The sequence below is a fragment of the Nocardia sp. NPDC003963 genome (assembly GCF_053605105.1).
The window spans coordinates 114,122-213,200 of the sequence record NZ_JBSGIP010000008.1; the positions used below are offsets into that span (position 1 = coordinate 114,122).

The following is a 99,079-nucleotide window of genomic DNA, read 5'->3' on the forward strand; positions in this document are numbered from 1 at the left end:
ACCGTGTCCTGCACCTTGCAGCCCATCTTGTCCAGCACGCGGCCGCGCTCGAAGCCCGGCATCCCGCCCTCCACCACCAGCAGGGTCAGCCCGGCCCGCCGATTGTCCGGATCGGTGGCCGTCCGGGCCACCACGATCACCAGATCGGCGAGCAGACCTCCGGTGATGAAGGTCTTCGCGCCGTTGAGTACGTACTCCGCGCCGTCACGTACCGCGGTGGTGCGGATCCCGGCGAGATCGGATCCGGTACCCGGCTCGGTCATGGCGACGGCGGTGAGCAGCGTGCCGTCGGCCAGCCCGGGGAACCAGCGCTCCCGCTGGCGGGCATCGGCGTATTCGAGGAAGTACGGCAGGATCACGTCCAGCTGGGTGCGGACGGTACTGAGCGTGACCAGCGCCCGCTGCGCCTCCTCCTGCAACACCACGTTGTACCGGTAATCCCGCACCCCCATCCCGCCGTACTCCTCCGGGATCGCGGTACCGAGCAGACCCAGTTCACCGAGCCGCCGGAACACCTCGCGCGGCATCTGCCCCCGCTTCTCCCACTCCGGGTACTGGGGCACGACCTCCTTGTCGATGAACTCGCGCGCCAGCTCGCGGAACGCTTCGTGGTCGGGGGTGAACAGATCGCGACGCATATTCTTCCTAGGAGACGAGTTCGACGACGGTGGCATTCGCGGTGCCGCCGCCCTCGCACATGGTTTGCAGACCGAAGCGAATCCCGTTGTCCCGCATGTGATGGATCATCCTGGTCATGAGCACCGCACCCGAACCACCCAGCGGATGTCCGAGCGCGATGGCGCCGCCGAGCGGGTTGAGCGCGGCCGGGTCGGCGCCGGTTTCGGCGAGCCAGGCCAGCGGGACCGGCGCGAACGCCTCGTTGACCTCGAACACCCCGATATCGGCCACCGTGAGCCCGGCTTTGCGCAGCACCTTCTCGGTGGCCGGGATGGGGCCGGTGAGCATGAGTACCGGGTCGGCACCGGCCACCGCACCGGCACGGTAGCGGACGAGCGGGGTCAGGCCGAGTTCGGCGGCCTTCTCGGCCGTGGTGACCAGCAATGCCGCGGCGCCGTCGGATATCTGGGAGGAGTTGCCGGCATGGATGACACCGTCGTCCTGGAACGCCGGTTTCAGATTCGCCAGTTTCTCGGCGGTGGTGCCGCGCCGGATCCCTTCGTCGGCGGTGACCTTCCCGCCCTCGGTGGTCTCCCCGGCGGGCGCGTCGACGGCGACGATCTGTTCGTCGAACGCTCCCCGGTCCTGGGCGGCGGCCGCCAGGTCGTGGGATCGGGCGGAGTACTCGTCGAGCGCGGTGCGGGTGAAACCCCATTTGCGCGCGATGAGTTCGGCCGAGATCCCCTGGTTGAACGAGAAATCGTCGTATCGCGCCAGTACCGCCGGACCGTAGGGCTGCCCGGTCGCGCGGGCGGCGCCGAGCGGAACCCGGCTCATCACCTCGACCCCACCGGCCACCACCAGATCCTGCTGACCCGACAGCACCGCCTGCGCCGCGAAATCCAGGGCCTGCTGGCTCGAACCGCAGGCCCGGTTCACCGTGGTCCCGGGCACCGATTCGGGCCATCCGGCGGCGAGTACGGCATAGCGGCCGATATTGCTCGACTGGTCGCCGACCTGGGACACACAACCCCACACCACATCGTCGATCAGTCCCGGATCGACGCCGGTACGTTCGGCCAGTTCCCGCAGCACCACCGCGGACAGATCCGCGGCGTGCACACTCGACAATCCGCCCTTCCGTTTGCCGACCGGTGTGCGCACCGCGCCGGCGATCACTACTTCCCGCATCTACCCGCTCCTCTTCTCGCCGCCGGCCGGGGGCAGCGACCAGGCACCGGTGAACCGCGGGGTGCGCTTCCCGGCGAAGGCCGCGTACGCCTCCGGTGCGTCGGCGGTGGCGAAATTGACTCCCTGTGCCCGGGCCTCACCGGCCAGGGCCTCTCGTAGTGTCGAGTCTGCACCCTCGTTCAGCAGCGCCTTGGTCTGCGCCAGCGCCACCGGGGGTCCCGCGGCGAGCCGCGCGGCGAGATCCACGGTGAACTCGTCTATCTCGGCGTCGGCGATCACCCAGGTGACCAGGCCGAGCGCCTCGGCACGCTCGGCATCGATAGTCTCGGCCAGCAGTGCCAGCCGTTTGGCCTGCTGCAATCCGACCAGTTTCGGGAGCAACCACGAACCGCCGAGATCGACCGACAGTCCGCGCCGCGCGAAGATCTGGGCGAAGGTGGCCTCCGGGGTGGCCACCACCAGATCGCAGCCCAGGGCGAGGTTCCAGCCCGCGCCGACGGCCGGTCCGGTCACTTTCGCGACGGTGGGCACCGGTAGTTCGTGCAGTTGCAGGGCGAGATCGGTGAAGATGCGCAGTTTGTCCATGGGGTGCCGGGCGTCGGGTACCGAGATATCGGCGCCGGAGCAGAAGGCACCGCCGGCGCCGGTGAGCACCAGTGCGCGCACGGACCGATCGCCGCCGGTATCCCGCAGGACGTCCGCCAGTTCCCGCCACATCGCCCAGGTCATCGCGTTCCTGCGGTGCGGACGGTTCAGGGTCACCGTCCGCACCCCGGCGTGATCGGCGACCAGCAGCTCCGGTTCGCTGTTCACCGCGCCGGTACTCACTGCCCCTCCCCCGGCACCGGGTTCCGGTACTCCGGCCCGATCGCCGAAGCGGCCCGCAGCCCGTCGATCTCCGCGGCCGACCGGCCCAGTTCCCGCAGTACCGCGTCCGTGTGCTCACCGAGCCCCGGAACCGCGCCCATCGGCGGCTCGAAACCGTCGACCACCGCCGGCGGCAGCAGCGCGGGCACCGGACCGCCGGGGCTGTCGACAGCACGCCAGCGGTCGCGGGCCACGAGCTGTGGATGGTCGATCAGCTCGGCGGTGGTGTTGTACCGCGAGTTGCCGATACCGGCCTCGTCGGCGGCCTTCTGTACCTCGGCGAGGGTGTGCCCGGCACACCAGCCACCGATGGCCTCGTCCAGTAGCGATCGATTGCGCACCCGGTCGGAATTGGTGCGGAACCGTTCGTCGGCGGCCAGGTCCGCGCGGCCCAGGATCTCCCGGGCCAGCCGCTGCCATTCCCGGTCGTTGGTGGTACCGAGGACCACGGTCTGCCCGTCGCCGGTGGCATAGGCACCGTAGGGTGCCACCGCCGGCGAACTCATCCCGAGCGGCTGCTGCTCGACCCCCGAATGCCGGGTGTAGTTCAGGTGGTAGCCCATCATCTCGGCCATGGTGTCGAAGAGGCTGATACTGATCGCCCCGCCCGCGGCGCCGGTCTCCCGGTAGCGTCCGCACAGCTGCGCCAGGATCGACAGTGCCGCGTACAGTCCCGTGGTCACATCCGCTACCGCCGGACCGGGTTTGGCCGGTTCACCCGGCCGGCCGGTCACCGAACACACCCCGGATTCCGCTTGGACGAGCAGATCGTAGGCGCGTTTGTGCGAGAGCGGCCCGCCCGCGCCGAAACCGTCGATCTCCAGCGCGATCAGCCGCGGATACCGTGCGGCCAGATCGCCGGGGGTCAGGCCGAGCCGGGTGGTGGCACCGGGCGCGAGATTCGACACCAGTACATCCGCGCGGGCCAGCAACTCGTGCAGAACCGCCAGGCCCTGTTCGGATTTCAGGTCCAGGGTCAACGATTCCTTGCCCCGGTTCACCCAGACGAAATGGGCGGCCTGCCCCGCCACCACATCGTCGTAGTGCCGGGCGAAATCACCACCGGCCGGATTCTCCACCTTGATCACCCGGGCACCGAAATCGGCGAGCGTGCGGGTGCACATGGGTGCCGACACCGCCTGCTCCAGCGCGACCACCAGCACCCCGGCCAGCGGGCCGGTCGCCGTCATCACATCACCATGCCGCCGTCGACGGGCAGCACCTGCCCGGTCACGAACGACGCGGCGTCGGAGGCCAGGAACACGAACGCCCCCGCGACCTCGTCGGGTTCGGCCCAGCGGCGCAGCGGGATCCGGTTGAGCATCTGCTCGGCGAACTTCTCGTCGGTGCGGATGGTTTCGGTCATCGGGGTCGCGGCCAGCGGGGCCAGCGCGTTCACCAGGATGTTCTTCCGGGCCAGTTCCCGGGCCAGCGATTTGGTGATGCCGATGATTCCGGCCTTCGCGGCGGAATAGTTGACCTGCCCGAGCGTACCGGTCAGACCCGCGGACGAGGTCACATTGACGATGCGCCCGGTACCGTCGGTGGCCAGGTACGGCAGGGCGGCCTGGCTGCAGTTGAACGTCCCCAGCACGTGCACATCGAAGATCGCGCGCATGGACTCCGGGGTGGTTTTCGAGAACATCGCCGGAGCGGTGATCCCGGCATTGTTCACCACGATATTGATCGTTCCGCCGCCCAATTCGGCGGCCTGCCGCGCCGCGGTCACCGCCGAATCCGGATCGGCCACATTCAACGCGCTCGCCTGCGCCGTGCCCCCGTCCGCGCTGATCTTCTCCGCGACCGCCGTAGCGGCACCGCCGTCGAGATCGGTGACCAGGACCGCTGCCCCCTGCGCGGCCAGGGCGCGAGCGACCGCCGAACCGATACCGCCGGCCGCGCCGGTGACCAGGGCGGTGCGCCCGGTCAGATCGAACAAACCGTTCTTCGCTGCCATCAGTAGCTCCTCGGCATTCCCAATACGTGCGACCCCAGATAGTTGAGGATCATTTCCTGACTGATCGGCGCGATACGCATCACGCGCGACTCCCGGAAATACCGGGAGATGTGGTACTCCTCCGAATAACCCATACCGCCGTGCGTCTGCATCGCCCGGTCGGCCGCTTCGAAACCGGCCTCCGCGCAGAGATATTTGGCGGTGTTCGCCTCCCGGCCACAGGATCTGCCCTGGTCGTACAACCAGGTCGCCTTGCGCAGCACCAATTCGGCCGCGTCCAGCCGGGCCAGGGAATCGGCCAGGGGGAACTGGATTCCCTGGTTCTTGCCGATCGGCCGCCCGAACACCTCACGCTCGTTCGCGTACCGGACCGCCCGATCCAGTGCGACCCGGCCCAGTCCGAGCGCTTCGGCCGCGATGAGCATCCGCTCGGGATTCAACCCGTCGAGCAGGTATTCGAAACCTCGGCCCTCCTCCCCGACCCGGTCCGCCACCGGGATCCGCAGATCGTCGATGAACAGTTCGTTCGAGGAGACGGCGTTACGGCCCATCTTCGGAATGGGCCGGATATCGACACGATCGCGATCCAGATCGGTGAGGAACAGCGTCATACCGCTGGTCTTCTTGTCGACCTCGTCGTATTTGCTGGTGCGGGTCAGCAGCAGGATCTTCTCCGACTCCAGCGCTTTGGAGATCCACACCTTGCGGCCGTTGACCACGTAGTGGTCGCCGTCGCGGCGGGCGAAGGTGGTGATCCGGCTGGTATCCAGGCCCGCGCCGGGCTCGGTGACACCGAAACATACGTGCAGATCACCGCGGGCGACCCGGGGCAGGGTTCGCTGTTTGAGCTCGTCGGAACCGTGCACGATCACCGGCTGCATACCGAAGATCGACATATGGATCGAGGTGGCGGCATTCATCCCACCGCCCGACCGCGAGACCTGTTCGGCCAGGATCGACGCCTCGGTGATCCCCATCCCGTGGCCGCCGTACTCCTCGGGAATACAGATGCCCAGCCAGCCACCGTCGGCGACGGCGCGATAGAACTCGGTGGGGAATTCGTGGTCCCGGTCCTTCTCCATCCAGTACTGATCGTCGAATTTGCGGGTCAGTTCGGCCACCGAATCCCGGATCAGCCGCTGATCCTCGGTCAGCTCGAAACTCATACCGTCGGACACATCAACTCCCTCTCGTCGTCGCCGCGACCGGGCCGGATCACCCGGCCACGGCACCACCGGCCGCCGCCGGTCGGCACGGTCCGGCATATCGGCGTCCCGGCACCACCGCGACATCGTGAACAGTTGCGACACAGCGTTCTCCGCCCACACCGCCCGCCGTCGTCCGGTTCGCCCGCTGCCCACCGCGGCGATACAGCTCGACCGACGCCGTGGAACACCGTGCGGCCGAGACTGCGGCACCGGGTGGCTTCATCGCTGCGGCACGCCCACCTCCCCGTACTCCTGCGCCGCGGCGGCGGGCAGGCGGTCGGCCAGCCGGTCCAGGTCGTAGGACTGCCGGGCCATCCAGTAGCGCAACACACCGGTCAGCGAATAGCGCAGGAACAGGGCCGCTCCCACGATGCTCAGCGCGACCCCGCCCAGCGCGATGGTGAGCGCGTCCCGCTGCACCAGTGCGTCGGAGGTGTTGTGCGACATCAGATAGGCCAGCGCTGTCACCACCGGACCGAGCACCAGGAGCACGACTCCCACGCGCAGCCACAGCGCGCCGCGCCCGGCGGCGGGATCGGGGATCTTCAGCTCCGCGAGTTCGGAGACGAAACGGTCCGCACGGGTTGATTCGGTCATGAGGAACTTCCTAGATAGAGAGTGGCCAATTCGTTGCGGAGCCCGGCATCGGGCGGGCCGTGATGTTCGATCCGGCCGCGCACCAGCACCGCGGCGGAATCGGCGATATCCAGTACCGCGGCCGCGAACTGCTCGACGATCAGCACCGCGACCCCCTGCCGGGCGATCTCGGCCACCTGCTCGTAGAGCCGGCCCACCACCAGCGGCGCCAGTCCCATGGACAGTTCGTCCAGCATGAGCACGGCCGGATCGGTGGCCAGCCCGCGCGCCAGCGCCAGCATCTGCTGTTCGCCGCCGGAGAGCGTGCCGGCGGTCTGGCCGGCCCGCTGGGCCAGGATCGGGAACCGGGCGAACGCGATCTCCTCGATCCGGTCCCGCGGCATGCCGGTGAAGGTCATCATCAGCAGGTTGTCGCGCACAGTGAGATTCGGGAAGATACCGCGGCCCTCCGGGATCAGGCAGACCCCCGCCCGGGCGAGGTCGCGGGGATCGACCCCGTTGACCGTCCGGTTGCCCAGTCGCAGTTCGCCTTCCGCCACCGGATGGACCCCGGCGGCGACCGACAGTGTGGTGGTCTTACCGGCACCGTTGGGTCCGAGCAACGCCACCACTTCGCCCGCCCGCACACTCAGGTCGACACCGTGCAGGACGGTGATCGCCCCGTAGGCGGCGCGGATTCCGCGGAGTTCCAGCAGGGTGCTCATGCGGCCCCCAGATACGCGGCGAGCACCTGTTGGTCGGCGCGGATCACCTCGGGCGGACCGTCGGCGATCACCTTTCCGAGGTCGAGCACGTACAGGTGATCGCAGACGCTCATCACCAGGCCCATATCGTGTTCCACCAGCACCACGGCGGTACCGTCCGCGGCGACCGAACGCAGCAGTTCGGCGAATCGATCGGTTTCGGTACTGTCCTGGCCCGCGGCGGGTTCGTCGAGCAGCAGCAGGGTGGGCCGGACGGCCAGCGCCCGGCCCACCTCCACCAGCCGGGCCAGACCGGTGGGCAATGCGTCGGCGAGATCCCCGGCCCGGTCGCCCAGCTCGAGCCGGTCGACGATCTCGTCGGCGATCCGTTTGGCGTGCCGCCGATGCGGACCGAGTTCCGCCGCGACCAGCAGGTTGTCGCGGACCGACAATCTGCCGAACAGTTCGAGCCGCTGGAAGGTCCGGGCCATCCCGCACCGGGCCCGGCGCGCCGGGGCCAGCCGGGTGATATCGCGCTCGCCCAGCCGGATCCGGCCCGCGGCGGGCCGCCGCAGCCCGCAGATCACATCGAACAGCGTGCTCTTACCGGCCCCGTTGGGCCCGATCAGCCCGGTGACCCGGCCGGCCTCGGCGGTGAGTCCGGCACCGTCGAGGGCCCGGCGGCCACCGAAGGTGACCGTGATATCGCTAACCTGCAGCAGCGATGGCATGTTCCAGCTCCTCCTTGTCCGAAGAACGCCAGGGCCGTTTCACACCCCACCACTCGACCGGGATATCCGGTTCCCCCGCGACGGCTCGCTGGGCGCGATTGTTCGCCCAGATCCGGACGGCGAAGACACCGATCACCGAACCCCAGAACAGGATCCAGCCGTCGACGGCCCCGGCCAGCCGCAGCGCCCACAGCACGGCCGGGATACCGACCATCGCCGCCAGCGCCACCCGATTGCGGATCGCCGCCTCGAAACCCTCGCGCATCCGCGCCACGGCACCGTGGCTGACCACACCGCCACCGAAGGCGATACCGGCCAGCGCCGGGATCACGTGGATGATGTTCTCGGTCGACGGGAAGAGCACCGGCACGGCCAGCAGCGGTCCGTAGAGCGCGACGCCGACGAACAGTCCGTTGCCCAGCGCGCCGAGTCCGGCGAACACCGCCACCAGGAAGATCGGCATACCGGCCACGAAATTGAACTGTTCGGGAGTCACCGAACCCATCTGCATTCCGTAGAGGGCTCCACCGAGTCCGGCCAGCCCGGCACTCAGCGCGAAGACCGCGACCTTCGCGAACAGCAGATTCCCGCCGAGGGTCGCGTAGGCGGCCTCGCTGTCGCGCAGGGCGATCAGGCGACGCCCGAACCGGCCGCGGCGCAGGGCCGCGACACCGAGCGTGGCCACCGCCAGGCAGACCGCCGCGAAAACGGTGATCTGTCCGGCCTCCTCGAGTTTCCACCCGAAGAGACTCACCCCGGCGACTTCGACCGAGCCCTGGTCGAAGAACGAGATCCGCGCACCCGCTATCTCGAAGGCGGGCAGGGTGAAGATCCACCGGTCCAGGATCACCGCGAAAGCCGCGGTACCCAGCGCGAGGTACACACCCGACAACCGCAGCGCCGGGATCGCGACCAGTGCCCCCGCGATCGCCGCGACGACCACGGCCCCGGCCAGACCCCACCATTGCCCGTCCGGAGCCAGATGCGCGTAGGCGATCGCGCCGATCCCGGCCATACTCAGCTGCGCCAGCGAGATCTGCCCCGCGTAACCGGACAGCGGTACGAATGACAGCGCGATGACACCGAAGGCGAACATCGGACCGTAGGCGATGAGATCGCTTTCGCCCAGGGTGGTCGCGACCATCAGGCCGAGGAGCACGATCACCGCGGCGAAGAACACCGCGCCCCCGCGCGAGGGCGTGGGTACCGGACTGAGTTTGCGATCGCGCCCACGTAACCGGCCGTGCGGGAACAGCAGCAGCGCGGCCAGCAGCAGCAGCGCGGGCGCGGCCAGCCGCAGCCCGGGCAGGTACTCGTTCTGCGGTAGATAGCCGGTCAGATAGCTCTCCATCAGACCGACCACGACCGCCCCGAGGAAGGTCATCGGCAGGCTCCGCAGCCGTCCGAAGATCGCCGCCGTATAGGCGCTGACGATCAGCAGCGACAGCGTCGCGGCATCCAGCGATACCGTCGGGGCGATGAGAATGCCTCCCACCGCGGCCAATTCGATACCCAGGATCCAGGCGACCCGGTTGGCCCGGACCGGGTCCGCGCCGGTGAGGCCGGCCAGCGCCCGATCGTCGACGGTGGCCCGCATCTCCGCGCCGGTGCGGGTGTTGAACAGCAGGACCCGCAGCACCACCGCGACCGCCACGGCCACCAGCATGGTGAGTGCCTGATGCCAGGTGACCGTGGCCGAACCGAGCCGGAGGGGCTCGGCGTCGGGGAAGAAGGTCGGCAACGATCGGGCCTGTATCGGATTCCAGATCCAGCGCGCCAGGGCGATGAGCCCACTCAGCAAGGCGACCGTCATCACCAGTTTCTCGGCGTCACCGAGTCCCTGCACCGCCCGTAGCGCCCGCTCCACGAGCAGACCGGACAGCGGTGCGAGCACCAGGAGCACGACCGCCAGCGCGATCGGTACCGGCACTCCCCATCCGGCGGTGAGCTGCCAGTAGGAGAAGGCGGCCATCATGCCGGCGGCGCCGTGCGCGAAGTTGAAGATCCCGGTGGTCGTATGGGTGAGCACCAGGCCGCTGCCGATCACGGCATAGACGGCCGCGGTGCTCAGCCCGACGATCCCGAAGGCGAGGAATTGATCCATGACCGTCTACTTGACGTCGCTCATGGTCTTGCCGACATCGGCGAGCGTCAGCGGCTCACCGTAGTTGCCGGTGTAGCGGTAGGGCAGGGTGTTGCACCGGAACAGGCCGTTGTCGGCACCGAAATCCGGGGCCTTCCAGCCCTCGGGCGTGGCCTGCATGACGTTGAAGCAGGTCGGCGGCGCGTCCCGGTCGGTCAGGTCGTTCGGGCTGTGCAGTCCGCCGCCGCTCCACGCGTCCTCCTGCTGCGCCGCCTGGATCAGGCAGGTCCGGGTCAGTTCGGCACCGCAGCTGCCGGCGGCCTTCGCGAACAGGAGCCAGGCCGAGAACGCGCGCACCGCCGGGAGGGTGATCACGGCATCCGGCGCGTACTTCTCGTACAGGTCCTGCAGTTGCTGCATCGCCGGGGACTGGTCGGCCAGCTGTGGCGGCACCACACCGCCGAGGTCGACCAGGTTGTTCTGGAAGCCCGCCGAACGGCCGAGCAGATCGACGTAGTCGGGTTTGAACGCGTTGTTGTTCGGATCGATCCAGTCGAGTTTGTAGTCCATCGAGGTGAGCTTCTCCTCGAGTTTGGTCAGCGGCCCGTCCTCGCCGTACCAGACCAGCCCGCGCACTCCGGCGTTCTTGATGGCCTGCGCGTAGGGCGTCCAGTCGGTCACCCCGCCCACCGGGTACAGCTGGTTGTAGATCACCTCGGCGCCCATCGCGTTCAGCGATTCGACGGCCTTGTCACCGAGGACCTTGGTGACGGGTGAGTCGCCGTTGATGATGCCGACCGCACCGGCCGACTGCGGGTAGGCCTCTTTGGTCAGCCACTGCCGGAAAGCGTTGTAGGGGTCGTAGTGGGCGAAGGTGCTGGGTGAGGGGATCACCTGCAGATCGGTGCCCAGGTTGGGTTGCTGCGAGACCTGCGCCGGAATATCGGGCAGGGTGCATTCGAGCCGTTCCTTCGTGCCGAGGCCGTCCAGCCCGGCGCCACCACCGACCAGCGCGAAATCGGTCCGGCAGGCCTCCACCATCTTCTGGCGGACCGCCATCACCTTGGAATCGTGGGTCTGGGTGGTGATGGTGCGGCCGTTGATCCCGCCCGCCGCGTTGCACCACGAGGTGAACACCTTCGCGGCGTCGACGAATTCGGGGTTCTTCGAATAGCCGACATCGGAGAAGACACCGACGGTGATCTCCGTATCGGTGACGCCCTGGGTCGGTGCACCCGCGGCGTCTCCGTCCTGGCAGACGCCGGTCAGGTCGCCGAAATCGGCGACCACGGAATCACCGGAGGAGGAGTTCTCCGTTTCGGTTCCGGTACGGCCGCCACAGCCGGCGGTGGCGAGCAATGCCACGGCGATCACGCCTGCGGCTATTCGCTTCGGTCTCACGATGGTCCTTTCTGCGCCGGCCCCCATCGGCCGGCCGATCGTGATCGGGCGGAACAGATCCGCCCGCGCACCGAGATCCGCGGCGAGACTTCCCGGTGCGTCCGGGCCGTATCCATAGCTCTCGGTCAATGAAAACTAGCTTCTCACTTATCGAGAATCAATATCCTGTTTTTCGGGTACCCCAGAGACCCCGAAGTCTTCCGGGGCAACGGCCGAGCAGCGGCTACAGCAGAACTACGCAGCACCCGCGACCTGTGGATAGACCTTCGCGTTGACTAACGGGCCGCCACATGGAAACCTGTTATCCGAAAGCGAGAATACCATTCTCATCGAGAGGAGGCGCGATGCGTGTACCGCCGCTACCCGCCGAGGAGTGGGACGACGAAGTCGACGCCGCGCTCCGGGTGATGCTGCCGCGCCGGATGCGTAATCCGGAATCGGCGAGCAACGCCCTGTCGACGCTGGTCCGGCATCCGGCGCTCACCAAGGCGTTCCTGACCCTGAACGTCCATCTGCTGTTCCGGTCGACACTTCCGGCACGCCTGCGCGAAGTGGCGATCCTCCGGGTCGCACACCGGCGCGATTGCGTCTACGAGTGGAACCACCACCGGGAAGCCGCCCTCGCCGAGGGGATCACCGAGACCGAGATCGAGGCGATCCGCCACGGCGCGGCCACCGGCACTCTCGATCAGCTGATCCTGCGGGCGGTCGACGAACTCGACGAGAAATCGAATCTGTCCGATGCCACCTGGGACGCGCTGTGCGAGCAGCTCGACGAATACCAGCGGATGGACCTGATCTTCACCATCGGCACCTACAACACGCTCGCCGCAGCCTTCAACACCTTCGGCGTCCGATCCGAGTACGAGAGGTAATCCCTTGGCACACTTCAACAAACCGGCAGCGGGTAGCTGGACCGAGCATTACCCGGACCTGGGCACCGAGCCGGTCGACTACAGCGATTCCATCGACCCGCAGTTCTACGAGGACGAGCGCAACGCGATCTTCAAGCGCACCTGGCTCAATGTCGGCCGCGTGGAGCGACTGCCGCGCAAGGGCAGCTACTTCACCAAGGAACTCTCCTCGGCGGGTACCTCGCTGATCATCGTGCGCGGCAACGACAACGAGATCCACGCGTACCACAACGTCTGCCGCCACCGCGGTAACAAACTCGTCTGGGACGATTTCCCGAACGAGGAGACCTCGGGCTTCTGCAAACAATTCACCTGCAAATACCACGCCTGGCGCTACAGCCTCGAGGGCGAACTCACCTTCGTCCAGCAGGAGAAGGAGTTCTTCGACCTCGATCGCGCCGACTACGGGCTCAAGGATGTGCGCTGCGAGGTGTGGGAGGGGTTCATCTTCGTCAATCTCGACGCCGACGCCGAACCGCTGACCACCTTCCTCGGCCCGATGATGAAGGGTCTCGAGGGTTATCCGTTCCACGAGATGACCGAGGTCTTCAGCTACAAGGCCGAGGTCGGAAGCAACTGGAAGCTGTTCATCGACGCTTTCGCCGAGTTCTACCACGCGCCGATCCTGCATATGAAGCAGGCGGTGAAGGACGAAGCGGACAAACTGGCCGGCTACGGCTACGAGGCCCTGCACTACGAATTGCAGGCCCCGCATTCGATGATCTCCTCGTGGGGCGGGATGGCCCCGCCCAAGGATCTGAACATGGTCAAACCGATCGAACGGATCCTTCGCAGCGGTCTGTTCGGTCCGTGGGACCGGCCCGATATCGAGGGCCTGGACCCGCTGCCCTCGGGCATCAATCCGGCCGGCCACAAGGCCTGGGGTGTGGACGAATTCGAGATCTGGCCCAACTTCTCGCTGCTGTTCTGGGCGCCGGGCTGGTATCTCACCTACCACTACTGGCCGACCGCGGTGAACAAGCACATCTTCGAGGCCAACCTCTACTTCGTGCCCGCGAAGAACGCGCGGGAACGCCTGGCCCAGGAGCTGGCCGGGGTGACCTTCAAGGAATACGCGTTGCAGGACGCCAACACCCTGGAAGCCACCCAGACGATGATCGCGACCCGCACCGTCACCGATTTCCCGCTCAACGACCAGGAGATCCTGCTGCGCCACCTGCACAAGACCGCCCAGAAGAAAGTCGAGGAGTACCGCAATGGCAACTGAGTCGAAACTGCCGGCCGAATTCGCCGATCTGGCCCGGTTCGAGGACTGGATCCTGCCCACCGAACCCGAGCGCTACGCCAAACGGCTGGCCTCCACCATGCCGGAGATGCAGGATTTCTACGACGCGGGGATGGCCCGGCTCGAGGACGCCATCGCCTATTGCGACCGGTTCGATATCGATGACCTCCCCGACGATGCCCGCAACCTGTTCCATCTGATGCAGTCGCTGGTGATGGCCTCGTTCCCGGTGGAGGTCTGGAAGCAGCCGCGGGTGCCCGACAGCGGCGCGGCCTACCTCGATATCGTGCGGGAGCCGGTGGTGTGACCGTGCTGACTCTGCGAGCCGCCGGACTGCTCGATGTGGATTCCGGCGAGATCGTCCGGCCCGGCATTCTGCGTATCGAGGGTGATCGGATCGTCGGAGTCGGCGACGACGGCGGGGTGGGTGAATCCGACGGCGAGGTAGTGGACCTGGGCGATCTCGTCCTGCTCCCGGGGTTGATGGATATGGAGGTCAACCTGCTGATGGGCGGCCGGGGCGAAACCGGCCTCACCTCCTCGGTGCAGGACGATCCACCCCTGCGGATGTTGCGCGCGGTGGGCAATGCCCGGCGCACTCTGCGGGCCGGGTTCACCACGGTGCGCAACCTCGGGCTGTTCGTCAAGACCGGCGGATACCTGCTGGACGTGGCCCTCGGCAAGGCGATCGACGCGGGCTGGATCGACGGACCGCGTATCGTCCCGGCCGGCCACGCCATCACCCCGACCGGTGGGCATCTGGACCCGACGATGTTCTCCGCGTTCGCGCCCGATGTGCTGAAGCTGACGCTGGAGGAGGGCATCGCCAACGGCGTCGACGAGGTACGCAAAGCGGTCCGCTACCAGATCAAGCACGGCGCCCAGCTGATCAAGATCTGTGTCTCCGGTGGCGTGATGTCGTTGACGGGCGCACCCGGCGCGCAACACTATTCGACCGAGGAACTGCGCGCGATCGTGGACGAGGCGCACCGGCGTGGTCTGCGCGTCGCCGCCCACACCCACGGCGCGGAGGCGGTCAAGGAAGCGGTCCGGTCCGGTATCGACTGTATCGAGCACGGGTTCCTGGTCGACGACGAAGCCATCGAACTCATGGTGCGGGCCGGTACCTATCTGGTGCCCACCACCCGGCTCGCCGACGCCATGGACGTATCCAAGGCGGCCCCGGAACTCCAGGCCAAGGCCGCCGAGATGTTCCCGAAGGCACGCACTTCGGTGAAGGCGGCCTTCGACGCCGGCGTGAAGATCGCGGTCGGCACCGACGCACCGGCGATCCCACACGGTCGCAATGCCGACGAACTGGTGGCGCTGGTGGAACGCGGCATGGATCCGCTGTCGGTGTTGCGCGCGGCCACCGTCACCGCGGCCGAGCTCATCCAGGTGACCGATCGTGGCCGGCTGGCCGAGGGACAGCTCGCGGATGTGATCGGGGTACCCGGCGATCCGCTGGCCGATATCACCGTTACCCAGCAGGTGCGGTTCGTGATGAAAGGCGGGAAGGTCTATGGCGGCAATCGATGACCTGGTCGAGATCCAGCAGCTGCTCGCCCGGTACGCGGTGACCATCACCAAGGGCGATATCGACGGCCTGATCGGCGTGTTCACCCCCGACGGCACCTACAGCGCGTTCGGTGACACCTACACCCTCGATGTGTTCCCCGAACTCGTCGAGGCGGCGCCCAAGGGACTTTTCCTCACCGGCACCCCGCTGATCGAACTGGACGGCGATACCGGCACCGGCACCCAGCCGCTGTGCTTCGTCGACCATTCCAGTCACGATATGCGGATCGGCTACTACAGCGATACCTATCTGCGCACCGACCAGGGCTGGCGGCTGCGCACCCGCGCCATGACCTTCATCCGGCGCAGCGGTATCCATGATTCCGGTATCCCGCACGCCTTCGAGCGGCCGGCGGTATGAGGTGAGGGTCGAGGAATTCCGGTCGGATCTGCGCGCCTGGCTGGACGAGCACGATCTCTCCCCCGGACCCGAGCCCGGTTTCGACGCGCAGGTCGCCCAGCTGGCCCGGGTCCGGCGGGAACTCTTCGCCGGTGGCTGGATGCGGTACGGCTGGCCGGAATCCATCGGCGGGCTCGGAGGCGAGCCGCTGCTGCGGGCGGTACTCGGTGAGGAGGTGGCCACCCGCGGCCTGGCCGAACCGGGTATCTATTCCATGGTCGAGGTCCTCGCCCCCACCATGATCTCCTACGCCCGGCCGGAACTGGCGGCGCGGATGGTGCCCCGGCTGCTCGACGGCAGCGAACAGTGGTGCCAGGGGTTCTCCGAACCGGGCTCCGGTTCGGATCTGGCCTCGTTGCGCACCCGCGCCGAACAGCGCGGGACGGACTGGGTGGTGAACGGTCAGAAAGTGTGGACGAGTCTGGCGCAGTTCGCCGCCCGCTGTGTCCTGCTCACCCGCACCGGCCCCGGCCACGACGGGATCACCGCGTTCTTCGTCGATATGGATACGCCCGGTATCACCGTACGGCCGCTGCGCACCATGCACGGTGTCGACGAATTCGCCGAGGTGTACTTCGACGATGTGGTGATCGGCGCCGATCGGATGCTCGGCCGCCCCGGCGACGGGTGGCGGGTCGCCATGGATCTACTGCCCTATGAGCGGTCCACCTGTTTCTGGCACCGGATCGCCCATCTGTTCACCCGCCTGGACCGGGTCCTGGACCAGACCGCGGCCGGTGACGATGCCGATCTGGGCGCCGCCTATCTGGCGCTGCACACCGTGCGCTGCCGATCCCGCGCCACCCAGCGCCGTCTCGCCGCCGGGGCCGTCCTCGGCCCCGACACCTCCATCGACAAGGTCCTGCTGGCGGGTGCCGAACAGCAACTGTTCGATACCGCCCGCGATCTGCTGCCCGGTGTCGTCGAACTCGACGACACCGAATGGCGTTCGGAATTCCTGTATTCGCGCGCGGCGACCATCTACGGCGGCACCGCCGAGATCCAGCGCAATATCATCGCGCGTCGACTGCTCGACCTGGGCAAGGAGTGAGCCGTGGACACCGATGAACGAATTCTGCTCACCGATACGCTCCGCAAGACGATGGCCACGGCCACCGGCGATGCCCTGTATCCGGCACTGCGCGAACTGGGCTGGTACGACCTGCTCACCGGCCCGGCCGAAACCGCCGGGATCGCCGTACCCCTGGTGTTCCGGCTGCTCGGTGAAACCGGCGCGCACGCTCCGCTGCTCAACGATGTGATCGCCCACGCGGCCGGCCGGCCGCTCGGCGAGGCCGTACCGCTACCCTTCACCGGCGGTACCTGGGTGCGCTGGGACAGCGAAACCCGTTCCGGAGCAGCGGACCTGATCGACCCCGGGCTACCGCTACAGCGTCTGGGCAGTCTCGCCGAACTACCCTCGGCCACCGCTCGGCTGCCGATCGACGGGGCCCGCCGAGCACTGGGCTGGTGGTTGGTGGGGTCGGCGCGGGCCATGCTCGGCCTGGCCCGGACCCATGCGCTCGAACGGCATCAGTTCGGCAAACCGGTGGCCGGTTTCCAGGCGATCCGGCACCGGCTGGCCGAATCCCTGGTGGCCGTCGAAGGCGCGGAAGCGACTCTCGCGGTATCGCCCGGTGACGCGGACCATCCGGCTCATCCGGATCTGCGCAGCCCCCGGCCCGATGAGTCCGAGGCACTGGCGGCATTGCTGGCCAAAGCGGCCGCGGGTCGCGCGGCGCTGCTGACGGCCCGGCACTGCCAGCAGGTGCTGGGCGGTATCGGATTCACCGCCGAGCACGAATTCCACCACCACTACAAGCGGGTACTGGTGCTCGACGGGTTGCTCGGCAGTGCCCGGGAACTCACCCGGGAGGCGGGTGCCGCCCTCCGCGATCTGGGATACGCGCCGCGACTCGCGCATCTGTGACGCGCCGGCCGTCTCGCCCTGGTCGGCGCTCCAGGGCGGTGGCTCGGTACCCCGGTTCGACAACGCCCGGAAGGCGTTCCGGCAACCGGGATGTCGATGGTTCAGGCGCAGGCCTGCGATACTCCCCCGGATATCGCGACCAGCCCGCACATGGTGGAAGCGGCGATCTTCCAGCCGTCCGCTTCCCGGACCGCGTGACCGACCTGACCGCTCACCACCGGATTTCCGGAAATATTGAGCGTGAAACGTAATTCGGCCTGCCCGGACCGAGCAAGAACCACATCGGTGACATCGACCGTGGTGAGCGCTGTCCGGATATGATTCGCCATTCCGGATATCTCGGTTTCGAATTCCGAACCGCGTTCCACCAGGGCGATCCGATCCGCGGTCGAGGTGGCGGGGGCGAAGAATGCCTCGTAGACACCCATGATCGCCGCAGTCGCGGCCACCGGCGAATCCGCGACGGCGGGTATGGAACCCGCTGCCGTGGCGGATTTCTCGGCGGCATCACCGGGATTTCCGGACGCGGGTAGGACATAACAGTTGTCGGGGCCGAAGAAATTACCGCAGCCGGTGACCGCGCTCAGCGCGAGCGCGACCCCGCCCGCGGCAGCAAGGCGCGCTACCCGGTGTCTTCGTGACATCGATTCGTCTTTCTGCAGAGTGATGAAGCGCACCTGGGGAAACGACGTTTCCGCAGATGCCGCGGCGAGTTTAGCCCGGCATCCCTTGGGGTAAGGGCGAATTCGGAGCATTTGAACGGAAAGAAGTCCGGTAAACAGGCCGAGGATCCGGCGCCTCCGGTGATCGCCGCGTCATCCGACCCGCACGGGCACCGGCGGGCGCCTGCACAACTTCCCGTGCTCCTCACCCCACGCCCCGCGACCGATGCCCCGCGACCGATGCCCCGCGCCGAAACCGAACGAGCCCGGGCGGCGTACCGATCCTGCGCAATCGGTACGCGGCACCCGGGCCCGGAGCAGCACCCGCCGCCCGGTATCAACCGGCGGCGGCTATCTCGACGACGGAAGCAGGAACTTCCGGTCAGCGACGCTCAGCTACATGCCGGATTCGGCTCACCACTGCCCTGAACCGCCAGCAGCGAACAGAACGTCATTGCCGCGACCTTCCAGGTATCACCCTCTTTGATCGCCTGCCCGGACTGATCCGGAAGCACCGGATTCCCGCCGAGCAGCAGGGTATACGTGACATCCGCGGTCTTGTCGTCCACGAGCTGCACCGCGGAAACGGTCACACTGGTCCCGGAAGCCCGCGGATCCGCGGCCATCCCCGCGAGCATCGGTTCGAAAGCGTCCCCCTTCTCCACGAGGCCGGCCCGCGTCGCGGCCGGCGAGGTGCCGTCGAAGAAGGTGACGAACGCGTCGGTGATCTCCTTCTCGGTCGCCGGGGAGGCGGCGGCGGGTGCGGCCGAACTGGTGGCGGCCGGGGCCGAGGTGGCGGCGGTGGTCTCGTCGCCGGAGTCACCGCAACCGATAGCGGCCGTGGCCGTCAGTGCGAGAAGGCCGATGAGCGCGGCGGTACGCCGGGTTCTACTGGAACGCATGGCGGAAACCTTTCCGATGGACATTCGGGAATCGTCGTCCATCAGGGAAATTCGGAAACAGGGTTCCGGGTGGTCGTAATTCGGTTACGCTACCCGTGTCGAAGAATCCCTGATCGCCGGTTTCCATTTCGGTGATCGCTTTTCCGATACCGGGGGATCGATACCGCGGCGAACGGATCGATCCCCCGGCCGGCAGATCTACTTGATATTCGTTTTCATCTGATCGAGATCCACCAGGATCGGATATCCGCTCACGCTCAGCGCATTTCCGTGCCCGGTGGAATGAATATCGAAAACCGATTGCACCGCCGCGTAGAAGCCCTGTACGTCCAGCGTCTGGTTCACGGCCCGCTTCGCCTGCCGCAATCCGAACGGGGGCATCTTCGCGATCTGGCCCGCGACCTCCGCCGTCTTGGCCGGCAGTTCGTCCAGCGGGACCACCATATTCACCATGCCGGTCTGCTCGGCTTCCCGCGCGGTGACCGCGCGGCCGGTGAACAGGATCTCCTTGGCCTTACGCGGGCCGAGCTCCCAGGTGTGCCCGTGGTACTCGACACCGCCGATCCCCATCATCGCGACCGGATCGGAGAACAGCGCATTGTCCGCGGCGATGATGAGATCGCAGGGCCAGCACAACATCAGGCCGCCCGCGATACAGCGTCCCTGGACCGCGGCGATGGACGGTTTGGGGACATTACGCCACCGCAGTGTGTATTCCAGGTACCGCCGGCTCTCGGTCTGGTAGATCCAGTCGAGCGTGATCTTGTCCGGTTTCGGCCAGCTGTCGTCCTTGAGATCGTGACCCGCCGAGAAATGCTTACCGGCGGCGTTCAGAACGATGACGACGACATCGTCGTCGGTGGCCGCCCGGGTCCAGGCGGCATCGAGTTCGTCCAGCAGTGCCGAATTCTGCGCGTTGGCGGCCTCGGGCCGGTTCAGGGTTATCGTCGCGATCTTATCGGCGACCTCGTAATCGATATACGACAAAACAGTGCTCCTCGGTTCCGGGTACGCCGGGTAGGAACCCGGCGCTCATTTCCGTACGCTGCGCCGACCGCGGCCGGGCTCATCCCCCGTCCACGGGACGCGCTCCCATGGTGTCGCCGATCACCTTGCGGTGGCGAGGTATTCCGCGGCGACCACCGCGCGATGCCGCGCTGCGCCGCCGAACAGCAGTTCACCGGCCTTGGCTCGTTTGATCGCGAATTGCAGATCGTTCTCCCAGGTGAACCCCATGGCCCCGAACAACTGCACCCCGTGCCGGAAAACAGTCGACTGGCATTCGCCGGCCGCGGCTTTCGCCATGGCGGCCGCCAGCGTGCGCCGTGGATCGTCCTCGGCCAGGCACAGCGCCGCGAAATACCCCAGCGCCCGGGCTCGCTCGACCGCCACGTGCATATCGGTCGCCTTGTGCTGCACCGCCTGGAACGCGCCGATCGGGGAATCGAACTGGCGCCGCGTCCGCACATGGTCGAGCACCAGGTCCAGGACCCGCTGGCAGGCGCCCACCGTGGTCAGCGCCAGACCGGTCAAGGCCAGCTGCCGGGCGCGTTCGGGATCCGCGGAAGTACGGTCGGCATCGGTGACCCGCACCGCGTCGAAGGTGACCTCGGCCAGATGCAGCACCGGATCGAAGGCGGCGGTCCGCCGGGCGATGACCGCATGCGCGGGGACCACGAACACACCGGCCTCGGTAACCACGGCCAGGCGGTCGCAGCGGTCGCCGTCGAGCACCGGCGCGGCACTGCCGTTCAGCAACCAGCCGTCGCCGTCGCGGGTCGCGGTGACCCCCTCGAACACCGCGGCGCCGGTTCCGTCGGCGGTGGCCGAATCCCCGGCCAGCGGCGCGAACTGGGTCATGGTGGCAAGATAGGGCGTCGGGTCGGTCGCCCGCCCCAATCCTTCGAGCACGATGCCGAGCTCCACGGCCGCTTCCGGTTCGACGAGTTCGGTCCAGCCGAGCTCCACGTACATTTTCCAGAGCCGGCCCGGATCCGCGCCGGCGTCGACGATCTCGCGGATCACGGCGGGCGGGCACTCTTTGGCGGTGACTTCCCGGACGGTGTCGCGCAGCAGCCGTTGATCGGCATCGAACTCGAAGAGCATCCGGGCTGCCTCCTGTGGCGGGGTTGCGTTACGTTCAGGAGAATAGCATTCTCTTGAGATGAAATTAATAGTCTCCTCAATGGTGCGAACATGGGACGTGCCTGCCCAGACATGGGACGTTCTCCGGTACAGTGCACTCATGTTCTCCACAGATGGGATCAATGGGATCGGACGGGCGATCCGGTGACCAGCCCGAGCGAAGAACCGGCCTGGAAGCAGCGCGCCGTCGAGCGCTCGATCCGCACGGCGAAACTACGCGCCGAACAGCGGGTCCAGCGCTTCCTCGATGCCGCCCAGGCGATCATCACCGAGAAGGGCACCACCGATTTCACGGTCCAGGAGGTCGTGGACCGGTCCAAACAGTCGCTGCGCAGCTTCTACCTGCAGTTCGACGGTAAGCACGAGCTGCTGCTGGCCCTGTTCGAGGATGCCCTGAGCCGGACCGCCGAACAGATCCGCGCCGCCGCGGCGGGTAAGGACAACGCCCTGGAGCGGCTGCAGCTGGCCGTGGAACTCCTCTACGAACTGTGCCGTCCGGATCCCACCGCGCAGCGCCCGCTGTTCACCGATTTCGCCCCGCAGCTGCTGGTCAGCCACCCGGCGCAGGTGAAAGTCGCGCATACTCCGCTGCTGGCCCTGTTCACCGAGCTGATGATCGACGCCGACAAGGCCGGACTGCTGCGCACCGAGGTCAATCCGCGGCGGATGGCAGCCATGGTGATGCAGACGGTCATGTTCACCGCACAGTCCAACGGTGGTATCGACGACGAGACCGCGTATCCCATCTCGGCCGAGGAGATCTGGGAATTCTGCGCTCGGGGCTTCGCGCACGCCGACTAGGCGAGAATTACGTTCTCCAAATCAGAGAAACAGGCTTACACTCGGTGTATGCCCGATCTCTGGACCGATCTCCTCGCCTGTATGGACCTCCGTCTGCGGCCGACCACGCCGCAGACCGGTGACGGCACCCTGCCGCCGGACGGCGACAGGACTGCGCCCGAACCCGATCCGCAGGCCACCCTGTCGGTGTTCGAAGGCCCCAATCAGCAACTGGAGTATCACCGGCTGTTCGGCGGCCAGTTGCTGGCGCAGTTCCTGCGGGCCGCCGTTTTCGCCTGCCCGGACAAGACCGTGAAATCCGTACACGTGATCTTCGCGCGCGAAGGTAAGAGCGACGCCCCGGTGTACTACGTGGTGCAACCGCAACATCGCGGCCGCTCCTTCGCGACCCTCACCATCGTCGCGCGGCAGAAGGGCGATGTGATCGCCACGGCGCTGGTCTCCATGACCGCGATGGAAGAGGGCCGGGAGAGTCAGGCGGTGGCGGCACCGTCCCCGCTGCCCGGACCCGAACACCGGATCGAGATCGGCCTCATCCCCTGGGAGACCCGGTCGCTCACCGATCTGAGCGATAAATCGGTGGGACCGGCCGAATACGATCTGTGGATGCGGACGCCGGAGGTCGGCGCCGAACTCGCGCCCGGCCTGGTCGCCTACGCGACCGATCTGAACGTGATCGGTACCGTACTGCGCCAGATCGACGGATTCGAGCACAGCGGCAACGGCACCGAATTCACCTCGGCCACCACTTCGCACACGCTCTGGTTCCACCGGCCGTTCCGCAGCGACGACTGGCTGCTGCTGCGCCACCACGGGACGGTGCTGGCCCACGGTCGCGCCTACGGGCGCGGTGATGTCCTCACCTCCGACGGCACGCTGGTGGCCTCGTTCGCGCAGGAAGCCCTGCTGCGCTTCCGTCCCTGACCGGCCCCGGCCGCTACCACACACCACGGACGGAGAATCCGATGGAACCCAGTACCCTGACCTCCCCCGCCCGCCCCGGCTCCGGCGGCCCGTACCGGGTGGCCCAATGGGCCACGGGCACCATCGGCCGGCGGGCGCTGCGCGCGATCCTCACACATACGGAACTCGAACTGGCAGCGCTGTATTCGCATTCGCCGGACAAACACGGGCAGGACGCCGCGCAACTCTGTGGTCTGGACGGTCCCACCGGGATCGAGGCGACCGGCGATATCGAGCAGATCCTGGCGCGGCGGCCGGACTGCGTGCTCTACATGCCGCAGACCTGCGATATCGACGAGGTCTGTGCGATCCTGGCCGCGGGCACGAATATCGTCACCACCTGCGGCCTCTTCCACCACCCGCCCAGTATGGATCCCGATATCCGGATCCGGGTGGAGGCGGCGTGCGCGGTGGGCGCCACCTCGATCCACAGCACCGGCAGCAGTCCGGGGTTCATCACCGAGGCGGTACCGCTCGTACTCACTTCGATCCAGCGGCGGCTCGATTCGCTGGATATCGAGGAGTACGCCGACCTCTCCCAGCGGAACTCCCCGGGGATCCTGTTCGATGTGATGGGATTCGGCAGCCCCCCGGCCGATTTCGCCGGAGCGCGCCTGGACCATCTGCGCAACAGTTTCGGGCCGTCGCTGCGGCTGCTCGCCGACGGGATCGGCCTGCCTCTCGACGAGGTGACCGCGGCGGGTGAGGTCGCGACGGCGGGGCATACGTTCGACATCGCCGCGGGCACCATCGAAAAGGGCACGGTAGCCGCCCAGCGCATCACGATCTCCGGACGGCGCGGCGGGCGTACCGTCGTCTCCTTCCGCGCGATCTGGCACTGCGGCGCCGACGCCGGGACCGACTGGGCGATCCGCCCGACCGGCTGGCATCTGTCGGTACGGGGAGACGCTCCGCTCGAAATCGATATGGTGTTCCCGTTCCCGCTCGCGGAGATGGCCGAACACTCCCCGTCCTATACAGCCAACCGCGCCGTCAACGCCGTCGCCCACGTCTGTGCGGCGCCGCCGGGGATCCGCACGGTGCTGGACCTGCCGGCGATCAACGCGAACCTGGGACGACCGTGAACGACTACGAAGCGCTACGGGCGCTCAAAGCCCGCTACTTCCGCCTGATGGACACCAAGGACTGGGCCGGATTCCGCGAGCTCTTCTGCGACGATGTCGTCATCGACCTCTCCGAATCGGGCGGCGAGGTGATCACGGGGGCCGACCGTTTCCTCACGTTCCTCACCGGCCGGATCGGCGACGCGCTGACGATCCACCACGGGCACTCCCCCGAGATCGATCTGCTCAGCGAAACCGAAGCACAGGGCATCTGGGCCTTGGAGGACAGACTGACCTGGCCGAACGGTACCCGAGTACACGGGTTCGGGCACTATCACGAAACCTATTCCAAGATCGACGGTGCCTGGCATATCCGGACCCAGCGGCTGACCCGCCTGCACACGGACTACCGGCCCGGAGCCACCTAGACCCGCGGACAGCAGGACGAATCCCGGGTCTCGGCGCGAGTTCTGGCTTTGCGGGCCCTACCACCGATGGTCGAGTTTCCGCTGCACGGGTCGCCGGGGCGCAGTCCGGCCACGGCACGCCCCAACCAGATCTCGGCTTCCGCGGCTCGCCCCCGCTTGTGCAGGAGGCGTGCCACCGCGTACATCGCATGATGGTCGCCCTCGCGGACGGAACGCCGGAACCAGGCCTCGGCCTCCGCTGTCTCGCCCCGTGCTTCCAGTACATCCGCGAGGTGGTACATCGCCGGGTGGTGACCGGCGGCTACGGCCCGCCGATACCATGTCTCGGCCGCCGCGGCTTCTCCTCTTCGCTGGAGCAGGACCGCGAGGTGGTTCATCGCCTCGGCGACGCCGGCCTCGGCCGCGCGGCGGAACCACGTTTCGTCTTCGACCGTCCCGTGCCGATCCCCCGCGCGCACTGTGAATTCCCCTGTAGACATACGTCCATAGTGCCGGAACACTACGACAGGTTTCGCCGGTCGAGCAGACTCGGCACGACTCCGAATTCGCCGTGGGAGTAACGGAGCCCGGCCACCGGCGAGACCGGCAGGCCGCTGCGGCCCGCACTCGTTTCCGCCGCAACCGGGCGCCTCGGCTTCGTCACCGGCCGTCGACTTCGTGGCGGAGATATACCCGGCTCAACGTCGTGCGATATCTCCGCCGACAGGTCACTCGGCGGTGCTGCCGCCGGTAGACCGCTCCCCGGCACCGACCGGCCGCAGCAGCCGGTCGACAGCGGAATAGGGATCGCATTCGCCCGCTCCCACGGCGTCGGCGAGCGCGCCGAGTCCGGGGTGGACGCGCAATCGGCTGTAGGCGAGTGAAAGGATCTGCGCCCGGGCCCGGGCCGCTCGGCGCTGCGCGGTATCGGCGCGGTGGTGGGCATCGACCGCGTCGACCAGTTCGTGGATGCCGGTACCGGTCGACGCGACAGCCGTGAGAATCGGGACATCGGATTCGGCACGCAGTTCCCGGACGGTCTGCTCGGCACCGTCCCGGTCGGCCTTGTTCACGACCAGGATGTCGGCCACCTCGAGCAATCCCGCCTTCGCCGCCTGTACGGCGTCCCCGGCCCCAGGGGTCAGGACCACGACGGTCGGATCCGCCACCGCCGCGATCTCTATCTCGGACTGCCCCACCCCGACCGATTCGATGACGACCAGATCGTAGGACAGGGCGGCCAGCAGCCGGATCGCCGCCGGCACCGCCGCGGACAGACCGCCCAGGTGCCCGCGGGTCGCCATGGACCGGATCAGCACCTGCGGATCGTCGATATGGGCCGCCATGCGGATACGGTCACCGAGCAGGGCACCGCCACTGTAGGGCGAGGACGGGTCCACCGCCAGTACCGCGACCCGAAGGCCCTGCGCGCGATAGGTACTCACCACCGCCGCGATGGTGGTGGATTTCCCCGCGCCCGGCGGGCCGGTGAACCCGACGACCCGGATACCGGCCGGTTCCAGCAGCCGCAGTACCTCGTCGCGCCCCGGTCCTTCGATCAGGGTGAGCAACCGGCCCGCCGCGCGCACCGAACCGGTACGCGCGGCGGCGATCAGTTCCGCCGGAGACATCCCCCCGGCGGTACCGCTGTCACTCACGGCGCGGCGACCTCGAGTACCGTCGCCGAACCCATACCCCCGCCGGCGCACATGGCCACGATCGCCAGACCGCCACCGCGACGGCGCAATTCGTGGATCGTGGTGACGATCATGCGGGCTCCGGTGGCGGCCACCGGGTGCCCGAGCGAGCAGCCGCTGCCGTTCACATTCACCAGATCCGGATCCAGATCCAGGGCCCGCACCGCCGCGATCGGCACCGAGGCGAACGCTTCGTTGATCTCGAACAGTTTCACCTCACCGAGCGAGATCCCCGCCTTGCGGGCGGCTTTGGTGATCGCCTCGATCGGCGCGAGACCGGTATCGGCGGGATCGACACCCACCGAGGCCCAGGACCGGATCGTGGCCAGGGCCGGTAGCCCCAGTTCGTCGCTGGCGACGGTGAGCAGGGCGGCACCGTCGTTGGCCCCGGCCGCATTGCCCGCCGTGATCGAGAACCCGTCGATCTCGGGGTGCAGCACTTTGAGCGAAGCCAGCTTCTCCAGGGTGGTGGTGCGCCGCGGATGTTCGTCCACCGCGAACTGCCCGAAAGGTGTATCGATCGGGACCACTTCGTCCGCGAAGCGACCCTCGTCGATGGCGGAGATCGCGTTGCGATGCGAGCGCAGCGCCCAGGCGTCCAGGTCCGCGCGGGTGATCCCGGATTTCACCGCGGCGTTCCAGCCCACGGTGATCGACATGTCCAGATTCGGCGCGTCCGGCCGGTCGGGATGCGAGGGCGAGGTCCAGGGGTCGGCCCATTCCTCGGGCCCCACGCGGAACCGGGCCTTGGGCGCGGTGGAATCGGCATTGACCCCACCGGCGAGGACCAGCCGGTCCATCCCGGCCCGGATACCGGCCGCCGCGGTCTGCACGGCCGCCATACCGGCCGCGCAGTGTCGATTGTGCGCCAGGCCGGGCACACCGGTCAGGCCCGCGGTGACAGCCGCGTGCCGGGCGATCACACCGCCGCCGTAGCGGCCCTCGCCGAGGACCAGATCGTCGATGGGCGCGTCGGTCTCGAGCTGTTTGGTCGTCGCCTCGACCACGTGATGGGCCAGGTCGAAGGCGGTGGTTTCGCGCAGCGTGCCCTTGACGGCGGTCCCGATCGGGGTGCGCAGCGCGGATACGATCACGGCTTCAGGCATCAGTTCTCTCCAGTTTCCCCCACGTCGACGATCTTGCCGATATACATGAGAATAGTATTCTCTCAATCTGAGAGCGATAATCGCAAGAGAGGGTAGTGCCATGCAGATCGAGGGAAGTTCGGCGATTGTCGTCGGCGGTACGGGCGGACTGGGCGAGGCGACGGTCCGGCGGCTGCACGCCGCCGGGGCCAAAGTGGTGGTGGCCGATGTCGCCGACGACAAGGGCAGGGAACTGTCCGACGAACTCGGTATCCGCTACGTCCACACCGACGCCACCAGCGAGGAATCGGTACAGGCCGCCATCGAGGAAGCGAAATCCCTCGGACCGCTGCGTATCTCGGTCGACACCCACGGCGGTCCGGCGACCGGCGGCCGCTTGGTCGGCAAGGACGGCAGCCCGCTGCCGCTGGACGGATTCCGCACCACCATCGAGTTCTATCTGATCGCCGTGTTCAACGTGATGCGGCTGTCCGCGGCGGCCATCGCCGAATCGGAGCCGACCACGGAGGGATCGCGCGGTGTGATCGTCAATACCGCGTCGGTCGCCGGATACGAGGGCCAGATCGGCCAGCTGCCGTATTCGGCGGCCAAAGGTGGCGTGATCGGGATGACCCTGGTGGCCGCCCGCGACCTCTCGCCACTCGGTATCCGCGTGGTCACCATCGCACCGGGCACGTTCAACACCCCCGCCTACGGCAAAGCCGCCGACCAGCTCGAGCAGTACTGGTCCCCGCAGATCCCGTTCCCGAAGCGGATGGGCCGCTCCCCCGAGTACGGGCAACTGGTCCAGTCGATCGTGGAGAACGACTACCTCAACGGCGAGGTCATCCGCCTCGACGGCGCCCTGCGATTCCCGCCGAAGTGAACGAGCCCGTGGACGCGACCCCCGCGGCCGGCACCTCCACCGGACCGAACGCTCGCACCGACACCGCCGCCCGCACCGCGACGGAGGAATCGCTGGCGGGAAAGGTCGCCTTCGTCGCGGGCGCCAGCCGGGGCATCGGCGCCGCCATCGCGGCGGGCCTGGCCGCGCGGGGCGCGGCCGTCGCGGTGGCGGCACGCTCCGAGGACACGGGCCGGGTGCCGGGAACCATCCACGAAGTGGCCGCCCGGATAGCTGCCGCCGGCGGCCGGGCACTGGCGGTGCCCTGCGATGTCACCGACGAGGAATCGGTACGTGCCGCGGTGACTGCCACCGTTACCGAGTTCGGCGGAATCGACATTCTGGTCGCGAACGCGGGGGTGCTGTGGCTGGGGCCGATCGAGACCACCCCGCTACGACGCTGGCAATTGTGCCTGGACGTGAACCTCACCGGGGTGTTCCTGGTGACCCGCGCGGTCATCCCGCATATCCGGGCCCGCGGTGGCGGTTCGCTGGTCGCGATCACGACCACCGGGGTGGCGATGACCGACCGCGGGTCGAACGCCTACTGGGTGGCCAAGTCCGCGGTGGAACGGCTCTACACCGGACTCGCCGTCGATCTCCGGCCGGACAATATCGCGGTGAACTGCCTGAGCCCGTCGCGAGTCGTGCTCACCGAGGGCTGGCGGGCGGCGGGCGGCGGCGATATCCCGGCCGAGATGGTGGAACCGCCGGAGACCATGGGCCGGGCCGCCGCCCTGCTCGCGGCACAGGACGCCCACGGCATCACGGGTACCGTCCAACGCTCGGAGACCTTGCTCGTCACACCGTGATGCCGGTTCCGGCCCGCCGGAACCGGCGAGTCCGGACCATCCGGCGGATACGGCCGTACGCCCGGATGTCCAGTCGGTCAGCTGCTGCCCATCAGGCCGCCCCAGCCGCCACCGTTGCCGCCCCCGCCCCAGCCACCGCCGCCACCCCAACCGTCACCGTAGCCCCAACTGTCACCGCCACCGTTGCCCCAGCCGCCACCCCAGCCGCCGCCGCGGCCATTGTTGTGGCCCCAGTTCTCGCCGAAACCTTGACCGCCCGGTTGCGCGGTCTGCACCACGCCGGGCCCGGGGGTCGGTGCCGCCAGGGCGGGACTCGCCGCTGCCAGCGGACCAGCTATCGCGGCGCCCACCAGTGCGACCCCGGCGATCGACCGGCGCGTGGCGATACGGGGCGTCTTCTCGGTCATTACCATCACCTTCTTACGGCGAGGTTCGCCGTGCGGTTGTGACTCGCCGAATCGTTGTATTGGTCGGCCCCCGACACGTCCGATAATAGGCCCGTGCCCAGGTCATCGCTTCAACCGGGCGCGCCGGTCCACTGTGCGGACCGGGCCGCGCCGGTATCGAGGACGACGCGGAGTTCGGCTGTGGTGTGGCCGCCGGTGAACGACGACGGCGTCTACCTCGTCAGCGGCCTGTCGACCCGTAGATCCCGCAACCTCACGCACAACCCGTACTGCACGATCGCGACACCTCGTACCGGTATCGATCTCGTCATCGAGCCCTTCAGCCTTTTCCGGAATTGAACCGGGCGACCGTCGCGCGGAAGTCATCGGTCTGGAAGGACTGGTACTCCGCTGTGAGGGCGTAGTCCAGGGTGGACGCCACCGATTTCTCCAGCTGGATGTTCAGCACCCGCTTGGTCGCTTCCACGGCCTGGCGGGGCATTCCGGCGATCCGCTTCGCACAGGCCAGGGCCTCGGCCAGTGGATCGGCGACCACATGATTGGCCAGGCCCATCTCCCGGGCCCGTTCGGCGGGGATGCGGGCGCCGGTGAGCGCGTATTCCTTGGCCAGCAGCAGACTCGTATGCAGCGGCCAGGTCAGCGGGCCGCCGTCGGCCGCCACCAATCCGACCTGGACGTGCGGGTCCGCGAGGTAGGCGGTTTCGGCGATGTAGACGATATCGCTGAGCGAGACCAGGCTGCAGCCGAGACCGACGGCGGGACCGTTGACCGCGGCGACCACCGGCACCCGGCAGCGGGCCATCCCGAGCACGATATCGCGGCCGTGCGCGATGGTCTTCTCGCGCAGCACCGTATCGCGGCCCAGTTCCTCCAGGTAGGTGAAATCACCGCCCGCGGAGAAGGCTTTACCGGCGCCGGTGAGCACCGCGGCGCGGGCGTCGTGATCCTCGGCGAGCCGGGGCCACAGCCGGGCCAGCCCGGTGTGCAGCGCATCGTCGACGGCATTGAGCGCGTCCGGGCGGTTGAGGGTGATGATCCGTAGCGAACCGTCGGCCCGGACGTCGATTTCCGGTGGCATATCGTACATTTCAGGCTCCCAATCCGAGGATTCGTGCGGCGATGATGTTCTTCTGGATCTGCGATGTCCCGCCCATCACGCTCTGTGCGCGGCTGTAGAGGTAGGAGCCGAACATCTCCTGATCACCGGTCCCGGCCACGGCGAGCGCGGCATGCCCGACCGATTGGTCGACCCAGGTCATGAGCAGTTTGTCGAGCGAGCCCTGCGGGCCGTGGGTCACCCCGTCCAGTTGTTCGGACAGCCGGCGCCGCACGTGCAGGCGCAGCATCTCCGCCTGGACTGCCGCCCACGCGAGTTCCTCGGGGATGGTCCCGTCGGTCCGGGCGGCCAGCTGGCGGACCAGTTTCCCGTAGCGCGCGGCGTATCCCAGCGTGGAGGGTTCACGTTCGTGGCCGACCACCGTCATGGCGAGTTTCCAGCCTTCGCCGGGCGCGCCCACCAGCTGATCCACGGGGACTCGGGCGCCGTCGAACAGCACCTGCCCGAATTCGGTGGTCACCCCGCTCATCATCTCCAGCGGCCGCTGCTCGACTCCCGGCTGTTTCATCGACAGCACGAATGCCGAGATCCCTTTGTGCCGGGGCGCGGCGGGGTCGGTACGTGCCAGCAGCAGGCACCAGTCGGCCACATCGGAATAGCTGGTCCAGATCTTGTGCCCGTGGATGACGTATTCGTCGCCCTCGCGGGTCGCCGTCGTGGTGAGTGAAGCCAGATCCGATCCCGCACCCGGTTCGCTGAAACCCTGGCACCAGCGCTGGCTTCCGTCGATCATGCCCGGCAGGAAACGCCGGCACAGTTCGGGACTCGCATGGTGGCCGAGACCTTGGATCAGATATCCGAGACTCGGCCGCGGCGGGGCACCCGCGATCGCCAGCTCCTCGTCCAGGATCACGTCGTAGACCGGGGGCAGCTCCTGACCGCCGTACTCCTTGGGCCAGGACAGCCCGAAGAATCCGGCCCGGTACAGCTCGGCATGCCATTCGCCCTGCCGGGCCCAGTACTCGTCGCCGGACGTCGGGTATTCACCGGCCACCCCGGCGAGCCAGTCCCGCAGGCGTTCCCGGAACGCCGCTTCCTCCGGGGAATCACGAAAGTCCAAGGCCGGCCTCCTCCAGGCGTACGGGGAACAGTTCGGTGGACACCAGTGCCCGCCGCAGATACACGTGGGCCAGACATTCCCAGGTGTTGCCGATCCCGCCGTGCACCTGGATCGCGGTTTCGCAGACGGTGCGGGCGGCGCGCGCGGCGTAGATCTTGGCGATCCGCGCGGCCCGCAGCGCCGCGGCGGGTTCGAGTTCGTCGACCGCCCAGGCGGCATGCCACAGCACGCTGATCGAACCCTCGATCAGCGCTTCGCTCTCGGCCAGCAGATGTCCGATCGACTGATAGGCACCGATCGTCTGCCCGTACTGCGCACGGACTTTCGCGTACTCCACCGCGAGCCGCTGGGCACCCCGTGCGGCACCGACGAGATCGGCACAGGTGGCGGTGAATGCCAGGGCCTGCCAGCGATCCCGGTGTGCCGCGGAGATATCACCCCGCGGCTCCCAGGGCCCCGCGGCCGCTCGTGCCGCCCGGGTGAGATCCGCACCGGCGACCTCGGCACCGACCGCCCCGGCGAAGACACCGCTCCCCTCCAGCTTCAGCACCCGATCGCAGCCGGACGCGTCGATCGCCACGCCCGTATGCGCGACCGTCCACCGCGCGGTGTCTCCGTCGAGCCGGCCCTGCAGATCGTCGGCGAGAACCGGTCCCAGGAAAGGGACATCCACCAGTCCGCGCGCGAACTCCTCGGCCACCAGCGCCACTTCCACCCCGGAGGCGCCATCGGAACGAAGGTCACGGAAACCGGTGCTCGACACCGCTTCCTCCAGCCGGGCGCGGCGCCGGGAATCGGCCAGATCCAGTACCGAACCCGGGCCGAGTTCGTCGGCCAGTTTCGCGGCAGCATCCCGCAGTTGTCGCTGTTCACTGGTCAGCCGGACGTCCATACTGCTCCTTCAGCACTCGTCGCAGCACCTTGCCGGACGGCAGGCGGGGAATCTCGTCCACGAACAGCACGCGGTGCAGCCGCTTGTAGCCGGCCAGCCGCTCCTGCACGGTCGTCATCAGTTCCGCGGCGGTGACCGGTGCCGAGATCGCGACGGCCGCCACGATCGCTTCGCCGTTCGCGCCGTCGGGCACGCCGAAGACCGCGCAGTCGGTCACCGCGTCGTGGCCGTGCAGGACCGTTTCGATCTCCGCCGGTGCCACCTGGAATCCGCGCACCTTGATCATTTCCTTGGACCGGTCGGTGAGCCGCAGCCAGCCGTCGGCATCGAGGTTCCCGACATCGCCGGTGCGGTACCAGCCGTCGTCGAACGCGCCCGCTGTCGCCGAATCGGGCAGGTAACCGGCCATTACCGACTCCGCCCGCAACTGGATCTCCCCGTCCACCCCCGGCGCCACCGGTTCCCGGTCGTCCAGCGACACCACCCGCACCTCGACACCGGGGACGGCCCTGCCCACCGAGTCCAGTCGCGGGGAGTCGATCGGATTGCAGGCGATCACCGGAAGTTCGCTGGCCCCGTAGGCGGGCAGCCAGGTCACCCCCGTCCGCCGGGTCACGGTTTCGGCGACGCTGGCCGTCACCGGGGTCGCGCCCCACATGATGTAGCGCAACGAGGACAGATCGTAGGATTCGAGGCCGGGGTGCTGCGCCATCGCCAAGGCGATCGGCGCGACCGCCATCTCGATGGTGATCTTGTCGGATTCGATGGTCCGCAGCACTCGTTCGAGTTCGAACCGGCGGTGCAGCCGCACCCACGCACCACAGTCCAGCGCGGTGACGATATTGAGGATGCCGAGGATATGCGACGGCGGGGTCGCCACCTGGATCCGATCGCCCGGCCCCAGCCGTAACGCGTCGCGCCAGTGCCGCACCGCGGCGGCGAACGAAGCATGCGTATGGCGTACTGCTTTCGGCATACCGGTGGTGCCGGAGCTGAAGACGAGTACCGCGTCGGCTCCGGGATCCGGCTCGGCGAAGGTCCGGGAGCCCGCCGGTACCGGATCGTCCAGCGAGATCATGTCCATGAGTTCGGCCAGTACCGGATGATCACCGAGCGCGTGCCGCGCACCGGTGATCTCCAGCGCGTGCGCGACCTCCGCGCGTTTCCACGCCGGACTCAGCAGCACGACGGCGGCGCCGAGCCGCCAGACGGCCAGTACCGCGGTCACGAATTCCGGACGGTTGGACGACATCAGCGCCACCCGCTGCCCGGATCCGACCCCGCGGCGCGCGAGCGCGGCGGCCAGGTCGTCGGCCGCGGTATCCAGCTCGGCGCGGGTGTACTCACGTTCCTCGAAGGCGAGCACTGTGGGGCCCGTCATCTGCGTCCCCCCATCCGGTAGCACTTCATGGGCTGTTCCTATCCGAATTTGAGAATACTATTCTCGCTTGGATAGAATCTTAATACCAGAAGGAGGCGACCATGGCGAGACCACCGTTGTTCCGGCGCGCGAAGGTGACGCGCATCGTGAAGGAGACACCGGACACCCGCACCTTCGTGCTGGAACCGCACGACGGCCCCTTCTCGTACCAGGCCGGCCAGTTCTGCACGTTCAAGTTCGTGGTGGACGGTAAGCCGTACTTCCGCTCGTACTCGATGTCGAGCTGCCCGGTATCCGATACCGAGTTCATGACCACGGTCAAACGCGTCCCCGGCGGCACGGTCTCGAACTGGATGCACGACAACCTCAGTGAAGGCGACGAGGTCGAGCTGACGGTGCCGACCGGCCGCTTCTGCCTGCGCGAAGGCGCCACCCCGGTACTCGGGTTCGCCGGTGGCAGCGGTATCACTCCGATCATCTCGCTGGCCAAGAGCACTCTGGCGACCACCGGCCGCGAGGTCCGGCTGCTGTGCGCCGACCGCGACCGCACCTCCGCCATCTTCGAAGCCGCGCTGGACGAATTGGCCGCCCGCTATCCCGGCCGACTGACGGTGGTACGGCACCGCGACGACGAACACGGATACGTGGACGCCGCGAAGGTCCTCGAATTCGTCGGCCCCCATACCTCCGGCGACGCCTACATCTGCGGCCCGGAACCCTTCATGGAACTCGTCGAGAACGCGCTACCGGGCCCGGGACGGATCTTCTCCGAACGGTTCGGCGGTGCCGCGGCCAAGCCCGCTCCGCCCGCGGCCGGCGCCTCGAATCCGACTGTCTCCGAAACGAACCCGGCAGCGGCCGGCACGCCGAGCCCGCCCGCGGCATCGGCCGGCTCCACCGCAGCCGCGGCCCCCGCCGCGACTCTGTCGGGCGTTCCCGTGTCCCCGGCGGCCGGAGCAGGGCCTGTAGCGCAGGCGGCGAGCACCGGCGCATCGGCGGCCGCCCCCGCCACCGAAGAGGGCACGGTGACGATCTTCCTCAATCGCAAGAAGAAATCCGTTCCGCGCCGCGACGGCGAAACACTTCTGGAGAGCGCCCGCCGAGCCGGGCTCACACCCCCGTTCTCGTGCGAATCCGGCAACTGCGCCACCTGCATGGCCAAACTCACCGAGGGCAAGGCGACCATGCGGGTCAACGACGCCCTCACCGACGACGACCTCGACGAGGGCTACATTCTCACCTGCCAGGCCGTCCCCGATACCCCGTCGGTGACCGTCCGCTACGAGTAGTCGGCGCGGCGCCGGATTCCCCGGCGGTACAACGCCCGAGTCGCACTCCTCCCGCCGGCTGCCCACCGAATGCAGGCCCTGTGACGACCCGAGAAAGACGCACACACCGACCGAACAGCAGGGCCGGTCGACGGCCGGTTGCACGCAGTATTCATCGGTGAACTCGCCCTGTCCGGACGCCATCGTGACGAAGGCCGCCCGCCCGGCACCGTGCGCGCCACACACGTGTGCGCGTTCGGCAGCCGCGGCATCGAGACAGCGCCGCGGTGACCGATTCGGATGCCGCCCGGCCGGAACGCCGGTTCAACACTCCGAGAATGAAGCGGCAGGATCTCGCCGGTTCGACACATCCGCCGACGTTTGCCACACCTGAACCCGCCCAATCGGCAGGATATTGCCGAAAATGCGCATTCCGCCTACCCTGAAGCTCAGCTTGCCGAAAATCGGCAGGATACTGCCGCACGAGGAGGTCCGATGGATCGGGTGCAGCTCATCGGGGTGGAGATTCGCGCAGCCCGCAAACGCTACCGACTCACACAAGAGCAGCTCGCCGACCTCGCCGGAACCTCAACTCGTACGGTGCGCGATATCGAGCGTGGTACCGGGGCGACCGGCATCGGCACCGTAGCGGAGGTCGCAGACGTTCTGGGCCTGATGCTGACGGTCAGCGAATGACGGAGCTCGCGAACCTGCGCACCGTACAGGCGGCGGATGTCTACAAATCCGGCCGCAGAGCTGCCCGGCTGACCAGGAACGACAGCGGCGTGATCGAGTTCCGCTATCTGCGGGACTATTTGTCCGACGGCGGGCGACCGGTAGCCACCACCCTCCCGCTGACCGACGACGCTGTCCGCACCCATGGCGGCAGTCTCCCCGCCTACTTCGCGGGACTACTGCCCGAAGGGCATCGGCTGTCGGTACTCCGACGCGCGGTCAAAACCGGGCTCGACGACGAGCTCACGCTGCTGCTGGCAGTCGGCGTGGACGCGCCCGGAGACATCCAAGTGATACCGCGCGGGGAACCACTCGCCGAAGTTGCGGCACTCGTCGACGGAGATCGCCCGGAAGACCTGGACTTCAAAACGCTTGTGGACAAGGTCGATCCCCACGCACTACCCGGGGTGCAGCAAAAGGCGAGCGCATCCATGATCAGCACGCCACTCGCGGCCGGCTTCGGGCGTTTCATCCTGAAGCTCTCACAGGCAGAATTCCCCTATTTGATCGAGAACGAGGCAATCCACCTCGAGGCCGCTCGATCGCTCAACATTCCGGTGGCGGCTGCACAGCTGATCACCGACCGCACCGGAACGGCCGGATTGCTGGTGAAACGATTCGATCGACTCGAAGCAGATGGCGTGTGGAAGCGATCGGCGTTCGAGGACGCCACACAGGTCATGGGGCTACCGCCCTCCGAAAAATACCGGGCAGATGCTGTCGAGGTGGTCGCAGCGCTTGCCTCCGTAACACATGCCCCACGCGTGGCCGTCAGGAACCTCTACCTGCAATTCCTGTTCGCCTGGCTGGCCGGAAACGGCGATCTCCATGCCAAGAACCTCGGAATACTCGAGGACCGGAACGGCCGATGGTCCATCGCGCCCGTGTACGACATACCCAGCACTCTGGTCTACGACGATGATTCGATGGCATTGCCGATTGCCGGACGCACTCGAAAGTTGAAGGCCCGAGACTGGAAGGGATTCGCATCCGAGATCGGGTTACCCGAGCGCAGCGCCGACGCTGCAACAATGCTGGCGCTGCGCGCGGCCGAATCCATCGAGTTCGGGCGACTACCGTTCACCGGATCTCCGCTCCGGCGTATGGAACGCGAACTGGCCTTCCGCAGAAATGAATTGCAACGTTCGTGAGGTACGAGGTCGCCGCCCACGGCGCGCGACGAACACCCGGCCGGATCTGCTCGGGCGCGCTCCGCTCCGCGCCCATGCGGGGACCGCCGGGTACCAGCAGTCGGTGTGCCACCGGATTCCCCAACGGGATACCGCCCGAGCTGTACTTCTCGCGCCGGTAGACCACCGAACACGGACTCTGGTCACGGACACGTGCCGGAGGCGGGAAACTCCTCGGACGGGTTCACGCCTGATCGTCCAGAACCTCTCGCAGCCTGCGTGCGAATTCCTCCGGCTGCCCGGCGTATCCGAATTCTCCGTCGAGGAAGCCGCCGTGATGACTCGGGAACACGGTCACGCGCTGACCGAGCAGTTCGGCGGTGGCCACCGCGGTGCGGCCGGTGAACGTCTCCCCGGTTTCCACTCCCACCGCGATGACGATGCGGGTCGGTGCGGCGGCCGTGGCAGCGGGTTCGAGCCGATAACCGGTGACCGCCCGCGAACGATCCGACAACAGCGGATCGTCCCGCGACCCGTCGTCTCCGGCCGGCATCCCGAACAGGGCGGGGTCGGCGGCCGGTTGCGCGAAGTATTCGTCGGTGAACTCGCCCTGCCAGGAAGTCAACGCGAGAAAGGCCGCCATCCCGGCACCGAAGCCCGCGGCCTCGTATGCGTCACGCACGGCCACGCGGGCACGTTCGGCCGCCGCGGCATCGGGCAGCACCGAGATCAGCGGCGGCTCGTGCGCCACCAGGGTGAGCACGTCGCCGGGGTGGGCCGCCACGAGCGCGAGCGCGGTCACCGCACCGCCGCTGCTCGCGAACATCTCGACCGGACCGGCACCGAGGGCCTCGACCACGGCATGCACGTCCGCCGCCTGTACCTCCGGCTCGTGCTCGACGCGGCCGTCCGTGCGGACACTGCGTCCGATACCCCGCGGGTCGTAGGTGACGACGGTGCGGTCGGGAAACTGCGCGGCGAGCGCCCGGAAACCGGCCGCCTCCATGGGTTGCCCGATCATGAACAGCGGCGGCCGTCCCCCGGCCGTGGGCAGCGGGCCGTGCACGTCGTAGACGATATCGGCACCGGCGGTTTCGAGAGTATGCGTCGACATATCGGCGTAGACGCCTGCCGGGCCGATAATTCATCGCTCCCCGACAAGAGCGGCCGAGGTCCCGGCCCGGTCCGCGATGGCCACCCGAGCTCGCGACGAACGCCGGAGCCCGACGCCGCGAGACCACCGGCCACAATCGGCAGAATCCTGCCGAAAACACCCCGACGGGAACTTCGAGACCCCACCGAAAAGGCAAATCGGCAGCATTCTGCCGATTCGAGGTAGCTGCCATACTTCGGCGCAGGGAGTTACCGAGGCAGCTACTTCTACTGCAGCCGCCGCGGGCCCTCAGGCGAAGCCGCGGAACACACCGTCCGGTTCGGCGGCATCGGCGAAATCCGCGAAGTCCATATTGGCGATGGACAGATTGTTCTCGATACCCCACATCTCCGACGGGACGATTCGGACCGTGCGGCCGCGTTCGTGACCGGTCTCCGCCGGGCCGGTGTCGACGGCGACGATCGGATGTTCGGGATCGGTGAGAGTGACGGTATCGGCGAGGAAGGCGAAATAGATCGGCCGGTCGCCGATCCTGTCGAGCAGCGCGTCGGCCGACAAGCCGTCGTTCTCGGGATTATCGATACAGGTCAGCGTCGCGACGAACTCGGCCTCTTCGCCTGTTCCGGGGGCCATCGCCAAGGCGGCCACGACCCGCCACGCATCGTCGTCACCGAAGCCGGTCCGGATCAACAGCGATACATCGTCTTCGAGGTAGTCGTCCAGATTGCGCCCCGTGCCGAGCGCTTCGGTGAGTTCCGCATCCGCCCGCGCCGCGGCGTCGGCCGGGATGTCTCCGGGGTCCGGTGCGTCCCCGTCCGGCGCGACGACGAAGGCGATGATCCGTTCGCAGTCGATCGGGGACAGTGGGGTATCGCTGCGGATCTCGAATGTCCAGGGACCGAGCAGCTCTCGGTGCGCGATCGGCGTATTCCGCACCGCGGGTTCCGGCTCGGGTTCGCCGGTATCGGTAGGCCACTGGCGCAGGGTGAACGACATCCGGCGATGGTAGAGGACCATACCGACACCCGGCTTCCACCGACGCAGAACCAGCGTTGCGCCCTCATCGGATGAAGCCGGACTGCTCGACCTACGCCGATCGGCAGGGTTCCGCCGAACCAGGTGACCGTTCGTCCCGGTACGTACCGGCCGCGCCGAACCAGCGCGGCAGCTGCGCGAGCAGATCCCGCTGCTCGTCGCCGACCCATGCCACGTGGCCGTCCGGGCGGAGCAGCACCGCGGGCACATCGAGTTCCGCGCTGTTGTCGACGATATGGTCGATCCGATCCGTCCACCCGGCGACCGAGAGCTGCCCGGTCCGGTCGAGGAGCAGACCGCGGCCGGCACGCATCGACTCATAGAGACGGCCGCGCGCCAATCGCATATCGCGCAGCCGCCGGCCGAGCAACTCGTGACCGGCACCGAAGTCGTAGCGGATACCGATCGCCACGATCTTCTCGATCAGGTAGCGGTTCACCTCTTCGAAATCCATCAACTCCGCCAGCAGGCGGCGTACGGCCTGCGCGCCCGGTTCGGTGGATATCAACTCCGCCTGCGCGCGAGTGTTGTCGAGCACGTCCGCGGCCACGGGCTGCCGTTCGCTCTCATAGCTGTCCAGCAACCCCGCCGGCGCCCAGCCGTCGATCTCCGCCGCCAGTTTCCAGCCCAGGTTGAACGCGTCCTGGATACCGAGGTTGAGCCCCTGACCACCCATCGGTGGATGGACGTGCGCCGCGTCACCGGCCAGTAGCACCCGCCCGGCCCGATACCGCTCGGCCAACCGGGTGGCGTCACCGAAACGGGACAACCACCGCGGCGAATGCACACCGAAATCGGTGCCGGCGAACTCACGTAACTGCCGCGCGAACTCGTCGAGTGTCGGAGCGGCCGAGCGGTCCTCGACCACCTCGGCCGCGGGAACGACCACGCGATAGATGCCGTCGCCGAGTGGTCCCAGACCGAATCGCAGTTGCGTCCTACGGATCTCGGCGACGGTGGCGGCGATGGCCGCCGGATCCTCGGTCACCGCCATTTCTCCCAGCAGCGTGTCATTTCGGGACGGATCGCCGGGGAAGCCGATACCGAGCAGTTTGCGCACCGTACTGCGCCCACCGTCGCAACCCACGAGGTAACGCGCACGCAGCCAGGTACCGTCGGCCAGTTCGACGTCCACGCCGTGCTCGTCCTGGCTCAGCCCGGTGACCTCGCTGCCGCGCCGGATCTCCGCGCCGAGTTCGGCGGCGTGCGCGGCCAGCAGGGGGTCGGTGACGGTCTGCGGAATACCGAGAACATAGGCATGCGCACTGTCCAGACCCGCGGGCGGGGGTTTGGTGATCCCGGCGAAGAAGCTCCCGAGCGGATGCTTGCGGCCGCGCGCGAGAAACCGCTCCAGCAGGCCGCGCTGATCCAGCACCTCGATACTGCGCACATGCAGGCCGAGTGATCGGACGAACGTGGGCGGCCGCGCCTCCTTTTCCAGGACGAGCACGCGCACACCGTGCAGGCACAGCTCCCCGGCCAGCATCGAACCGGTCGGGCCACCGCCGGCGATGATCACATCGAACACGAGCCACCCCTTCCCTCGAGATCGGAATTCCGCCAGCCGCTCACACGGTCCACACACCGCACGGACCCCACGTTTCCGCAGGTCCTGGCCTTCGGCCCGCTATTCTGCGCCACACCCCCGGCCTTGCCGCAAGTCCCCCTGTGCGATATATGTTGGAAGGGGACGGGGGACTTCCCTTCAGCCGACTCCGGGTGGACGAACCAGCTCCTCTCGGCGGAGCAGCTCACGCCTTCCTTCGGCGGCGGCGAGCGAAGAGGACGACCACGTCGCCGAGACCGGCCAGATCGCTGGATTGTCGAGTGGCTCAGGTCAACGGCCATGCTGGCGGGGTGCGAGCTTCGGTACCGGTCGGCGGTAGCGGATGCCATGCCCGGGTGCTCCGCGGCCCACAGCTCTATCTTGTTGTCCAGGCGCCCGGTCGAGACGGGCAATTCGTAACCGCAGTGAGGCCGGCCGCGGGTGCTCAACCCATACAATTCGAACATGTCCTCGCCCCGGATCGAGAAGCCCGACCTCCCCGAGTACATGACCTGGGAGGAACTGGAGCAGCTGCCCGAAGAATTGGCGGGTCAGATCGAACTCTGGGACGGGCGGGTCGTGTGGGTTCGACGTGGACCGCGCGAACACCAGAAGTTCACTCGACGACTGGTCAACGAGATCGAGCGCTGCGCGCGCGAGTACATGTCCACGCGTCCCGAGCGCTGCTGGGAGGTCGAGTCCGAAACCAACGTGTTTCTGGGGGCCACTGGAAAATCGGACTTCCTGACGCCGGACTTTCTCGTGCATCGATGCATTCCGCCGTACCAGGATGTGCGCGCTGCCGACACGGTGCTGGTAGGTGAGGTGCTGTCGCCGTCCAATACCCAATCCGATATCGAGGCCAAGAAGAGTCGCTACGCCGCGGCGGGAATCCTCTGGTATTGGGAGGTGACTTTGCGACCGGATATCAGCGCCATCGCGACGATCCGGGCCTACGGGCTGGAAACCGGGGTTGCCACGTTGCCCGAGGGCGTCCGCCCGCTGCACCGGTCCGATTATCGCCTGGTGGGCGAATGGATGCATACCGACCCGATAGGGGTGTCGTTCGGGTATCCGTTCCCGATCGATATCGGATGGTCCGGTCTCGCGTTCTGAACAAGACTGCGCCTCGACCGGTAGCGTCGACCAGCCATGGCCGTCCGACCAGACAATTGACAACCGACTATCCTCCGGCCAGGCGCCGAAGTGTGGTCGGTTGGATCTTTTGCCCTAACCTCGATTCTTCGTGAGGGGGTGGCCTCCAATGCTGCGGGATGTGGTGTTCGACTCCCCGGAAAGGGGGCAGCTCGACATCGCAGGAGCGCAGCATAGTGAGTACGGCGTCCTCGAGTTTCGGAGCGTGGATCACGGGCGGGGTGCCACGGCGGCCGTTCAGCTCGCGGCGTGGGCCTTCCCCCACAACACCAGCGCCCAGCCCAGGCAGACGAACGCCGCCGTGCTCGTCACGGTGCGCACGATATTCCAGGCCACCCATCGCGCCTCGGCGAACGCTTCCCGTACCGCGGCCGGATCGGTCAGCTCGGCGGGCGCGCCCGCGGCCTTCAACGCGTCGTTCAGCGGCAGATGGACCGCGAAGGTGATCAGCACGGCGATCAGGTAGAGCAGGGCCGCGACCGCCGTCCAGAGCAGGACCGACCGGCTCGCACCACCGAGATTGAGCAGCGCCGCCGCGATCGACAAGATCAGGGCACCCAGGAAGGTGGCCAGGAACAGCGGATTGATGATCGCGCGATCGATCGCCTGGTACGCGCCGATGAACGTGCGGTCGTCGGTCGTCCGCAGGCCGGGCATGATCGCCACCGCGTAGATACCGAAGACCCCGGCGATCAGGCCGGTGGTCACAGTGGCCGCGATCAGTACGGCGGTCCGAAGTCCATCCATCTTTTCTCACCTCGTTGGAGTAGTCACGATTCCCCGTTCGAGGCGCGCGTGGGCGGCCCGGAACACGGTAACGGTACCGGCGGTCACTCACACCCACCAATACTGGAAACGACGGCTTTCCACTTGCGCGGATCGACCCCGGCCGGGGCCGGTGACAGCCGGTCGGTAGCCCCCGAGCCCAGCATTCACTCGAGGTCCGTTCACAGTCGTTCCGACGTGCTCTCTCGCCGGAGGGGGTGACCGCGCCGATGAGTTACGCTGTGCGGCGATGACTACCGGGACGGCATTACGCCACACACGGATCGGTGACCCGGTGCTCTTCTGAGCGCCGCCCGGGCCGCTGTGGGCCCGCTGCCGGATCGGGGATCTCGCGCTGCTCCGCGGGCTCCACCCCTGTCGTGTCGATCACCAGCCGACTTCGACCACGACAGGACAATTTTCATGCCCAGCACAACAGTGCAGATTCCCACCGCCGACGGCCCGGCCGACGCTTTCGCCGCCTTCCCCGACCGCGGCGAACAGCACCCCGGGGTGCTGATGTACGCGGACGCATTCGGTATCCGGCCCGCACTCCGGGAAATGGCCCGCGAACTGGCCGGGCACGGGTACTACGTGCTCGTACCCAATTACTTCTACCGGCACGGCCCGGCACCGGTGGTCGAGCTGCCGGAGTACATCGGCGAGGAGAGCCGGGCCGCGCTCACCGCCCGGCTGATGCCCTTGATCGAGGCCCATATCGGCGGCGACCGTGTACTCCGTGACGCCGACGCCTATCTCGAGTTCCTCACGACCCGGCCCGAGGTCGGCCCCGGACCGATCGCGGTGAACGGCTACTGCATCGGCGGACTACTGGCGACACGTACCGCGGCCGCCCACCCCGGCCGGGTCGCCGCCCTCGCCGCATTCCACGCCCCCGTGGGTGCCGACGGACCCGGCAGCCTGCACCACCTCACCGCGCGGATCCACTTCGGCCACGCCGAAACCGATCTCACGCCCGAGGCCCTCGGCGAGCTCGACCACGCTCTGGATGCCGCGGGGGTCGACTACACCTCCGAGATCTACCCCGGCACCGTCCACGGCTTCACCATGTCCGATACCGCCGCCTTCGACTCCGCCGCGTTGCAACGACACTGGGACCGGCTCCTCCCGCTGCTGAGCCGCACCCTCGGTAACGGCTGAGGCTCTGGTTCGAAAACTGCCGTCGGCAGGTTCGCCTGCCGCGTTCCCGGACAGCAACCGCGATATCTCGATGCCGCGGTTGCTGTTCGCCGCTCGGCGGGCTACTCGAATCCGCCGGTACGCATCTCAGCGGTGAAGGCGTCCCACTCCCCCGGACCGAAAACCAGAGCCGGACCGGTGGAGTTCTTGGAATCCCGCACGCCCACCAGCCCGCCGCGCAGATGGGCGACCTCGACGCACTCGTTTCCACTGACGCTACGACTGCTCTTGAACCAGATCGCTCCGGACAAGTCGATGCTCATCTGCGATGCTCCCTCGCCGCCGCCTCGATGAGACGCTGTGTGTCCGACTGGTCCAATGCTACTTGCAGAATGGAAGCTCGAGCCGCCTGATACTGCTCGATCTCGGCCGGCTTGTCCAAGTACAACGATCCGGTGAAACCCTCGACATATACGACAGGCGGCTCGGTCAGAGCCGGGTTCACATGATCCGGGAATTCCAGGTAGACGAAATGCTTCGTAGTCCACCCGAGATGATCCGGGGCATCCAGCGGTACGACTCGCAGCGACACTCTCGGCAGCGCGGCCACTATCAGGAGATGATCCATCTGCTTCGCCATAGTCTCGGGGCCGCCGATCGGATGTCGAAGCGCGGCCTCGCTGATCGCGGCCTCGAAGGTGAAATCCGACGAGTCGTACAACCGCGTCTGACGCCGCCGAAGCAGAGCGATCTCCCGCTCTAGTTCGATGGGACGTCCGAGCGACTTCGCGACTTCCCACATGGCACTGCGGTAGCCGCGAGTTTGAAGCAGCCCCGGCAAGGTCGTTGTCTGCCAGGTAAATACCTCACGTGCTGCCTGTTCGAGACCGAGAAACATCTCTGCTTCGGGGACAATTGCATCGGCGAACGACGACTGCCACCACCCGTCCTTACGAGACTCCTCGACCAGCCACAGCAGTTCGCGACGGTCCTCGGCACCTGTGCCGTATGCATCACAGAGCGCATTGACCACCATCTTCTTGATCTCGCTGTTGCGCCCGGATTCCAAGCGCCACAGAGTTTGCGCACCCATCTCGCACCGGCGGGCCGCGTTCGCGCGGCTCATCCCCGCGACCTCGCGCAGTTCGCGCAGGCGGCGGCCCAGTACCCGGCGCGGCAGCGTCGGCGGATTCGTGACATTCGATTCGGTCGACACAGATCTCTCCCCTTCGTTAGCGTTACTCGCGGTTATTCCAACTCGAATGGAACAGTCGAACTGCGCGGAATTACCGATCCACCCGGAGCAATTCCGTTGCGCGCCTGAATCTTACGGATTTATTCACAATCGCGGAAGTCGATGGTTCACTGGGTACGCGCCGGCAGACATGGAGAATTCCGTGGCGGAATATTCCGGATCACCCACACCGGCTCGGCACAACCGAAGCCACCGAGATCGTCTGCCGCGCGGCTCTAATCCGATTTCCAACGTTGCGAGGTGACCATGATGTTCGGACTGCCGGTAACCGATCACCGGACCGTACCGGTGATGACCACCCATGACGCCCACCAGGTGATGCAGACCCATATCGAGTGCCCTTCGCCGGCGTGCCCGGTCAAAAGGCAGGCCATAACGTGCCTGATCGAGGCACGGAAAATGGTTCCCGGCGACCAGTAGTTCGCGGGCCACCGATCCCTCCGAACCAAGGAAATGCGTTCGTGAAAGAGAAGTTGCCCCAACGCATTCCCGGTGCGAATTCCATTCCACGAGGAATCGATCGAGAAACCACTGCCGAATTAGCCACTCTCGTCCGAGTGTCGAATGCGCTGCGCCGATGGCCGGCACAGGAATCCGGGAAGGAAAAATGAACGAGCTCCCCGAACAGGACGATCACTGCGCACCCTTCGGCATGCTCACCGCCCACGCGGAAACCCGCGGTTACCGGCTCGTCCGTGAATCGGGCACAGCGGCCGGATGGGCACTGCTGGACGCCACGGACGGCGAAACCCTCTACGCGGCAACCACTCTCATTGATATCGCGCAGTATCTCGATGAATAACGGAGGACCGGCCACTCCGTGCGCTGCCGGTCGCGCGGGTTCACCGCCGATGTCCCGAGTACCCGGGTCATCGCTGATCGTATTACCAGGTATCCGATTCGTCCTCGCGCAGCCGCCGCATCGCTCGGTCGATCCAGTCGGCGAACCCCGCCGCGAGATCGCCGGCGCCGGCCGGGCGCACCGTGACGTGTTCGCGCGTCCGTTTCTCCTGGTAGCGGCCGTCGCCGGTGATGTCGTACCACTGGGTTCGATACCAGGGTTCGGGGCGATCCAGAATCGACCCGACCCGCAGGCCCGCGATACCGCCACCGTCGGCGGGCCGCTGCGCGAGACGCCGGTACTGTTCGCCGGGGCCGCGCCGCAGGGATCGCTGCTGGTCGCGGCCGGGCGCGAGATCGTCGATATGGAATGTGCCCGCCGCTTCCCGGCCGGCAGCGCACCGTGGCACCAGGCCGGCGAGCCGTTTCGGCAACTGTTCGGCGGCGAACAGCTGGGCATGAATCGAACCGTCGACCCCGTCGATCACCGACTGGGCCAGCACCACACCGGTATGCGTATTGCGCGCGCCGACCACCCGGTATTCACGTACCCGTCCCTTGGTGGTCGCGGTCGAGGCACCCAGGATCTCGATCCGCAGATCGCCGTCGGACACGGTGTGCAACGCCCGCCGGATCAGTTCGCGCTCGTCCCGGTCGTATCGCGCGCGCACGGCCGCCGCGTGGGCCTCGAACGGATTGCGGGTCCTGTAGCGGCTCAGATAGTGCAGCGGACGCGGGAACCGGTCGATCCCGTCGCGATACCAGAGCGCGGCGAAATCGTCCGGCTCCCAGATCCAGGTGCTCATTGTCGGTGGTGTTTCCTCGATCATGTGACGGCGGCCGGGACCTCGCCGCCGGCCGGGACTCAGGGGTGGGCAGACGGTCGATCAGTCACGTTCGGCCGGCCGCGCGGCCGGTACATCACCGCCCAGCACTCCGCCGGGAATCGTGCGCGGCAACTCCCCGAGCAGTTCGTCGGTGTTCTCGGCGTTGATCAGGTAATCCGGGGTGTCGTGCTTGTCGTCGTCCGATCCCTGCTGGCCACGTCCGGCCCCCGGCGACATCATCCCCGGCATACCGCCGCGCGGCGCGCCCGTATTCGCGGTGCCGGGAGCCGCCACCGCGGGAGTTCCGGTGACGTTCGGGGTGCCGGGTACGGTGCGGCCGGGGTCGCCGGTGTTCACCGGAGAGCCACTCGGCGAACCGGGTCCCCCCGGCCCGGGAGTGGTCGGGGTGGCACTCGGGACGGTGGTGGTACTCGGGGTCGTCGACAGCGGATTCTCGGTTCCCGCCGGCGTCGTCTCCTCGGGCTGTTCGGTGCCCGGTTCCTCCTGCTGTGTGGTGCCCGGATCGTCGCCCGGCTGATCCGTGCCGGGTTCCTCGCCGGTGGGGTTCTCCCCCTGGGGTCCGCCGGTATCCGTGGCGGCGGGGTCGCCGTCCTGATCGGTGGACGTACCGCTGGGTACGGGCTGGTCGCCGGTGCCGGTGGGCAGATCGGTGTGCAGGGGCTGGGTCGGGTTCACCGGGACGGGCAGGACCGGGATCTTCGTATCGGCCGCGACGAAGCCGGTCACATAGTTGTCCCCCATCACCCGCCGCGCCACTTCCTCGGCGTCACTGCGATCGGTGTCCTCGTAGAAGGGCAGCCACGACCAGCCACTCGGATTGATCCACGACTTATCGCCCGGAACCTCGGGCAGGTTGGTCTGGGTGCGCATGATCGACGTGACGGAGTCATAGACCTGAACAGCGAGCGCATGCAGTGCAGGTACCAGATCTTCGGCTCGGGTGGCATAGTTGTCGATCGCCTGCCGGGCCTGCTCCGCGCCCACCCCATCCCAGGCCGCTGCACTCGACCGACGTATCCGCGCCGCGAAAACCGTAACGCCTTCCTCCCATTTCTGGGCGATCTGTCCGTACTGGTCGGAGGCCGCCATCGCGTGGTCTCCCGGCGCCAGTGGCTTGAAGGCATTGTTTATCTCGGCATGGGAAAACCCTTTTGGCTCTTCGGGATCCCCGATCTTAGGATTTTCGTTCTGAAAGGTCACCATACCCCCTGTTTCGAAAGGACCGAGGTGCTGCTCTTCCCACTCGGCCCCCTACTGGACTGGGAAAGCGGGAGGCATAGCCAACGGCACGGCTGGCGGCGCCGCAGCCATCAACTCGTTGTACCGGCCGGCAAAGGCCTCATCGGTCTCTATATACCGCTGCGCGATCAATCGATGCAGTTCCTGAATATCCTCCACGATCCGGTGATGTTCCTCAAGAATTGCATGTACATCATTCCCATCTCCGGAATTCATCGCCTTCGAACGGAAACGGCCAACCATAATATCGGCAGATATTAGATCTGCAACCTTCTCGCCGAGATCCCATTTATCCCGGTCGCTAATCTCCTCAGCCGTACGCTGAAGCGTTCGGATAAGGAGTTTAAAACCTTCACAGTCACGTTCGATGTATACAAACTCCTCGGCGTTTACACGAACGGCATCCGATGAGCCCGTACCGAGATCCACTGAAAGCTGACCCTCCCGGGCTTGCGCCAGCAAGCCCTCCAGCGGCCGCGGAGGCTTTTCTTCAGTCATCGCTCTCCTCTCCTCGCAACAAGCCGACCCTTCCACTCACGCATCAGGGATCAGGGGTGCAACCTTTTCTGCCAAAGCTCGCGATAGTTCGCAGCTATCCAAGTGGCCGGTCTTCTTGTTCGACGACGGATTGCTCATCGAGAGCTCGAGGCTTCCACCCGCCATCTCCACATAGAAAAGACAACGCCTCCGCGGCTCAGGATGATCGATGCTATTGACCGCAACTGCAGTCCGCCCATCAACGGTGTATTCCCCTCGAATCACATACTCATCGTTGCCTTTTACCACATCCACGGTGAGGTTCGTCGTTGTGATGCCCACCGCGTAGCTATCCGGAGCGACATAACCACATCCGCGCCACTTGATCCCCTGCCCACCATCCACGTTCGAGTCCAGGCTATCTGGACGCAGATCCTCCGATGCCAGCACATCCTGGGGAATATCGGTACACGGATCGAACGACGACGGCGCCTCCGCCGCGATCGGCAGCCCGGTCGTCGTGGTCACCGGCGACGCCGTCCCTCCGGTCTCGGAACCACATCCCGCGACCAGCAGCACAGCCCCCACTCCGCACAGAATCCCCCGGACCGATCCAATAGCAGCCATCACGAACCTCCCGACACCGGCATTCCATCGAACCGGGAACCGGCCGGCCCCCCGCGTCCCAGCCGACCCTACCGACCACACCATCCGTCACTCAACCGCGACCACCCGCAATCGGATCCGATGGCGAGTGCGGATCAGCGGTCACCGGATCTCCGACGGGCTGGGAAGATCGCATCTCGGAGTCGAGCGGTGGACCGAGCCGGGCCGAGTTTCGCTGACACCATCGGGCCGCGATGAGCTGCTGGGCCTCACCGGCGTCGCATACGAGTACGGTGGTCGATCCATCGACCCGTTTCCTCCACCAAGGTGCACCACAGAGCGAGCGCGTTGATCACGAAGAGCACGGTGAACAGCAGGAACAACCCGGCCGCGAGTTGGCGCTGGACAGTGAGCTGGAGCAGGACACCCACCGGGAGCAGCAGCCCGATGACAGAGCAGACGCCTGTCAGGATCCGGCCGACACGACTGCCCGACAGCAGCGAGATTCCAGCGGTGATCCACAGCAATGCTGCGGCTCCGATGATCACGGCGCTGATCACGTCGGTGCTGTTGATACCTTCGGCCAATTCCACGAGAGCTCCCAGGAAAAGACCCACCGGAAGCAAGGCGACGACCAGTGTGGCGATCGCCGCGGTGAAGGCCGAGAACCGCGACGGTGCCGATCCGTCCCGGTCTTCCCGCCGGCCGACACCGGGCCGCGCCCGATAGGACTCGACTGCGGGAGGCGGGAGTGGTGCGGCCGCGATACCGGCAGCCGGGAACACCGGATTCGGAGCGGAGGGCGTCGCATAGCCGTGACCCTGCGCATTGTGCACAGTAGGCGCGGTACGGGCGGCGAGCACGCCGATACGGCGGCCGTCGAGCGCGTCGCGGACCGCGGTGACGAACTCGCCGCAGGTGGCGAATCGGTCGTCGCGCCGTTTGGCCATCGCGCGCTCGAACACCGAATCGACCGCCGGATCGAGGTCCGGCCGGAAGGCGGTGACCCGGGGCACGGGTTGGGTCATATGTCCCATGACGACCTGCCCCGGGTTCGTCGAGGCATAGGGCGACTGTCCGGTCAGCAGCGCGAACAGGGTGCAGGCCAGCGAATACTGGTCGGAGCGGTGGTCCACCATCTCACCGGACAGCTGTTCCGGTGAACCGTAGGCGAGGGTCGCGGTGAACGTACCGGTGGCCGTGATCTTGGTGTCGGTACCGTCGGTGAGGCGCGCGATCCCGAAATCGGTGAGCACCGCGTGGGACTCCCGGAACGAATCCGCCTCGGCGATGAGGATATTGGCCGGTTTCACATCGCGGTGCAGCACACCCCGGCTGTGCGCGAAGTCCAGCGCGGCCGCGGTGCCACCGAGCAGGCGTACTGCCGCGTCCGCCGGGTGGGACCGGGCGTCCCAGGACGCGGCGTCGGTCCCGCGGATGTACTGCATCGCGATCCACAGGTGGCCGTCGTCGGCCCCGCGGTCCAGCACACCGACTATTCCGGGGTGCTCGAGCCGGGCGATGACGTCGGCTTCCCGTTCGAAACGGCGCACCAGCTCGAGATCGGTGGATACCTCCCGGTTCAGCAGTTTCAGTGCCACACTGCGGGGCAGGCGCGGATGCTGCGCCAGGTACACGGTGCCCATACCGCCCCGTCCCAGTACATTCTCGACCCGGTACCCGGCGAAGATCGCGCCCGCTCCCAGCACCTCTGATCCCCTCCGTAGCTCTCCGAACTGGGTGACGCTACCGCACACCGCCACCACGCGGCCGCCGGGCCCGACGGGCCGGCCCGGTTCCCGCGCGAGGATGCCGACGGCTGTTCGATAGCTGCCCGGCCGCAAGGCCCGATTCGGCCCGGGTCCGACGTGCCGCGATAGCACCTGATCTGCCGATCAGGCGTATTGCGCTGTCGCACAAGCTATTCTGCGGCAACAGGGAACTGCTCACTTTTCTGGACGGACCCCGGCCACCGATGCACACTCTATGTAACGACGACGTTCGGCGCGGATAGCCGAGCGCGGGGGGTGAGGCAGCAGTATGACCCGTCGACCAGCAGAACGGCCGCAGTTCATCGACGGAGCTCCGCCCACCACGACAGGTGCGGGCAGACTCCGGTCGGTACGACTCGAGGACCTGCCCATCCTGTCGGGTATGGAAAAAGACCAGTTCACCGATCTGGCCTATCCGTTCTTCATCCTGCGCCAGCTGTTCGAACTGCACAGATCACACTGGGTCGTCGCCGAAGAGAGAGGCGATATCCTCGGCTACGCCGTGGTCGGGGTCGACGGGCAAGGATGCGCCTGGGTGCTGAGTATGGCCGTTTCCGAACGGGCCCGCCGCCACGGTATCGGAACTCGATTGCTGGAGCAGGTTTTCGAACGGTGCCGTGACGCACGGATACATCGCGTCCGCCTCACCGTGCGCCAGGAGAACACCGCTGCGGTCGGGCTGTACGAGAAGACGGGCTTCCGGCCGATCGAACACGAACTGAACTATTTCGGCACCGGTGAACCACGCGATGTGCTCGAATTCCGGTTCGATCCCGCCCCGCGGCGCTGGGGTAATCCCGCGGCCGACGACCCCCAATGGGTCAAACGCCCACGTGGCCAACAGCTCTGATTCACCCACTCAGCCCAAGGGGACCCCATGCCGGACAATGGCAGCGACCAGATCCCGCCCGCGGTGCGGTCCATGACCGACCTCATCGGCCGTCAATCCGCACATTACGCACTGCATCTCGACGAGCTGGGAACTATCCAGGATGACGGCAAACCACTCACCGAGCGGAATCTGCTCGCCGATTTCCATCAGCGGGTCGAACAGGTCGTCGTCGAATACGAGAAGTCCAATGTACCGCCGCGTGGCGACGCCCTCGTATTCGAGCAGATCCACCGCCCGATCCAGGAGGGACCCACCGTTCTTCCGGGCCCGGCCGAGACCGTTCAGAAATTACTCGCACTCGAAGTGGAATTCCGCGGGCCGCGGCGGCTCAGTGGTACGCAGAACATGTATATCGCCGAACTGTACGAGGAGATCGGTGGGGTATTGAAAAAGAGCGGGCTACCCGCGCACGCGGCCCTCGCCTACAAACGCGCCACCTACTGTTTCGATATCGCCGAAGATGTCACGGCCCAGGACCGCTGCCGCCTGGCCCGAGCACGGGCGAAGCGGCAGGCGACCGTGCCGCGGTGGCGGCGCATCCCGGGCTGGACCTCGGATCTGTTGTGCGGGTACGGGTTCAAGCCTTTTCAGCTACTGGCCTGGATCGCAGTACAGCTGGTCCTGTTCACGGGTCTGTACTGGATTCTGGAGGGCAAGGAACTGACCGGGCATTCGCTCGCCGATGCGGCCAGAATCTGTTTCACCAACTATCTCGACCCGGTGGGCATCGACGAACTCGAGGCCCCGGTCCAGGTTCTGCTGCTGGTCGAATCCTGGACCGGAATCGTCTTCCTCTCGGTATTGTTCGCGCTGCTGGTGCGGCGCTGGTTCCGATTCTGACCCTCACCAGGTGGTCTCGTGCACGGCCTTCCATGTCGAGACCAGCAGCCGGTTGCGCATATGCCCGACCGTGCGAAGCCATTGCGCGGCGAGGTCGGGCTCCTCCGCCAGCTGAGTCCACAGATGGCGCAACGACGCCGGCGTATGGGCGCCCGGAACCCAGAGGTGCGCGAGATGTTCCAGTACCGGGGCGAGGGTATCCACGGATTCGGCGGTACCCGGGCCTGCCAGATCCGCGCGCTCGACGGCATCGGCCGCGACGGTCAACAGCCAATCGTGGGCGGCGAGATCCTCACAGAAGCGTTGCACACCCGCCAGTTCCGATTCCGCGGGCACGACGATCAGCGCGGTTCTCGTCAGATCGTCGTGTACCCGCAAGGACACCTGGGCCTGCGTGACATCGCCGACGCGGGCCGCCCAGCGCAACCGGAGAGTCCCCGCACGCAGCGGGGCCTCGTTGTCCAGCCGGCGCAGTCCGATCCGGCCGAGGAGCCGATCGGTCGGCGAGGTCAGATCGAGTGCCGCCGAGCTCGGACGGTCGCCGAGGAAACCCTCGGCCAGACGTGCCGGTGTCTCATGGGTGACCCTGGTCATCACCTCGAGGACGCCCACCCGGCTCAGATAGTGGAACCACCCCTGCCGCTTGTCCGACGTCGAGCGCGTGATCGAACACCGGGCCGAACTCTGCACGATCCGCCCGCCCACCACGGTCGCGCGCAGGGCAATGGTGCCGATCGCCCGGACCGCCGGATGTCCGGCGACGGCGAGCCCGCAATCCACCCCCTCCGCCACCGGTGGTGAAATCCCCAGCGACACCGGTCGTTCCCGCCACCGAACGCGATGGTCCGGGCTGAATTCGAGTAGTTCCCTGACCTCCCCGTGCTGTAGGGCGGTGGCCGTGGGCAGCAGGGCCGTGCTCACCTCACCGAACATCGCCAGGACGCCGGGCGGCGCGTGCGGCGGCGCCGGCGGTGACGGAACGCGCGGCTGGGCGGCCGCGGCACGGGTGAGAACCCGTACCGCCCGGCCTCTGCCCTGTGTCCGCGCGGAACGGCGGGCAGAGCCACGCAATGGCTCTGCTGCGTCGGATCCGGCCATCAGGATCCGGCCAGCAGATGATGCTCGAGCCGCTCCGCGACCCGCCGGGACACTACGACGTTCTCGTCCCTGCCCCGCGCGATCACCTGCTCGACCACCTCGTGGTCGAGCTGGATGTGATCGAGGATCACCCGGACCGCGTGTTCGATACCGACGTAGCGCATCGGCAGAATCGACAGCGAACGGTATGCGGCGAACGGTTTGGCGCGCTCGTTGAGCTGAACGACCGACGGGAGATCCTCCCAGTGGGCGGGCCACCGTTCCCGGGTCCACAGCTGCGGTTCCACCGGGGGCCGACCCTCGTAACGCAGCATACCCAGCCGCAGCAGTTGCCAGATCGCCGCCAGATACGGACACGACCATCTGGGGATGCCCGCAGCGGGGTTCGGATTCCACATCTCGACATCGAGGAATACCGAATGGCCCCGACGGCCGAATTCCTCGGGCGGCTGGTACTCCTGCTCGGGGTGCATCGCCAGCCCGGGTTCTCGATCGGTGGCCCGTTTTCCGTTGCACAACCACCCGGACTCGGCGGTCGGGGGCCGACGGCCGTTGGCGCCCTGATACGGCTCGGCGACGATACGATGCCGCACCATTTCGGCCAGGGCTATCGCCGGAGTCCGCACGACGCCTTCGCGAACGACCTCGGGAACATCGGCGCACCCCGCTTCCCGCGCCAGGTAGTCGATGGTCAGGCCACATTCGGCGGCCGTGCCCAGCACCTTGTCGAGGATTACGCCCGGTTCGGTATCGCGCCGGAAGTAGTCGTCGACGAGAAAACAGGTGCTGACCCGGGCCCGCCCCCCGAACTCGAGCTGCGCGGACCGGGTGAACGCGTCCAGCAGGGGCACGATACGCCGGAACTGCTGCTGAATCCGATCCACGCCGTTGATCAGATCCTGCATCAGGAAGTGGCCGACCTCGACCGATATATGCGACAACGGTACGGCGCTGACTCGCCCGAGGTCGCTGGCCTCGCTGTAACCTGCCACATTCTCCACGTGGTCGGATGCCTGTTCTGCGAACGATGTCGCGGTCGAATGGTGTCGGACGGCTGTCTAGTTCAGTGGAACCCAGGTACGCGGGTCGAGCAACCGATCGCCGAGATGGTCGAAGGCTTCGACGGTCGCGCGATTGGCGATACTCTTCTGCACGTCGACGTCGAGGATCAACTGTTCCCGCCACTGCAGCATCGGCTCGACCGGAATCGTACCCAGCAGCGAACTCGCACCGATCCGCAACTCACCGGCGAGTTCGTTCAGAATTCGGTCCTGCTGGTGCAGCCACGAGGCCTGCGGCGCAGGCCCCCCGCGAATTCGATCGACCTGGGGTACGGCGGTCCGCACGAAACGGATATTGCTCAACAGTTCGTCGTGATCGTGTCCGGCGCGTTCCCCGCATTCCAGCAGTCCGTGGCGGCCGTAGACGAGACCGCTCGCGGCATAGACGTGCTGGCGCGTCCAACGGTGGAATACCAGCCAGCGCACGGTCCGCGCGGCCAGCACCCCCTGCGCGGTGGCGTTCAGCACGATATCCAGCGCGATGGATCGACCGGCACTGAGATCGACGATCGACAGATCGAATTCCTTGTCCACCGTGTGCAGCAGACGCACACAGCGTTCGACCACCTCCGGGTCCCAGCGCCGGTCGAACTCGCCCCCGCCCTGATCACCGGGAAACAGCACCAACTGCCCGCCCCTGCCGCGCCTGCGACGGACGTCCTCCCGGTCGGTCCGGTCGCGGACATTGATGCGGGCGGGCGCACCGCCTGTTCCCAGCAGGTAGGCATGCAGACCGACGCCCTGGCCGGCGCCGCTGTCCCGATCGATTTCGGGCGCGATACCGCGCTCGTAGCCGCCGAGTTCGAACAGGGCACCCGCGGTGGGCGAACCGAAGTCGAAGTCGAGGTATGCGACTCTCTTTCCCCGGGACGACAGCCGATATCCGAGATTGCAGCTCGTCACCGAGCGCCCGGTTCCCCCCTTGTCGGAGGTCGCGAAGACGATCATGCGATCACATGTTCCTCGTGGCGTCCCGACGTCCCGCGGCGAGCTCGTCGAGCTCACGCAGCGCGTCGAGGGTGTGCACGAAGGCGGTCGCCGCGTCCTCGCGGACCAGCCGCCGGGCTTCGTCGATATGGCGCTCGACCCCGTAGAGCGCCTCCCGGTTGTCGGAGTAGTCGTCGATCCTGACTCCGAGCATCTCCTGGTCGAACCGGTGTTCGGCGGTATTGAGCATGATCCGTGCGATCGATTGCAGCTCGGGCCAGTTCGGCGGCGGTTCACGGTAGGTGCGGTCCGCGACGACGAGACACTCGATCATGCGCTCGGTCATGTACCAGGAGGGCCGTGTCTCGGCGCCGTCCCGATAGCCGGCGAACGCCCCGCCGGGATCGTCCCACAGGCCGACCGCGCCGTCGCGCAGGATGCGCGCGTTGAGGTGATCCATGGTCGCCTTCGACAGCTCCACGAGCTTGTCCCGCGCGGCGACATTGTTCGACAGGCGGGCTGCCTGCATCATCCGCTTGAGCAGTACCGCCGCGAAGTCGGAAACCTGCCATTGCAGCAGCGGGCCGCCGTCCACCTGCTCGGTCCCCCGCAGACCGAGCAGGACGCCGGGCTCATGCAACTGCACTGCCGGATCGTCGCGCATCGGACGCCGGATGATCCGGCCACGGCCCGCCAGCTCGTCGAAAATCGCCACGGCCCTGGTCAGGTCGTCATCGGAGGCCGTACGGGCGACGAGATCCTGGATCAGCACCGCGGAAACGATGAGACTGTAGTAGTCGGACTGCTCCCCGTCGGAGGTCTGCCACGGAATGTCCTCGAGCGGCCAGCGACCGTCACCGAACCGGGCCACGGTCGACCAGTAACGCTGGGTCAGCTCCCAGCGGGTGCGCAGCGCCTGCGCCAGCCGGTGCTGGGTTTCGTCGAGCAGCCCCAGCTCACCGGCACGCGGGGAGACCAGGTCGTTGATGCCGTCGAGTGCGACAACGGTGAAATACAGATAGGGCCGTGGCTGGGCCACCCCGGGCGCGTCCGCGATCGGCGCAGGCGCGAAATCGACGGAGGAGGCGTTCTCGGCGATCCCCCACGTCCAGCCGCATTCGAAGAGCAGGGAATCGTCTTCGAGATCCTCGACCGAATGCTCCTGGCCGAGCGAGATATCGCTGCGCAGCCTGGCCCGGACCCGCTCCAGGCCGGCCCGGATACCGGCGAGCACAGTGCGCTCGGTACTTCCGGACTGGTTCAGCATGCGCAAGATCGCCTGCCCCTGCGGCGAGCCCGGACGGAAGGTGTTGACGACGAAACTGCGGACGAGACCGGTCATCGCGGCGGTGAGCCGGTCGCTGAGACGGGCCGACAACTCTTCGATCTGGGCGGTGGACGCCCCGGGACGGAGACGGGTCCGGTAATCGCGTAGGAAACGCAGGCCGGCCATGCACAGGGTCAGCGCCATCGAATAGGAGTCGACGATATCGAGCCGCTGCTGTACCTCGGTCGGCGGCCGCTCCTCGCTGGAGCGCAGATAGCTGCCGCCGGCGAACAGCGGCTGTCCGTCCGCGGCGGAGTTGTTGTCGATATAGGACGCCAGCAGCGACACCATGAAGGCGCCGATACGCGTTGTGCCGCCGATGGGTTCGAGGACGGCCTGCACATCCTTCTCGATGCGGTCCGGATCGTGTAGTGCGAACACGTCGATTTCGGTCGCGGGGTACAGCAGGCAGAGCAACTGCTCCGAATCACTGATCGAGTTGACCGGACGAACCCCGCCCCACTGCCACTGCTCGCCGTCCCAGCAAGCGTCGATCATCGCCTTCCAGATTCCCAGAATCTGCTCTCTCGGTTGGATTCTCATCCGCCGGCGTCCTCACACCCCTCGTAGCGGTCCACCGGGCCTCCAGTCGCGTGATACCGACCCGGATGGCGATCGTGGGCAAAAGATAGCATGCCGCCTTCCATCGTATTCCCGTGCACCAGCACGAAATCGCGCCACGCCCGCGAACGGATGGATACGTTCAGCGACACCCGTGGCACGGTACCGGGCAACTGCCCGGTGGCACGTTCACGCGCAGCCATCCCCGGGATGCCGTACTACGATGCCGGACTACTCAGCGCCGTACTACTCGGCCTTGTGGGCCCCGGCCCACCTCCGCGGCACCCTGATGCCCGACCGACGCCGACGAGCGCCCCGCGCGAAGCCGATCACCGGGCTCACCCGACGATATTCCCGTATTCGCCCAGCCGCGGCGGCGGGCGGTAGTCCGGGGTCCAACCGGCCACCCGGATGGACGAGGCGACCAGCCGGTGTCCGCCCGCGCGAACCACCATGTCCGGGGTGTCGTCGAGCGCCTGCGGGAGAGTGCGTACCGCGGCGGCGGGAACGCCCCGCGGACGCAGGCGGGCCTCCCAGGAGAGCGCGGTATCGGTGAGCAGGGCCGCGGCCACCAGTTCCAGTACGTCGGCCCGGTTCGCCGCCCGCTCGGCCATGGTCTCGTATCCGATGATCCCCGCCTCCTCCGAGAACGATTTCCAGAAACCGTCGTGGGTGACGAACAGCGCCAGATAACCGAACGCTGTCGGAAAGAGCTGGGCGGGAACATAGTAGGAGTGCGCACCGTAGGGCCGGCGTTGCGGTTCGACGCCGTTGTCGAGGTAGGCGGCCGCGTGATAGTTCAGCTGGGACAGCATCACATCGCGTAGCGAGACATCGATCTGGCCACCCCGGCCCGAGACGATCTGGGCGAGCAACCCCAGCGCGGCAGTCAGACCGGTGGAGTTGTCGGCGGAGGAGTATCCGGGCAGCGTGGGCGGTCCGGCCGGGTCGCCGGTGAGGGCGGCGACGCCGGTGGCTGCCTGGACGACGTAGTCGAACGCGGGGTCGTCGCCGTTGTCGAGTCCGAAGCCGGTGAGGGCGACGCAGACGATGCGGTCGTTGTAGCGGCGCAGTGCCTCGTAGGTGAGCCCGAGCTTGCGGATGGCCGAGGGTTTCAGGTTCACCAGCAGCGCATGCGAATCCGCGGCCAGTTCCCCGAGCCGGCGCTGCCCGTCCGCGGCGGTCAGGTCCAGGCAGATACTGCGTTTACCTCGATTGAGGCTCGCGAAATAGGAGTCACCGACCTTGCGCGAGATATCCCCGCCGGACGGTTCCAGTTTCAGCACCTCGGCGCCCAGATCGGCCAGCATCATGGTCGCGTAGGGACCGGCCAGCATGGTGCCGACCTCCAACACCCGGATCCCGTCCAGCGGCCCGGCATTCACAGCAACTCCCACGGAGCGGACTCGTTCGGCCCGTGGAGACCAAGGCGAAGGCACCGCATCCTCAACACTCCCTCGAAGCAGGTTCGTACGGTCCGCGGAGGCTGTCGCGAAGGCGGAGGTATCCCATCACCGACACTCCCCCGAAGCCGTTCCATTCGACCCGCGGAGACCGAAGCGAAGGCGCAGACACCGCATCACCGATACCTCCTCGAAGACGGTTGATGCGGGTCCGCGGAGGCCGAAGGTATCGCACCATCATTGCTCCCCCGAAGGAGTCGCATGCGGCCCGCGGAGACCGAAGCGAAGGCGCAGACACCGCATCACCGATACCTCCTCGAAGACGGTTGATGCGGGTCCGCGGAGGCCGAAGGTATCGCATCATCATTGCTCCCCCGAAGGAGTCGCATGCGGCCCGCGGAGGCCGTAGCGAAGGCGGAGGTATCGCATCATCGCAGGTCCTTCGCGATTTCCGCGATCGTCTCCCGGGTGCGCCGTTTGGAGGCGACCAGTTCGTCGCGGTTGTCGCCGATCGGCAGCAGGCGGACCGAGAGGTCGGTGGCGCCGGCCTCGGCGTACCGGCGCAGGCCGGCGGCGATCGCGTCCTCGTCGCCGGCGATACAGATATCGCCGATATCGCGGGCGTCGCCCTGTTCCAGCAACCGCTGGTAGTTGGGTGACACCTCGGCCTCGCCGAGGATCCGGTTTGCGCGCTCGCGGGCGGTTTCGATATCGGCGTTCGCGCACAGGCAGATCGGCAGGCCGGCCACGATTCGCGGGGCGCCGCGACCGGCGTCGGCGGCGGCCTTGGTGATCCGGGGGGCGATATGGTCGGCGATGGCGCGTTCGTCGGCCATCCACAGGATGGTGCCGTCGGCGTGTTCGCCGGCGATCCGCAGCATGACCGGGCCCAGCGCCGCCACCAGCACCGGCAGGGGTGCCACCGGTCCGAGGTCGAGCGGATTGCGCACCGTGAAGCTCCCGTTCGAGACCTCGATGGTGCCCGGACCGTGCAGCGCCGGATTCAGGACCTCGAGGTAGTCGCGGGTGTAGGCGGCCGGTTTCTCGTAGGGCAGCCCGAGCATGTCCTGCACGATCCAGTGATGCGACGGGCCGATACCGAGCGCGAGCCGGCCGCCGGCGACCGCGTGCGCGGATATCGCCTGGCGGGCCAGGGCGATCGGATGCTGTGCCTGGAGTGGGACCACCGCGGTGCCGAGTTCGATCCATTCGGTCACCGATCCCAGCAGTGCCACGGTGATCAGTGCGTCGAAATCCGTGGGGATCTGGGGAATCCAGGCCGTATCCATACCGGCCGCTTCGGCCCATCTGATGTCGTCGATCATCCGGGCGGCCTTGCGCGCGGTATCGCCGCGCTCGGGTCCGATCATCACGCCGATCCGCACGATTCCTCCACTCTCATGATTCGGGTGGAGCCGCCGCCCACCGTCATGGCGGCGGCTCCGGGCCCGGACGCGCGGCGTCCGGGGGTCAGGGTGTGGGCGGTGCCGGTGTTCCGGTCAGCGCCCGCATCTCGGTGACCAGCACATCCAGGGCGGTCCCGGTCGGGAAGACGGCGGCGGCGCCGGCCTCGCGCAGTTTCTCGATATCGCCCTGTGGGATGGTGCCGCCGACCACGACCGCGATATCGGCGGCATCGGCGGCACGGAGCGCGTCGACGACCCGTTTCGTCAGTGCCACATGGGCTCCGGACAGGATGCTCAGGCCGACGACGGCGACATCCTCCTGGACCGCGATGGAGACGATGTCCTCGATCCGCTGCCGGATCCCGGTGTAGACCACTTCGAACCCGGCATCGCGCAGGGTGCGGGCGACGATCTTGGCACCGCGGTCGTGCCCGTCGAGTCCGGGTTTGGCGACCAGTACGCGCGCGGTCATCAGAACACCACCGGCTGCTGGAATTCGCCCCATACCGATTTGAGCGCGGCGGTCATCTCGCCGACTGTGCAGTAGGCGTTCGCGCAATCGACCAGACGGTGCATCAGATTCTCGTCTCCTTCGGCGGCCCGGGAGAGCGCGGCGAGTGTGTCGCGCACGGCGGCGGAATCCCGTTCGGCCTTCACCTTGGCCAGCCGTTTCAACTGTTTCTCGCGGCCCTCGGCGTCGAGCTCGTAGGTGGAGATCTCGGGAGCGGGTTCATCGGAGACGAATTTGTTCACCCCGACCACCGGTTTGACGCCGGATTCGATCTCCTGGTGCAACTTGTAGGCTTCGTCGGCGATCAGGCCCTGGAGATATCCGTCCTCGATGGCCCGAACCATCCCGCCGCGGTTCTCCAGGTCGGTCATGATCTCCTGGATGGCCGCTTCGGTCTTATCGGTGAGCGCTTCCACGAAATACGAGCCGCCGAGCGGATCGGCCACCCGGGTCACCCCGGTCTCGTAGGCGAGGATCTGCTGGGTGCGCAGCGCCATGGTCGCCGATTCCTCGCTGGGCAGTGCGAACGGCTCGTCCCAGGCCGCGGTGAACATCGACTGCACACCGCCGAGCACCGCCGCCATCGCCTCGTAGGCGATCCGGACGAGATTGTTCTGCGCTTGCGGAGCGTAGAGAGAGGCGCCGCCGGCCACACAGCCGAAACGGAACATCGAGGCCTTGTCCGAGGTGGCGCCGTAGCGTTCGCGCACAATGGTCGCCCACCGCCGCCGGCCGGCCCGGTATTTGGCGATCTCCTCGAAGAAATCGCCGTGGGTGTAGAAGAAGAACGAGATCTGCGGGGCGAACTTCTCGATACTCATCCGCCCGCGTTCGACGACGGTATCGCAGTAGGTGACCCCGTCGGCCAGCGTGAACGCCATCTCCTGGACCGCGGTCGCGCCGGCGTCGCGGAAATGGGCGCCCGCCACCGAGATCGCGTTGAACCGCGGCACTTCGGCGGCACAGAACTCGATGGTGTCGGCGATGAGCCGCAGGGAGGGCTGCGGGGGCCAGATCCAGGTGCCGCGCGAGGCGTATTCCTTCAGGATGTCGTTCTGGATGGTGCCGGTGAGTTTCTCCCGGGGCACACCTTTCTTCTCCGCCGCGGCGACGTAGAACGCGAGCAGGATCGCGGCCGTGCCGTTGATGGTGAAGCTGGTGCTGATCTTGTCCAGCGGTATTCCGTCGAAGAGGATCTCGGCGTCGGCGAGGGTGTCGACCGCGACCCCGACCCGGCCGACCTCCTCGCCCACCTCGGGATCGTCGGAGTCGTAACCGCACTGGGTCGGCAGGTCGAGCGCGACCGACAGACCGGTACCGCCCTGTTCGAGCAGATAGCGGTAGCGGCGGTTGGACTCTTCGGCGGTGCCGAAGCCCGAGTACTGCCGGAAGGTCCACAGCCGTCCCCGGTATCCGGTGGCGTAGTTGCCCCGGGTGAACGGAAACGCGCCGGGCGCGGGCGGTTCGGTATGCCGGTCGTCCGGCCCGTAGACCGGATCGAGCGGGATACCCGAGGAGGTATGGACTGTGTCGCTCATCGTTGAATATGATACTTGCAGAAAATGAGAATGCCAATACCGCTTCGCGCGAACGCATAATCGACCAGGAGTGACATGCCGACCGAACAGCAGATCTTCACCGACCGGACCCTGGTGATCTCCGGAGCCAGCCGCGGTATCGGGCTCGCCGTCGCCCTGTCGGCCGCCCGCCGCGGGGCGAACGTGGTCCTGCTGGCCAAAACGGCCGAACCGCATCCGAGGCTGCCGGGGACCGTGCACACCGCGGTCGCCGAGATCGAGGCGGCGGGTGGGAAAGCAGCCGCTGTGGTCGGCGATGTGCGGGTGGAAGAGGATGTCGCGCGAGTTGTCGACACCGCGCTCGAACGGTTCGGCCGGATCGACTACTGCGTGAACAATGCCAGCGCCATCGCCACCGAACCCACCGAGAAACTCTCGGCCAAGAAATTCGACCTGATGCAGCAGATCAACCTGCGCGGCACCTTCCTGCTGACCCGGGCCTGCCTACCGCATCTGCGGCAGGCTCCGAATCCGCATATCCTGACCATCGCGCCGCCGCTGAACACCAGCCCCCGCTGGCTCGGGGCGCACCCGTCCTACACCCTCTCGAAGTACGGGATGACCCTGCTGACCCTCGGCTGGGCGGCGGAGTTCGCCGAGGCCGGTATCGCCGCGAACTGCCTGTGGCCGCAGACCTATATCGCGACCTCGGCGGTAGCGAATCTCCCCGACGGCACCGATCTGCTGGAGCGGTCGCGGGATCCACGGATCATGGGCGATGCCGCCGCGGATATCCTGTCCCGCGAGGCGCGGTACAACACCGGCAACTGCCATATCGACGCCGCCGCCCTCATCGAATCCGGCCGGACCGACCTGTCGGAATACGGCGGCGGCCCGAGCCCGATCCCGGATATGTTCCTCGACTGAACCGGCCGGGGCGCCGCCGGACCGGATATCACCCGACGGCAATGCGCCGGTGAACAGCGCCGGCGCCGCGGCTCAGACCTGGACCGCGGTGCCGCAGATACCGCACACCTCGAGCGAACGGCGCTTCCAGCGCGCGACCGGCACGAAGAACACTGTGAACTGCCGGAACTCCCGGACACGCAGCCACTGCGTTGTGTTGTGACAGCGTGGGCAGCTCCGGGTTCCGCCGGGGCCGAGGTTCCGCCGCTTGGTGCCGAAACCGAAAATGAAGAACATCAGCCCAGCGTAGAGGGGAGATATCCGAGGCCGCAGAATTGCTCCGCCGCCACGGTTCTCGTCGTCGACGTCCGGACGAACGCGCGGTCTCCGCCCGATTCGGCATCCGCACCCCATCGCTGGGAGAACCGGATCAGGCCGCGCTCACCCCGGTCGCGTGGCCACGACGGCGAAGTTCAGTGGGATCCGCGGCGCTTCCGGCGGCAGCGTCCAACCCTGCGGGCACGGCACCAGATCCGGGAAAGCGGGCCAATCCATGATCGGCAGTTCCTCGACCGCCTCGATTCGCAGACCCGCTCGCAGCAGCGCACCGACCACCTCACCCAGGCCGTGCCGCCACTCCGACACAGTGTCGTGCGCGATCTGCCCGGCCGAATCCTCGGTATAGCTGCCCGATTCGATGTAGGTCCGCGGACCACCGCCACCCAGGTAATCGTCGTTGATCTGCCAGGGCTCGAATTCCATCGACCCGAGGATCGGATGGTCGTCGCGGATCAGGAATACGCCACCGGGTTCGAGTAGGTCGTGGATCGATCGCGCCCAGTCCCCCAGGTCGGGTAGCCATACGATCGTTCCCGCGCTGGTGACGACGAGGTCGAACCGCCTGTCCAGCACGGTCGAGGCGAATCGCGCGTCGCCTTCCACGAAGGTGATCGAATGGCCGGCGGACTGCGCGATGCGCGCAGCGTGGCCCAGCGAGTTGGGCGAGAAGTCGAGCCCGTGCACATCTGTTGCGCCCAGGCGGGCCCAGGAGAGCGTATCGATGCCGATATGGCACTGCAGATGCAACAGCGACCGGCCCCGCACCCCGGATTCGGGCAGATGCGCGGCCAGCACCGCCAGATCGTTGCGCACCACCGGGGAGATTCGTCCGGTATCGGCCACGAAGGCATCGACGTCGTACATCCGCGAACGCCGGTGGACCTCGGCGCGGTCGTCCCAGTTCGCCCGGTTGGCGGCGATCGCCGCGGCCTCGTCCATGATCGGTCCCTTCCACACGGTCGGTATCAGCGATCGTTTTGTATCACACCCGTGATAAATACCTGAACCGATTTTCTAGACTGTGGCGGTGCCGGTCCGAGTAGATGCCGAGGCGCGCCGCCGCCATATCGTCGACGCCGCGCTGCGCCTGATCGTGCGCGGCGGTATCGCCGCGGCGACCTTCCGGAAGGTCGCGGCGGAAGCCGGCCTGAACGTCGGATCGGTGCGGCACTACTTCACCGACCACGAAGCACTCATCGTGGCCGTAGCGACCGAGGTCGGCGACCGGATGGGACAGCGACTGGTCCGCCATCCCGCACCCGGGAACGGGGACGGCAAGGCCGCCCGCCGGCACCTGCTCACCGTGCTCGCGGAACTGGTGCCGCTGGACGAGGAACGTCATCGCGAGGCGGTCGTCCTCCTGGAGGTGTTCGCCGCCGCCCGGCTCGACTCGGCGTTCGCACCGGTGGTCCGGCGGATGGCCGCCGACCTGCGGCTGGTACTGACCGAGGCGGTGGCCGCGACCGGGACGGACGCCCCGGCCGCGGCCGCCGCGCATCTCGCCGCACTGGTCTCCGGCCTGTCACTGGACGCGGTCACACCGCACGGGTCCGTCGACCGCGCCACAATTCTCACCGTGCTGGAACGCCATGTGGCGACCCTCTGAAACCACACCCGGGGGGACACGGAAACCGGTGCGGCAGCGCCACACCGGTGCAGCTACACACCGTGGCCGGGAGCACTCAGCCCTCGCCGTCGAAGGTCAGCACGACCAACGGCACCGGCCGGTCGACCTTGGACTGGAAGTCCGCCAGCAGCGGGTTGGCGGCCAGTGCCCAGGCCGCGAACTCGTCGTAGTCCGCGCCTTCGAGCACTGTGCCGGTCGCCCGGTAGGTCTTGTCCCGGAGCTCGATGGTGACCTGCGGGTTCGCCTTGATGTTGTGCCACCAGGCCGGGTACTTGTCCTCGATGAACGAGCTCACGTACATGGTGTCGCCCCGGTACAGGGGCCCCAGCGGAGTCGTGTGCCGCTTACCGCTCCTGGCTCCCGTGGTGGTGAGCAGGATGAGGTCCCCGCCCGCGTACGCACCGCCCACCCTGCCCGAGTTCTCCCGGAACTCCTTGATCACATCATCGTTCCAGTGGGCGATATCGCCCTGCTCGTCCCAGGCCTGGTTCCACGGCGCGTTCGGATCGTCGTATTCGGTGATATCGGTCTGATCCGGCTGTCCCGCGGTCGTGTCGATTTCGCTCATGATTCGAGTGTGTCGCGGATATAGGACACTTTCCGTCCTGAATCGGACGGCCGGGCCGCACCCACCTCTCGGTGTGCGCGGCCCGCTCGGTATCCGCCCGCCGGATCAGAAGGTCGCCGGCATGGACTCCCAGCCGCGCACCGTGGAGGTCGGCGACAGTTTCGCGTTCGTCGCGTCGGCCTCCCACTCCGGGAAACGCTTCAGGATCTCCTCCAATGCGATCCGGCCCTCCAACCTCGCCAGTGCCGAACCCATGCAGAAATGGGTGCCCACACTGAAGGCCAGGTGCGGTTTCGCTTCCCGGTGGATATCGAAAACGTCACCGTCCGGGGCGAATTGCCGGTGGTCGCGGTTGGCGGCGCCGATGAGCATCATCATGGCGCTGCCCTCGGGCACCGTCGTGCCGTGGAATTCGATATCCCGGGTGACATAGCGCGCGACATGCGGCGCCGGTGGTTCGTAGCGCAGCAGTTCCTCGATAGCGGCCGGGATCAGGGCCGGGTTGCGGACGAGTTCGCGGCGCTGGTCGGGGTGCTCGGAGAGGACCTTGCCCGCCCAGCCGATGAGCCGGGTGGTGGTCTCGTTACCGGCGCCGGACACCACATTGATGTAGGTGAGGATCTCGGCCCGGGTGAGGTGGCGCAGGGTGCCGGTCTCGTCCTCGAACTCCACGTTCAGCAGTTCGGAGATGATGTCGTCGGACGGGTTCTCGGCACGCCAGTCGACGTACTTCTCGAAGAGTTCACCGCTGGCCAGGCTCTCCGTGGAGACCTCCATCGGTTTGCCCTCTTCGGTGCGCATCTGGTCGTTGGCGAAATCCCGGACGGCTTCCTGGTCCTCTTCCGGGATACCGAGCAGCATGCCGATGGTGCGCATCGGCATCTGCGCGCCCAGATCGGCGATGAAATCGATCCGGCCGGTATCGACGAGCGGGTCGAGGCTGCGCCGGCAGAATTCGCGCACCTTCTCCTCCAGCGCGGAGATCTTGCGCGGGGTGAACATGCGCGACAGCAGTTTGCGGTGCATGGTGTGGATCGGCGGATCCTCGAAGATCAGTACCCCCGGCGGGATCTCGATATTCGCCTTGATCAGTTCGATGATCGCGCCGCGCGCCGAACTGAAGGTGTCCTTGTCGATCAGCGCGGCGTTCACATCGGCGAAACGGCTGATCGCGAAGAAATCGTGGGTCTCGTTGTAGTACAGCGGCCGCTCGTCGCGGAGCCGTTTGAACATGGGATACGGGTCGGCGTTGAGCTCGACATCGTAGGGGTCGTAGTAGACGTCGCTGGGCGCGCTGGTCGTCACAGGTCGGTCTCCTCTCCGGAGTCGTGCGGCGTGGTCACCACGTCACGGGTAGGCGGTACACGCCGTAGGCCAGCTTGTCGTGTTTGAATTCGACGTCTTCGATCGGAATCGCCAGGCGCATGGTCGGAATCCGCCGCAGCAGGGTTCTGAAGACGATCTGCAGTTCGACCCGGGCCAGCTGCTGGCCGACGCACTGATGCGGGCCGAAACCGAAGCCGACGTGCAGCCGGGCCGGACGGGTCAGGTCGAGTTTGTCGGGCTCGGCGAACTGGTTCGGATCCCAGTTGGCCGGGGCGAGGTCGATGATCACGCCCTCACCGGCCTTGATGGTGTGCCCGCCGATCTCGATATCGTCGAGCGCCACCCGCCGCTGACCGTTCTGGATGATGCTCAGATAGCGCAGCAGTTCCTCGACGGCGTTCGCGACGACCTTGGGATCGTCGGTATCTCGCAGCAGCGCCAGCTGGTCGGGGTTCTCGAGCAGGGCGAGAGTACCGAGCGAGATCATGTTCGCGCTGGTCTCGTGTCCGGCGATGAGGACGCCGGTGCCGATCTGGGCGGCCTCTTTCATGGAGATCTCGCCCGCGGTGACCCGTTCGGCGAGTTCGGTGACCATATCCTCGGCCGGGTTCTCCATTTTGGACTTGATCAGATCGATCAGGTACCGGGCCAGCCCGACCCGCCCGTTCGCCGCTTCCTCTTTGGTGGCGTAGCGCGAGACACCGGTCGTCGCGTGCTGCTGGAAGAACTCGTGATCCTCGTAGGGCACACCCAGCATTTCGCTGATCACCAGCGACGGCACCGGCAGCGCCAGCGCCTCGACCAGGTCGGCGGGCTGCGGGCCGGCGAGGACGGCGTCGATATGGTCGTCGGTGATCTGCTGGATCGCCGGGCGCAGGGCATCGACGCGCTTCACCGTGAAGGGTTTGGTCATCATCCGGCGGAACCGGCTGTGCTCCTCCCCGTCGGTGTTGAACACCGATTTGGCCCGGTGGTTCACCAGGTCGAGCATGCCCTCGTTCCAGTGCGGGAAGCCGGGATGATGGTCCTCGACGCTGATCCGCGGATCGGACATGAGCGATTTCAGCTCGGTGTACCCGGTGACCAGCCACGGCGTACTGCCGTCCCAGATGCGGACCCGGCTGAGCGGGGCCTCGGTGACCAGGCCCAGGACTTCCGGCGGCGGCGCGAACGGGCACCCGGGAGCCCGGTCCAGCGGATAGTTCAGGACGGTTCCGGTGTGGGTCTCGGACCCGGAAGTATTCGACACTGCTACTCCTCGTGGACGTGGATGGCCATGGCGGGGCAGACGGCGGCGGCCTCGCGCACCTCATCGGCGAGTTCGTCCGGCGGGTTCTCGTCCAGCAGCACGACGATGCCGTCGTCCTCACGTTGATCGAAGACCGCGTCCGCCGCCATCACGCAATGCCCGGCGGCAATGCATTTCCCTTGTTCGACAGTCACTTTCATGACGCTGCTCTTTCCGATGTGGGGTTCTCGGGACTCGGCCGGTTCACGACGCTCCCGCCGGCGCTCCGGCGGAGCCTGCCTTCTCGGATCTCCGGGCGCGCAGCGGTTTACCGGCGGTGGTGCCGCCGTCCACGGTCAGCACCGTCCCGGTCAGATAGCGGGATCGGTCGCCCGCGAAGTAGACGGCCGCTTCGGCGACGTCCTCGGGCGTTCCCTCACGCGGTAGCGGCCGGTCCTGGTTCATCATCTCCCGCATGGCCCGGGTCATCCGCTCGGCCTTCTCCGGTGACATGGTGGTAGAAGCTTTGGCCAGCAGGTCGGTGGGGATATTGCCGGGGGCGATGCAGTTGACGCGAATTTCGTACTGTGCCAATTCGATTGCCGCCGATTTCGTGAAATGGATAACCGCCGCCTTGGACGCGCGGTAGGTCATCACCCCGCCCCCGGCCTGAACTCCGCCCACCGAGGAGAGGTTGATGATCGAACCGCCGCCGTGCTCCGACATATACCGCGCGGCCTGCCGCGTCCCGGCCATCGGACCGAGCACATTGACCGACATCACCCGGTGGAAGTCGCCGAAATCGTCGGACAGGATGCTCTTGTGCATCGTCCCGGAGATCCCGGCGTTGTTGCACATGATGTGCAGGCCGCCGAACCGCTGGACCGCGAGATCGACGAGAGCGGCGATCTGATCCTGCTCCCCGACATCGGTGCGCTGGAAGAGCGCACCGCAGCGCTGCGCCACAGCGGTGCCGCGCTCGACGTCGATATCGCCGACGACCACCCGGGCACCCTCGGCAACGAACCGCTCGACCATGGCGGTGCCCAGGCCGGTCGCGCCACCGGTCACCACCGCGACCTTGCCCGTCAACTCGTGGCCCATACGCTGAATTTCCTTTCCTCACGACATTCCGTAGTCCGATCCCGCGCGCTCGCCCCGAGACGCCGGCGACTCATCCGCTGCGCGCGTAGTCCGGCGCCGGCGCGGTGCGGGACTGCCGGTCCAGAAAGTCCAGGAGCAGGGCGTTGACCGCGTCGGGGCGTTCCAGCTGCGGACAGTGCCCGGCATCGTCGACGACCGCCGAGCGAGCATCCGGGATCCGCGCGGCGATATCGGCCGCCCAACCCGGCGGCAGGAGTTTGTCGGCGCCGCCCTCGACTACCAGGACCGGGACCCGGATCCGTTCGAACGGCCGGTCCCCCGGGCCGGGTGGTGGCGGGGCACCGGGCCGCCGGAACCGGGCGGCCGCGATCGCCTCCCAGGCGCCCGGGGCCGTCGCCGATTCGAACCGCCGCCGGACATAGTCCTCGTCGGCCGGATACGCGGGTGCGGCGAAGAGCGCGGTGACGATCCTGCGCATGGCGGGCAGGGTGGCGTCGAAATCGTAGAGGGCCTGCATATGCTCGCCGGCCCGGATCTGCCCGCCGCCGCAAATGGTGACCATGGCACGAACCGGTAGGACCGGATTCTCGGCGGTGGTATCGGCCAGCAGATTCACGGCACCCATGGAATTGCCCACGAAATAGGCGGATTCGATTCCGAGCAGCGCGCAGAGCCGCGCGATATGCCGGATACGCATTCCACGCCCGTCGGTGAAATCGATGGCTTTCGCCGATTCGCCGAACCCGAGCATATCCGGGGCGATCACGTGATATCGCTGCGCGAGCGCGCCGATGGTGTGTTCCCAGCCGATTTCGGCACTAGCCCCGAATTCCCCGCCGTGCAACAGGACGACGGGTTCACCGGCACCCGCCTCCAGGAAATGCGTGTGCAGCCCGTCGACCACGAGCGTGCGGTGCGCGTAATCACTCATGGGCTGTTCCCGTCGAGCACAAGGACCGAGTCCGGCGATCGGTCGACATCCGGACGCGGAGGCCGTAGGGAAGGCGGAGGTATCGCATCACGCCCCGCCTCCGGAGCCGAGCTGCGCCCGACCGGTCCGGCATCCGGACGCGGAGGCCGTAGCGAAGGCGGAGGTATCGCAGTATCGCATCATTCGCTACCGCCGATGGTTTTGGCGGTGGTGAGCACCTGCGCGGCCAGCAGTTCGAGCTGCCCCTGTACACCGGGGTCGGTCAGCGCGCCGGCCTCGTCCCAGATCTTGTCCGCGGAATTGATCGCGACCCCGATCGGAGTGGGCCAGGCGCGCAGCGCGTGCCCGATCCCGCGCAGCTGACCGAGCGTGCCGACAGCGGCCTGCCAGCCGTAGGCACAGGTGATACAGCCCCACGGCTTGTTGTCCAGGTAGACCGTGGGATCGGCGCGCATATCCTCGACATAGTCGAGGGCGTTCTTCACCAGCCCGGAGATCGCGCCGTGATAGCCCGGCGATCCGACGATCACCGCGTCGGCGGCGCGCAACGCCGCCACCAGCGCGACGGCCTGCGGGGTGCGGGCCGGATCGTGCGGGTTGTACATCGGCAGATCGATATCCGGGCCGCTGAACAGGGCGGTCCGGCCGCCGCGTTTCTCGACCTCGTCCAGGCAGTGGCGTAACGCCCGTTCGGTCGAGGAGTTCGCCCGCAACGTCCCGCCGAGGCCGACGACGAACGGCTGGGTATCCGCGCCGGACGCTGTGCGCTCCACCATTGTGCTTCCCAAGGTCATGACCGGTCTCCTATTTGATGGCGATCGGGTTGATCGGTGATCCCACCGCACCCACCACGCGCAGCGGCGGTGCGATCAGCTGGAATTCGTAGACTCCGTCGGCGGCGCAATCGGCGGCCAGGGCGGTGAAATCCCAGTATTCGCCGAGCATCAGGCCCATATCGCGGAGGCAGAGCATATGCAGCGGCAGGAAGGTGCCGTCGACACCGGACACCGGGTTCTCCACCATGAGGTTGTCCGCGGCCACCGCGGCGATCTCGTGCTCGTGCAACCATTTCGCGCAGGTCCAGTCCAGACCGCTGTACGGTTCGGCACCGTTGCGCGCCTCGAGGAAACGGTTCCACCAGCCGGTCCGGACCAGCACGATATCGCCGGATTCGATGGTCACGCCCTGCCGTTTCGCGCATTCGTCGAGTTCGTCGCCGGTGATCGGCTCGCCGACCTCGAGGAATACGTCCGCGCCGCGGTATTTCACCAGGTCCAGCAGTACGCCGCGGCTGGTGATGCCCTTGCTGTCGACCTTTTCGATACCGCAGTGGAAAGCGCCCATACTGGTCACCGAATCCGCCGGGAACCCGTTGTAGAGCTTGTCGTCGTAGTAGACGTGCGAGAAGGCGTCCCACTGGGTGGCGGCCTGTAACGGCATGATGAGCATATCGTCGTTGAACCGGAAGGGATTGTCGGCGAAGAACCCGGCCAGTTCACCGGCCACCGAGTTCTGGAGCCATTTCGGGCCGTATTCGACCAGTGTCGCGGCGTCGCCGCCGTCGACGGTCATCACATGCGTGGGATTGGCTCGGAACTTGAACGCACCCTGCGGTCCGTTGGAGCTGAAATCGATACCCAGCGGGAAAACCTTCCCGTGCCGGACCAGTCCGGCGGCGGCCGCGACCTTGGCGGGGGTGATGAAATTCAGCGTGCCGAGTTCGTCGTCGGCGCCCCAGCGGCCCCAGTTTCGTACGGTTTCACCGAGTGTGTAGAAATCGGTCAGAGTTGCCACGTTGCACTTTCCTTCCAGCTGCCTATTTCGGCTCGCCCGGGACCACCCCGGCGGATTCGGGTGAGGTCGGCCCGGTGGGCCGCACCGGGGGCGGTCCGGCCAGTTCGCCGGCCAGCCGCGCGGCGAGGTTCCCGCCGTCGACCCACAGCACCTGACCGGTGATGTATCCGGCAGCCCGGCTGCCCAGGAACAGCAGTGCCGACGCCTGTTCGACGGGATCGGCGGACCGGCCCAGCGGTTTCGGGATCCCGTCGAGATAGTCCTGGCCGTATGCCGAGCGCAGCTGGTCCAGGATGGGGGTTTCGGTGACGCCGGGCCCGGTGCAGTTCATCCGGATCCCGCGGCCCGCGAGCTCCACCGATCGGCGCACGGTGTAGAGGATGATCGCCTCTTTGGACAGCCGGTAGCCGCCGTCGGCGATGGCTTCCGGATTCGCGGCGCACCACGCGATTCCTTCTTCCATCGAGGTGGTCTCCAGGAACCCGTTGACCGCCCAGCGGTTCTCCAGGTATCCGGAGGCGGCCAGCGAGGAGACACTGACCACCGCCGAACCCGGTTCCATATGTGGGACGAGCGCTTCGGTGAAATGCCGCATCCCGAGGAAATTGATGGTGGCCACGCGCAGCGGGTCGCCGATGCCGGAGGAGACGCCGGCGATATTGAAGAGCACATCCACCTCGGTCCCGACCGAGCGCGCCGCCCGGTCGATGGACCACGGATCCGCCTGATCCATTTCGTAGAACTCGTCGAGTTCGGTGCCCGGACGCAGCCGGTCGAGACCGACGATCCGGCCGCCCAGGTCCCGCAACTGCGTGACCAGGCAGGCGCCGATACCGGACGCGCAACCGGTCACCACCACCCGTTTGCCGTCGTAACGCCACCGCCGGTCGATCGAGTCCACCTCGGACACCGCGCTCTCCTCTCCCGCTGCTGCCGTTCAGCCCTGCTGCTGGTCCTTCAATGCCTGCGCGGCCTTCACCCGGCCTTCGTTGATCTCGGCCATGGCCTCGGGAATCTCGCTGGCGGTGAACTTGCCGCCGCGGCCGGTGGGCAGGCCGCCGATCGAATAGGTCTCGTCGAATTCCGGCACCGCCCAGGGCCGGCGCCGCGCTTCGGCCTTCTCCAGGACCGGCTCGAGCCGCCTGGCCTTCGCGGCCCGGGCGGCCTCATCGCGTTCGATGAACTCCGGCAGGATCTCCTTGCCCATGATCTCGATGGATTCCATCGTTCCTTCATGGCTGCGCGGGTTGAGCAGCAGAATGATCTCGTCGACCCCGCTCTCCTCGTAACCGCGCAGGAATTCGCGCACGGTGTCCGGGCCGCCGATGGCACCGCGGCCGGGGCCGTAGGCGAGGGTCTCGTCTTCCTTCACCGCGTCCAGGTAGCTGTCCCATACGCCGGTGCGGCCGGGAGTGTGCATACCGGTCATGTAGTAGTGCATGATGCCGAACGAGAAGAACCCGCCGCCCACGCCGAGGCGTTTCACGGCTTCCTCGTCGGTCTTGGCGACCATCATCGACAGGTCACCGCCGATGGCGAGAATGTTCGGATTCATCTGCGGAACCGAGGGCGCGGCAGCGTTCTCGAATTCCTCGTAGTAGCCGCGCACCCGCTCACCGAGCGCCTCGGGGCCGGTATAGGCGAAACTCAGTGCGCCGATACCCTTCTGGGCTGCCATCTGCACCGACGACGGCCGGGTACAGGCGACCCACAGCGGCGGGTGCGGCGTCTGCCGTGGTTTCGGGATGACATTGCGCGGCGGCATGGAGATGTGCTCGCCTTTGAACCCGCTGAAGGGACTCTCGGTCATCGCGCGGATGGTGACCTCGAGGGCTTCCTCCCACTGGGCGCGCTTGTCCGCGGGGTCGATATTGAACCCGCCGAGCTCGGCCACCGACGACGATTCACCGGTTCCGAATTCCACCCGACCGCCGGACAGGTGATCCAGGGTCGCCACCCGCTCCGCGGCGCGGACCGGATGGTTGATACCGGGCGGCAGATGCATGACACCGAAACCGAGCCGGATGTTCTTCGTGCGCTGGCTGGCCGCGGCGAGGAACATCTCGGGCGCCGTGGCGTGGCAGTACTCCTCGAGGAAGTGGTGTTCGGTGAGCCAGACGGTGGAGAAACCGGCTTTATCCGCAGCTTCTACCTCGGTCAGCCCGTCCTGGAACATCTCGAATTCGTCGTCGTCGCTCCAGGGCCGCGGCAGGGCGAACTCGTAGAAGAGGGATATTTTCATCGGTTACCTCCAGTGGATCGGATCGTCATGTCATTTCCTTCGGCCGGCCGGACCGCCCCTTCGCCGGTGTCCCCCGCCGCTCCGGACCGTGCTCGCCCGGCGCAGTGCTCGGCGGCGAGGTATCCGAAGGTCATGGCCGGGCCGATGGTGGCGCCGGCGCCCGCGTAGCTGCGGCCCATGACCGCGGCCGAGGCATTGCCGACCGCGTACAGTCCGTCGATGGCCGACCCGTCGGCACGCAGTACCCGGGCGTGCTCGTCGGTGCGTAGGCCGCCCGAGGTGCCGAGGTCGCCGAGGACGATCCGGAACGCGTAATAGGGCGGTTTGCCGAGCGGGAACAGATTCGGATTCGGCAGTGTGGGATCGCCGTAGTAGTTGTCGTACACGCTGTCGCCGCGCTGGAAATCGTCGTCGTGCCCGCCGCGGGCGAGTTCGTTGAACCGGGCCGCGGTGGCCTCGAGTTCGGCGATGGGGACCTCGATCTTCGCGGCCAGTTCGGCGTAGCTGCCGGCGGCTTTCACCACGCCGGATTCCAGCCATGCCTGCACCATCTTGTATCCGGTCGGGACCGGCGCGAACGGCACTTTCGGGATCGGCAGATGGCCGCCGATCACGTACTTGTGCCAGGACCGGTGATCGGTGATCAGCCAGCACGGGATATGGGTCACCCCGGTGCGCTGGCCCTCTATCATGGCGTGTCCGAAGTCCATATAGGGCGCGGCCTCGTTGATGAACCGCTTACCCGACCCGTTCACGATGAACTGCGCGGGCATCATGCGTTCGTTGAGCATGAACTGCATCCGCCCGTCGGGCCATTGGATGGCCGGGAACCACCAGGCCTCGTCCATCAGCGCGGTATCCGCACCGGCCTGCTGTCCGGCTCGGATCCCGTCACCCAGGGCCACCGGATTACCGAAACTCCAGTCCTGGTCGACCTCCGGCAGTTCCTCTTTACGCCAGGTCATATCGTGGTCGAATCCGCCGGTCGCCAGGATCACCCCACGGCGGGCCCGGATCCGTACCGGTTTCCCGTCGCGGGTGACCACCGCGCCGGTGATCTGCCCGTCGGCACCGGTGATCAGCGAGGTCATCGGCGAGCTCAGCCAGAGCGGGATATCGCGTTCCTGCATGGCCAGCCGCAATCGCGCGATCAGGGACTGGCCGATCGCGGCGATCCGGTCGCCGAACACATGGGCCCGGAACATCCGCCAGATCAGTTTCAGCATCACGGCTTTACCGCGCCAGTTCTGCCGGACCTGGTAGAACATCCGCAGATCCTTGGGCCCGAGCCAGATCCCCTTCGGCGCCAGGGCCAGCGGTTTGAGCAGCTTCTCTTCTTCGTCGCCCAGTTCGCGCAGATCGATCGGCGGCACATTGATGGTGCTGCCCTGTGCCGAACCGCCGTCGATTTCGGGGTAGTAGTCGGCGTAACCCGGTTTCCAGACGAATTCCAGCCAGCGGCTGCGCTCTTCGAGGAAGGCCATCATGTCCGGTGACCGCTCGACGTAGGCCCGCAATCGTGCGTCGGTGACCAGCCCGCCGGTGATGGTGCGCAGATAACCGACCACCGCGTCGGGGTCGAGCGCGAACCCGTCCCGCTGCTGCGCGGGCGCGTTGGGCACCCAGATTCCGCCACCGGACAGGGCGGTGGAGCCGCCGTAGTAGTCGGCTTTCTCCACCACCAGGGTGTCGAGCCCCAGTGCTTCGGCGCGTAGCGCGGCGCTCATCCCGCCGCCGCCGGAACCGATCACCAGTAGATCGACGGTTTCGTCGAAATCCGTCTCGTCGGTGCTCACTCAGCGCCTCCTGTCGTCGCGCGGCTCATCGGCGGGCCGGGCCGTACGGACGGCGAAGCCGGCGATGAGTTCTGGTGTGGGCCGGTAGTAGCGGACGCCGGTGCGATAGGTCCCCTGTGCGGCCAGCGCCGCGAAGGCCGCCACCCAGGTCCTGATCTCGTGCGCCGAATTACCGGCGATCCGGGTGATCTCGCTGTTGTCCCAGTCGTCCACGGCGGCCAGCCCGCCGGTGTCCACGAGCTCGAGGAACGCCCGGTCCCAATCGGGGTTGAGCGCCTGCAGCGGGCTGTCGCCGGTGGCGAAGTCACGGGCGGCGGCGATCACCGCGGTCTGGCGAGCGGCACGCTGCTCGGTGGTCATCGGACGACCGCCCACGATCCGTTCCAGAACCGGCCCGGGGGCGGTGGCCCGCTGCGGGACCGGTGGGTCGTGGGACAGGCCGCCCGATCCGATGATCAGTACCCGCTTGCCCGAGGTCGCGAGATGACGGCCGACCGCGGTGCCCAGCGCCCGCACCCGGCGCAGCGGGCCCAGTGGCGTCGCCACCGAGTTAACGAAGATCGGGACGACCGGTCGCGCGGTGGCGTCGCCGAACAGGCGCTGGAGTGGCTGCACGGTGCCGTGGTCGACCGACATCTCCGCCGCGGTCGCGATATCGATTCCGGCCTCGAGCAGCGCTTCGGCCAGCCGCAGGGCCTGATCCTCGGGAACATTCAACGGCCCGGCGTGGGTCCCGTAGTCCCCGACCGCGGTGGCCGCGGTACCCAGGCAGAAGGGCGGCATGAGTTTGTAGAAGAACCCGTTGTAGTGGTCGGGGGCGAACAGCACCACCAGTTCCGGATCGAACTCCCGCACGAAATCCCGGGCCCGGTCGAGCGCTTCGCCGACCTCCGCGAGCAGTTCGGGACCGGGGCCGGGGAGTTCAAGGAGCGGGCTGTGCGAGACGCAGCACACGGCCAGCGGCATCGGTACCTCCCGGGGCGAGTTCGAGGGTTTTGCGCAGCGCCGCACCGAGTTCGGGGGCGTGCTGGGCGATACAGGCGCCGGCGATACACCGGTCCGGGCGCAGGAAAAGCACCGAATCGAGCTGGCCGTCGAACCATTTCTTCAGGGCGCCGGTGTGATCACCGACCACCACCACCTCGGGGTCGTCGTGCCCCGCCCAGTGCAACTGGGTCGCGGGCCGCGCTTCCACGAAACGGGCGCCGAGTTCCTTCCACCGGGCGAATTCAGCGTCCCCCAGCAGTTTCCGGGGCTGGTTGTTCCAGCACAGCACCGCGAACCAGGGACCCAGCGTTTCGTCCAGCAGCACATCCGGCTGCGCGCGGGTGGCGACCCGCGGCTGGATGAACAGGGTCCCGACCGCCGAATTCGGCGACCGTGACCAGCCGTGCACCACCGCACCGCGGTCGTAGCGCGGCATCGGTTTGAACCGCATCCCGAGCACGTACCGTTTCAACGGCGGTACCAGCGCCAGCCCGCGTACCGCCACATCCCGGGCGGCGGCGACCCGGGCGTTCGTCGGCGAGATGACCCGCCCGACCATGGTCGACAGATCGATCATGGCCCGAGCGTGTTTACGCCGCTCCTGGTCGTAGGTGTCGAGCAGGCCGTCGCCGGCGATCCCGGACACCACCGCCGCGAGCTTCCAGCCCAAGTTCGCCGCGTCCCGGATTCCGCTGTTGTAGCCCTGGCCCTGCCAGACCGGCATGAGATGGGCGGCATCCCCGGCCAGCAGCAACCGGCCCTTCCGGAATTCGCCCGCGATCCGGGAATGATGGGTGTAGACCCGGCGCCGGATCACATCGAGGCGTTCCGGATGCGGTACGAAGGGTGTGAGCAGCCGGGCCAGGAATTCCGGGGTCTCGGCGTCGGCATCGGATTCGGCGTCGTGCAGCAGGAATTCGAACCGGCGGATGCCGTGGGCCAGCGAGATGGAGACATTCGGCCGCGCCGGATCCGCCCCGACCTCCACATTCGGATGTCCGAGCGGATCACCGTCGATATCGACCACCAGCCAGCGGGTCGGCGAGGTGGTGCCCTCGAAACTCACCCCCATCGCATGCCGGGTGGTGCTGCGACCGCCGTCGCAACCCACCACGTACCGGGCCCGCACCTGTTGCGGACCGTCGGCGGTATCGAGCCGCACCAGGACCTCGCTACCGGTGTCCGCGCATTCGCGCAGCGCGGTGGCCCAGCGGATCTCTACGCAGTCGAAGCGGTCCAGCCCGGCCAGCAGTTCGGCGTCCACCAGCGGCTGGATGAAACCGCTGCGTTTGGGCCAGCCGAACTGCTGGTCGGTGGGCGCGATCTCGGCCAGCAACCGCCGCTGCCCGTCGACGAACCGCATGATCTGGTTCGGGTTCGTATGCGGCAGAATCCGGTCCACCAGGCCGGTCGCCTGCATGGTGCGCAGGGATTCGTCGTCGATACCGACACCGCGTGGATAGTCGATGAGGCTCGGGCGTTCCTCCACCAGCAGGGTGTGCACGCCGTAGCGGCCCAGGGTGTTCGCGATGGTCAGGCCGACCGGCCCGGCGCCGACGATGACGACGTCGAATTCAGCGGGGCCGCTACCGTTTCCGTGGTCCATATCAACCGCCCAGGAGGAATTCGAGATGGAGTGCGTCGAACTCCGCGGGTGATTCGTACTGGGGCCAGTGCCCGCAGTCGGGCAGCACCTCGAAGCGGGCGCCCGGGATCATCGAGGCGATCCGTTTGCCTTCGGCTACGTCGGCGGTGGGATCGTCGCTGGTCCACACCACCAGCGTCGGCGCGGTGATACCGCCGTATTCGGCGGGACCGAGCAGGTTGCGGGCCCGGATCTCCGGATCCTGGAGCGCCATGATGTCGCGCATGGCGTCCGCGAAGCCGGGCTGCCGGTACACCCGCTGCCGGCTGGCCACCAGGTCTGCGTAATCCTTGGATTTGTCCGCCATCAGCCATTTGATGCGTGCCTGCACCGTTTCCCAGGTGGGATCGGTGGCGGCCGCCATGGACAGCGTGACGATCCGCGCCATCACCTCCGGATCGGCCTGTGAACCGCCCGCGGTGTTGAGCACCAGTCTGTCGACCCGGCCGGGATAATCGTAAGCAGCCCGGGCGGCGACCCAGCCGCCGAGCGATTCCCCGCTGATATGGGCCCGGGCGGCGCCGATCGTATCCAGGAACGAGATCAGGTGCCCCACATAGTGTTCGATCTCGAGCGGCTGGCCCGGTTTATCGGTGTATCCGTGGCCGAGCATATCGATCGACCAGGTGGAGAAATGCTCGGCATGCGCCGCCAGATTCCGGACGTAGGCTTCCGCGTGGCCGCCCGATCCGTGCAGGAAGACCAGCGCTGGTCTGTCCCGGTCGCCGGCGTGCAGGTAACGCGTGCGCACCCCCGCCACATCCAGATATCCCTGGCTGAACGCGACCCCCTGCAGGTCGCACCACACACTCTCGTATTCCGACACTGCTACCTTCCGCTCTGTCCACCGGTCCGGCACCGGTCCGCCGGGACCGCGAGCCGCCCGCTCGCCCGCCACTCGCTCAGTACTTCACCGATTCGCCGGTGGCCGCGTGATGGCCCGCGCGCAGCCCCCAGACCATTCCGGGGCCGATGGTTCCGCCGGCGCCGCCGTAGGCCCGGCCGGTGACCCCGGCCATCGCGTTCCCGGCCGCGTACAGCCCGGGGATCACCGCGCCGCTGATATGCCGGACCCGGGCGTCGCGATCGGTACGCGGACCGCCCTTGGTACCCATGGCGCCCACGGTCACCGGCACCGCGTAGTACGGGCCGGTATCGACCGGTCCGAGCGTGCGCCCGGCGACGGTATCGGCGTCCGGATCGCCCCAGTAACCGTCGTATTCGCTGGCGCCGCGGCCGAAATCGGGATCGGCACCGGCCGCGACCGCGCGGTTCCATTCGGCCACGGTGCGCCGCAGTCCGGCGGGATCGATCCCGGTCCGGGCGCCCAGTTCGTCGAGATCCGCCGATTCGGCGAACCACTCCGGCGCCGTGCCCCCGGGTTCGACGCCCAGGAATCCGTACCGGCGCAGATGTTCGGCGTCGAACACCATCCAGCCGGGGTTGTTCACATAGCCGCCGCGCGGGTCCAGGTAGTGGAAGGCCCCGGCCATGGAGTTGTATTCGGCGGCCTCGTTGACGAAGCGCTTCCCGGCCCGGTTCACGATGATGCTGCGCGGGCGGGTGCGTTCCAGCCGGACACTGCGGCTGCGCTGTTCGCCCTCGATGGTGTCGCCGGGCAGTTGCACCACCGGCACCCACCAGGCCTCGCCCATGTTCCCGAGATCGGCACCGTGCGCCATGGCCATGCGCAGACCGTCGCCGGTGTTGTTCGGTGGCGAGACCGGCCCGGTCATCGGACCCCGCAGAAATGCTTTGACCAGACCCGGATCCCATTCGAATCCGCCGGTTGCCAGCACCACACCCCGGCGGGCCCGGACTGCGAGCCGCCGGCCGCCGAGTTCGACGCGGACGCCGGTCACGGCACCGGCGGCCGCGATCAGCTCCACCCCGCGGGCGCCGGTGCGCGGGATGATCCCGGCACCGAGTACGCCCTCGAGCAGCCCCGCGACCAGCGCCTGGCCCGCCACACAGATATCCGCGGTGGCGTCACCGAGCACGGCACGCAACCGGGCCCGGGTCTCGGCGTCGAATCCGACATTGCTCCAGTCGAGCGGGAAGGTGGTGATCCGGTCCCGCCAGTCGCCCAGGCGGGCGAGATCGTAGGCCGCGGGACCGAGCGATCGACCGCCCGCGGGCTGACCGCCGGGCAGTTCGGGTTTGTAGTCCGGGAAACCGTCGGCCACTTCGAATTTCACCGCGCTGTGCTCTTCGACGAAATCGAGCATTCGCGCACCGGTGCGTACGAACACCTCGACCAGTTCGTCGTCCATCGAATCCAGCGACTGCGCGTCCAGGTAGGCCAGCGCGTCGGTCACGGTGAGTTCCCGGTCCGCGCGCGCGTGGGCCGGGATCCAGGCCAGTCCACCGGATACCGCGCTCGTCCCGCCGACCGTGGCCGCCTTCTCGAACAGTGTCACCGCCGCACCCTCGACGGCGGCGGCGAGCGCCGCGGTGAGTCCGGCGGCTCCGGTACCGAGAACGACGACGTCGGTCTCCTCGTCCCAGGTGTTCGACGGATCGGCTTCGGCGGCCGATGGCTGATGCGATGGCACTGCGCTGTCCTTTCGGCGAGCAGGCGGAGTTCGAAGCGCCGGTCCCGGCGGGCTGCCGTGCGGAGCACGGGCCGGGCCGGCGCGAGTAAAACGACAATCTCCCTTTGCGAGAATACTATTCTCGCTGGATGGATGCCGCAATACCCCTTCGGATCAAATGTTTCTGGATCTTCCCGCTGGGGGTGCGCGGGAACTCCGTGGCCTCGAACAACCGCTCCGGGAACTTCTGCCGCGCCACCCCCGCCCGCTCGAAGAAGGCCCGCACCTCAGCCCGGGAGGGAAGCGCACAGCCGGGTTGCAGCCGCAGCACCGCGCCCACCACTTCACCGAACCGATCGTCGGGCAGCGCGATCACCACCGACTCCGCTACCTGGGGCATCGCATCGAGGACGTCCTCGACCTCCCGGGCGCCCACGTTCTCCCCACCGCGGATCACCACATCGGCCTTGCGATCGGTGATGGTCAGACAACCGTCGGCATCGAGCACGCCGATATCACCGGTGTGATACCAGCCGTCGGCGTCGAAGGCGCGCGCCGTCAGCTCGGGGTCGGTGTAGCCGAGGCACAGATCCGGTCCCCGGCTGAGGATCTCGCCGTCCGCGGCGAACCGGATCTCCACACCCGGCATCGGGCGGCCGTCGGTGGTGAGCCGTTCGCGCGGCGGGGCATCGAGTTCCGAGGCGGTGATGGAGGGGTGTTCGGTACTGCCGTAGGCCCGGAAGGCGATCACGCCGAGATCGGTCAGCGTCCGCGTCACGGCCGCCGGCACCGCTGAACCACCCAGCCCCACATAGCGCATATGCGCGAGATGTTCCGGGGTGTAGTCGGAATGTTCGACCATGCTGGTGACGAAATACGGTGGGCCGCCGCCCACCACGAGTCCGTCGGACCGCATGAGCGCCAGCGCGCGGCCCGGGTCCCAGACATCGAGCAGATTCACCGGCCGCCCGTGCAGTACCGGGAGGAGGCAGGCACCGACCATCCCGATGAAATGCCCCACCGGAGTGGCGGTCAGCTGATCGCCACGGTCGGCCCGGTTCCGCTCCGCGAGCTGCAGGGATTCGCAGCCGAGCGTCTGATGACTGTGTACGACCCCCTTGGGAGCACTCGTCGTCCCGGAGGTGAACGCGATCAGGGCGGGACCCGCCGGGTCGGCGGGTAGCACACCGGACATGGGTTCTGCGGCGAGCAGGTCGTCGAAATCCCGCCCGACGACTCCCACGATGGGCACCTCGGCGCTGACGGCGGGATCGTGGACAGTGCGGCCGAACTCCGCCATGGTGATGAAGACCTTCGGCCGGGCGACCCGCAGGATATGGCCGAGTTCGGAACGGCCGTAGAAGTGCACGATCGGCACCACCGCGGCACCGAGGAACGAGGCCGCCCAGAAAGTCGCGGCCGCCTCCATCCAGTTCGGCAGCTGGAACGCGAGCACATCACCGGGCCCGACACCGCGGGACCGCAAGCCCGCGGCCAGCCGCCGGGCCACCCGCTCGACCTCGGCGAACGTACCGCGCCAGGGCCGGACCTCGGAGTGCACCCGGAACTGCGCGTCCGGGGCCGCGGCCAGACCGCGGCTCAGCAGATCGCCCATGGTGTCGCGGGTCCACCAGCCTTCGGCCACATAGCGGGCGCGCAGCTCGTCGGACACCACCCGGGTCACCGGACCCCACCTCGAATATCCCGGTCGGACATATCGGTTCACCCCTTCCGCGCCGGCGGGGTGCTCGGCACCGGAGTACGAGGCACCTACCCGGACGCACCGGAGTTCGTACCGCCGACTGGTGATAATCGAATTCTCTGACAGCGCGAACAATCGATTCGCGCGCAGTCCTCGACAATTGAGATGACGAGACGGTCACCCAACTGCCGAAATACCGCGTGAGCCCGTTTTGATCACTCGACCAGGCTTCTTCCGAAACCTTGCCGCCGAGCCCACGGGTAGAGTACCGTTCTCGTATGCGAAAACGCAGTTCTTTTCGCATACGAGAACAGCCGTATGTCCGGAGCCGGTACCCGGCGGTGCCGGGTCGACACCGAAACGGGTCCGCGGCCGGATCGACGCGCGGTATTCGCCGCGCACCCTGTCCCGTGCCGCGCGCCACCGGCGTACCGGCACACCGGGCAGGTGACTCCCGGAAACAGATCGAAAGGGAATGCTGTGGGACGTGTTGAGGGCAAAGTCGCATTCATCACGGGCGCCGCGCGCGGTCAGGGCCGTAGCCACGCCGTCCGACTGGCGGAGGAGGGCGCCGACATCATCGCTGTCGACCTCTGCCAGAACATGTCGACCATCGGATACCCGCTGGCCACACCCGAAGACCTCGAGGAAACCGTGCGCCTGGTCGAGAAGACCGGCCGCCGGATCATCGCGACCCGGACCGATGTCCGCGACGCCGTCGCCCTGAAGGCCGCGCTGGACGCGGGCGTCGCCGAGTTCGGCAAACTCGATATCGTCATCGCCCAGGCCGGTGTCGCCGGGATGAAGGGTCAGCCGGATATCCAGGCGTGGACCGATGTCATCAATACGAACCTGGTGGGCACCATCAACGCCATCCAGGCCGCGCTCCCCCATCTCGGTGAGGGCGCCGCCATTGTGGCCACCGGCTCCACCGCGGCGATGGTCGATACCAGCAAGGTCGACAATCCCGGTTCGGATCTCGGCGGTATGGCCTACGTGCATTCCAAGCGGGCACTGTCCTACTACGTCTTCGATATCGCCCGGCACCTCTCGCCCCGGGGTATCCGCGCCAATGTGGTGCATCCGACCAACTGCAATACCGATATGTTGCAGAGCGAGCCCATGTACCGGTCGTTCCGGCCCGACCTGGAGAACCCGACCCGCGCCGACGCGGAACCGGCCTTCTACGTCCAGCAGGCCATGAAGGTCCCGTGGATCGAACCGGTCGATATCTCCAACGCCATCCTGTTCCTCGTCTCCGACGAAGCCCGCTTCGTGACCGGTATGCAGGTGCGCGTCGACGCCGGCGGCTACCTGAAGTGGTACGACCACAAACTCTGACCCCACCCGGCCACGCCGAGGCAGGCGGCGCGCGAACGAAGGCGATCGGCACGCGCGCCGCCGCACCGGTGGCGAGTCGGCATCCGACTCCCGGAGCGGCGCAGAGTTCCGGGCCCCCGGCGAAGGTTCGCCGCACCCAGTGACCAGCAGAGGGACAACAGACCGTGACTTCTACGGATAACGACCAGCGCAAGCAGAACCGCTACCACTTCGATCGGCACACCCCCGAATACCGCGAGCAGTTCGGCGAGATAACCCAGGAGATGCACGCGAAATGCCCGGTGGCGTGGACCGACACCTACGACGGGCACTGGGTCGCCGCCGGCGGTAACGCGGTCTTCGAGCTGGCCCGCTGCCCGGAGGTCTCGGTCGATCACGATGTGCACAACGAACGGCGCGGCTACCAGGGCATCTCGATTCCGAAAGCGCAGCGCGCCGCGATGGTTCGCGGCGGCATGCTGGAGATGGACGAGCCCGAACACCGCACCTATCGCTCGGTCCTCAATCCGTATCTGTCACCCGCCGCGGTGAAACGGTGGCAGCCGTTCATCGACGAGATCGTCCGGGCCAGCCTCGACGAGAAGATCGAAACGGGCCGGATCGATTTCGTGGACGATCTGGCCAATATCGTCCCCGCGGTACTGACCCTGGCCATGCTGGGGATCCCGTTGAAGAAATGGTCGGTCTACAGCGATCCGGTGCACGCCTCGGTGTACACCCCGGAGAACTCCCCCGACGCCCCCCGGGTCGCCGAAATGCACCGGACCATGGGTATCGATATCCTCACCAGCCTCCACGAGGCCAAGACGAACCCGCGTCCCGGCCTCATCAAAGCCCTCACCGAACTGCGGATCGACGGTGAACCGGCCCCCGATATGGAACTGCTCGGGATGATCGGCCTGCTGATCGGCGGCGGTTTCGATACCACCACCGCGCTCACCGCGCACTCCCTGGAATGGTTGTCGGACAACCCCGATCAGCGCGCGGAGCTCAGCCGCGACCGCGACGATCTGCTCGATCCCGCCACCGAGGAGTTCCTGCGCTACTTCACCCCCGCCCCGGGTGACGGCCGCACCATCGCCGACGACTGCACCTACCAGAACACCGAGTTCAAAGAGGGCGAGCGGCTGTGGCTGTCCTGGGCGATGGCCAACCGCGACCAGAGCATCTTCCCCGACGCCGACGAGATCGTCATGGACCGCAAGGGCAACCGGCACTTCAGCTTCGGGCTGGGCGTCCACCGGTGCATCGGCTCGAATGTAGCGCGCACGGTGTTCAAATCCATGCTGCTCGCGGTCCTGGACCGGATGCCGGACTACACCTGCGATCCGGCGGGCACGGTGCATTACGACACGATCGGCGTCATCCAGGGGATGCGCAATCTGCCGGCCACCTTCACCCCCGGTGAACGACTGGGTCCCAGCCTCGACGAGACCCTGGACCACCTGCAGCGGATCTGCGACGAACAGGGCCTGGCCGCGCCGGTGACCGAGCGGCCCGATGCCGCAGTGATCGACTTCGAGTACTGACCGAGAAGGGCCGGCCGATACCGCGGGGTTCGGCCGGCCCTTCCCTCTCCGACGAGGAACCGCGATGAAGGATCTGCCCGACGGCACCCGCACTCCGGTGATCGATACCAGCGTGCACATCTTCTTCCGCTCCAACGACGATATGCGCTCCTACCTGAACGAACCGTTCAAGAGCCGCGGTATCCCGGACGCGGAAATGGACTGGTACGGCGCCCCCGGCGGCGAATACGTCAAGGGCGCCCGCGGGCCGCACAAGGGGTATCCGGGATCGGATCCGGAATTCGTGGGGCAGCAGCTGTTCGAGGAGCGCGGGGTGGATGTGGCGGTGCTGCATCCGATGACCCGCGGGATCCTGCCGGACCGACATCTGACCACCGCGGTGCTGTCCGCGCACAACGATATGATGGTGTCGCGCTGGCTCGACGCCGGAACCTATCACGATCGCTTCCGCGGCACCCTGCGGGTCAATCCCGAGGATCTCAGCGGTGCGCTGCGCGAGATCGACCGGCTCGGCGATCATCCGCGGATCGTGCAACTCGGGATCCCGCTGCAATCGCGCGAACTGTACGGTAAACCGCAGTTCTGGCCGCTGTGGGAAGCCGCCGCGGCGGCGAATCTGCCGGTCGCCGCGCATATCGAGACCGGGGAGAGTATCGGCCTGCCGCCCACCCCCTCCGGGCATCCACGGACCTACGAGCAGTACTACGGGTTCATGGGGCTGAACTACATCTACCACCTGATGAACATGATCGCGGAGGGCGTGTTCGAACGGTACCCGGGCCTGAAATTCGTCTGGGCCGACGGCGGCGCCGATCTGCTGACCCCGTTCACCTGGCGGATGGACACCTTCGGCCGGCCGCATCTCGAACAGACCCCGTGGGCACCCCGGATGCCCAGCGACTACCTGCCCGGACATGTGTATTTCGTACACGCCACGATCGACGGGCCCGGCGACGCGCCCTTCGCGGCCGAATGGCTGGACTTCACCGGCAAGGACGACATGCTCATGTTCGGGTCCAGTTACCCGCACTGGCACAGCGGCGATACCGGCAGCCTGCCCGCCGCGCTCACCGCGCAGCAGCGCGAAAAACTCTACTGGCGCAATGCCGCGAGCCTGTACAGCATCGATATAGACGCGGTCACCGCGGTCCGCTGATGCAGCAGCTGGTGCGGGGTGCGACTCGAGGAGGCACTGTGATGCGATACCGCCGTCTTCGCTACGGCCTCCGCCGACCATATGCAGCCCCTACGAAGGAGGCATCGTGACAACAGCGCAGGTACGGGCGCGCGTACCGTCCACGGAACTGGTTCCGGTTCGCGTCGTCGATTCCGATGTTCATCCGGTCCCCCGCCGGGGTGATCTGGTGGAACACATCCCGGAGCCGTGGCGCACCTCGTTCTTTCTCAGTCATCGCGTCGGCGACACCATCATCTACGACGCGCCGGACTACGCCCACTCCAAGGCGATGCGGGTGGACACCTTCCCCGCGAACGGTGAATTTCCCGGTAGCGACCCGGATATGGCCTTCCGGCAGCTCATCATGGAGGCCGGTTCGGATATCGTCATCCTGGAACCGACGGTGAAGGCGACCCGGCTGCCCGAGGCGACCGCCGCCATGGCCACCGCCGTGAACCGGTGGCAGGACGCGCAATGGCTGGACGCGCACAACAACTGGCATCAGCGCTGGCGCGGTTCGATCTGCGTGGCCATCGACGATCCGCAGGCCGCCGTCGCCGAGATCGACCACTGGGCCGGGCACGAGTACATGGCGCAGATCCTCATCAAGGCCGAACCGCGGCCGTCGTGGGGCGATAGCCGCTACGACCCGATCTGGGCCGCCGCGGTGAAACACGATCTGCCGGTGAGCTGCCATCTGAGCCGGGGCGCCTACGAGACCATGCCCATGCCGCCGGTCGGCTTTCCCAGCTACAACCACGATTTCATGGTCACCTACTCGCTGCTGGCGGCGAACCAGGTGATGAGCCTGATCTTCGACGGGGTCTTCGACCGGTTCCCGGCGCTGCGCATCGTCCTCGTGGAACACGCCTTCACCTGGATCCTTCCGCTCATGTGGCGGATGGACGCGATCTACGCGGCGCGCGGTTCGTTCATGTCGATCACCCGTAAGCCCTCGGAGTACGTGAAGGAACACATCAAGTTCACCACCCAGCCGCTGGACTACCCGGAGGACAAGACCGAGCTCACCCGGGCGTTCGACTGGATGGAAGCGGACAAGATCTTGCTGTACTCCTCGGACTACCCGCACTGGACCTTCGACGATCCTCGCTGGCTGGTGAAACATCTGCCACCGGCGGCCCGGGAGAAGGTCATGTTCCGCAACGGTATCGAGACCTACCATCTGCCGGAGACCGTACCGGCACTGCCCGGACAGATGCGGGTCCACTGATGGCAGACGGAATCGAGGTACCCGGCACGAGTTCCGGGCCGGCGACGGAAAGCCCTGCCGAGGCGAACACAGCACAGGTTGTGGACACCGTCACGGCTGCGGACACCGGAGTGCCCGGTCCGGCCGGCGAACCGGTCCGGCTCGCGCAGGGCCGGGAACATGTGGTGGCCACGGTGGACGAGATACCGCCGGGTTCGTCGAAAGTGGTACCGATCGGCCGGCACGGGGTCGGCGTCTACAACGTGAACGGCACCTTCTACGCCATCGCGAACTACTGCCCGCACGAGGGCGGCCCGCTGTGCTCGGGTCGGGCGCGGGGTCGCACGGTGGTCGACGAATCGGTACCCGGGGATTCGGTGATGGTGCGGGACAACGAGTTCATCTACTGCCCGTGGCATCAGTGGGGGTTCGAACTGGCCACCGGCACCACCGCGGTGAAACCCGAATGGAGTATCCGCACCTATCCGGTGCGAGTGGTCGGCGACGACGTCCTGGTCACCGCCTGATCCGGGAACAGCCGGAAAGTACGAAACCCGGTCGCGCCGAGACATCGGCCGGCCGCGGGAGTGCCCACACGGTCCACTCCCCGAACCATCCAGGAGTGTGCGCATGCCCGCGGTAACGGTGAACGGCGGCAAGGTCGTCTACGAGATACTCGGCACGACCGGTGACCTCATCGTGCTCACCCCCGGCGGCCGCTACGGCAAGGATATTCCCGGGCTGCGGCCGCTGGCCGAGGCACTGGTCGCCGGCGGGTACCGGGTGCTGCTGTGGGATCGGCCCAACTGCGGTGCTTCCGATGTGCAGTTCTTCGGCCGGACCGAATCACATATGCGCGCCGAGACGCTGTCCGGGTTGCTGACCGAACTCGGCACCGGCCCGGTGATCCTGGCCGGCGGATCCGGTGGGGCCCGGGATTCGATGCTCACCACCATGTTGTTCCCGGAGCTGGTCACCGATCTGGTGCTCTGGAACATCGTGGGCGGGGTGTACGGAACCTTCAACCTCGGCGCCTACTACGTGCTGCCCAGCCTGCAGACCGTCCGCGGTCTGGGAACCGAGGGCCTGCTGCGGATGAAGGAGTGGCGGGAGCGGATCGCGGAGAACCCGGACAACGAACAGCGCCTACGGGAGCTGGATTCGGCGGAATTCGTGAAACTGTCCCTGCGCTGGCTCAACGCCTACGTCCCGAAACCGGGACAGACCATTCCGGGCGTCGACGACGAGATGTTCGAACGTATCCGGGTGCCCACCCTGATCATCCGGGGCGGCGCCAAGGATATGGACCATCCCGAACGGACCTCGCTCGAGGTGAGCTGCCTGATCGAGGGTTCGACCCTGATCGACCCGCCGTGGCCGGAGGACGCCTGGGAACGCGCGCTGGAAGATCGCGCCCGGGGCCGGGTACAGCAGTACAACATGTTCGACACCTGGGTGCTCGCCGCGCCGGAGATCCTGAAGTTCCTGGGCACGCGATGAACGGGCCGCCCGGCCGCTCAGATCGTCCGGATCCGGACCTCGCAGTTGGTGGACGCCTCCAGCGCGGTGTGGATCCGGCTCTCCGGTACCCGCTCCAGATCGGCTTCGCGCAGCCGGACCTGCAGGATGTCGTAACCCTCGGGGCCCGGTACCCGCACGATCTCCCCGGTGAGCCCGAATCCCGCGAGCACCCCGTGGGCGTCGGCATCGGTGCCGCGGCTCACATAGGTGACGACACCCGGCGCGGCCGGCGTACCGAACGCCTTCCCGCACAACGCGAGCACCCGTTCGGTATCGGCTTCGGCATCGGCGGTGTCCAGCAGTACCTGCAGTTCACGTCGACTACGCGGCGCGGTGGTCAGATCCCGGTCCAGTACCCGGGCACCGGAACCGGCGAGACCCGCGGCGAGCTCGGCCGTCCCACGTACCAGCGATTCGGCGGAGAGTTCACCGGCCGGGTCCACATTCACCCGCAGCACCGCAGTTCGCATGCGAATCAGCCTAACGGGCGTAGCCGGTCGAAGCCCACCCCCGGTATGCGCACCGTCGCGGCGACAGCGACGGTCGCGCCCGAAACGAGCGGCCCGCGGCCGCGCCCATTCAGGAGGGACGATGCAGCACATCTTCTCATCGGCCGGGGAGCTCACCGTGGTCCCCTACCCCGGTAGTGATCCACGCCTGCTCCGCACCGGCGACGGTGTGGAAACCGCGTACGAATACCGCGACCGTGGCGGCTACCGCCCGATCGGATCGGTGACGGCCCTGGCGGACACGGTCGAGCGCAGTGGTCTGCGCGGCCGGGGCGGCGCCGGGTTCCCGTTCGCGGTGAAGGTGAGCGGTGTCCGCGGTGGCAGCCGGGTCGGCGCGGGCGCACCGGTGGGGTGGACCGATACGGTCGTCGTGGCCAACGGCGAGGAGGGTGAACCCGCCTCGTTCAAAGATCGCTGGTTACTGCGCAACCGGCCCCATCTGGTCCTCGACGGTCTCCGGCTGGCGGCGGCGCTGGTGAGCGCCCGGCGGACCTATGTCTATGTATCGGACCCCGAATCCGCCCGGTCTGTCGAAGCGGCACTGGCGGAGCTCGGCGGCGTACTGCCCGACGGCCCGGAGATCACCGTCGTACAGGTCGAACCCGGATATGTCGCCGGGGAGGAGACCGCGGCCGTGCAGGCCGTCGACGGCGGCCCGGCCAAACCCACCGATAAACCGCCACGGCCCTTCGAAGCCGGGGTCGCGGGACTGCCGACGCTGGTCAGCAATGTGGAGACGCTGGCCAATCTGCCGTTCCTGGACCGCTGGGGCGCCGACGCGTACCGGGCCGCCGGTACCGCGCTCTCCCCCGGGACATTCCTGGCCACGGTCACCGCCGCGGGACGTGCGCCCACACTGTACGAACTGCCGCACGGACTTCCGTTCGCCGACCTCCTCGCACTGCACGGGATCGCGGAGACCGACCTGCGCGGCGCCCTGATCGGCGGTTACTTCACGGGCCTGCTCGACCGGACGATTCTGGACCTCACGCTCGACCACGAATCACTGCGCCGGGCGGGCGCGGGGCTGGGGTGCGGGGCGATCGCCCTTCTCACCATCGAATGCCCGGTCGCGGTGGCCGCCGGGGTCCTGAACTATTTCGACCGGGAGAACGCCGGGCAGTGCGGGTCCTGTTTCAACGGCACCGCGGCCATGGCCGCGGCAGCCGGCGCACTGGCCGAAGGACGGGCCGACACGGCGGATCTGCAACGGTTGCGCCGCTGGTCGACGGTACTGCGCGGACGCGGGGCCTGCGGCACCCTCGACGCCGCCTGCAATACCGCGGCGAGCCTGCTGGAGCGGTTTCCCCAGGAGGTCACCGCTCATCTCGACCACAGGTGCCCGGATTGCGCGGCCGGGCCCGCTATCGACCACGCTCCCTTCCGGGTGGCGACAGAGGTGCTGCTGTGAAGATCAAACTGGATCGCACCCTCTGCGACGGCTTCGGCATCTGCGCCAAGCACGCGCCCGGGCATTTCCCACTCGACGATTGGGGTTACGCCTCGCTGGCCGGTGATCCGGCCATCGCATCGGCCGACGAGCCGGCGGTCACCCGCGCGCTGCTCGACTGCCCGGTTCACGCCATCACGATGCTGCCCGAATCGAACCGGGTGAACGGCGAGCCGGCCCCGTCCCCGGACGAAACACGCAGACAACCGTGACCCGGACCGCACCGACAGCCCCGGTTGTCGGTGCGTCGGCACTCGGCGGCGGGCCGGCACCGAAATCGAGTGCAACCGTCCGGCCACTCAGCGGGGCGGGCCGGTCACGTCGACCGGGCCGGTCGCGAAGAGCCCGCCATCGTCCGGCAGTTCGACGAAAGCAGTGGCGATCGCGGCGACGACGTTGAGTTGTACCGGCCCTTCGGCGCGGAGCCAGAGAAGTGGCGGCAGCGATGCGGAGCGGATCGTATCGATCGACAACTGCGCCGGCCATGGTTCATCGCGCGGCGGCAGTACCGCCGCTGTGACATTGTCGAGAGGTTCGGCGCCGGGTCCGGGCAGCCGTCCGATTTCGAGGTAGTACACATTCTGGAAGGACAAGACGATATCCGGCTCGGTGGGACCCCAGCGCAGGCCGATATCGAGTGCATCGTTCTCGTCGACTCGGGAAAAGGTCATCCGGTCGATCAGGTATCCCGTACAGCGTGGTGCTGCGCTTCGAATCCGATCGAATTCCTTCATCGGGACACCCTCTCACCTGTCGAATGGTCCTGGGTCACAGATCCGTCCGGACCGTATCGTTGCCGGTAGCTTCGCTGGTTCGGTCCCGGGCTCACCTTGGGACCCAATCGTTGAACTTCGCCGTCCGGGCGTATCCAGATCTCGCTGCCATCGCCCGCTGTATATCGCCGATACCCGCCGGAAGTCTGCGATCTGAAGCTGAATCCGGCTCCGCGCATTGTGGCCTCCACCCGGTCGATCGTGTAACCGTGCAGGTCGGGGACCGCCGACAACCTGTTTCCCGATGGTATGGAGGCGGACCGGGTGATGACGGCCCGATCATCGGACGAACCGGCGGAGACCGGTTGTACCCGTGACGAATCTACTTCCGATACCTTGTCTCCGGCTCTCCGGCCGGCGGCGGTGAATACGCCCGGGGCGGCCGAGGCCCCGACAGCGACCTTTCGGATGCCGAGCCCGCTCTCGGCGAGAGCGTCGGCCGTGGCCGTCAGCCGACGCACGACAGCGGCGATCGCGGAGGCGACTCGCTGATGTGAGTTCATCCGGACCGTGCGCTCGTCACGCCTGGGATATCCACTGTGAAAACTCCCCCGAGGCCCTCCGCTCGCGTCCGCAGCACAACCGCTGCCGCAACAGGATACCGATCTGCCCCGGGAGCCCCGGTCGCGCGAACCCGGCTTTCAGCGTCGAGGCGGACTCCGAAATACGATACGCACCGGTCTCGGCCCCATGCAGAATCGGCAAGGTATCCAGCGGTGGCCGGTGAGCGAGCCGATCAACCGACCCCGAGCCAACCGCAGGGCAGTCCGCAGGTCGTGTGGGTCTCGGTATCCGTATCACCGTCGGCGTAGGTCCGAACCGTCGCCGACGCCTCGGCGGGATATCCGCAGCGCGGGCAGGTGGAGAAATAGTCCAGGACCGGATAGACCGTGACGAGCACGGGTTCGTCCGGGCGCATACCGGGCGGCAGCGGGATCGCGGCCCCGGATGTATCGCTCAGACGGGATCGAACGACGAGATCAGCCATGAGTCCTCCACCTTCGACAGGGTCACGCGGACGCTGCTCGCGGCCAGCGCGGGATCCGGTTTTTCGGCACTGGTGGTCGTCTGGTTGATGAACAGCAGCGCCACCGCTGAATCGGCATGCATTTCGGCCACCGCCGACCGCACGATCGTCGCCGTCGTCTTGACCGACTTCTCCTCGGCGGCGGGCGCGATGACCTTTTCGGTGAACTGGTTGTAGTAGGTGAGGAAATCGCCGGTCATCCGTGATTTCGCGGCCGCGAAATCGGCGTCCAGTGATTCCGGGGAATAGGACAGCAGGGCCACGGTGCCCTCGGTCGCGGCCGAGAGGACCTCGTTCTTCACCGCGTCGCCCCGGTCGTCGGGGCGGTACTGGAAGGCCAGCAGCGCGGCGGCGACAGCCACTGCCACCACGGCCACCAGCGTGAGCAGCAGCGGTTCCCGGGAGGTGCCCGCGGTACGGGGGAAGCTGGGGATTCTCACGGCACGAACTCCACTTTCGACATCTTCAGATCCGGCCCGTCGCGGGTGACGGTGACACTCAGCCGCCAGACGCGCGGTTCCTGCTGCGCTCCCGCCGAATTCGTGATCCGGGAAACCGCGGCGACCAGTACCACCGCGGATTCGTCGGTCATGGATTCGACGGCCGATCCGGTGATCTCACCCTGTGTGGCGACCTTCGACTGTTCGACGACCTTGGTGAAATCCTCGGCGCGGGTCTGGAAATCGGTGCGGAAGGCACCGGTGGAATTATCGAGCACCCGTTTCACATCGTCGGCGGCCCGCCCGGAATCCATACTGGTCAGGGCCAGGACACCCTGCCGCGCGGCCGCGAGGTACTCGTCGGCGCGGGCCTGCTGGACACCGATCTGATGGTGGTTCCAGATCGAGAACCCACTGACCACCAAGGCTGCGACAACCACCAGGCCCGCGACGGTCCGGCCCAGCGTACGGCCCCGGAGTCGGCGCAGCGCCGGTCGTGGGAACCGCCGGGTCAGCTTTGCGCGCCGGGTCTCCTTCGTCACCGGTTGCTTCTCCAGCGCGATACCCGGGGCGTCCTCCGCCGAATCGCCGGAACGCACTGCGGAGCCGCCGGACAAGGCACTACTCGAATCCGCGCCGGGCCCCCGCGCCGCATCCGCACCGGGTTCCGCCTGCTCCGGATCGGTATCGGACTCGACCCGCTCCCGTTCGGCAGCGGCCCCGGCCCGCCGCGCCGAATCTGTACCGGCCGCATCCGCCGGCTCCGTGTCCTCGTCCGGTTCGGCGGCGGGTGCAGTATCGTCCGCGAGCTTCGTCGAGGTGTCGGCCACCGGCGCCGCGGCGCCCGGTTTCTCCACTTCGGCACCGGGGCCGGGCGGTTCGCCCGATGTCCCGGCCTCCCGGCGTAGCCGCGCCGCCCGGGCGCGGGCGCGGGCCGCCGTCGCGGAGGCCTGCGCGGCGACCGCTTCGGCTTCCGCGGCCGCCGCTTCGGCGTCGGCTTCCTCCGCCGCCAGGATCAGCGGGTCGGTGGTGGCCTGGGTCATGTTCCCACCTCGATCACTCTTCTAGTCGGCACTGTCCCGCAGCCCGCGCACCGCCGGAGCGAATGCGTAGGTACGCTCAGTCGCTCGCGGGCAGCGGCTTTGCTTCCTTCACCGCCAGCGGTGTGCTGCCGACGCTCAGCGTGCCCGCGCCGGCCTTGGTCACGAGCACCTCGGCGCCGTCGTCGTCGACATAGCGTTTGCCGATGAGATTGCCGTCCGCGAAACCCTGCTGCGGGCTACCACCGGAGTCCGTCGCACCGCCGTCGATGGGCACCATCGGCACCCCGCCGGCCCGGAGGTCGTCGAGACTGTCCGCGGCCCGGACGATGATGACCTCGGTACTGCACACCTGGCTGCGTAGCCGGGTACCGGTCTTGACCATTGGCTTTTCCTTTCCGAGCGGCGCGCGATCAGGCGCCTGCGGTTTCGCGGGTGAGATCGGCGACCAGTTCGCGGCGCAGGATCTTCCCGGTGGGGGTGGCGGGGAGTTCGGCGCGGAAGACCACGCGGTCCGGTGTCCGGGACCCACGCAGTCCGGTTCGCACATAGGCGCGCAACTCCTCCGGATCCGGAGTGCTGCCGGGTTCGGCGGGGACCACGACGGCGACGATGATCTGTCCCCACGCGGCGTCCTCGACACCCACCACCGCGACCTCGTGTACGGCCGGATGTTCGACCAGGACGTCCTCGATCTCGGCCGGGGCGATGTTCTCTCCACCGCGGATGATGGTGTCGTCGCTGCGGCCGTGGATGAACAGATAGCCGCCGTCGTCCAGTACCGCGAGATCCTTGGTGGGGAACCAGCCCTCGGCATCGAGTACCGAGCCGATCCCGGTGTAGCGGCCCGAGACCTGCGGGCCGCGAACGAACAGTTCACCAGGTGCCCCGGCGGCGACAACGGTGCCGCCCTCGTCCCGGATCTGCACCTCGATCCCCGGGACCGGCTGTCCCACCGAACCGAGCCGTTTCGCGACGGCTTCGTCGTCGGCGGTCAGCGCGGCCCGATGATCGTCGGGGCCGAGAACCGCGATGGTGGAACTGGTCTCGGTGAGCCCGTAGGCGTTGACGAATCCGACGTCGGGCAGCAGTTCGAGTGCGGTGCGCACCAGCGGCAACCCCACCTTCGAACCGCCGTAGGCCAGGGTGCGCAGGGTCGGCAGCCGCGATCCGCTCGCCTTCAGGCCGGTGACTATCCGGTCCAGCATGGTCGGTACCACCGTCGCCGTGGTGACCCGTTCGGTCTCCACCAGCCGGATCCACTCCTGCGCTTCGAAATTACGCAGGTACACCATCTTCCGGCCCGCGTACAGGTTCGACAGCGCAGCACCGACCCCGGCCACGTGGTAGGGCGGTACGCAGATCAGCGATACGTCATCGGCCGCGGCGGAGGCGAATTCCACCGTCCCGGTGATGTAACTGACCAGGTTGTTGTGCGAGAGCTCGACCGCTTTCGGCTGCGAGGTCGTCCCGGAGGTGAACAGCACCACCGCCGCGGCGTCGGGATCCGGTTCGGCACCGGCCGGTTCCGCGGACCGGGCCCGGTCCAGGAACTCCGCCGCGGTCCACAGCCGGTCGGCGGTACCGGCGACGGCGTGTGCGTAGGCATCGTCGTGTATCACCAGCGGTGCGTCGAGGCGCCGGACGAGTTCGGCGAGTTTGTCGCCGCTGAGCCGATAGTTCAACGGAGTGAACGGCACCCCGGCCCGGGCCGAGGCGAAGATCAGCAGCGGCAGCAGCGCGCCACCGGTACCCACATACGCGACACTGCGCGCACCGGAGGCCGCGATCGCCCCCGCACCGCCGTGTGCCAGCGCGTCCAGCTCCGCACCGGTCCAGCGCGATTCACCGGAGACGACAGCCACTCGATCCGGGTCGGTCGAGGCCGCCATATCCAGCAGTAGCGAAATACTCATACGACTACTTCCTGAACGCCGAGCGTCCCCGCGCCCAGCCCGTGGTGATATCGATATTCTCGGAAACCGAGAATATCATATCCGCTGCTGCGCGGCCTCGATTCGCCGACCGCACGGTCTGCTGGAACAGCCCTCACCGGCGCGTTCCCGCCACACCCTCCGCCTTACCGAGCACACCGAAGGCACAGAGATTCCACACTTCGGCGGCGGTGATCGCGTTCGAGCCGTCGTCGGTGCGGGCACCCTGGGCCACGAACATCACGGTCTGCAACGTCATGGCGGCCATCCGGCGCGGCCGGGCACCGGCCCGGAGATGCCCCGCCGCGGCCGCGTCCCGCATGAGATCGGCCAGCAGCTCGAACAGCGAGGCGTGCGCCACCTGGATCTCGATGGGATCCGACATCAGCAACTGCGGTGCGTATTCGGTGAACAGCGGCCGGTGCGCACCCGGATCCGGCCGGCAGAACTCGAAGAGCAACTCGACGGCCAGCCGTAGTTTGACCAGCGGATCACCATCGTTACCGGTGGCCTCCCGGATCTGATCGGCCACCTTGGCGATCGCCTCCTCGTACAGGGCCAGCAGCAGTTCGTGCTTCCCGTCGAAGAGCAGATAGAAACTACGCAGCGACTGGCCCGCGTAATCGACCACCTCGTGCATGGTGAAATCCGTACTGCCGCGCTCGGTGATCAAGACCCGGGCGGCATCCAGGAAGCGCTGCACCGCAGCGCTGCCGAACAGTTTCGTGGTGCGGACCGAACGTGCGTCGATCCGCTGCTGCAGGGTGAGCCCACTGCCGGCACTCCGCATGGCGTACCTCCCATCACCGCGGCGGCAACCACCGGGGTGAACCCTTGTCCCGGCTGGTCGCGCCACCTACGGAAACTAGAATATCCCGTTGAGAGAATGATATTCTCATATTTCGCAAAAGGGAGGTACATCGTGCAGCTGACTTTCGACGAGGACGTGGAACGGTTCCGCGCCGAGTTCATCGCGTTCCTCGACGAGTATCTGCCGCCCGAGGCGATCGCGGCCGAACGCCCCCGATCGAGCTCGCATGTGCCGCAGTGGGCCCGCGAATGGCAGTCGACGCAGTTCGACCACGGCTGGCTGGTACCGGGGTACCCACCCGAATTCGGCGGCCGCAACGCCACGGTTCTGCAGCAGTACGTGCACCGCGAGGAACTCGGCAGGCGCCGGATCTACGAAAGCTGCAATCCACAGGGCCAGGGCATCATCGCCGCATCCCTCATCACCTTCGGCACCCCCGAACAACAGCGGAAGTGGGCGGTGCCGATCCTGCGCGGCGAAATGCCCGCGGCCCTCGGGATGAGCGAACCCGGCGCCGGCTCCGATCTCGCCGGCCTACGCACCCGCGCGACTCGCGACGGCGACCATTTCGTGGTCACCGGCCAGAAGGTGTGGACCTCCGGCGCGCACGACTCCGATGTCGTCCTCACCTTCGTCCGCACCGATCCGGAGGCCCCCAAACACCGGGGCATCTCCGTACTGCTGATCCCCACCGACACCCCCGGCGTACGCCGCCGGCCCTTCGCCTCCGCCTGCGCCGACGACGATCTCGACTTCAACGAAGTGTTCTTCGAAGAAGCCCGGGTACCGGCGGAGAACCTGGTCGGCGAATTGAACAAGGGCTGGACCGTGGCCAACGGTTCACTCGGCCACGAACGCACCCTGCTGTGGATGAGTTTCGCCCAGCGATTGCGCATGCTGGTCAAGGATTTCACCCCGCGCACCGAACTGGACACCGATCGCTTCGCGACCTCGGTGATGGATCTGCAGGCGCTGGAACTGCTGGGTTCGGCGGCACTGGCCCGGGAACAGCGCGGCGAAACCGATGTGGCGGCGCTTTCGGTCCTCAAACTGCTGGGCTCCGAAGCGGTCCAGCAGGGCCTGGAAGCCGCCCTCGACGCCGCGGGCGCCGACGGCCTCACCCACCCCTCGGTCACCTCCCGCCACAATCTGCTCAACCTGGAAGATCACGCGCCGAGCTGGTTCGAACGGTATCTGCGCAGCTTCTCGGGCACGATCGCGGGCGGCACCTCGGAGATCCAGCGCAATATCATCGCGCAACGAGTCCTCGGACTGCCGCGAAGCTGAGCTCTGCCCGTGGCGCCGCCTCCGGCGGCGCTGGGTGGGGCCCTATTAACCCCGGTTCTTCACTCCTGCGCTCAGTCGCTGCGCTCCTTCGCTTCGTCGCTCCAGAACCGGGGCGGGCCCCACCCACTGA

General features: G+C 67.3%; 101 protein-coding genes (1 of these 101 only partly in view). 33 read left to right on the forward strand and 68 right to left on the reverse strand.

Translation table 11 applies throughout. The features are described 5' to 3' along the window. The 11 genes from ACWEWT_RS17220 to ACWEWT_RS17270 all read right to left on the reverse strand — a co-directional run. Positions 1–638, reverse strand: the 5' portion of a protein-coding gene (locus ACWEWT_RS17220) for an acyl-CoA dehydrogenase family protein (RefSeq protein ID WP_452560002.1). Its footprint begins 511 nt before the window's first position; the window shows 638 of its 1,149 coding nt (coding positions 1–638); its start codon is at positions 636–638; the stop codon falls past the left edge of the window. Positions 639–645: 7 nt separating this feature from the next. After that, complete coding sequence (locus ACWEWT_RS17225; protein WP_452560004.1) at positions 646–1,809, reverse strand: thiolase family protein; 1,164 nt, start codon at positions 1,807–1,809, stop codon at positions 646–648. Beyond that, entirely contained in the window at positions 1,810–2,637 is an 828-nt protein-coding gene (locus ACWEWT_RS17230; RefSeq protein WP_452560006.1) for an enoyl-CoA hydratase/isomerase family protein, read from the reverse strand. After that, the gene (locus ACWEWT_RS17235; RefSeq protein ID WP_452560008.1) at positions 2,634–3,866 is read right to left on the reverse strand and encodes a CaiB/BaiF CoA transferase family protein; all 1,233 of its coding nucleotides are present in this window, start codon (positions 3,864–3,866) and stop codon (positions 2,634–2,636) included. The genes ACWEWT_RS17230 and ACWEWT_RS17235 overlap by 4 nt, the downstream gene beginning before the upstream one ends. After that, positions 3,866–4,633: an SDR family NAD(P)-dependent oxidoreductase gene (locus tag ACWEWT_RS17240; RefSeq protein WP_452560010.1), complete on the reverse strand. Its 768-nt coding sequence runs from the start codon at positions 4,631–4,633 to the stop codon at positions 3,866–3,868. The genes ACWEWT_RS17235 and ACWEWT_RS17240 overlap by 1 nt, the downstream gene beginning before the upstream one ends. Beyond that, on the reverse strand, positions 4,633–5,799 hold the full coding sequence (locus ACWEWT_RS17245) for an acyl-CoA dehydrogenase family protein (RefSeq protein WP_452560159.1): 1,167 nt from the start codon (positions 5,797–5,799) through the stop codon (positions 4,633–4,635). The genes ACWEWT_RS17240 and ACWEWT_RS17245 overlap by 1 nt, the downstream gene beginning before the upstream one ends. A 261-nt stretch (positions 5,800–6,060) precedes the next feature. Beyond that, on the reverse strand, positions 6,061–6,438 hold the full coding sequence (locus tag ACWEWT_RS17250; protein ID WP_452560012.1) for a hypothetical protein: 378 nt from the start codon (positions 6,436–6,438) through the stop codon (positions 6,061–6,063). Next, positions 6,435–7,142, reverse strand: coding sequence for an ABC transporter ATP-binding protein (locus ACWEWT_RS17255; RefSeq protein ID WP_452560014.1), 708 nt, complete (start codon positions 7,140–7,142; stop codon positions 6,435–6,437). Before ACWEWT_RS17255 ends, ACWEWT_RS17250 begins: the two co-directional genes overlap by 4 nt. Then, positions 7,139–7,852 (reverse strand): ABC transporter ATP-binding protein, encoded by a 714-nt coding sequence (locus tag ACWEWT_RS17260; protein WP_452560016.1) that lies wholly within the window; start codon positions 7,850–7,852, stop codon positions 7,139–7,141. The genes ACWEWT_RS17255 and ACWEWT_RS17260 overlap by 4 nt, the downstream gene beginning before the upstream one ends. After that, positions 7,830–9,956 (reverse strand): branched-chain amino acid ABC transporter permease, encoded by a 2,127-nt coding sequence (locus ACWEWT_RS17265; RefSeq protein ID WP_452560018.1) that lies wholly within the window; start codon positions 9,954–9,956, stop codon positions 7,830–7,832. Before ACWEWT_RS17265 ends, ACWEWT_RS17260 begins: the two co-directional genes overlap by 23 nt. A 6-nt stretch (positions 9,957–9,962) precedes the next feature. Continuing rightward, positions 9,963–11,336 carry an ABC transporter substrate-binding protein gene (locus ACWEWT_RS17270; protein ID WP_452560020.1) on the reverse strand — a complete coding sequence of 458 codons (1,374 nt, stop codon included), beginning with the start codon at positions 11,334–11,336 and terminating at the stop codon, positions 9,963–9,965. A gap of 344 nt (positions 11,337–11,680) precedes the next feature. Here ACWEWT_RS17270 and ACWEWT_RS17275 point away from each other — a divergent pair, with 344 nt between their 5' ends. Genes ACWEWT_RS17275 through ACWEWT_RS17305 form a run of 7 tightly spaced genes read left to right on the forward strand, consistent with a single transcriptional unit; the run spans position 11,681 to position 17,404 of the window. Continuing rightward, positions 11,681–12,211, forward strand: coding sequence for a carboxymuconolactone decarboxylase family protein (locus tag ACWEWT_RS17275; protein ID WP_452560021.1), 531 nt, complete (start codon positions 11,681–11,683; stop codon positions 12,209–12,211). 4 nt (positions 12,212–12,215) lie between these two features. Next, positions 12,216–13,478, forward strand: a complete 1,263-nt coding sequence (locus tag ACWEWT_RS17280) for an aromatic ring-hydroxylating oxygenase subunit alpha (protein ID WP_452560023.1) — start codon at positions 12,216–12,218, stop codon at positions 13,476–13,478. Further along, on the forward strand, positions 13,468–13,803 hold the full coding sequence (locus ACWEWT_RS17285; protein ID WP_452560025.1) for a hypothetical protein: 336 nt from the start codon (positions 13,468–13,470) through the stop codon (positions 13,801–13,803). Before ACWEWT_RS17280 ends, ACWEWT_RS17285 begins: the two co-directional genes overlap by 11 nt. Before the next feature lie 2 nt (positions 13,804–13,805). Then, positions 13,806–15,035: a metal-dependent hydrolase family protein gene (locus ACWEWT_RS17290; RefSeq protein ID WP_452560161.1), complete on the forward strand. Its 1,230-nt coding sequence runs from the start codon at positions 13,806–13,808 to the stop codon at positions 15,033–15,035. Beyond that, entirely contained in the window at positions 15,019–15,435 is a 417-nt protein-coding gene (locus ACWEWT_RS17295) for a nuclear transport factor 2 family protein (RefSeq protein WP_452560026.1), read from the forward strand. Before ACWEWT_RS17290 ends, ACWEWT_RS17295 begins: the two co-directional genes overlap by 17 nt. 1 nt (position 15,436) lies before the next feature. After that, on the forward strand, positions 15,437–16,525 hold the full coding sequence (locus tag ACWEWT_RS17300; RefSeq protein ID WP_452560028.1) for an acyl-CoA dehydrogenase family protein: 1,089 nt from the start codon (positions 15,437–15,439) through the stop codon (positions 16,523–16,525). 51 nt (positions 16,526–16,576) lie between these two features. Continuing rightward, on the forward strand, positions 16,577–17,404 hold the full coding sequence (locus ACWEWT_RS17305) for an acyl-CoA dehydrogenase family protein (RefSeq protein WP_452560163.1): 828 nt from the start codon (positions 16,577–16,579) through the stop codon (positions 17,402–17,404). 101 nt (positions 17,405–17,505) lie between these two features. Here ACWEWT_RS17305 and ACWEWT_RS17310 read toward each other — a convergent pair whose 3' ends face one another. From ACWEWT_RS17310 to ACWEWT_RS17325, 4 genes are all read right to left on the reverse strand, one after another. Then, positions 17,506–18,048, reverse strand: coding sequence for a hypothetical protein (locus tag ACWEWT_RS17310; protein ID WP_452560030.1), 543 nt, complete (start codon positions 18,046–18,048; stop codon positions 17,506–17,508). Positions 18,049–18,458: 410 nt separating this feature from the next. Beyond that, entirely contained in the window at positions 18,459–18,968 is a 510-nt protein-coding gene (locus ACWEWT_RS17315) for a hypothetical protein (protein ID WP_452560031.1), read from the reverse strand. Between the two features lie 198 nt (positions 18,969–19,166). Next, on the reverse strand, positions 19,167–19,955 hold the full coding sequence (locus ACWEWT_RS17320; RefSeq protein ID WP_452560033.1) for an enoyl-CoA hydratase: 789 nt from the start codon (positions 19,953–19,955) through the stop codon (positions 19,167–19,169). 120 nt (positions 19,956–20,075) lie between these two features. Further along, a complete protein-coding gene (locus ACWEWT_RS17325) occupies positions 20,076–21,074 on the reverse strand; it encodes an acyl-CoA dehydrogenase family protein (protein WP_452560034.1) in 999 nt (332 codons plus the stop codon). A gap of 183 nt (positions 21,075–21,257) precedes the next feature. On the opposite strand from ACWEWT_RS17325, the gene ACWEWT_RS17330 reads away from it, so the two are divergent. Genes ACWEWT_RS17330 through ACWEWT_RS17345 form a run of 4 tightly spaced genes read left to right on the forward strand, consistent with a single transcriptional unit; the run spans position 21,258 to position 24,369 of the window. After that, the gene (locus ACWEWT_RS17330) at positions 21,258–21,914 is read left to right on the forward strand and encodes a TetR/AcrR family transcriptional regulator (RefSeq protein ID WP_449897060.1); all 657 of its coding nucleotides are present in this window, start codon (positions 21,258–21,260) and stop codon (positions 21,912–21,914) included. Between the two features lie 48 nt (positions 21,915–21,962). Then, positions 21,963–22,838 carry an acyl-CoA thioesterase gene (locus ACWEWT_RS17335; protein WP_452560036.1) on the forward strand — a complete coding sequence of 292 codons (876 nt, stop codon included), beginning with the start codon at positions 21,963–21,965 and terminating at the stop codon, positions 22,836–22,838. A gap of 41 nt (positions 22,839–22,879) precedes the next feature. Further along, positions 22,880–23,962 (forward strand): NAD(P)H-dependent amine dehydrogenase family protein, encoded by a 1,083-nt coding sequence (locus ACWEWT_RS17340; protein WP_452560037.1) that lies wholly within the window; start codon positions 22,880–22,882, stop codon positions 23,960–23,962. Next, entirely contained in the window at positions 23,959–24,369 is a 411-nt protein-coding gene (locus ACWEWT_RS17345; RefSeq protein ID WP_452560039.1) for a nuclear transport factor 2 family protein, read from the forward strand. Before ACWEWT_RS17340 ends, ACWEWT_RS17345 begins: the two co-directional genes overlap by 4 nt. Here ACWEWT_RS17345 and ACWEWT_RS17350 read toward each other — a convergent pair. The 3 genes from ACWEWT_RS17350 to ACWEWT_RS17360 all read right to left on the reverse strand — a co-directional run bounded on the left by ACWEWT_RS17350 (position 24,366) and on the right by ACWEWT_RS17360 (position 27,151). Further along, positions 24,366–24,848 (reverse strand): tetratricopeptide repeat protein, encoded by a 483-nt coding sequence (locus ACWEWT_RS17350; RefSeq protein ID WP_452560041.1) that lies wholly within the window; start codon positions 24,846–24,848, stop codon positions 24,366–24,368. The two genes, ACWEWT_RS17345 and ACWEWT_RS17350, sit on opposite strands and share 4 nt — an antisense overlap. A gap of 228 nt (positions 24,849–25,076) precedes the next feature. Then, on the reverse strand, positions 25,077–25,979 hold the full coding sequence (gene meaB / locus ACWEWT_RS17355) for a methylmalonyl Co-A mutase-associated GTPase MeaB (RefSeq protein ID WP_452560165.1): 903 nt from the start codon (positions 25,977–25,979) through the stop codon (positions 25,077–25,079). A gap of 23 nt (positions 25,980–26,002) precedes the next feature. Continuing rightward, entirely contained in the window at positions 26,003–27,151 is a 1,149-nt protein-coding gene (locus ACWEWT_RS17360; RefSeq protein WP_452560042.1) for a thiolase family protein, read from the reverse strand. A 100-nt stretch (positions 27,152–27,251) separates the two neighbouring features. Between ACWEWT_RS17360 and ACWEWT_RS17365 the strand changes: the two genes are divergently transcribed. Beyond that, entirely contained in the window at positions 27,252–28,016 is a 765-nt protein-coding gene (locus ACWEWT_RS17365; protein ID WP_452560043.1) for an SDR family NAD(P)-dependent oxidoreductase, read from the forward strand. A gap of 92 nt (positions 28,017–28,108) precedes the next feature. Continuing rightward, positions 28,109–28,846 carry an SDR family NAD(P)-dependent oxidoreductase gene (locus ACWEWT_RS17370; protein ID WP_452560167.1) on the forward strand — a complete coding sequence of 246 codons (738 nt, stop codon included), beginning with the start codon at positions 28,109–28,111 and terminating at the stop codon, positions 28,844–28,846. Positions 28,847–28,923: 77 nt separating this feature from the next. On the opposite strand, the gene ACWEWT_RS17375 is transcribed toward ACWEWT_RS17370, so the two are convergent. Next, the gene (locus tag ACWEWT_RS17375; RefSeq protein ID WP_452560045.1) at positions 28,924–29,253 is read right to left on the reverse strand and encodes a hypothetical protein; all 330 of its coding nucleotides are present in this window, start codon (positions 29,251–29,253) and stop codon (positions 28,924–28,926) included. Positions 29,254–29,448: 195 nt separating this feature from the next. On the opposite strand from ACWEWT_RS17375, the gene ACWEWT_RS17380 reads away from it, so the two are divergent. Continuing rightward, entirely contained in the window at positions 29,449–29,592 is a 144-nt protein-coding gene (locus ACWEWT_RS17380) for a hypothetical protein (protein WP_452560047.1), read from the forward strand. Here ACWEWT_RS17380 and ACWEWT_RS17385 read toward each other — a convergent pair. Genes ACWEWT_RS17385 through ACWEWT_RS17400 form a run of 4 tightly spaced genes read right to left on the reverse strand, consistent with a single transcriptional unit; the run spans position 29,573 to position 33,703 of the window. Beyond that, positions 29,573–30,340, reverse strand: a complete 768-nt coding sequence (locus tag ACWEWT_RS17385; RefSeq protein ID WP_452560049.1) for an enoyl-CoA hydratase/isomerase family protein — start codon at positions 30,338–30,340, stop codon at positions 29,573–29,575. The genes ACWEWT_RS17380 and ACWEWT_RS17385 overlap by 20 nt on opposite strands. A gap of 1 nt (position 30,341) precedes the next feature. Continuing rightward, on the reverse strand, positions 30,342–31,430 hold the full coding sequence (locus tag ACWEWT_RS17390; RefSeq protein WP_452560050.1) for an acyl-CoA dehydrogenase family protein: 1,089 nt from the start codon (positions 31,428–31,430) through the stop codon (positions 30,342–30,344). After that, positions 31,417–32,322 carry an acyl-CoA dehydrogenase family protein gene (locus tag ACWEWT_RS17395; RefSeq protein ID WP_452560052.1) on the reverse strand — a complete coding sequence of 302 codons (906 nt, stop codon included), beginning with the start codon at positions 32,320–32,322 and terminating at the stop codon, positions 31,417–31,419. The genes ACWEWT_RS17390 and ACWEWT_RS17395 overlap by 14 nt, the downstream gene beginning before the upstream one ends. Beyond that, complete coding sequence (locus tag ACWEWT_RS17400; protein WP_452560053.1) at positions 32,300–33,703, reverse strand: class I adenylate-forming enzyme family protein; 1,404 nt, start codon at positions 33,701–33,703, stop codon at positions 32,300–32,302. Before ACWEWT_RS17400 ends, ACWEWT_RS17395 begins: the two co-directional genes overlap by 23 nt. A 101-nt stretch (positions 33,704–33,804) precedes the next feature. On the opposite strand from ACWEWT_RS17400, the gene ACWEWT_RS17405 reads away from it, so the two are divergent. The 3 genes from ACWEWT_RS17405 (at position 33,805) to ACWEWT_RS17415 (ending at position 36,857) form a co-directional block, all read left to right on the forward strand. Then, the gene (locus ACWEWT_RS17405; RefSeq protein ID WP_452560055.1) at positions 33,805–34,992 is read left to right on the forward strand and encodes a 2Fe-2S iron-sulfur cluster-binding protein; all 1,188 of its coding nucleotides are present in this window, start codon (positions 33,805–33,807) and stop codon (positions 34,990–34,992) included. Between the two features lie 474 nt (positions 34,993–35,466). After that, on the forward strand, positions 35,467–35,667 hold the full coding sequence (locus tag ACWEWT_RS17410) for a helix-turn-helix domain-containing protein (RefSeq protein WP_452560057.1): 201 nt from the start codon (positions 35,467–35,469) through the stop codon (positions 35,665–35,667). Further along, on the forward strand, positions 35,664–36,857 hold the full coding sequence (locus ACWEWT_RS17415) for a type II toxin-antitoxin system HipA family toxin (RefSeq protein WP_452560059.1): 1,194 nt from the start codon (positions 35,664–35,666) through the stop codon (positions 36,855–36,857). The genes ACWEWT_RS17410 and ACWEWT_RS17415 overlap by 4 nt, the downstream gene beginning before the upstream one ends. 223 nt (positions 36,858–37,080) lie before the next feature. On the opposite strand, the gene ACWEWT_RS17420 is transcribed toward ACWEWT_RS17415, so the two are convergent. The 3 genes from ACWEWT_RS17420 to rox form a co-directional block, all read right to left on the reverse strand. After that, positions 37,081–37,950 carry an alpha/beta fold hydrolase gene (locus tag ACWEWT_RS17420; RefSeq protein ID WP_452560061.1) on the reverse strand — a complete coding sequence of 290 codons (870 nt, stop codon included), beginning with the start codon at positions 37,948–37,950 and terminating at the stop codon, positions 37,081–37,083. Between the two features lie 288 nt (positions 37,951–38,238). Further along, entirely contained in the window at positions 38,239–38,946 is a 708-nt protein-coding gene (locus tag ACWEWT_RS17425) for a DUF6924 domain-containing protein (RefSeq protein ID WP_452560063.1), read from the reverse strand. Positions 38,947–39,037: 91 nt separating this feature from the next. Next, positions 39,038–40,513 (reverse strand): rifampin monooxygenase, encoded by a 1,476-nt coding sequence (rox, locus tag ACWEWT_RS17430; RefSeq protein WP_452560065.1) that lies wholly within the window; start codon positions 40,511–40,513, stop codon positions 39,038–39,040. 483 nt (positions 40,514–40,996) lie between these two features. On the opposite strand from rox, the gene ACWEWT_RS17435 reads away from it, so the two are divergent. Then, entirely contained in the window at positions 40,997–41,647 is a 651-nt protein-coding gene (locus ACWEWT_RS17435; protein ID WP_452560066.1) for a Uma2 family endonuclease, read from the forward strand. Between the two features lie 276 nt (positions 41,648–41,923). Here ACWEWT_RS17435 and ACWEWT_RS17440 read toward each other — a convergent pair whose 3' ends face one another. Then, the gene (locus ACWEWT_RS17440) at positions 41,924–42,433 is read right to left on the reverse strand and encodes an anthrone oxygenase family protein (RefSeq protein ID WP_452560068.1); all 510 of its coding nucleotides are present in this window, start codon (positions 42,431–42,433) and stop codon (positions 41,924–41,926) included. A 441-nt stretch (positions 42,434–42,874) separates the two neighbouring features. Between ACWEWT_RS17440 and ACWEWT_RS17445 the strand changes: the two genes are divergently transcribed. Then, positions 42,875–43,612 carry a dienelactone hydrolase family protein gene (locus ACWEWT_RS17445; protein WP_452560070.1) on the forward strand — a complete coding sequence of 246 codons (738 nt, stop codon included), beginning with the start codon at positions 42,875–42,877 and terminating at the stop codon, positions 43,610–43,612. Between the two features lie 101 nt (positions 43,613–43,713). On the opposite strand, the gene ACWEWT_RS17450 is transcribed toward ACWEWT_RS17445, so the two are convergent. Together ACWEWT_RS17450 and ACWEWT_RS17455 are read right to left on the reverse strand one after the other, a co-directional pair. After that, on the reverse strand, positions 43,714–43,914 hold the full coding sequence (locus tag ACWEWT_RS17450; protein ID WP_452560072.1) for a DUF397 domain-containing protein: 201 nt from the start codon (positions 43,912–43,914) through the stop codon (positions 43,714–43,716). Beyond that, positions 43,911–44,807: a helix-turn-helix domain-containing protein gene (locus ACWEWT_RS17455; protein WP_452560073.1), complete on the reverse strand. Its 897-nt coding sequence runs from the start codon at positions 44,805–44,807 to the stop codon at positions 43,911–43,913. The genes ACWEWT_RS17450 and ACWEWT_RS17455 overlap by 4 nt, the downstream gene beginning before the upstream one ends. Positions 44,808–45,453: 646 nt before the next feature. Here ACWEWT_RS17455 and ACWEWT_RS17460 point away from each other — a divergent pair. Then, on the forward strand, positions 45,454–45,648 hold the full coding sequence (locus tag ACWEWT_RS17460; protein WP_452560075.1) for a hypothetical protein: 195 nt from the start codon (positions 45,454–45,456) through the stop codon (positions 45,646–45,648). Positions 45,649–45,730: 82 nt separating this feature from the next. Here the strand turns inward: ACWEWT_RS17460 and ACWEWT_RS17465 are convergent, their stop codons facing one another. From ACWEWT_RS17465 to ACWEWT_RS17485, 5 genes are all read right to left on the reverse strand, one after another. Then, positions 45,731–46,492 carry an ESX secretion-associated protein EspG gene (locus ACWEWT_RS17465; RefSeq protein ID WP_452560077.1) on the reverse strand — a complete coding sequence of 254 codons (762 nt, stop codon included), beginning with the start codon at positions 46,490–46,492 and terminating at the stop codon, positions 45,731–45,733. Between the two features lie 81 nt (positions 46,493–46,573). Next, on the reverse strand, positions 46,574–47,623 hold the full coding sequence (locus ACWEWT_RS17470) for a WXG100 family type VII secretion target (protein WP_452560079.1): 1,050 nt from the start codon (positions 47,621–47,623) through the stop codon (positions 46,574–46,576). 162 nt (positions 47,624–47,785) lie between these two features. Further along, positions 47,786–48,271, reverse strand: coding sequence for a hypothetical protein (locus ACWEWT_RS17475; protein WP_452560081.1), 486 nt, complete (start codon positions 48,269–48,271; stop codon positions 47,786–47,788). 36 nt (positions 48,272–48,307) lie between these two features. Next, positions 48,308–48,877 carry a DUF3558 domain-containing protein gene (locus ACWEWT_RS17480; protein ID WP_452560082.1) on the reverse strand — a complete coding sequence of 190 codons (570 nt, stop codon included), beginning with the start codon at positions 48,875–48,877 and terminating at the stop codon, positions 48,308–48,310. A gap of 248 nt (positions 48,878–49,125) precedes the next feature. Beyond that, positions 49,126–50,565, reverse strand: a complete 1,440-nt coding sequence (locus tag ACWEWT_RS17485; protein ID WP_452560083.1) for a serine/threonine-protein kinase — start codon at positions 50,563–50,565, stop codon at positions 49,126–49,128. 331 nt (positions 50,566–50,896) lie between these two features. Between ACWEWT_RS17485 and ACWEWT_RS17490 the strand changes: the two genes are divergently transcribed. Then, entirely contained in the window at positions 50,897–51,478 is a 582-nt protein-coding gene (locus ACWEWT_RS17490) for a GNAT family N-acetyltransferase (RefSeq protein WP_452560085.1), read from the forward strand. A 27-nt stretch (positions 51,479–51,505) separates the two neighbouring features. Beyond that, positions 51,506–52,360: a hypothetical protein gene (locus tag ACWEWT_RS17495; RefSeq protein WP_452560087.1), complete on the forward strand. Its 855-nt coding sequence runs from the start codon at positions 51,506–51,508 to the stop codon at positions 52,358–52,360. Positions 52,361–52,363: 3 nt separating this feature from the next. On the opposite strand, the gene ACWEWT_RS17500 is transcribed toward ACWEWT_RS17495, so the two are convergent. The 8 genes from ACWEWT_RS17500 to ACWEWT_RS17535 all read right to left on the reverse strand — a co-directional run bounded on the left by ACWEWT_RS17500 (position 52,364) and on the right by ACWEWT_RS17535 (position 62,192). Continuing rightward, the gene (locus tag ACWEWT_RS17500) at positions 52,364–53,281 is read right to left on the reverse strand and encodes an SCO2521 family protein (protein WP_452560088.1); all 918 of its coding nucleotides are present in this window, start codon (positions 53,279–53,281) and stop codon (positions 52,364–52,366) included. A 176-nt stretch (positions 53,282–53,457) separates the two neighbouring features. Continuing rightward, complete coding sequence (locus ACWEWT_RS17505; protein WP_452560090.1) at positions 53,458–54,450, reverse strand: SCO2522 family protein; 993 nt, start codon at positions 54,448–54,450, stop codon at positions 53,458–53,460. Between the two features lie 66 nt (positions 54,451–54,516). Next, positions 54,517–55,467 (reverse strand): SCO2523 family variant P-loop protein, encoded by a 951-nt coding sequence (locus ACWEWT_RS17510; protein ID WP_452560092.1) that lies wholly within the window; start codon positions 55,465–55,467, stop codon positions 54,517–54,519. Between the two features lie 4 nt (positions 55,468–55,471). Further along, a complete protein-coding gene (locus ACWEWT_RS17515) occupies positions 55,472–57,316 on the reverse strand; it encodes an SCO2524 family protein (RefSeq protein ID WP_452560094.1) in 1,845 nt (614 codons plus the stop codon). A gap of 356 nt (positions 57,317–57,672) precedes the next feature. Then, positions 57,673–58,731, reverse strand: a complete 1,059-nt coding sequence (locus ACWEWT_RS17520; RefSeq protein ID WP_452560095.1) for a CaiB/BaiF CoA transferase family protein — start codon at positions 58,729–58,731, stop codon at positions 57,673–57,675. Positions 58,732–59,165: 434 nt separating this feature from the next. Next, positions 59,166–60,122: an LLM class F420-dependent oxidoreductase gene (locus ACWEWT_RS17525; RefSeq protein ID WP_452560097.1), complete on the reverse strand. Its 957-nt coding sequence runs from the start codon at positions 60,120–60,122 to the stop codon at positions 59,166–59,168. Positions 60,123–60,207: 85 nt separating this feature from the next. Next, on the reverse strand, positions 60,208–60,615 hold the full coding sequence (locus ACWEWT_RS17530; RefSeq protein ID WP_452560099.1) for a cobalamin-dependent protein: 408 nt from the start codon (positions 60,613–60,615) through the stop codon (positions 60,208–60,210). Beyond that, positions 60,615–62,192, reverse strand: coding sequence for a methylmalonyl-CoA mutase family protein (locus ACWEWT_RS17535; protein WP_452560101.1), 1,578 nt, complete (start codon positions 62,190–62,192; stop codon positions 60,615–60,617). The genes ACWEWT_RS17530 and ACWEWT_RS17535 overlap by 1 nt, the downstream gene beginning before the upstream one ends. A gap of 75 nt (positions 62,193–62,267) precedes the next feature. Between ACWEWT_RS17535 and ACWEWT_RS17540 the strand changes: the two genes are divergently transcribed. Then, positions 62,268–63,098: an SDR family oxidoreductase gene (locus tag ACWEWT_RS17540; RefSeq protein WP_452560103.1), complete on the forward strand. Its 831-nt coding sequence runs from the start codon at positions 62,268–62,270 to the stop codon at positions 63,096–63,098. Positions 63,099–63,170: 72 nt separating this feature from the next. Here ACWEWT_RS17540 and ACWEWT_RS17545 read toward each other — a convergent pair whose 3' ends face one another. Both ACWEWT_RS17545 and ACWEWT_RS17550 read right to left on the reverse strand, forming a co-directional pair. Further along, on the reverse strand, positions 63,171–63,374 hold the full coding sequence (locus tag ACWEWT_RS17545) for a zinc-ribbon domain-containing protein (protein ID WP_452560104.1): 204 nt from the start codon (positions 63,372–63,374) through the stop codon (positions 63,171–63,173). 144 nt (positions 63,375–63,518) lie between these two features. Then, entirely contained in the window at positions 63,519–64,355 is an 837-nt protein-coding gene (locus ACWEWT_RS17550) for a class I SAM-dependent methyltransferase (protein WP_452560105.1), read from the reverse strand. 88 nt (positions 64,356–64,443) lie between these two features. On the opposite strand from ACWEWT_RS17550, the gene ACWEWT_RS17555 reads away from it, so the two are divergent. Beyond that, a complete protein-coding gene (locus tag ACWEWT_RS17555; protein WP_452560106.1) occupies positions 64,444–65,022 on the forward strand; it encodes a TetR/AcrR family transcriptional regulator in 579 nt (192 codons plus the stop codon). Between the two features lie 76 nt (positions 65,023–65,098). Here ACWEWT_RS17555 and ACWEWT_RS17560 read toward each other — a convergent pair whose 3' ends face one another. The 16 genes from ACWEWT_RS17560 to ACWEWT_RS17635 form a co-directional block, all read right to left on the reverse strand. After that, positions 65,099–65,611, reverse strand: a complete 513-nt coding sequence (locus ACWEWT_RS17560; RefSeq protein ID WP_452560107.1) for a nitroreductase/quinone reductase family protein — start codon at positions 65,609–65,611, stop codon at positions 65,099–65,101. A gap of 105 nt (positions 65,612–65,716) precedes the next feature. Further along, complete coding sequence (locus tag ACWEWT_RS17565; RefSeq protein WP_452560109.1) at positions 65,717–66,916, reverse strand: cytochrome P450; 1,200 nt, start codon at positions 66,914–66,916, stop codon at positions 65,717–65,719. Positions 66,917–66,950: 34 nt separating this feature from the next. Then, positions 66,951–68,186, reverse strand: a complete 1,236-nt coding sequence (locus ACWEWT_RS17570) for a cytochrome P450 (protein ID WP_452560111.1) — start codon at positions 68,184–68,186, stop codon at positions 66,951–66,953. A 2-nt stretch (positions 68,187–68,188) separates the two neighbouring features. Continuing rightward, positions 68,189–68,386, reverse strand: coding sequence for a ferredoxin (locus ACWEWT_RS17575; RefSeq protein ID WP_030521171.1), 198 nt, complete (start codon positions 68,384–68,386; stop codon positions 68,189–68,191). A 43-nt stretch (positions 68,387–68,429) separates the two neighbouring features. Further along, a complete protein-coding gene (locus tag ACWEWT_RS17580; protein WP_452560112.1) occupies positions 68,430–69,269 on the reverse strand; it encodes an SDR family NAD(P)-dependent oxidoreductase in 840 nt (279 codons plus the stop codon). 70 nt (positions 69,270–69,339) lie between these two features. After that, the gene (locus tag ACWEWT_RS17585; protein WP_452560113.1) at positions 69,340–70,200 is read right to left on the reverse strand and encodes an alpha/beta fold hydrolase; all 861 of its coding nucleotides are present in this window, start codon (positions 70,198–70,200) and stop codon (positions 69,340–69,342) included. A gap of 179 nt (positions 70,201–70,379) precedes the next feature. Continuing rightward, positions 70,380–70,994: an NADPH-dependent FMN reductase gene (locus ACWEWT_RS17590; protein WP_452560114.1), complete on the reverse strand. Its 615-nt coding sequence runs from the start codon at positions 70,992–70,994 to the stop codon at positions 70,380–70,382. Positions 70,995–71,004: 10 nt separating this feature from the next. Beyond that, positions 71,005–71,994: a cyclase family protein gene (locus ACWEWT_RS17595; RefSeq protein ID WP_452560115.1), complete on the reverse strand. Its 990-nt coding sequence runs from the start codon at positions 71,992–71,994 to the stop codon at positions 71,005–71,007. A 22-nt stretch (positions 71,995–72,016) separates the two neighbouring features. Beyond that, complete coding sequence (locus ACWEWT_RS17600) at positions 72,017–72,895, reverse strand: coniferyl-alcohol dehydrogenase (RefSeq protein WP_452560169.1); 879 nt, start codon at positions 72,893–72,895, stop codon at positions 72,017–72,019. Between the two features lie 36 nt (positions 72,896–72,931). Then, positions 72,932–74,236, reverse strand: a complete 1,305-nt coding sequence (locus tag ACWEWT_RS17605) for an LLM class flavin-dependent oxidoreductase (protein ID WP_452560116.1) — start codon at positions 74,234–74,236, stop codon at positions 72,932–72,934. After that, complete coding sequence (locus ACWEWT_RS17610; RefSeq protein ID WP_452560118.1) at positions 74,233–76,032, reverse strand: FAD-binding protein; 1,800 nt, start codon at positions 76,030–76,032, stop codon at positions 74,233–74,235. Before ACWEWT_RS17610 ends, ACWEWT_RS17605 begins: the two co-directional genes overlap by 4 nt. Continuing rightward, entirely contained in the window at positions 76,033–76,998 is a 966-nt protein-coding gene (locus ACWEWT_RS17615; protein WP_452560119.1) for a 3-carboxyethylcatechol 2,3-dioxygenase, read from the reverse strand. Then, positions 76,955–78,625 (reverse strand): bifunctional 3-(3-hydroxy-phenyl)propionate/3-hydroxycinnamic acid hydroxylase, encoded by a 1,671-nt coding sequence (locus ACWEWT_RS17620; protein ID WP_452560121.1) that lies wholly within the window; start codon positions 78,623–78,625, stop codon positions 76,955–76,957. Before ACWEWT_RS17620 ends, ACWEWT_RS17615 begins: the two co-directional genes overlap by 44 nt. A gap of 1 nt (position 78,626) precedes the next feature. Then, on the reverse strand, positions 78,627–79,490 hold the full coding sequence (locus ACWEWT_RS17625; RefSeq protein WP_452560123.1) for an alpha/beta fold hydrolase: 864 nt from the start codon (positions 79,488–79,490) through the stop codon (positions 78,627–78,629). Between the two features lie 76 nt (positions 79,491–79,566). Next, complete coding sequence (locus ACWEWT_RS17630; RefSeq protein ID WP_452560124.1) at positions 79,567–81,219, reverse strand: FAD-dependent oxidoreductase; 1,653 nt, start codon at positions 81,217–81,219, stop codon at positions 79,567–79,569. Between the two features lie 115 nt (positions 81,220–81,334). Then, entirely contained in the window at positions 81,335–82,882 is a 1,548-nt protein-coding gene (locus ACWEWT_RS17635) for an AMP-binding protein (RefSeq protein WP_452560126.1), read from the reverse strand. 498 nt (positions 82,883–83,380) lie between these two features. On the opposite strand from ACWEWT_RS17635, the gene ACWEWT_RS17640 reads away from it, so the two are divergent. The 6 genes from ACWEWT_RS17640 to ACWEWT_RS17665 all read left to right on the forward strand — a co-directional run bounded on the left by ACWEWT_RS17640 (position 83,381) and on the right by ACWEWT_RS17665 (position 89,657). Continuing rightward, the gene (locus tag ACWEWT_RS17640; protein WP_452560128.1) at positions 83,381–84,241 is read left to right on the forward strand and encodes a mycofactocin-coupled SDR family oxidoreductase; all 861 of its coding nucleotides are present in this window, start codon (positions 83,381–83,383) and stop codon (positions 84,239–84,241) included. A 164-nt stretch (positions 84,242–84,405) separates the two neighbouring features. Further along, on the forward strand, positions 84,406–85,770 hold the full coding sequence (locus ACWEWT_RS17645; RefSeq protein ID WP_452560130.1) for a cytochrome P450: 1,365 nt from the start codon (positions 84,406–84,408) through the stop codon (positions 85,768–85,770). A gap of 64 nt (positions 85,771–85,834) precedes the next feature. Continuing rightward, positions 85,835–86,926 carry an amidohydrolase family protein gene (locus tag ACWEWT_RS17650; RefSeq protein ID WP_452560132.1) on the forward strand — a complete coding sequence of 364 codons (1,092 nt, stop codon included), beginning with the start codon at positions 85,835–85,837 and terminating at the stop codon, positions 86,924–86,926. Positions 86,927–87,032: 106 nt separating this feature from the next. Further along, the gene (locus ACWEWT_RS17655; RefSeq protein ID WP_452560134.1) at positions 87,033–88,178 is read left to right on the forward strand and encodes an amidohydrolase family protein; all 1,146 of its coding nucleotides are present in this window, start codon (positions 87,033–87,035) and stop codon (positions 88,176–88,178) included. 80 nt (positions 88,179–88,258) lie between these two features. Next, positions 88,259–88,684, forward strand: coding sequence for a Rieske (2Fe-2S) protein (locus ACWEWT_RS17660; protein ID WP_452560136.1), 426 nt, complete (start codon positions 88,259–88,261; stop codon positions 88,682–88,684). A gap of 103 nt (positions 88,685–88,787) precedes the next feature. Next, positions 88,788–89,657, forward strand: coding sequence for an alpha/beta fold hydrolase (locus ACWEWT_RS17665; protein WP_452560138.1), 870 nt, complete (start codon positions 88,788–88,790; stop codon positions 89,655–89,657). Positions 89,658–89,674: 17 nt separating this feature from the next. On the opposite strand, the gene ACWEWT_RS17670 is transcribed toward ACWEWT_RS17665, so the two are convergent. After that, entirely contained in the window at positions 89,675–90,148 is a 474-nt protein-coding gene (locus ACWEWT_RS17670) for a hypothetical protein (RefSeq protein ID WP_452560140.1), read from the reverse strand. A gap of 121 nt (positions 90,149–90,269) precedes the next feature. On the opposite strand from ACWEWT_RS17670, the gene ACWEWT_RS17675 reads away from it, so the two are divergent. Beyond that, a complete protein-coding gene (locus ACWEWT_RS17675) occupies positions 90,270–91,598 on the forward strand; it encodes an NADH-ubiquinone oxidoreductase-F iron-sulfur binding region domain-containing protein (protein ID WP_452560141.1) in 1,329 nt (442 codons plus the stop codon). Beyond that, on the forward strand, positions 91,595–91,849 hold the full coding sequence (locus ACWEWT_RS17680; RefSeq protein ID WP_452560143.1) for a ferredoxin: 255 nt from the start codon (positions 91,595–91,597) through the stop codon (positions 91,847–91,849). Before ACWEWT_RS17675 ends, ACWEWT_RS17680 begins: the two co-directional genes overlap by 4 nt. Positions 91,850–91,936: 87 nt before the next feature. Here the strand turns inward: ACWEWT_RS17680 and ACWEWT_RS17685 are convergent, their stop codons facing one another. The 7 genes from ACWEWT_RS17685 to ACWEWT_RS17715 form a co-directional block, all read right to left on the reverse strand. After that, positions 91,937–92,308 (reverse strand): hypothetical protein, encoded by a 372-nt coding sequence (locus ACWEWT_RS17685; RefSeq protein ID WP_452560145.1) that lies wholly within the window; start codon positions 92,306–92,308, stop codon positions 91,937–91,939. 838 nt (positions 92,309–93,146) lie between these two features. Further along, positions 93,147–93,398 (reverse strand): hypothetical protein, encoded by a 252-nt coding sequence (locus ACWEWT_RS17690; RefSeq protein ID WP_452560147.1) that lies wholly within the window; start codon positions 93,396–93,398, stop codon positions 93,147–93,149. Continuing rightward, positions 93,368–93,877 (reverse strand): twin-arginine translocation pathway signal, encoded by a 510-nt coding sequence (locus tag ACWEWT_RS17695; protein ID WP_452560148.1) that lies wholly within the window; start codon positions 93,875–93,877, stop codon positions 93,368–93,370. The genes ACWEWT_RS17690 and ACWEWT_RS17695 overlap by 31 nt, the downstream gene beginning before the upstream one ends. Next, positions 93,874–94,920, reverse strand: coding sequence for a hypothetical protein (locus ACWEWT_RS17700; protein ID WP_452560149.1), 1,047 nt, complete (start codon positions 94,918–94,920; stop codon positions 93,874–93,876). Before ACWEWT_RS17700 ends, ACWEWT_RS17695 begins: the two co-directional genes overlap by 4 nt. Before the next feature lie 76 nt (positions 94,921–94,996). Then, positions 94,997–95,302: a hypothetical protein gene (locus ACWEWT_RS17705; RefSeq protein ID WP_452560151.1), complete on the reverse strand. Its 306-nt coding sequence runs from the start codon at positions 95,300–95,302 to the stop codon at positions 94,997–94,999. A gap of 28 nt (positions 95,303–95,330) precedes the next feature. After that, on the reverse strand, positions 95,331–96,833 hold the full coding sequence (locus ACWEWT_RS17710; RefSeq protein ID WP_452560153.1) for a class I adenylate-forming enzyme family protein: 1,503 nt from the start codon (positions 96,831–96,833) through the stop codon (positions 95,331–95,333). Positions 96,834–96,966: 133 nt separating this feature from the next. Next, a complete protein-coding gene (locus ACWEWT_RS17715; protein WP_452560155.1) occupies positions 96,967–97,641 on the reverse strand; it encodes a TetR/AcrR family transcriptional regulator in 675 nt (224 codons plus the stop codon). 132 nt (positions 97,642–97,773) lie between these two features. Here ACWEWT_RS17715 and ACWEWT_RS17720 point away from each other — a divergent pair, with 132 nt between their 5' ends. Further along, entirely contained in the window at positions 97,774–98,949 is a 1,176-nt protein-coding gene (locus ACWEWT_RS17720; RefSeq protein WP_452560157.1) for an acyl-CoA dehydrogenase family protein, read from the forward strand. The last annotated feature ends 130 nt before the right edge of the window (positions 98,950–99,079 follow it).

Coding starts and splice junctions, on each gene's coding strand:
- ACWEWT_RS17225 (WP_452560004.1), bottom strand. CDS start 1,809: ATGCGGGAAGTAGTGATCGCCGGCGCGGTGCGCACACCGGTCGGCAAA.
- ACWEWT_RS17235 (WP_452560008.1), bottom strand. CDS start 3,866: ATGACGGCGACCGGCCCGCTGGCCGGGGTGCTGGTGGTCGCGCTGGAG.
- ACWEWT_RS17240 (WP_452560010.1), bottom strand. CDS start 4,633: ATGGCAGCGAAGAACGGTTTGTTCGATCTGACCGGGCGCACCGCCCTG.
- ACWEWT_RS17245 (WP_452560159.1), bottom strand. CDS start 5,799: ATGAGTTTCGAGCTGACCGAGGATCAGCGGCTGATCCGGGATTCGGTG.
- ACWEWT_RS17250 (WP_452560012.1), bottom strand. CDS start 6,438: ATGACCGAATCAACCCGTGCGGACCGTTTCGTCTCCGAACTCGCGGAG.
- ACWEWT_RS17255 (WP_452560014.1), bottom strand. CDS start 7,142: ATGAGCACCCTGCTGGAACTCCGCGGAATCCGCGCCGCCTACGGGGCG.
- ACWEWT_RS17260 (WP_452560016.1), bottom strand. CDS start 7,852: ATGCCATCGCTGCTGCAGGTTAGCGATATCACGGTCACCTTCGGTGGC.
- ACWEWT_RS17265 (WP_452560018.1), bottom strand. CDS start 9,956: ATGGATCAATTCCTCGCCTTCGGGATCGTCGGGCTGAGCACCGCGGCC.
- ACWEWT_RS17275 (WP_452560021.1), top strand. CDS start 11,681: ATGCGTGTACCGCCGCTACCCGCCGAGGAGTGGGACGACGAAGTCGAC.
- ACWEWT_RS17285 (WP_452560025.1), top strand. CDS start 13,468: ATGGCAACTGAGTCGAAACTGCCGGCCGAATTCGCCGATCTGGCCCGG.
- ACWEWT_RS17295 (WP_452560026.1), top strand. CDS start 15,019: ATGGCGGCAATCGATGACCTGGTCGAGATCCAGCAGCTGCTCGCCCGG.
- ACWEWT_RS17305 (WP_452560163.1), top strand. CDS start 16,577: ATGGCCACGGCCACCGGCGATGCCCTGTATCCGGCACTGCGCGAACTG.
- ACWEWT_RS17310 (WP_452560030.1), bottom strand. CDS start 18,048: ATGTCACGAAGACACCGGGTAGCGCGCCTTGCTGCCGCGGGCGGGGTC.
- ACWEWT_RS17315 (WP_452560031.1), bottom strand. CDS start 18,968: ATGCGTTCCAGTAGAACCCGGCGTACCGCCGCGCTCATCGGCCTTCTC.
- ACWEWT_RS17325 (WP_452560034.1), bottom strand. CDS start 21,074: ATGCTCTTCGAGTTCGATGCCGATCAACGGCTGCTGCGCGACACCGTC.
- ACWEWT_RS17335 (WP_452560036.1), top strand. CDS start 21,963: ATGCCCGATCTCTGGACCGATCTCCTCGCCTGTATGGACCTCCGTCTG.
- ACWEWT_RS17340 (WP_452560037.1), top strand. CDS start 22,880: ATGGAACCCAGTACCCTGACCTCCCCCGCCCGCCCCGGCTCCGGCGGC.
- ACWEWT_RS17350 (WP_452560041.1), bottom strand. CDS start 24,848: ATGTCTACAGGGGAATTCACAGTGCGCGCGGGGGATCGGCACGGGACG.
- meaB (WP_452560165.1), bottom strand. CDS start 25,979: ATGTCTCCGGCGGAACTGATCGCCGCCGCGCGTACCGGTTCGGTGCGC.
- ACWEWT_RS17360 (WP_452560042.1), bottom strand. CDS start 27,151: ATGCCTGAAGCCGTGATCGTATCCGCGCTGCGCACCCCGATCGGGACC.
- ACWEWT_RS17365 (WP_452560043.1), top strand. CDS start 27,252: ATGCAGATCGAGGGAAGTTCGGCGATTGTCGTCGGCGGTACGGGCGGA.
- ACWEWT_RS17375 (WP_452560045.1), bottom strand. CDS start 29,253: ATGACCGAGAAGACGCCCCGTATCGCCACGCGCCGGTCGATCGCCGGG.
- ACWEWT_RS17385 (WP_452560049.1), bottom strand. CDS start 30,340: ATGTACGATATGCCACCGGAAATCGACGTCCGGGCCGACGGTTCGCTA.
- ACWEWT_RS17395 (WP_452560052.1), bottom strand. CDS start 32,322: ATGGACGTCCGGCTGACCAGTGAACAGCGACAACTGCGGGATGCTGCC.
- ACWEWT_RS17400 (WP_452560053.1), bottom strand. CDS start 33,703: ATGACGGGCCCCACAGTGCTCGCCTTCGAGGAACGTGAGTACACCCGC.
- ACWEWT_RS17405 (WP_452560055.1), top strand. CDS start 33,805: ATGGCGAGACCACCGTTGTTCCGGCGCGCGAAGGTGACGCGCATCGTG.
- ACWEWT_RS17410 (WP_452560057.1), top strand. CDS start 35,467: ATGGATCGGGTGCAGCTCATCGGGGTGGAGATTCGCGCAGCCCGCAAA.
- ACWEWT_RS17415 (WP_452560059.1), top strand. CDS start 35,664: ATGACGGAGCTCGCGAACCTGCGCACCGTACAGGCGGCGGATGTCTAC.
- ACWEWT_RS17420 (WP_452560061.1), bottom strand. CDS start 37,950: ATGTCGACGCATACTCTCGAAACCGCCGGTGCCGATATCGTCTACGAC.
- ACWEWT_RS17425 (WP_452560063.1), bottom strand. CDS start 38,946: ATGTCGTTCACCCTGCGCCAGTGGCCTACCGATACCGGCGAACCCGAG.
- ACWEWT_RS17435 (WP_452560066.1), top strand. CDS start 40,997: ATGTCCTCGCCCCGGATCGAGAAGCCCGACCTCCCCGAGTACATGACC.
- ACWEWT_RS17440 (WP_452560068.1), bottom strand. CDS start 42,433: ATGGATGGACTTCGGACCGCCGTACTGATCGCGGCCACTGTGACCACC.
- ACWEWT_RS17445 (WP_452560070.1), top strand. CDS start 42,875: ATGCCCAGCACAACAGTGCAGATTCCCACCGCCGACGGCCCGGCCGAC.
- ACWEWT_RS17450 (WP_452560072.1), bottom strand. CDS start 43,914: ATGAGCATCGACTTGTCCGGAGCGATCTGGTTCAAGAGCAGTCGTAGC.
- ACWEWT_RS17460 (WP_452560075.1), top strand. CDS start 45,454: ATGAACGAGCTCCCCGAACAGGACGATCACTGCGCACCCTTCGGCATG.
- ACWEWT_RS17465 (WP_452560077.1), bottom strand. CDS start 46,492: ATGAGCACCTGGATCTGGGAGCCGGACGATTTCGCCGCGCTCTGGTAT.
- ACWEWT_RS17470 (WP_452560079.1), bottom strand. CDS start 47,623: ATGGCGGCCTCCGACCAGTACGGACAGATCGCCCAGAAATGGGAGGAA.
- ACWEWT_RS17475 (WP_452560081.1), bottom strand. CDS start 48,271: ATGACTGAAGAAAAGCCTCCGCGGCCGCTGGAGGGCTTGCTGGCGCAA.
- ACWEWT_RS17480 (WP_452560082.1), bottom strand. CDS start 48,877: ATGGCTGCTATTGGATCGGTCCGGGGGATTCTGTGCGGAGTGGGGGCT.
- ACWEWT_RS17490 (WP_452560085.1), top strand. CDS start 50,897: ATGACCCGTCGACCAGCAGAACGGCCGCAGTTCATCGACGGAGCTCCG.
- ACWEWT_RS17495 (WP_452560087.1), top strand. CDS start 51,506: ATGCCGGACAATGGCAGCGACCAGATCCCGCCCGCGGTGCGGTCCATG.
- ACWEWT_RS17510 (WP_452560092.1), bottom strand. CDS start 55,467: ATGATCGTCTTCGCGACCTCCGACAAGGGGGGAACCGGGCGCTCGGTG.
- ACWEWT_RS17515 (WP_452560094.1), bottom strand. CDS start 57,316: ATGAGAATCCAACCGAGAGAGCAGATTCTGGGAATCTGGAAGGCGATG.
- ACWEWT_RS17530 (WP_452560099.1), bottom strand. CDS start 60,615: ATGACCGCGCGCGTACTGGTCGCCAAACCCGGACTCGACGGGCACGAC.
- ACWEWT_RS17535 (WP_452560101.1), bottom strand. CDS start 62,192: ATGAGCGACACAGTCCATACCTCCTCGGGTATCCCGCTCGATCCGGTC.
- ACWEWT_RS17540 (WP_452560103.1), top strand. CDS start 62,268: ATGCCGACCGAACAGCAGATCTTCACCGACCGGACCCTGGTGATCTCC.
- ACWEWT_RS17545 (WP_452560104.1), bottom strand. CDS start 63,374: ATGTTCTTCATTTTCGGTTTCGGCACCAAGCGGCGGAACCTCGGCCCC.
- ACWEWT_RS17550 (WP_452560105.1), bottom strand. CDS start 64,355: ATGGACGAGGCCGCGGCGATCGCCGCCAACCGGGCGAACTGGGACGAC.
- ACWEWT_RS17560 (WP_452560107.1), bottom strand. CDS start 65,611: ATGAGCGAAATCGACACGACCGCGGGACAGCCGGATCAGACCGATATC.
- ACWEWT_RS17575 (WP_030521171.1), bottom strand. CDS start 68,386: ATGAAAGTGACTGTCGAACAAGGGAAATGCATTGCCGCCGGGCATTGC.
- ACWEWT_RS17580 (WP_452560112.1), bottom strand. CDS start 69,269: ATGGGCCACGAGTTGACGGGCAAGGTCGCGGTGGTGACCGGTGGCGCG.
- ACWEWT_RS17585 (WP_452560113.1), bottom strand. CDS start 70,200: ATGAGTGATTACGCGCACCGCACGCTCGTGGTCGACGGGCTGCACACG.
- ACWEWT_RS17590 (WP_452560114.1), bottom strand. CDS start 70,994: ATGACCTTGGGAAGCACAATGGTGGAGCGCACAGCGTCCGGCGCGGAT.
- ACWEWT_RS17605 (WP_452560116.1), bottom strand. CDS start 74,236: ATGAAAATATCCCTCTTCTACGAGTTCGCCCTGCCGCGGCCCTGGAGC.
- ACWEWT_RS17615 (WP_452560119.1), bottom strand. CDS start 76,998: ATGCCGCTGGCCGTGTGCTGCGTCTCGCACAGCCCGCTCCTTGAACTC.
- ACWEWT_RS17620 (WP_452560121.1), bottom strand. CDS start 78,625: ATGGACCACGGAAACGGTAGCGGCCCCGCTGAATTCGACGTCGTCATC.
- ACWEWT_RS17650 (WP_452560132.1), top strand. CDS start 85,835: ATGAAGGATCTGCCCGACGGCACCCGCACTCCGGTGATCGATACCAGC.
- ACWEWT_RS17665 (WP_452560138.1), top strand. CDS start 88,788: ATGCCCGCGGTAACGGTGAACGGCGGCAAGGTCGTCTACGAGATACTC.
- ACWEWT_RS17670 (WP_452560140.1), bottom strand. CDS start 90,148: ATGCGAACTGCGGTGCTGCGGGTGAATGTGGACCCGGCCGGTGAACTC.
- ACWEWT_RS17675 (WP_452560141.1), top strand. CDS start 90,270: ATGCAGCACATCTTCTCATCGGCCGGGGAGCTCACCGTGGTCCCCTAC.
- ACWEWT_RS17685 (WP_452560145.1), bottom strand. CDS start 92,308: ATGACCTTTTCCCGAGTCGACGAGAACGATGCACTCGATATCGGCCTG.
- ACWEWT_RS17690 (WP_452560147.1), bottom strand. CDS start 93,398: ATGGCTGATCTCGTCGTTCGATCCCGTCTGAGCGATACATCCGGGGCC.
- ACWEWT_RS17700 (WP_452560149.1), bottom strand. CDS start 94,920: ATGACCCAGGCCACCACCGACCCGCTGATCCTGGCGGCGGAGGAAGCC.
- ACWEWT_RS17705 (WP_452560151.1), bottom strand. CDS start 95,302: ATGGTCAAGACCGGTACCCGGCTACGCAGCCAGGTGTGCAGTACCGAG.
- ACWEWT_RS17710 (WP_452560153.1), bottom strand. CDS start 96,833: ATGAGTATTTCGCTACTGCTGGATATGGCGGCCTCGACCGACCCGGAT.
- ACWEWT_RS17715 (WP_452560155.1), bottom strand. CDS start 97,641: ATGCGGAGTGCCGGCAGTGGGCTCACCCTGCAGCAGCGGATCGACGCA.